At 74.0% G+C, this 114,423-nt stretch carries 98 protein-coding genes, 2 tRNA genes and 1 pseudogene (1 of these 101 only partly in view); 36 read left to right on the top strand and 65 right to left on the bottom strand.

Translation table 11 applies throughout. The features are described 5' to 3' along the window. Window positions 1–143 precede the first annotated feature (143 nt). The 3 genes from BMY40_RS19495 to rsgA all read left to right on the top strand — a co-directional run bounded on the left by BMY40_RS19495 (window position 144) and on the right by rsgA (window position 3,433). Window positions 144–863, top strand: coding sequence for a M50 family metallopeptidase (locus BMY40_RS19495; protein WP_093661359.1), 720 nt, complete (start codon window positions 144–146; stop codon window positions 861–863). Window positions 864–1,025: 162 nt separating this feature from the next. Next, window positions 1,026–2,384 carry a 3-phosphoshikimate 1-carboxyvinyltransferase gene (aroA, locus tag BMY40_RS19490; RefSeq protein WP_093661357.1) on the top strand — a complete coding sequence of 453 codons (1,359 nt, stop codon included), beginning with the start codon at window positions 1,026–1,028 and terminating at the stop codon, window positions 2,382–2,384. 14 nt (window positions 2,385–2,398) lie between these two features. Continuing rightward, the gene (gene rsgA, locus BMY40_RS19485) at window positions 2,399–3,433 is read left to right on the top strand and encodes a ribosome small subunit-dependent GTPase A (protein WP_093661355.1); all 1,035 of its coding nucleotides are present in this window, start codon (window positions 2,399–2,401) and stop codon (window positions 3,431–3,433) included. Window positions 3,434–3,478: 45 nt separating this feature from the next. On the opposite strand, the gene BMY40_RS19480 is transcribed toward rsgA, so the two are convergent. Beyond that, the gene (locus tag BMY40_RS19480) at window positions 3,479–4,084 is read right to left on the bottom strand and encodes a TetR/AcrR family transcriptional regulator (protein ID WP_245770185.1); all 606 of its coding nucleotides are present in this window, start codon (window positions 4,082–4,084) and stop codon (window positions 3,479–3,481) included. Between the two features lie 274 nt (window positions 4,085–4,358). Between BMY40_RS19480 and hisN the strand changes: the two genes are divergently transcribed. Both hisN and BMY40_RS19470 read left to right on the top strand, forming a co-directional pair. Next, entirely contained in the window at window positions 4,359–5,153 is a 795-nt protein-coding gene (hisN, locus tag BMY40_RS19475) for a histidinol-phosphatase (RefSeq protein ID WP_093661353.1), read from the top strand. Between the two features lie 178 nt (window positions 5,154–5,331). Beyond that, window positions 5,332–5,754 (top strand): CBS domain-containing protein, encoded by a 423-nt coding sequence (locus tag BMY40_RS19470; protein WP_093661351.1) that lies wholly within the window; start codon window positions 5,332–5,334, stop codon window positions 5,752–5,754. 90 nt (window positions 5,755–5,844) lie between these two features. On the opposite strand, the gene BMY40_RS19465 is transcribed toward BMY40_RS19470, so the two are convergent. After that, the gene (locus tag BMY40_RS19465) at window positions 5,845–7,311 is read right to left on the bottom strand and encodes a catalase (RefSeq protein WP_093661349.1); all 1,467 of its coding nucleotides are present in this window, start codon (window positions 7,309–7,311) and stop codon (window positions 5,845–5,847) included. A gap of 133 nt (window positions 7,312–7,444) precedes the next feature. Here BMY40_RS19465 and BMY40_RS19460 point away from each other — a divergent pair, with 133 nt between their 5' ends. Further along, the gene (locus BMY40_RS19460; RefSeq protein WP_093661347.1) at window positions 7,445–7,861 is read left to right on the top strand and encodes a Fur family transcriptional regulator; all 417 of its coding nucleotides are present in this window, start codon (window positions 7,445–7,447) and stop codon (window positions 7,859–7,861) included. Window positions 7,862–8,056: 195 nt separating this feature from the next. Here the strand turns inward: BMY40_RS19460 and BMY40_RS19455 are convergent. The 4 genes from BMY40_RS19455 to BMY40_RS19440 all read right to left on the bottom strand — a co-directional run bounded on the left by BMY40_RS19455 (window position 8,057) and on the right by BMY40_RS19440 (window position 13,155). Continuing rightward, window positions 8,057–8,130, bottom strand: a tRNA-Met gene (locus tag BMY40_RS19455). A gap of 69 nt (window positions 8,131–8,199) precedes the next feature. Continuing rightward, complete coding sequence (locus BMY40_RS19450; RefSeq protein ID WP_093661345.1) at window positions 8,200–9,909, bottom strand: tetratricopeptide repeat protein; 1,710 nt, start codon at window positions 9,907–9,909, stop codon at window positions 8,200–8,202. 185 nt (window positions 9,910–10,094) lie between these two features. After that, window positions 10,095–10,168 (bottom strand) — tRNA-Met (locus BMY40_RS19445). A 53-nt stretch (window positions 10,169–10,221) separates the two neighbouring features. Further along, window positions 10,222–13,155: a UPF0182 family membrane protein gene (locus BMY40_RS19440; protein ID WP_425443142.1), complete on the bottom strand. Its 2,934-nt coding sequence runs from the start codon at window positions 13,153–13,155 to the stop codon at window positions 10,222–10,224. A gap of 128 nt (window positions 13,156–13,283) precedes the next feature. Here BMY40_RS19440 and BMY40_RS19435 point away from each other — a divergent pair, with 128 nt between their 5' ends. Further along, window positions 13,284–13,868 carry a PPA1309 family protein gene (locus tag BMY40_RS19435; RefSeq protein ID WP_425443141.1) on the top strand — a complete coding sequence of 195 codons (585 nt, stop codon included), beginning with the start codon at window positions 13,284–13,286 and terminating at the stop codon, window positions 13,866–13,868. A gap of 69 nt (window positions 13,869–13,937) precedes the next feature. Here the strand turns inward: BMY40_RS19435 and BMY40_RS19430 are convergent, their stop codons facing one another. The 4 genes from BMY40_RS19430 to BMY40_RS19415 all read right to left on the bottom strand — a co-directional run bounded on the left by BMY40_RS19430 (window position 13,938) and on the right by BMY40_RS19415 (window position 17,172). Beyond that, window positions 13,938–15,026, bottom strand: coding sequence for a YlbL family protein (locus BMY40_RS19430; protein ID WP_093661339.1), 1,089 nt, complete (start codon window positions 15,024–15,026; stop codon window positions 13,938–13,940). A 25-nt stretch (window positions 15,027–15,051) separates the two neighbouring features. Next, window positions 15,052–15,300 carry a hypothetical protein gene (locus BMY40_RS19425; protein ID WP_093661337.1) on the bottom strand — a complete coding sequence of 83 codons (249 nt, stop codon included), beginning with the start codon at window positions 15,298–15,300 and terminating at the stop codon, window positions 15,052–15,054. Window positions 15,301–15,489: 189 nt separating this feature from the next. Continuing rightward, a complete protein-coding gene (locus BMY40_RS19420; protein WP_093661335.1) occupies window positions 15,490–15,948 on the bottom strand; it encodes a molybdenum cofactor biosynthesis protein MoaE in 459 nt (152 codons plus the stop codon). Between the two features lie 114 nt (window positions 15,949–16,062). After that, window positions 16,063–17,172 (bottom strand): SDR family oxidoreductase, encoded by a 1,110-nt coding sequence (locus tag BMY40_RS19415; RefSeq protein ID WP_093661333.1) that lies wholly within the window; start codon window positions 17,170–17,172, stop codon window positions 16,063–16,065. A 146-nt stretch (window positions 17,173–17,318) separates the two neighbouring features. Between BMY40_RS19415 and BMY40_RS19410 the strand changes: the two genes are divergently transcribed. Further along, window positions 17,319–18,812, top strand: coding sequence for a zinc-dependent metalloprotease (locus tag BMY40_RS19410; RefSeq protein ID WP_093661331.1), 1,494 nt, complete (start codon window positions 17,319–17,321; stop codon window positions 18,810–18,812). Then, window positions 18,809–19,336, top strand: coding sequence for an NUDIX hydrolase (locus BMY40_RS19405; protein ID WP_093661329.1), 528 nt, complete (start codon window positions 18,809–18,811; stop codon window positions 19,334–19,336). Before BMY40_RS19410 ends, BMY40_RS19405 begins: the two co-directional genes overlap by 4 nt. A gap of 52 nt (window positions 19,337–19,388) precedes the next feature. On the opposite strand, the gene BMY40_RS19400 is transcribed toward BMY40_RS19405, so the two are convergent. The 4 genes from BMY40_RS19400 to BMY40_RS19385 form a co-directional block, all read right to left on the bottom strand. Beyond that, window positions 19,389–20,141 (bottom strand): AIM24 family protein, encoded by a 753-nt coding sequence (locus tag BMY40_RS19400; RefSeq protein ID WP_093661327.1) that lies wholly within the window; start codon window positions 20,139–20,141, stop codon window positions 19,389–19,391. A 16-nt stretch (window positions 20,142–20,157) separates the two neighbouring features. After that, window positions 20,158–20,850, bottom strand: coding sequence for an AIM24 family protein (locus BMY40_RS19395; RefSeq protein WP_093661325.1), 693 nt, complete (start codon window positions 20,848–20,850; stop codon window positions 20,158–20,160). A gap of 11 nt (window positions 20,851–20,861) precedes the next feature. Further along, window positions 20,862–22,529 (bottom strand): TerD family protein, encoded by a 1,668-nt coding sequence (locus tag BMY40_RS19390; protein ID WP_093661323.1) that lies wholly within the window; start codon window positions 22,527–22,529, stop codon window positions 20,862–20,864. Between the two features lie 68 nt (window positions 22,530–22,597). Beyond that, window positions 22,598–23,200, bottom strand: coding sequence for a M48 metallopeptidase family protein (locus BMY40_RS19385; protein WP_093661321.1), 603 nt, complete (start codon window positions 23,198–23,200; stop codon window positions 22,598–22,600). A 265-nt stretch (window positions 23,201–23,465) separates the two neighbouring features. On the opposite strand from BMY40_RS19385, the gene BMY40_RS19380 reads away from it, so the two are divergent. Continuing rightward, the gene (locus BMY40_RS19380; protein WP_218158308.1) at window positions 23,466–24,599 is read left to right on the top strand and encodes a ThiF family adenylyltransferase; all 1,134 of its coding nucleotides are present in this window, start codon (window positions 23,466–23,468) and stop codon (window positions 24,597–24,599) included. Between the two features lie 54 nt (window positions 24,600–24,653). Further along, window positions 24,654–26,057, top strand: coding sequence for an ABC1 kinase family protein (locus tag BMY40_RS19375; RefSeq protein ID WP_093661317.1), 1,404 nt, complete (start codon window positions 24,654–24,656; stop codon window positions 26,055–26,057). Window positions 26,058–26,264: 207 nt separating this feature from the next. On the opposite strand, the gene BMY40_RS19370 is transcribed toward BMY40_RS19375, so the two are convergent. The 4 genes from BMY40_RS19370 to BMY40_RS19355 form a co-directional block, all read right to left on the bottom strand. Next, window positions 26,265–26,588: a hypothetical protein gene (locus BMY40_RS19370; RefSeq protein ID WP_093661315.1), complete on the bottom strand. Its 324-nt coding sequence runs from the start codon at window positions 26,586–26,588 to the stop codon at window positions 26,265–26,267. Then, window positions 26,585–26,947 carry a WhiB family transcriptional regulator gene (locus tag BMY40_RS19365; protein WP_093661313.1) on the bottom strand — a complete coding sequence of 121 codons (363 nt, stop codon included), beginning with the start codon at window positions 26,945–26,947 and terminating at the stop codon, window positions 26,585–26,587. Before BMY40_RS19365 ends, BMY40_RS19370 begins: the two co-directional genes overlap by 4 nt. Window positions 26,948–27,079: 132 nt before the next feature. Then, window positions 27,080–27,397, bottom strand: a complete 318-nt coding sequence (locus tag BMY40_RS19360; protein WP_093661311.1) for a hypothetical protein — start codon at window positions 27,395–27,397, stop codon at window positions 27,080–27,082. 150 nt (window positions 27,398–27,547) lie between these two features. After that, window positions 27,548–29,800: an ATP-dependent DNA helicase UvrD2 gene (locus tag BMY40_RS19355; RefSeq protein WP_245770183.1), complete on the bottom strand. Its 2,253-nt coding sequence runs from the start codon at window positions 29,798–29,800 to the stop codon at window positions 27,548–27,550. A 263-nt stretch (window positions 29,801–30,063) separates the two neighbouring features. Here BMY40_RS19355 and BMY40_RS19350 point away from each other — a divergent pair, with 263 nt between their 5' ends. After that, window positions 30,064–30,306, top strand: coding sequence for a mycoredoxin (locus BMY40_RS19350; RefSeq protein WP_093661309.1), 243 nt, complete (start codon window positions 30,064–30,066; stop codon window positions 30,304–30,306). 60 nt (window positions 30,307–30,366) lie between these two features. Here BMY40_RS19350 and nudC read toward each other — a convergent pair whose 3' ends face one another. The 5 genes from nudC to BMY40_RS19325 all read right to left on the bottom strand — a co-directional run bounded on the left by nudC (window position 30,367) and on the right by BMY40_RS19325 (window position 40,203). Then, window positions 30,367–31,308: an NAD(+) diphosphatase gene (gene nudC / locus BMY40_RS19345; RefSeq protein ID WP_093661307.1), complete on the bottom strand. Its 942-nt coding sequence runs from the start codon at window positions 31,306–31,308 to the stop codon at window positions 30,367–30,369. 260 nt (window positions 31,309–31,568) lie between these two features. Beyond that, on the bottom strand, window positions 31,569–35,078 hold the full coding sequence (locus BMY40_RS19340) for an ATP-dependent DNA helicase (RefSeq protein WP_093661443.1): 3,510 nt from the start codon (window positions 35,076–35,078) through the stop codon (window positions 31,569–31,571). 103 nt (window positions 35,079–35,181) lie between these two features. After that, window positions 35,182–36,060, bottom strand: coding sequence for a hypothetical protein (locus BMY40_RS19335; protein WP_143071793.1), 879 nt, complete (start codon window positions 36,058–36,060; stop codon window positions 35,182–35,184). A gap of 124 nt (window positions 36,061–36,184) precedes the next feature. After that, entirely contained in the window at window positions 36,185–39,511 is a 3,327-nt protein-coding gene (locus BMY40_RS19330) for an ATP-dependent helicase (protein WP_245770182.1), read from the bottom strand. Between the two features lie 236 nt (window positions 39,512–39,747). Beyond that, the gene (locus BMY40_RS19325; protein ID WP_093661303.1) at window positions 39,748–40,203 is read right to left on the bottom strand and encodes an MGMT family protein; all 456 of its coding nucleotides are present in this window, start codon (window positions 40,201–40,203) and stop codon (window positions 39,748–39,750) included. 143 nt (window positions 40,204–40,346) lie between these two features. Here BMY40_RS19325 and BMY40_RS19320 point away from each other — a divergent pair, with 143 nt between their 5' ends. From BMY40_RS19320 to BMY40_RS19305, 4 genes and pseudogenes are all read left to right on the top strand, one after another. After that, entirely contained in the window at window positions 40,347–43,088 is a 2,742-nt protein-coding gene (locus BMY40_RS19320; RefSeq protein WP_093661301.1) for a lysylphosphatidylglycerol synthase transmembrane domain-containing protein, read from the top strand. A 98-nt stretch (window positions 43,089–43,186) separates the two neighbouring features. Next, window positions 43,187–43,603, top strand: coding sequence for a TOBE domain-containing protein (locus BMY40_RS19315; RefSeq protein ID WP_093661299.1), 417 nt, complete (start codon window positions 43,187–43,189; stop codon window positions 43,601–43,603). Window positions 43,604–43,614: 11 nt separating this feature from the next. Next, window positions 43,615–44,436 carry a molybdate ABC transporter substrate-binding protein gene (modA, locus tag BMY40_RS19310; RefSeq protein WP_093661297.1) on the top strand — a complete coding sequence of 274 codons (822 nt, stop codon included), beginning with the start codon at window positions 43,615–43,617 and terminating at the stop codon, window positions 44,434–44,436. Further along, window positions 44,433–45,254: pseudogene (locus BMY40_RS19305) on the top strand (ABC transporter permease); the annotation flags it as partial. The gene modA and the pseudogene BMY40_RS19305, both read left to right, overlap by 4 nt. Before the next feature lie 89 nt (window positions 45,255–45,343). Here the strand turns inward: BMY40_RS19305 and moeZ are convergent. The 7 genes from moeZ to BMY40_RS19270 all read right to left on the bottom strand — a co-directional run bounded on the left by moeZ (window position 45,344) and on the right by BMY40_RS19270 (window position 53,981). Further along, window positions 45,344–46,522 carry an adenylyltransferase/sulfurtransferase MoeZ gene (gene moeZ / locus BMY40_RS19300; RefSeq protein ID WP_093661293.1) on the bottom strand — a complete coding sequence of 393 codons (1,179 nt, stop codon included), beginning with the start codon at window positions 46,520–46,522 and terminating at the stop codon, window positions 45,344–45,346. A gap of 63 nt (window positions 46,523–46,585) precedes the next feature. Continuing rightward, on the bottom strand, window positions 46,586–47,350 hold the full coding sequence (locus tag BMY40_RS19295) for a spherulation-specific family 4 protein (RefSeq protein ID WP_093661291.1): 765 nt from the start codon (window positions 47,348–47,350) through the stop codon (window positions 46,586–46,588). Beyond that, the gene (locus BMY40_RS19290; protein WP_093661289.1) at window positions 47,338–48,258 is read right to left on the bottom strand and encodes an NAD-dependent epimerase/dehydratase family protein; all 921 of its coding nucleotides are present in this window, start codon (window positions 48,256–48,258) and stop codon (window positions 47,338–47,340) included. The genes BMY40_RS19295 and BMY40_RS19290 overlap by 13 nt, the downstream gene beginning before the upstream one ends. Before the next feature lie 145 nt (window positions 48,259–48,403). Continuing rightward, a complete protein-coding gene (locus tag BMY40_RS19285) occupies window positions 48,404–49,636 on the bottom strand; it encodes a hypothetical protein (RefSeq protein WP_093661287.1) in 1,233 nt (410 codons plus the stop codon). Further along, complete coding sequence (locus tag BMY40_RS19280) at window positions 49,633–51,429, bottom strand: DUF3492 domain-containing protein (protein WP_093661285.1); 1,797 nt, start codon at window positions 51,427–51,429, stop codon at window positions 49,633–49,635. Before BMY40_RS19280 ends, BMY40_RS19285 begins: the two co-directional genes overlap by 4 nt. A gap of 180 nt (window positions 51,430–51,609) precedes the next feature. Continuing rightward, the gene (locus tag BMY40_RS19275; RefSeq protein ID WP_245770181.1) at window positions 51,610–52,695 is read right to left on the bottom strand and encodes a DUF3152 domain-containing protein; all 1,086 of its coding nucleotides are present in this window, start codon (window positions 52,693–52,695) and stop codon (window positions 51,610–51,612) included. 314 nt (window positions 52,696–53,009) lie between these two features. After that, on the bottom strand, window positions 53,010–53,981 hold the full coding sequence (locus BMY40_RS19270) for an alpha/beta fold hydrolase (protein ID WP_093661281.1): 972 nt from the start codon (window positions 53,979–53,981) through the stop codon (window positions 53,010–53,012). Between the two features lie 122 nt (window positions 53,982–54,103). Between BMY40_RS19270 and BMY40_RS19265 the strand changes: the two genes are divergently transcribed. The 4 genes from BMY40_RS19265 to BMY40_RS19250 all read left to right on the top strand — a co-directional run bounded on the left by BMY40_RS19265 (window position 54,104) and on the right by BMY40_RS19250 (window position 56,036). Further along, a complete protein-coding gene (locus tag BMY40_RS19265; protein WP_093661279.1) occupies window positions 54,104–54,340 on the top strand; it encodes a hypothetical protein in 237 nt (78 codons plus the stop codon). Window positions 54,341–54,544: 204 nt separating this feature from the next. After that, window positions 54,545–55,171 (top strand): TetR/AcrR family transcriptional regulator, encoded by a 627-nt coding sequence (locus BMY40_RS19260; protein ID WP_093661277.1) that lies wholly within the window; start codon window positions 54,545–54,547, stop codon window positions 55,169–55,171. A gap of 174 nt (window positions 55,172–55,345) precedes the next feature. Further along, window positions 55,346–55,573: a DUF3107 domain-containing protein gene (locus tag BMY40_RS19255; RefSeq protein WP_093661275.1), complete on the top strand. Its 228-nt coding sequence runs from the start codon at window positions 55,346–55,348 to the stop codon at window positions 55,571–55,573. Window positions 55,574–55,751: 178 nt separating this feature from the next. Further along, window positions 55,752–56,036 (top strand): hypothetical protein, encoded by a 285-nt coding sequence (locus tag BMY40_RS19250; RefSeq protein WP_093661273.1) that lies wholly within the window; start codon window positions 55,752–55,754, stop codon window positions 56,034–56,036. Window positions 56,037–56,084: 48 nt separating this feature from the next. On the opposite strand, the gene BMY40_RS19245 is transcribed toward BMY40_RS19250, so the two are convergent. Further along, entirely contained in the window at window positions 56,085–56,858 is a 774-nt protein-coding gene (locus BMY40_RS19245) for a ferritin-like fold-containing protein (protein ID WP_093661271.1), read from the bottom strand. A 581-nt stretch (window positions 56,859–57,439) separates the two neighbouring features. Here BMY40_RS19245 and BMY40_RS19240 point away from each other — a divergent pair. Together BMY40_RS19240 and BMY40_RS19235 are read left to right on the top strand one after the other, a co-directional pair. Beyond that, a complete protein-coding gene (locus BMY40_RS19240) occupies window positions 57,440–59,071 on the top strand; it encodes a DEAD/DEAH box helicase (protein ID WP_425443140.1) in 1,632 nt (543 codons plus the stop codon). 140 nt (window positions 59,072–59,211) lie between these two features. After that, entirely contained in the window at window positions 59,212–60,087 is an 876-nt protein-coding gene (locus BMY40_RS19235) for an alpha/beta fold hydrolase (RefSeq protein WP_093661267.1), read from the top strand. On the opposite strand, the gene BMY40_RS19230 is transcribed toward BMY40_RS19235, so the two are convergent. The 4 genes from BMY40_RS19230 to BMY40_RS19215 form a co-directional block, all read right to left on the bottom strand. Continuing rightward, the gene (locus BMY40_RS19230) at window positions 60,068–60,676 is read right to left on the bottom strand and encodes a MarC family protein (RefSeq protein WP_093661266.1); all 609 of its coding nucleotides are present in this window, start codon (window positions 60,674–60,676) and stop codon (window positions 60,068–60,070) included. The genes BMY40_RS19235 and BMY40_RS19230 overlap by 20 nt on opposite strands. Window positions 60,677–60,729: 53 nt before the next feature. Then, entirely contained in the window at window positions 60,730–61,575 is an 846-nt protein-coding gene (locus BMY40_RS19225) for a PHP domain-containing protein (protein WP_093661264.1), read from the bottom strand. Between the two features lie 141 nt (window positions 61,576–61,716). Then, window positions 61,717–62,367 carry a DUF6758 family protein gene (locus tag BMY40_RS19220; RefSeq protein ID WP_093661262.1) on the bottom strand — a complete coding sequence of 217 codons (651 nt, stop codon included), beginning with the start codon at window positions 62,365–62,367 and terminating at the stop codon, window positions 61,717–61,719. A 129-nt stretch (window positions 62,368–62,496) separates the two neighbouring features. Beyond that, a complete protein-coding gene (locus tag BMY40_RS19215) occupies window positions 62,497–63,108 on the bottom strand; it encodes a suppressor of fused domain protein (RefSeq protein WP_093661260.1) in 612 nt (203 codons plus the stop codon). Between the two features lie 483 nt (window positions 63,109–63,591). Between BMY40_RS19215 and BMY40_RS19210 the strand changes: the two genes are divergently transcribed. Then, on the top strand, window positions 63,592–64,746 hold the full coding sequence (locus tag BMY40_RS19210) for a magnesium and cobalt transport protein CorA (protein ID WP_093661258.1): 1,155 nt from the start codon (window positions 63,592–63,594) through the stop codon (window positions 64,744–64,746). Window positions 64,747–64,804: 58 nt separating this feature from the next. On the opposite strand, the gene BMY40_RS19205 is transcribed toward BMY40_RS19210, so the two are convergent. Beyond that, window positions 64,805–65,704, bottom strand: a complete 900-nt coding sequence (locus BMY40_RS19205; RefSeq protein WP_245770180.1) for a DMT family transporter — start codon at window positions 65,702–65,704, stop codon at window positions 64,805–64,807. 257 nt (window positions 65,705–65,961) lie between these two features. On the opposite strand from BMY40_RS19205, the gene BMY40_RS19200 reads away from it, so the two are divergent. After that, entirely contained in the window at window positions 65,962–66,552 is a 591-nt protein-coding gene (locus BMY40_RS19200; RefSeq protein ID WP_245770179.1) for a hypothetical protein, read from the top strand. Window positions 66,553–66,633: 81 nt separating this feature from the next. On the opposite strand, the gene BMY40_RS19195 is transcribed toward BMY40_RS19200, so the two are convergent. Next, window positions 66,634–67,401, bottom strand: a complete 768-nt coding sequence (locus BMY40_RS19195; protein WP_177214061.1) for a hypothetical protein — start codon at window positions 67,399–67,401, stop codon at window positions 66,634–66,636. A 263-nt stretch (window positions 67,402–67,664) separates the two neighbouring features. Between BMY40_RS19195 and BMY40_RS19190 the strand changes: the two genes are divergently transcribed. The 3 genes from BMY40_RS19190 (at window position 67,665) to BMY40_RS19180 (ending at window position 70,837) form a co-directional block, all read left to right on the top strand. Continuing rightward, a complete protein-coding gene (locus BMY40_RS19190) occupies window positions 67,665–68,978 on the top strand; it encodes a magnesium transporter MgtE N-terminal domain-containing protein (protein ID WP_093661254.1) in 1,314 nt (437 codons plus the stop codon). Further along, complete coding sequence (locus BMY40_RS19185; protein WP_410536631.1) at window positions 68,971–69,543, top strand: DUF1003 domain-containing protein; 573 nt, start codon at window positions 68,971–68,973, stop codon at window positions 69,541–69,543. Before BMY40_RS19190 ends, BMY40_RS19185 begins: the two co-directional genes overlap by 8 nt. A 127-nt stretch (window positions 69,544–69,670) precedes the next feature. Next, window positions 69,671–70,837 (top strand): Mrp/NBP35 family ATP-binding protein, encoded by a 1,167-nt coding sequence (locus BMY40_RS19180; RefSeq protein WP_093661433.1) that lies wholly within the window; start codon window positions 69,671–69,673, stop codon window positions 70,835–70,837. Between the two features lie 160 nt (window positions 70,838–70,997). On the opposite strand, the gene BMY40_RS19175 is transcribed toward BMY40_RS19180, so the two are convergent. From BMY40_RS19175 to sigE, 5 genes are all read right to left on the bottom strand, one after another. Then, window positions 70,998–71,639: a hypothetical protein gene (locus tag BMY40_RS19175; RefSeq protein WP_093661252.1), complete on the bottom strand. Its 642-nt coding sequence runs from the start codon at window positions 71,637–71,639 to the stop codon at window positions 70,998–71,000. A 161-nt stretch (window positions 71,640–71,800) separates the two neighbouring features. Then, entirely contained in the window at window positions 71,801–72,262 is a 462-nt protein-coding gene (locus BMY40_RS19170; RefSeq protein WP_093661250.1) for a sec-independent translocase, read from the bottom strand. 121 nt (window positions 72,263–72,383) lie between these two features. Continuing rightward, a complete protein-coding gene (locus tag BMY40_RS19165; RefSeq protein WP_093661248.1) occupies window positions 72,384–73,937 on the bottom strand; it encodes a S1C family serine protease in 1,554 nt (517 codons plus the stop codon). Window positions 73,938–74,168: 231 nt separating this feature from the next. Beyond that, window positions 74,169–75,122 carry an anti-sigma factor family protein gene (locus BMY40_RS19160; RefSeq protein WP_245770178.1) on the bottom strand — a complete coding sequence of 318 codons (954 nt, stop codon included), beginning with the start codon at window positions 75,120–75,122 and terminating at the stop codon, window positions 74,169–74,171. After that, window positions 75,119–75,889 carry an RNA polymerase sigma factor SigE gene (sigE, locus tag BMY40_RS19155; protein ID WP_177214060.1) on the bottom strand — a complete coding sequence of 257 codons (771 nt, stop codon included), beginning with the start codon at window positions 75,887–75,889 and terminating at the stop codon, window positions 75,119–75,121. Before sigE ends, BMY40_RS19160 begins: the two co-directional genes overlap by 4 nt. 150 nt (window positions 75,890–76,039) lie before the next feature. Between sigE and BMY40_RS19150 the strand changes: the two genes are divergently transcribed. Next, window positions 76,040–76,738, top strand: a complete 699-nt coding sequence (locus BMY40_RS19150; RefSeq protein ID WP_093661244.1) for an O-methyltransferase — start codon at window positions 76,040–76,042, stop codon at window positions 76,736–76,738. Between the two features lie 135 nt (window positions 76,739–76,873). Here the strand turns inward: BMY40_RS19150 and BMY40_RS19145 are convergent, their stop codons facing one another. After that, entirely contained in the window at window positions 76,874–77,041 is a 168-nt protein-coding gene (locus tag BMY40_RS19145) for a DUF3117 domain-containing protein (protein ID WP_014137929.1), read from the bottom strand. A 289-nt stretch (window positions 77,042–77,330) separates the two neighbouring features. On the opposite strand from BMY40_RS19145, the gene chcB reads away from it, so the two are divergent. After that, complete coding sequence (gene chcB / locus BMY40_RS19140; RefSeq protein ID WP_093661429.1) at window positions 77,331–78,119, top strand: 2-cyclohexenylcarbonyl CoA isomerase; 789 nt, start codon at window positions 77,331–77,333, stop codon at window positions 78,117–78,119. Between the two features lie 59 nt (window positions 78,120–78,178). Here the strand turns inward: chcB and BMY40_RS19135 are convergent, their stop codons facing one another. Both BMY40_RS19135 and BMY40_RS19130 read right to left on the bottom strand, forming a co-directional pair. After that, window positions 78,179–78,778 (bottom strand): DNA-3-methyladenine glycosylase I, encoded by a 600-nt coding sequence (locus BMY40_RS19135; protein ID WP_093661242.1) that lies wholly within the window; start codon window positions 78,776–78,778, stop codon window positions 78,179–78,181. Next, entirely contained in the window at window positions 78,775–79,188 is a 414-nt protein-coding gene (locus BMY40_RS19130) for a DivIVA domain-containing protein (RefSeq protein WP_093661240.1), read from the bottom strand. The genes BMY40_RS19135 and BMY40_RS19130 overlap by 4 nt, the downstream gene beginning before the upstream one ends. A 130-nt stretch (window positions 79,189–79,318) precedes the next feature. On the opposite strand from BMY40_RS19130, the gene folP reads away from it, so the two are divergent. After that, window positions 79,319–80,179, top strand: coding sequence for a dihydropteroate synthase (gene folP / locus BMY40_RS19125; protein ID WP_093661238.1), 861 nt, complete (start codon window positions 79,319–79,321; stop codon window positions 80,177–80,179). An 81-nt stretch (window positions 80,180–80,260) separates the two neighbouring features. Here folP and BMY40_RS19120 read toward each other — a convergent pair whose 3' ends face one another. Next, complete coding sequence (locus tag BMY40_RS19120) at window positions 80,261–81,061, bottom strand: LOG family protein (protein WP_093661236.1); 801 nt, start codon at window positions 81,059–81,061, stop codon at window positions 80,261–80,263. A 154-nt stretch (window positions 81,062–81,215) separates the two neighbouring features. Further along, on the bottom strand, window positions 81,216–82,322 hold the full coding sequence (gene dapE, locus BMY40_RS19115) for a succinyl-diaminopimelate desuccinylase (RefSeq protein WP_093661234.1): 1,107 nt from the start codon (window positions 82,320–82,322) through the stop codon (window positions 81,216–81,218). An 83-nt stretch (window positions 82,323–82,405) separates the two neighbouring features. Here dapE and BMY40_RS19110 point away from each other — a divergent pair, with 83 nt between their 5' ends. Both BMY40_RS19110 and BMY40_RS19105 read left to right on the top strand, forming a co-directional pair. Further along, entirely contained in the window at window positions 82,406–83,347 is a 942-nt protein-coding gene (locus tag BMY40_RS19110; protein WP_177214059.1) for a VldE C-terminal domain-containing protein, read from the top strand. Window positions 83,348–83,791: 444 nt separating this feature from the next. After that, window positions 83,792–84,313 carry a hypothetical protein gene (locus tag BMY40_RS19105; RefSeq protein ID WP_093661230.1) on the top strand — a complete coding sequence of 174 codons (522 nt, stop codon included), beginning with the start codon at window positions 83,792–83,794 and terminating at the stop codon, window positions 84,311–84,313. A gap of 92 nt (window positions 84,314–84,405) precedes the next feature. On the opposite strand, the gene dapC is transcribed toward BMY40_RS19105, so the two are convergent. After that, complete coding sequence (gene dapC / locus BMY40_RS19100) at window positions 84,406–85,524, bottom strand: succinyldiaminopimelate transaminase (protein ID WP_093661228.1); 1,119 nt, start codon at window positions 85,522–85,524, stop codon at window positions 84,406–84,408. Window positions 85,525–85,614: 90 nt separating this feature from the next. Next, complete coding sequence (fdxA, locus tag BMY40_RS19095; RefSeq protein WP_093661226.1) at window positions 85,615–85,941, bottom strand: ferredoxin; 327 nt, start codon at window positions 85,939–85,941, stop codon at window positions 85,615–85,617. A 144-nt stretch (window positions 85,942–86,085) separates the two neighbouring features. Between fdxA and BMY40_RS19090 the strand changes: the two genes are divergently transcribed. Then, a complete protein-coding gene (locus BMY40_RS19090) occupies window positions 86,086–87,093 on the top strand; it encodes a GNAT family N-acetyltransferase (protein WP_093661427.1) in 1,008 nt (335 codons plus the stop codon). A gap of 19 nt (window positions 87,094–87,112) precedes the next feature. Next, window positions 87,113–87,982, top strand: coding sequence for a transglutaminase family protein (locus BMY40_RS19085; protein ID WP_093661224.1), 870 nt, complete (start codon window positions 87,113–87,115; stop codon window positions 87,980–87,982). Between the two features lie 97 nt (window positions 87,983–88,079). On the opposite strand, the gene BMY40_RS19080 is transcribed toward BMY40_RS19085, so the two are convergent. The 4 genes from BMY40_RS19080 to BMY40_RS19065 all read right to left on the bottom strand — a co-directional run bounded on the left by BMY40_RS19080 (window position 88,080) and on the right by BMY40_RS19065 (window position 91,851). Next, window positions 88,080–90,077 carry a VanW family protein gene (locus BMY40_RS19080; RefSeq protein ID WP_093661222.1) on the bottom strand — a complete coding sequence of 666 codons (1,998 nt, stop codon included), beginning with the start codon at window positions 90,075–90,077 and terminating at the stop codon, window positions 88,080–88,082. Between the two features lie 227 nt (window positions 90,078–90,304). Further along, complete coding sequence (locus BMY40_RS19075; RefSeq protein WP_093661220.1) at window positions 90,305–90,697, bottom strand: DUF6113 family protein; 393 nt, start codon at window positions 90,695–90,697, stop codon at window positions 90,305–90,307. Then, on the bottom strand, window positions 90,694–91,632 hold the full coding sequence (gene mshB / locus BMY40_RS19070; RefSeq protein ID WP_093661218.1) for an N-acetyl-1-D-myo-inositol-2-amino-2-deoxy-alpha-D-glucopyranoside deacetylase: 939 nt from the start codon (window positions 91,630–91,632) through the stop codon (window positions 90,694–90,696). Before mshB ends, BMY40_RS19075 begins: the two co-directional genes overlap by 4 nt. A 24-nt stretch (window positions 91,633–91,656) precedes the next feature. Continuing rightward, a complete protein-coding gene (locus tag BMY40_RS19065) occupies window positions 91,657–91,851 on the bottom strand; it encodes a hypothetical protein (RefSeq protein WP_093661216.1) in 195 nt (64 codons plus the stop codon). Window positions 91,852–92,149: 298 nt separating this feature from the next. On the opposite strand from BMY40_RS19065, the gene BMY40_RS19060 reads away from it, so the two are divergent. After that, complete coding sequence (locus BMY40_RS19060; protein ID WP_245770177.1) at window positions 92,150–94,381, top strand: S9 family peptidase; 2,232 nt, start codon at window positions 92,150–92,152, stop codon at window positions 94,379–94,381. 165 nt (window positions 94,382–94,546) lie between these two features. On the opposite strand, the gene BMY40_RS19055 is transcribed toward BMY40_RS19060, so the two are convergent. From BMY40_RS19055 to BMY40_RS19005, 11 genes are all read right to left on the bottom strand, one after another. Continuing rightward, window positions 94,547–95,683, bottom strand: coding sequence for an ABC transporter ATP-binding protein (locus BMY40_RS19055; RefSeq protein ID WP_093661212.1), 1,137 nt, complete (start codon window positions 95,681–95,683; stop codon window positions 94,547–94,549). 13 nt (window positions 95,684–95,696) lie between these two features. After that, on the bottom strand, window positions 95,697–96,761 hold the full coding sequence (locus BMY40_RS19050) for an ABC transporter ATP-binding protein (protein ID WP_093661210.1): 1,065 nt from the start codon (window positions 96,759–96,761) through the stop codon (window positions 95,697–95,699). A gap of 10 nt (window positions 96,762–96,771) precedes the next feature. Next, window positions 96,772–97,749, bottom strand: coding sequence for an ABC transporter permease (locus BMY40_RS19045; RefSeq protein WP_093661208.1), 978 nt, complete (start codon window positions 97,747–97,749; stop codon window positions 96,772–96,774). A 119-nt stretch (window positions 97,750–97,868) separates the two neighbouring features. Continuing rightward, on the bottom strand, window positions 97,869–99,665 hold the full coding sequence (locus tag BMY40_RS19040; RefSeq protein ID WP_093661206.1) for an ABC transporter substrate-binding protein: 1,797 nt from the start codon (window positions 99,663–99,665) through the stop codon (window positions 97,869–97,871). Between the two features lie 99 nt (window positions 99,666–99,764). Further along, complete coding sequence (locus BMY40_RS19035) at window positions 99,765–100,802, bottom strand: ABC transporter permease (protein WP_093661204.1); 1,038 nt, start codon at window positions 100,800–100,802, stop codon at window positions 99,765–99,767. A gap of 834 nt (window positions 100,803–101,636) precedes the next feature. After that, on the bottom strand, window positions 101,637–103,544 hold the full coding sequence (gene typA, locus BMY40_RS19030; protein WP_093661202.1) for a translational GTPase TypA: 1,908 nt from the start codon (window positions 103,542–103,544) through the stop codon (window positions 101,637–101,639). Between the two features lie 358 nt (window positions 103,545–103,902). Further along, window positions 103,903–105,738 (bottom strand): ATP-binding SpoIIE family protein phosphatase, encoded by a 1,836-nt coding sequence (locus BMY40_RS19025; protein ID WP_093661200.1) that lies wholly within the window; start codon window positions 105,736–105,738, stop codon window positions 103,903–103,905. 325 nt (window positions 105,739–106,063) lie between these two features. Beyond that, window positions 106,064–108,607, bottom strand: a complete 2,544-nt coding sequence (locus BMY40_RS19020) for a SpoIIE family protein phosphatase (RefSeq protein WP_245770176.1) — start codon at window positions 108,605–108,607, stop codon at window positions 106,064–106,066. Between the two features lie 88 nt (window positions 108,608–108,695). After that, the gene (locus BMY40_RS19015; protein WP_177214058.1) at window positions 108,696–108,923 is read right to left on the bottom strand and encodes an SPOR domain-containing protein; all 228 of its coding nucleotides are present in this window, start codon (window positions 108,921–108,923) and stop codon (window positions 108,696–108,698) included. A 179-nt stretch (window positions 108,924–109,102) separates the two neighbouring features. Continuing rightward, window positions 109,103–109,855, bottom strand: a complete 753-nt coding sequence (locus tag BMY40_RS19010) for a GntR family transcriptional regulator (protein WP_093661194.1) — start codon at window positions 109,853–109,855, stop codon at window positions 109,103–109,105. 246 nt (window positions 109,856–110,101) lie between these two features. Continuing rightward, window positions 110,102–111,691 carry a S8 family peptidase gene (locus BMY40_RS19005; protein ID WP_093661192.1) on the bottom strand — a complete coding sequence of 530 codons (1,590 nt, stop codon included), beginning with the start codon at window positions 111,689–111,691 and terminating at the stop codon, window positions 110,102–110,104. A 340-nt stretch (window positions 111,692–112,031) separates the two neighbouring features. Here BMY40_RS19005 and BMY40_RS19000 point away from each other — a divergent pair, with 340 nt between their 5' ends. Then, window positions 112,032–112,610 carry a M23 family metallopeptidase gene (locus tag BMY40_RS19000; protein ID WP_177214057.1) on the top strand — a complete coding sequence of 193 codons (579 nt, stop codon included), beginning with the start codon at window positions 112,032–112,034 and terminating at the stop codon, window positions 112,608–112,610. A gap of 104 nt (window positions 112,611–112,714) precedes the next feature. Here the strand turns inward: BMY40_RS19000 and BMY40_RS18995 are convergent, their stop codons facing one another. Next, window positions 112,715–114,423, bottom strand: the 3' portion of a protein-coding gene (locus tag BMY40_RS18995; protein WP_093661190.1) for an AfsR/SARP family transcriptional regulator. Its footprint extends 1,180 nt past the window's final position; only the last 1,709 of its 2,889 coding nucleotides appear in the window; the start codon falls outside the window, past its right edge; its stop codon occupies window positions 112,715–112,717.

The raw sequence follows: 114,423 nt of genomic DNA, 5'->3' as shown, positions 1-114,423 counted from the left end.
GAAGGGCCGTGGCACACTGCGGGGCACCGCCTCGCGGCCGGGGGAGCGCGGCGCGCGGGGCGGCGGAACGGGCCGGAACGGGCTGGAACGGACGCAGCGGGCACGACGGACCGCAGGGGAAGAAGAAGAGGGGGCGGCCGAGCATGAACACGGACACGGACGGCATCGCCGAGGTCTGGGACCGCGTCGTCGGGACGCAGCCCGACCCGTCCTTCGCGGTCGTGGCGGTCACCGGGCTGGTGGCCCTGGCCGTCGTCGCCGCGCGGGGGCCGTGGCGGGTGGCGCGGAACGCGGTGACCATCGCCCACGAGGGCGGGCACGGGATCGCGGCGCTGCTGACCGGACGGCGGCTGGAGGGCATACGCCTGCACTCGGACACCTCCGGGCTGACCGTCTCCCGCGGGAGGCCGAGCGGGATCGGGATGGTGCTGACGGCCGCCGCCGGGTACACCGCGCCGTCGCTGCTCGGTCTGGCGGGGGCGTGGCTGCTGGCCGCCGGGCACGTCACCGCGCTGCTGTGGGGGGCCACGGCGCTGCTGCTGGCGATGCTGGTGATGGTGCGCAACGCCTACGGGATGCTCACCGTCGTCCTCACCGGCGGGGCGTTCTTCCTGGTGTCGTGGTTCACCGCGACCGAGGTGCAGGCGGCGTTCGCCTACGGGGTGGTGTGGTTCCTGCTGCTGGGCGGCGTGCGGCCCGTCTTCGAACTCCAGGCCAAGCGGCGCCGGGGCGAGGCCCCGGACTCCGACGCCGACCAGCTCGCGCGGCTGACGAACACGCCCGCGCCGCTGTGGCTCCTGCTCTTCCACGCCGTCGCGCTGTGCTCGCTGACCGGCGGCGGACGGTGGCTGCTGGGGCTTTGACGCCTCCGCTCCGGGCGCCCTCCCCGGCGCCTCCCGCCCGGCCCGGCCCGGCCGGAGTCCGTCCGGCCGCGACCGGCGGCGCGCCGCGCGGCCGCCGTCCGGGCGCCCCTCCCGGTGTCCGGTCAGGATTCCCGTACCGCCGGAACCACTAAAGTTGGCCCCATGACCGACCACACCACTGTCTGGCCTGCGCCGCTCGCGTCCGGCGCCGTCGACGCGACCGTCACCGTGCCCGGATCGAAGTCGGTCACCAACCGCGGTCTGGTGCTCGCCGCACTCGCCTCCGAGCCCGGCTGGCTGCGCCGCCCGCTGCGTTCGCGCGACACCCTCCTGATGGCCGAGGGGCTGCGTGCCATGGGGGTGGGCATCGAGGAGACGGTGTCCTCCAGCTCCGCGCCCGTCGCGGGCGGCCGCGCCGCACCGGAGGCCGGCGGCGAGGCCTGGCGGGTCATCCCCGCGGGACTGCACGGCCCCGCCGGTGTGGACGTCGGCAACGCGGGCACCGTGATGCGCTTCCTGCCGCCGGTGGCCGCCCTGGCCGACGGCCCGGTCCACTTCGACGGCGACAAGCGCTCCCACGAGCGCCCCCTCCACGGTGTGATCGACGCGCTGCGCGCGCTGGGCGCCCGCGTCGACGACGGCGGGCGCGGCGCGCTGCCGCTGACCGTGCACGGCGGCGGCTCCCTGACCGGCGGCGCGGTGGAGATCGACGCCTCCTCGTCCTCCCAGTTCGTCAGCGCCCTGCTGCTCTCCGGCGCCCGCTTCAACCAGGGCGTGGAGGTCCGCCACACCGGCGGCCCGCTGCCGTCCATGCCGCACATCCGGATGACGGTCGAGATGCTGCGCGCCGCGGGCGCCCAGGTGGACACCCCCGAGTCGGGGGGCGAGCCGAACGTCTGGCGGGTCACGGCCGGCGCACTGCTCGGCCGCGACCTGGTCGTCGAGCCCGACCTGTCCAACGCCCAGCCCTTCCTCGCCGCCGCGCTGGTCACCGGCGGCCGGGTGACCATCCCGGACTGGCCGGCGCACACCACCCAGCCCGGTGACGCGCTGCGCGAGATCTTCACCGAGATGGGCGGGCGCTGCGAGCTGGACGAGCACGGTCTGACCCTCACCGGCACCGGCCGGATCCACGGCATCGACGTGGACCTGAGCGAGGTGGGCGAGCTGACCCCCGGCATCGCGGCGGTCGCGGCGCTGGCCGACTCCGAGTCGCGGCTGCGCGGCGTGGCGCACCTGCGGCTGCACGAGACCGACCGGCTGGCCGCGCTCACCAAGGAGATCAACGGGCTCGGCGGCGACGTCACCGAGACCGGGGACGGGCTGGTCATCCGTCCGCGCCCGCTGCGCGGCGGGATCTTCCACACCTACGAGGACCACCGGCTGGCCACGGCGGGCGCGGTGCTCGGCCTGGTCGTCGAGGGCGTGGAGGTGGAGAACGTCGCGACCACCGCCAAGACCCTGCCCGACTTCCCCGAGCTGTGGAGCGCCATGCTCGAAGGGGACGGGGCCAGAGGATAAGAGGCGGATCCGCCATGCGCCGCTACGGCAAGCACACCGACGAGGACGACATCCGGATCCGCCCGGGCCGCCGGGGCAGCCGCCCGCGCACCAGCATCCGGCCCAAGCACGAGGACGCCGCCTCCGGCTTCGTCCTGACCGTCGACCGGGGCCGGATCACCTGCCTGGTGGACGGCCGCACGGTCACCGCCATGAAGGCCCGCGAGCTGGGCCGCAAGGGCGTCGTGGTCGGCGACCGGGTGGCGGTCGTCGGCGATCTGTCGGGCGCCAGGGACACCCTGGCGCGGATCGTGCGGGTCGAGGAGCGTTCCTCGGTGCTGAGGCGCACCGCCGACGACAACGACCCCTACGAGCGGGTCGTCGTCGCCAACGCCGACCAGCTCGCCATCGTCACCGCCCTGGCCGACCCCGAGCCCCGCCCCCGGCTGGTCGACCGCTGCCTGGTGGCCGCCTACGACGCGGGCCTCGAACCGCTGCTGGTCCTCACCAAGTCGGACCTGGCGCCGCCCGACGCGCTGCTTGAGACGTACGCCCCGCTGGGGGTCCGGCATGTGGTGACCGACCGCGACGAGCTGGCCGACGGCGCCGCCGCCGACCGGGTGCGCGAGTTCCTGTGGGGCCGGACCACCGCCTTCGTGGGCCACTCCGGGGTCGGCAAGACCACCCTGGTCAACGCGCTCGTCCCGCCCGACCGCCGGCGGGCGACGGGCCGGGTCAACGCGGTCACCGGGCGCGGCCGCCACACCACGACCTCGGCGCTGGCGCTGCCGCTGCCCGGCGAGGTCTCCTTCCCGCCGCCGGCGGAGGGCGGCTGGGTGATCGACACCCCGGGTGTGCGGTCCTTCGGCCTGAACCACGTCGATCCGTCCCGGGTGATCCTCGCCTTCCCGGACCTGGTACCGGGCACGGACGGCTGCCCGCGCGCCTGCAGCCACGACGAGCCGGACTGCGCGCTGGACTCCTGGGTCGCCGACGGCCACGCGGATCCGGCCCGGCTGTTCTCCCTGCGCCGCCTGCTGGCCACACGGGAGCGCCGGGAGGGCGACTGACCCCGGTACGCCGCGCCCGCCCGGCCCGGCCGTCCGGCCGCGGGCTCAGCCGAGCAGTGCCCGCAGCACCTGGGTGACGTGGGCGCCCGCGGCCTCCTCCGTCGCCTCGGGCGGGCCGTCGCAGGGCGCGACGACATAGGACAGCGCCAGCCGCAGGCCCACCTCGCAGGCGTGGCGCAGCGCGGCGGGGCCGGCCGCGCCGTGACCGGCGGCCGCCCCGGCGGACACCAGCGCGGCGGCGGTACGGTCGCGCAGTCTCGCCCCCGCCCGGTCCGGCTCGGGTCCGGGCGGGGGCAGCCGGGACTCCCAGCAGCCGGTGAGCGCGGCGCGCACCAGCGGGTCGCGGTGGGCGGTGCGCACCACCGAGACGGCCGCCGCGGCGCAGCCCGCGACGGGGGCGTCGGCCGGGTCGGCGGCGGTCCGCGCCGCCCGCTGCGCGGCACGGGCGGTGCGGTCGAGGAAGGCCTCCAGCTCGCGGGCCACCAGGGCCGTGCCCAGCCCCTCCTTGGAGCCGAACTCGCTGTAGAGGGTCTGGCGGGAGAAGCCCGCCGCCGCGGCGACCTCGACCATGCGGACACGGGGCCACGGTCTGTCGGAGAGGGCGGCGCGGGCGGCGCGCAGCAGTGCCTGGCGCGCCGGAGGCTGCGGCACGGCCGCCGCGGCCGGCCCGGCGGAACCCGCGGCAGGGGTTCCGGCACGGCTTCCGGCGAGGCTTCCGGCAGGACTTCCGGCGGAGTCTCCGGCAGAGGGCATCACCGAGGTCATCAACGCCTCCCCGGACGCGGCGGGTGGCGCACAGCATCGGTGCGGTCGCGGAGGGTGTCAAGACGCCTCGCACCGCCTCACCGCCGCGGGTGTACGCCCGCACACCCGGTTGGCCACTCCCGTGTGGCTGGCCGGCCGCACCGCTGGATACTGTTCGTCCATGCCCGACTACCACGATGACCTGCGTCTCGCCCACGTGCTGGCCGACACCGCCGACGCCACGACGATGGAGCGGTTCAAGGCCCTCGACCTCAAGGTCGAGACCAAACCCGACATGACGCCGGTGAGCGAGGCCGACAAGGCGGCCGAGGAGCTGATCCGCACCTCCCTGCAGCGGGCGCGGCCGCGCGACGCGGTGCTGGGCGAGGAGTTCGGCAGCGAGGGACGCGGGCCGCGCCGCTGGGTCGTCGACCCCATCGACGGCACCAAGAACTACGTGCGCGGCGTCCCGGTGTGGGCCACACTGATCGCGCTGATGGAGCGGACCGAGGAGGGCGACCGCCCGGTGGTCGGCGTGGTGTCGGCCCCGGCCCTGAACCGGCGCTGGTGGGCTGCGCTGGGCGCCGGCGCGTACACCGGCCGCAGCCTGACGTCCGCGACCCGGCTGTCGGTCTCGCGGGTGGCCCGGGTGCAGGACGCCTCGTTCGCGTTCTCCTCGCTCGGCGGCTGGGAGGAGCGCGGCAAGCTCGGCGGCTTCCTCGACCTGACCCGGGACTGCTGGCGCACCCGCGGCTACGGCGACTTCTGGCCGTACATGATGGTCGCCGAGGGGTCGGTGGACATGTGCGCGGAGCCGGAGCTGTCGCTGTGGGACATGGCGGCGAACGCGATCGTCGTCCAGGAGGCGGGCGGCACCTTCACCGGTCTGGACGGGCGCGAGGGCCCGCACAGCGGGAACGCGGCGGCCTCCAACGGGCTGCTCCACGAAGACCTGCTCGCCTACATCGGCGACTGACCGGCGGCCGGGCGTACCGCTGGACCTCGCCGGACCCAGCGCCGGCTTACTGCCAACTCACCTCCGCACGCCCCTTGTTGCGGCTCCGGCGGCATGTGAACATGAGAATCCGCCCGCTTGTGAGCTTGTGAATCCCTTCTCCAGCGCGGGTTTCGCCAAGGAGGTGGCACCAACCGCCATGACCACCCTCGTCCGTGACGCCATGAGCACAGTGGTTCTCACCATCGGCCCCGCCCACACCCTCCGCCAGGCCGCCCGGCTGATGTCGGCCCGTCGGGTCGGCGCCGCCGTCGTCCTCGACCCCGACGCCGGCGGCGTCGGCATCCTCACCGAACGCGACATCCTCAACTCCGTCGGGGCCGGGCAGGATCCCGACCGGGAACCCGCGCATCTGCACACCACCACCGACGTGGTCTTCGCCGCCCCCGGCTGGACCCTCGAGGACGCCGCACTGGCCATGACCCGCGGCGGGTTCCGCCATCTGATCGTGCTCGACGACCGGGAGCCGGTGGGGGTGGTGTCGGTGCGCGACATCGTCCGCTGCTGGTCCTCGGCCCTCGGGGACGTGCCGGCCGCACCCGCCGGCACGGTGGCCGCCTGAGGGCGGCCGCCCCCGCCCCGAGCGCACCGGAGGGACCGGAGCCCACTGGCGTCCGGTCCCTCCGGGTTCGTACGGCGAGGAGCCGATGGGTCAGCCGCGCAGGGCCTTGACCGCGGCCTCCAGCCTCCTGCCGTAGTCCTCGTCGGCCTGGCGGAAGTTCTCGATGGCCCGCTTGACGATGTCGTCGCGCGAGACCTTCGCGATGAAGCCCGCCAGGTTGTCGATCAGGCGCCCCTTCTCCTCCTCCGTCATCAGGCGGTAGAGGTTGCCCGCCTGGACGAAGTCGTTGTCCTCGGCGTGCGAGGGGGCGGGGATGTCACCGGTGGTGCCGGCGACCGGGACCGGCTGCCACAGCGCGCGGCCGGTCTCGTTCGGGCCGCCGAAGCTGTTGGGCTCGTAGTTCTTCGCCCCGCCGTGGCGGCCGTCGTACATGAAGCCGTCGCGGCCGTGGCTGCGGGCCTCGGTGGCGTGCGGGCGGTTCACCGGCAGCTGGTCGGCGTTGATGCCCACCCGGTAGCGGTGCGCGTCGCCGTAGGCGAACAGCCGGCCCTGGAGCATCTTGTCCGGGGAGGGACCGATGCCCGGCACGAAGTGGTGCGGGGAGAAGATCGACTGCTCGACCTCGGCGAAGATGTTCTGCGGGTTGCGGTTCAGCTCCAGCTTGCCGATCTCGATGACCGGGTAGTCCGCGTGCGGCCAGACCTTGGTCAGGTCGAACGGGTTGAAGCGGTAGTTCGCCGCCTCGGCAGCCGGCATGATCTGGACGCCGACGGTCCAGCTCGGGTAGTCGCCGCGCTCGATGGACTCGCGCAGGTCGCGCTGGTGGCTGTCGGGGTCCTTGCCCGCCAGGACGTCGGCCTCGTCCTGGGTGAGGCACTTGATGCCCTGGTCGGTCTTGAAGTGGTACTTGACCCAGAAGACCTCGCCGGCCTCGTTGTTCCACTGGAAGGTGTGCGAGCCGAAGCCGTCCATGTGGCGGTAGGAGGCCGGGATGCCGCGGTCGCCGAAGAGCCAGGTCACCTGGTGGGTGGACTCCGGGCTCAGGCTCCAGAAGTCCCAGACGTTGTCGGCCTCCTGGGAGCCGGTGTACGGGTCGCGCTTCTGGGTGTGGATGAAGTCGGGGAACTTGATGGCGTCCTTGATGAAGAACACCGGGGTGTTGTTGCCGACGAGGTCGTAGTTGCCCTCCTCGGTGTAGAACTTCACCGCGAAGCCGCGCGGGTCGCGCACCGCGTCGGCCGCGCCCAGGTTGCCGGCGACGGTCGAGAAGCGCAGGAAGACCTCGGTCTCCTTGCCGATCTCGGAGAGGAACTTCGCCCGGGTGTACTTCGTCACGTCGGCGGTGACGGTGAAGGTGCCGTAGGCGCCCGCACCGCGGGCGTGGACGACCCGCTCGGGGATGCGCTCGCGGTTGAAGTGGGCGAGCTTCTCCAGCAGGAGCTGGTCCTGGACCAGGACCGGGCCGCCCGAACCGGCGGTCTCGCTGTTCTGGTTGTCCGCGACGGGAGCACCGGCCTCCGTGGTCAGCGGCCCGGTGTTCTCGATCTGGGCAGTCACATGCGCCTCCTGAATATGTCCTGTCCCCTTGGCTTGAGCCGAACGCGATCCTACATTGGACAATGTCTAAGTCAAGAAGACAATGAAGACCGTACACGATCCGGCCATGGACACGCGCTGCTAAGGTGGAAACATGAGTGACCTGCTACAACGTCTCCGGGATCGCGGCTGGCGGCTGACCGCCCAGCGGCGAGTGGTCGCCGAGGTCCTCGATGGTGAACATGTCCACTACACCGCCGACGAGGTGCACGCGCGCGCGGCCGAGAAGCTGCCGGAGATCTCCCGCGCCACCGTCTACAACACCCTCGGCGAACTGGTCTCGATCGGCGAGGTGATCGAGGTCAGCACGGACGGCCGCGCCAAGCGGTACGACCCGAACGCGCACCACTCCCACCAGCACCTGGTGTGCTCGCGGTGCGGCGTGATCCGCGACGTCCGCCCCTCCGGCGACCCGCTGGCCCTGCTCCCGGAAGGGGAGCGCTACGGATTCACCCTCGACGAGGCGACGGTCACCTACCGGGGCCTGTGCCCCTCCTGCGCCTCCGCCTGACGGCCCGACCACCCGCCGGCCCGGCCGCCTCCGGGGCTCTCCCGATGCCCCGCCCCGGGCACGGCACGGCACGGACGCACGGCACCGAACGGCACTCATGACATCGCGCGCACGGCACTCGCACGGCATCCACGGCAGCCGCACGAAAACGGCCGGGGCCGGATCCCTCATTGGGATCCGGCCCCGGCCCATCAGTAGCGGGGACAGGATTTGAACCTGCGACCTCTGGGTTATGAGCCCAGCGAGCTACCGAGCTGCTCCACCCCGCGTCGTTGTGTTCACAACCTTAACCCCACCGCGGCGACCAGTGCAAATCGCGGACGTGCCCCGCTCCCGCCTCAGGCCGTCAGCTCCTCGTGGAGGGCCTCGCTCAGCCGCGCGGCGCGCTCGGCGACCTCCGGCGGCCCCAGCTCGACCGCGCGGGCGCACCAGTGGCGGCCGGCGGCCAGCTCGCCACGCCGGGCGTTCAGCAGCGCCAGACGCAGGGCGGCCCGCCCGTGGCCGGCCTCGGCCGCGCGCGTCCACCACAGGGCGGCCTCCGGCTCGCTGCCCTCGCGGGCCAGCAGCAGGCCCAGATTGAAGGCGCCGTTGCTGCTGCCCGCCTCCGCCGCGACCCGGTACCAGTGCGCGGCCCGCACCACGTCGCCGCGCGCCGCCGCGCACATGCCCAGCCGGACCTGCGCACGCCGGTGCCCCTGCTCGGCGGCCCGCTCGTACCACTCCTCGTACTCGGCCGGGGGGCCGTGCGCGTCCAGGGCGTCGGCCGTCGGGGCCTGGCGCTCCAGCAGCGCCGCCAGCCGGAAGGCGCCCTCCACGCTGCCCCCGCCGGCCGCGCGGCGCAGATGCCGCTCGGCGGTGTGGGCATCGCCCTCGCGCAGCAGCGCGATGCCCACCTGGAGCGCCGCCTCGGTGTGACCGGCCGCGGCCGCCTGCTCGTACCACTGCCGGGCGGTCTCCTCCTCGCCGCGGCCCGCGTGCAGGATGCCGAGGTTGAACGCGGCGTCCACGCTGCCGGCTTCGGCGGCCTTGGAGAACCACGGCTCCGCCCCCGCCGCGTCGCCGCGCTGGAGCAGCAGCACGGCCAGCGCGTTGGCGGCCTCGCGGTGCCCTGCGTAGGCGGCACGGCGGTACCACTGCTCGGCCTGGGCGGTACGGCCCTCGGCCGCGCACAGCAGCGCGAGGTTGAAGGCGCCGTTGATGTCGCCCGCCTCCAGCGCGACGCGGTACCAGCGCTCCGCGGTCTGCCGCTCGCCGCGCTCGGCGTGCAGCGCGCCCAGGGCGTTGGCCGCGCTGCCGTCGCCGTCCTGGGCCGCGCGGCGCCACCACTCGGCGGCACTGTCGGTGTCGCCCGCGTCGCGCAGCAGGAAGCCCAGGGCCCGCGCGGCGCGCGCCTCCCCGTCCTTGGCCGCCGTCAGGTACCAGCGGGCCGCCTCCTGCAGCTCGCCGCGCTCCTCCAGGAGCGTGCCCAGCCGCAGGGCGGCACGCCGGTGGCCGCGCGCCGCGGCCTGGCGGTACCACTGCTCGGCCTCGGCGCCCCCGTCCTGACGGCGCGCCAGGATCCGCGCGATGCGGTAGGCCGCCTCGCGGTGGCCGCGCTCGGCGGCGGCCCGGTACCACTCCTCGGCCCCGTCCTCGCCCCGGTGTTCCAGCAGGTCCGCGAGGGCGTACGCGCCGAGGGTGTGGCCGGACTCGGCGGACTGCCGCAGCCAGTACTCGGCGGCCGTCTCGTCGCCGCGCTCGCGGTGGTGGCGGCCCAGGGAGTGGGCGGCGGCCGCCGAACCGGCGACGGCGGCGACCCGCCACCAACCGGCGGCCTCCTCGGTCTGGCCGAGCTGGTGGAGCAGGACCCCCAGGTTGTTCGCGGCGGCACGGTCGCCGGCGGCGGTGGCGGCGCGCAGGTACGGCTCGGCCCCCTCCAGGTCGCCCCGGCGCAGCAGCCGGGCGCCGAGCGCGCTGATGGCGTTCGTGTCGCGGTGGTCGCGGAGGTCCGTGCGGCCCGCACCGCCCCCCGTGCCCTCATCTCTCGCCTTGTCCCCCATGAGGCCCATCGTCGCACCACCCGCAACCCGCGTACATCTGGTATACCGCCGCCAAGGAAGTCACTTCAGCGTTTTGTCGACTTCCCGATACAGCTACCATCCAAACGCAAAGCGCTACCACGCGCCTCTCTTCTCACATGCCCAGCACACGAAGAAGGACCCGGAGTCATTGACTCCGGGTCCTTCCCGATCAGTAGCGGGGACAGGATTTGAACCTGCGACCTCTGGGTTATGAGCCCAGCGAGCTACCGAGCTGCTCCACCCCGCGCCATTGTGTTCACAACCTTACCACGGCGCGAAGGGAGCCCGCTCACCACCGGTTCACTCTTCCCTGCGTCCCTCGTCGTTCCTGTTGTCGGATCCGCCGTCACCGCCGGCCGACTGCTCCGCCTCGGCGGCCCGCTCCAGCGCGTCCTCCAGATCCTGCTGGGCCTGGCCGTAGGCGTCCCAGTCCTGGTTGCCCAGCGCCTCCTGTCCGGCCTCGAACGCCTCCTGGGCGTCCTGGAGGGCCTCCTGCACCGTCGCGTCCTCCGAACCCTCCGCCGGCGGAGGCGTGGTGTCCTCCTCGCCCTCGGGCGGCTCCTCGCCCTCCGCGGGCGGTTCCTCGGAGCCCTCGACCCCGAAGACGGAGTTCAGCGCCTCGCCGAGGGTGTTCTCGAAGGCCGTCTCCTCGCCGTAGGTCACCAGCACCTTGCGCAGCAGCGGGTAGTTGGTGCCCGCGCCGCGGACGTAGACCGGTTCGACGTAGAGCAGGCCGCCCTCCAGCGGCACCGTGAGCAGGTTGCCGTACTCGACCTCCGAGTCACCGCGCCTGAGGATGTTGATCTCGTTGGCGATGTCGGTGTCGGAGTTGAACCGGCTCTGCACCTGCTGCGGTCCGGACACCGTGGTGTTGGAGGGCAGCTTCAGGATCCTGATGGTCCCGTAGTCGTCGCTGCGGGCGTCGGCGTTGACCGCCATGAAGGCGCCGAGCGTCTCGCGGCCGCTGGGGTTGAAGGTCGTCGTCAGGGAGAAGGTCTGCTCCTCCTGGTCCGGCATCTTCATGCTCAGGTAGTACGGCGGTACCGCGTTGCCCTTCTGCGTCGGGTCGTCCGGCACCTGCCAGCGCTCGCTGCCGCTGTAGAACTGGCTCGCGCTGGTGACGTGGTAGCGCGTCAGCAGCTCGCGCTGGACCTTGAACAGATCCTGCGGGTAGCGGAAGTGGTTCACCAGCGAGTCGCTGATCTCGCTCTTCGGCTCGACCGTGCCGGGGAACGCCTTCATCCAGGTCTTCAGCATCGGGTCCCGGGTGTCCCACTCGTAGAGCTTCACCTCGCCCGAGTAGGCGTCCACGGTGGCCTTGACCGAGTTGCGGATGTAGTTGACCCGGTTCTGCTGGGCGATGACCGCACGCTGGCCGTCGGTCAGCGCGTCGGCCGTGGTCTCGCCCAGGGTGGTGCGGGACGAGTAGGGGTACTGGTTGGTCGTGGTGTAGGCGTCGACGATCCACTGGATGCGGCCGTCCACCACCGCCGGGTAGGGGTCGCCGTCGATGGTCAGCCAGGGGGCCACCGCCTCGACGCGCTCCTTGGGCGTGCGGTTGTACAGGATCCGCGAGCCCTCGCCGATCGCGCCCGAGTAGAGGATCTGCGGCTCGTTGAAGGCCACCGCGTACGCCGCGCGGTTGGCGACGTTGCCCAGGCTGACCCCGCTGTCGCCCTTGTAGCTGTAGGTCTTCTCCTCGCTGCCGGCGATGTAGTCCAGCTCCTTCTGCGGACCGCCGACGATGGAGTACTGCGTGGTCTTCTCGCCGTAGTAGACCCGCGGCTCGTAACCGTCCTCGGCGAGCTCGCCCTCCGGCGGGAGGTTCTTCTCGATGAAGGCCGGCGCGCCGGTCGAGGCCACCTCGGTGCCCTTGCCCGCCACCATGCCGAAGCCGTGGGTGTACTTGAAGTGGTCGTTGATCCAGTTGCGCTCGGTGATGCCGTTGATGTTGATCTCGCGCAGGCCGACGACGGTGTCCTGCTCCTCGCCGTCCTCGGTGGCGTACCGGTCCACGTCCAGGGTGGCCGGGAACTGGTAGTAGCTGCGGACCTGCTGGAGCTGCTGGAAGCTGGGCGAGACGACGTTCGGGTCGAGCAGCCGGATGCTGGCGGTGGTGTCCGCCGCGTCGCGCAGCTCCTCGTTGCTCGCCTCGCTCTCCCCCGAGTAGTTCGAGACCTCGGCGTCGTCGATGTCGTAGGCGTCGCGGGTGGCGTCGATGTTCTTCTTGATGTACGGCGCCTCCTTGGCCTGCTCGTTCGGCTGGACCTGGAACTTCTGCACGATCGCCGGGTAGAGGCCGCCGATCAGGATCGCCGAGAGGACCATCAGGCCGAAGCCGATCACCGGCAGCTGCCAGGTGCGCCGCCACAGGGTGGCGAAGAAGAGCACCGCGCAGATGGCGGCGATGAAGAACAGGATCGTCTTCGCCGGGAGGTAGGCGTTGGCGTCGACGTACCGCAGACCCGTCCAGTTGTCGGTCGCCTTGAAGTCGCCGGACTTGACCGCCAGGCCGTAGCGGTCGAGCCAGTACGCCACCGCCTTGAGCGCCACGAAGACGCCCAGCAGCACCGACAGGTGGCCAGTGGCCTGGGAGGTCGCGCGGGCGCCCGGGGTGGTCAGGCGCAGCCCGCCGTAGAGGTAGTGCACCAGCCCGGCGGCCAGCAGGGAGAGCACCGCGGCCGCGAAGCCGAAGCTCAGCAGGAAGCGGTACCAGGGCAGGTCGAACGCGTAGAACGCCACGTCCTTGCCGAACTGCGGGTCGGCCGTGCCGAACGGAACGGCGTTCACCCACATCAGCCAGGTGCGCCACTGACCGGCCGCCGACGCGCCGGCGATCAGCCCCACCAGCGCGGTGACCCCGAGGAGCACCCATTTCTTGTACGGGGCGATACCCATCCGGTAGCGGTCCAGGCTCTGCTGCTCCAGCGACATCGCGCTCAGCGGGGGCCGCAGGCGGTGGGCCAGCCAGATGTTGAAGCCGACGGCCGCGGCCATCAGCAGACCGAAGACGGCGAACATGCCGATCTTGGTCCACAGAGTGGTGGTGAAGACGGTGGTGTATCGGACCGAGCGATACCACAGCCAGTCGGTCCAGAACCCCGCGAACATGACGAAGAGCATGGCCAGCACGGCCAGCACGCCCACCGTCATGAGCAGGGTCTTGGCGCGCCTGGAGGGCCTGCCGACACTGATCCGTGGTCCTGAGGGCCCGCCTGGGCCCCGGTCCGGCATCTGGAAAGCCAAGGTGCGCACCTCGAAGATCGCAGCGGATGGGACTGGCCCCGAATGCTAGGGCCCCACCCATGCAACTTACTGAACCTTTACCCGGTTCCCGTTCCCGGGGGGTTCGGCGGCACGATATGAGGATGAACAACCTTCCAATCGACGGCACACCCCTGGCCGCCAGCCCGCTGACCCGTGCCGTGCTCGAGATCGACGAGTACGTCGCGGGCCTGGGCTGGGACCAGCCCGCCCGACTGTTCGCCCTGGTCGACACCGACCGGCTGCGCGCCGAGGACCCCGCCCTGGCCGAGCAGCTCGGACTCGGCGGCGAGGGCCGCCAGGACGGCGAGGCCCCACTCACCCCGGTCGAGCAGGACGAACTGCCCGCCGGGATCCCCCTGGACGAGTTCCTCGGCACCATCGCCTGGCCCGACGCGGTCTCCGGGTGCGCGATGACCGTGGAGCGGCTGATGCTGCCGCCTTCGGCGGAGGCCTCCGTCCCCGAGAACCTCCAGGAGGAGGGCGCCGAGGAGCGGCTGGCCCGCTGGGTGGCCGAGCACCCCGAGCGCCAGGAGGTCCGGATGACCGTGGCGGTGCTGCGCGACGGCGCCCGGGAGTCGGCGCTGCGGCTGCGCGAGAAGGACTCGCCGACCGAGGTGCTGACCGGTCCCGATCTGGTGCCCGGGCTCACCGAGGCGCTGGCCGCCACCTTCGGCGACTGACGTCCGGCCCGCGGCGGGAACCGCGGGGCGGGTGCCCGCCGGACGGGCGCCCGCGGGCGGGGGAACGGGTCAGCCTGCCGTGCACCGCGGCAGGCCGGCCGTCTCCCCCTCCCGGATGTCCTCCAGGGCCCCCAGGGCGTCGTCGATCGTGCCGACCCTGACCAGGGTCAGGCCCTCGGGGACGTCGCGGGCGGCGGTGGCGCAGTTGTCCTCGGGGGTGAGGAAGTACTCGGCGCCCTTGTCCCGGGCGGCGATGGTCTTCATCCCTATGCCGCCGATCGGGCCGACCCGCCCCTCGCCGTCGATGGTGCCCGTGCCGGCCACGAACTCACCGCCGGTGAGGTCGCCGGGGGTGAGCTTGTCCATGATGCCGAGGGCGAACATCAGCCCGGCGCTGGGACCTCCGACATCGGCCAGCTTGATCTCTATCTCGAACGGGAAGGTGTGGTCGAGCCCCGCCCGGATCCCGACGACGGCCCGCCCGTCGTCGTCGGCCTCGTCGGTGGTGACGGTGACCTCCCGGGAGCCGGTGGGCTTCTCGCCCGCCTTCTCGGCCGCCCGGGCGGCCTTGGCCGGGACGACCGTGAAGACCACGTCCTCGCCGGGCTCGTGCTCGGTCACCAGCTCGGCGACGTCTCCCGGCTGCTTCACGGCCTCGCCGTCCACGGCCGTGATCACGTCCCCGGCGTGCAGCCTGTCCTCGGCCGGCCCGCCCTTGACCACGGAGGCGACGACCACCCGCTCACCGACCGGAACGTCCAGCTCCCGCAGGGCGGCGACCTTGGCGCTCTCCAGCGACTGGGTGAACTCCTCGGCGTTCTCCTCGCGCACCTCCTCGGCCGACTTGTCGTCGGGGTAGAGGGTGTCGTGCGGGACGACGGCGCTGTCCTCCGCCAGCCAGCCGTAGACGGCCTCCACGAGGTTCATCCGGTAGTCGGCGCCGGTGACGCGGACGGTGGTCATGTTCAGGTGCCCGGACGGCTCGTAGGTCTTCCTGCCCTCGATGCTCAGCACCGGTTCGCCGCCGTGCTCACCGAGCGTGTTGACGGTGGGGCCCGGTGACATCTCTGCGTACGGCACCCTGATCAGGACCGCCGCGCAGAGCACGGCTATGAGCAGCAGGGTGGAGGTGAGCATCGTCGCGGTCCGGCGTGGCATGGCACGACAGTACGGGAACCGCGCGTCAGTCGGCCGCGGGGGCCCGCCCGTCCGGGGCCGTGCGGGACACGGCGGCGGAGTCCTCGCGGCCGTCCCGGTCCTCCCGCCCCGTCCCGCGGCCGTGCGGGCGTTCCATGGCGGCGCGGAAGGCCTCGTATCCGGCGACCCCGTCGGCGTCCCCGAAACCGCTGGGTTTGCGCGAGGCCCACACGGACCACACGGCCGCCCCGATCGCGGCGACGAACGGAATCAGCAACCAGGCGAGTGCCGCCACAGTGACCTCCCGATCCTCGAGTGCGCCGGAGATACGGCCTATGAGCAGACTAGATCCCGGATGAGTCAACCGTTCCGGCAGGGGTGCCCTTCCGCAACTCCACGCCCCGGGGAACCGCCCGCTTCCCGCACCGGCTCTGCGGGGACTGTTCCCGGCCACCGCTCCGGCATGCCCCGCGCGACCGCGGCGCTAGGCCCCCACCCACTCCTCGGTGCCGTCGGTGAAGGTCTGGTGCTTCCAGATCGGCACCCGGTGCTTCAGATCGTCGATCAGGCGGCGGCACGCCTCGAACGCCTCGGCGCGGTGCGCGCAGGAGACGGCGACGACCACGGCCAGATCACCGACCGACAGGTCCCCCACCCGGTGGACCGCGGCGAGCGCCCGCACGGGGAAGCCGGCCGCCACCTCCTCGGCGACCCGGCGGAGCTCGGTCTCGGCCGTGGGATGGGAGGAGTAGCCGAGCCCGGTCACCCCCGCGCCCCCGTCGTGGTCGCGCACGGTGCCCGCGAACAGCGCGGTGCCGCCCGCCGAGGCGTCGCCGACGGCCGCGAGGACCTCGTCCACGGAGAGCGGGGTGTCGCGGATCGCCAGGAGGCGGATCGGGTCGGGCGCCGCCCGCTCCCCGGGGTGGTCGTACGTCTGTGCCATGGGGTCATGGTGCCGTACGGGCGCGGGAGCGCGCAGCGGCGGCCCGCCGACACACCGGCGCCGGCGGTCCGGCGGGTGCCTCGGCCGGGCACGCGGCCGTACGGCGGCCCGGTGTCACACCCGGCGGCGGGCCTTGCGGGCGCGCCGGACCAGGGCCGCGGTGCCCACCAGAGCGACGGTGGCGCCCGCGGCGCCGAGCGTGGTGGCGTCCTTGCGGCCCAGGCGGCGGCCCGCGACCGCGTGGCGCCCGGCCGCCTCCTCCAGCAGCGCGGCCAGCACCTCCTCGTTGGTCCACTTCGGCCGCCAGCCCGCCTCGTGCAGCCGGGAGCCGCTGACCACCCAGGGGTGCATGGTGTACGCCAGGTCACCGGCCGGGGAGGGCGTCAGTCCCAGGCGGTGGAGCCGTGAGGCGGCACCGAGCGCGACGGCGGAGGGCAGCTCCATGCGGCGGATGCCGGACAGCTCCTCGACCTCCTCCTGCTCCAGCCAGCCGTCGCAGCCGACCGCCAGCTCGCCCTCCACCTTCTCCAGCGCCGCGTACTCCAGGGCGCCGGCCAGGTCCTCGACGTGGCAGAACTGCCAGCAGGGCCGGGAGCCGGCCACGACCAGCAGGCGCGGGGACTCGAAGTAGCGGGTCAGGGCGGTGTCGGTGCCGCCGACCAGGACGGTGGGGCGCACGACCGTGACGTTCAGCCCCGGGTGCGCGCGGGGGGCGCGCCGGGCGAGGCGCTCGATCTCCAGCAGGTCGCCCACACCGGTGGCCTCGGCGGTCGCCCGCAGCTCGGCGTCCTCGGCCAGCGGCACGTCGTTGTCGGGCAGGGCCCCGTAGACCATCGCCGAGGTGCACAGCACCACCCGGCGCACGCCCGCGGCGGCGGCCGCGGTCAGCACGGTCTGGGTGCCGCGCACGTTGTAGGCGGTGCGGGCGGCGGGGTCGGTCTCCAGGTCCAGGTCGAGGGCGAGGTGGACCACGGTGTCCACCGGTTCGCCGTCACCGCGCAGCCGGTCGGCGATGGCCGGGTCCCGCACGTCCAGGACGTGCCACTGCGCGCCGTCCACCGCGCCGCGGCGCTCGTCGAGCGCGATGACCCGCCCCACCTCGGGGGAGGCGACCAGCCGCTCGGTGAGCAGCGCGCCGACCCCCGATGCGGCGCCGGTGACCGCGACGACGGGCCCTGCGGCTCCGTTACGCGGACCGCGAACGTTTGGCTCCTGGGAACTCACCCGGTGTCTCCCGCGGTTGTCTCTGGGTACGACGTGCGCAGGCTCCATCCTGCACGAGAGGTGTCTAGGCTGGACGTAAAGCCCGCCACATCGCACACCATCCCACCGACGTCCCAGCGTCCCATCCACCAGAGCCGAGGAACCCCGTGAGTGACATCCCATTCGGATTCGGCATGCCGCCCGAGGAGCCCGAGGAGGGCGACGACGGACGGAAGAAGGGCGGCCAGGGCGGCCAGGGCGATCAGGGTCAGGGCGGCCAGCGGCCGAACCCGTTCGGGTTCGGCGGCGCCGGCGGCGCCGACAACCCGCTCGCGGCGATGTTCGGATCGCTGGGCGGCGGTCCCGGCGGTTTCGACCCGAACGACCTGGGCGCCGCGTTCCAGCGGCTCGGCCAGATGCTCAGCTACGAGGGCGGGCCGGTCAACTGGGACATGGCCAAGGACATCGCCCGGCAGACCGTCGCCGCGGGCACCCCGGACGGCACCAAGGACGCCAGCATCGGCCCGCAGGAGCGGAAGGCGGTGGAGGAGGCCGTACGCCTGGCCGACCTGTGGCTGGACGGCGTGACCTCGCTGCCCTCGGGCTCCGGTTCGGCCCTCGCCTGGAGTCGCGCCGAGTGGGTGGAGTCCACCCTCCCGGTGTGGAAGGACCTGGTGGACCCGGTCGCCGAGCGGGTCGGGGCGGCCATGGGCGACGTGCTTCCCGAGGAGATGCAGGCCATGGCCGGCCCGCTGCTGGGGATGATGCGCTCCATGGGCGGCGCGATGTTCGGCACCCAGATCGGGCACGCGCTGGGCGTGCTGGCCGGCGAGGTGGTCGGCTCCACCGACATCGGCCTGCCGCTGGGGCCGAAGGGCCGGGCGGCGCTGCTGCCGGCCAACATCGCGGCCTTCGGCGAGGGCCTGGGCGTGCCCCTGGAGGAGGTGCGGCTCTACCTGGCGCTGCGCGAGGCGGCGCACCAGCGGCTGTTCGCCCACGTCCCGTGGCTGCGCTCGCACCTGTTCGGCGCGGTCGAGGGGTACGCGCGCGGGATCAAGGTGGACACGGCCAAGCTGGAGGACGTCGTCGGGCAGCTCGACCCCTCGCGCCCGGAGGAGCTGCAGGAGGCACTGCAGCAGGGCATGTTCCAGCCCGAGGACACCCCCGAGCAGAAGGCGGCCCTGGCCCGGCTGGAGACGGCGCTGGCGCTGGTCGAGGGCTGGGTGGACGCGGTGGTCCACGCCGCGGCCGAGCCCCATCTGCCGTCCGCGTCCGCCCTGCGCGAGACGCTGCGCCGCCGCCGCGCCGGCGGCGGTCCGGCCGAGCAGACGTTCGCCACGCTGATCGGGCTGGAACTGCGGCCCCGGCGGCTGCGCGACGCCTCCCGGCTGTGGGCCTCGCTCACCGACGCCCGCGGGATGGACGGCCGCGACGGGCTGTGGGCGCACCCGGACATGCTGCCGACCGCCGAGGACCTCGACGACCCGGACGGTTTCGTCCACCGCGAGCAGCTGGACTTCTCCGAACTGGAGGGGTTGCTGGGCAAGGAGTCCGGCGGAGAGGACGGCGGGGACGGCGAAGGCGGCGGGACCGGCGGGCGCGGCGAAGACCGCGGGGACGAGCGCGGGGACGGCGGGGACGAGCCCGGCGGCGCCCGGTGAGCCTGCACGAGGACGCGGCGCGGACGCTCAAGGAGTGGTCCGCGCCGGACGGGGCGCAGGAGGCGCTGCGCCTGGCGTACTGCGACCACCTGGCCGCCCGCCCGGACGGCGTGTGGCGGTCCTGCGCGGACGGGCACATCACGGCGAGCGCGCTGGTGGTGGACCCCGGCCGCGGACGCGTCCTGCTGACGCACCACCGCAAGCTGCGGATGTGGCTCCAGACGGGCGGACACTGCGAGCCCGGCGACACCGCCCTCGCCGCAGCCGCCCTGCGGGAGGCCACCGAGGAGTCGGGCGTCGACGGGCTCACCCTGCTGCCGGGCGGGCCCGTCCGCCTCGACCGGCACCTCACGCCCTGCGCCTGGCACCTGGACGTGCAGTACGCCGCCCTGGCGCCCGAGGGTGCGGTGGAGGCGTTGAGCGAGGAGTCCCTGGAGCTGCGCTGGTTCGGCTGGGACGAGGTGGCGGGCGTGGCCGACGACTCCGTCGTACGGCTGGCGGACCGCACGCGCGCACTGCTGTGACGGCAGGGCGCGCGGGCCGTCCTCCGGGGTGGGCCCGCGCGCCGCGCGCCGCCTAGTTGGACCAGATGTTGCCCTGGTTCTGGCCGCGTGCGCCGTGCTGGCCCATGCCGTACTGCGCGCCCAGGCCCGCCGCCGCGTTCTGCGGCGGCAGCAGTTCGCTGGGCTGGACGAGGGCGAAGCCCTGGCCCATGAAGTTCAGCTCCCAGCCCTCCCCCGTGCTGCCTCGCCGGCGGAACACGCTCTGGGAGCTGGTCTGGGCCTGCATCTGCACCCGCAGCGAACTGGACCAGGCGACCACCGCGTCGGAGTCGGCGCTGACGTACCGCTCCGGGGTGATCTGGAGCGCCAGCGGCCGGCCGGAGGTCATCAGCGCGACCTTGCCGCGTCCGGTGATGTTGAGGTTGTAGGCGCCGGAGCCGGAGATCCCGAACTGGCTGTCCACGGCGATCACCTCCCAGTGCAGGGAGGAGTCCAGCGCCAGCACGTAGGAGCTGTCGACCGTCAGCCCCTCGGACTCCACGTCCATGATGTGGATGTACTGGGCGAGGTTGGCCAGGTAGACCGTGCCCTGCCCGGAGCAGCGCATCAGGTCCAGGCCCTCACCGGTGCGCGCCTGCCTGCGGCGCTGCCCGGCGCTCCGGTACTCCCCGTCGAACTCCACCAGGCCCTGGTAGGCGACCATCGCGCCCTTGCGGGCGAGCACGTCGTCCTGGCCGCCGAGCAGGACCCGCAGCAGCTGCGGGTTCTGCAGGGCGTAGCGGTCCTGGCTCTGCACCTCGGTGTGGCCGAAGAGCGGACTCTGCATGGTTCTTCCTTCCCCCTCAGCCCCGGACGCGCAGGCGGTCGGTGCTGTCCTCGCTGGGCTGTACGACGACGAATCCCCGGCCGGAGAAGGCGATCTGGTACGCCTCGCCGCTGCCCCGGCCGATCAGCGCGCCCGCCTTCATGCTCCGCTTGCCCTTCATCTTCAGCCCCGAGGACCAGGCCACCAGTGCGTCGGGATCGACGTACGTCTCGTCCTCGCCGCGTCCGCAGTCCACGACGACGGGGGTGCCGCGGGAGGTGAGGGCGACCCAGCCGGTGCCGGATATCCCGACGTTGAACATCCCCTGTCCGGAGAACTTCGCCAGGCCCTTGACGCGCTCGACGCCCCACTGGAGGTGGGCGTCGAAGGCGAGGAGGTTGGTGCCGTTGACGGAGAGGGCCTCGTTGTCGAGGTTCAGGCAGACGACGTCGGCGCCGTAGTCGGCGAGGTAGAGCAGCCCGTCGCCGCTGCACTTCATCAGCGGGGCGCCCTCGCCGGTGAGCCACTGGGAGGCGGCCTGGCGGACGGCCGGCGGGTTGGCCTCGTACTGGACGAAGCCCTCGTAGGCGACCATCGAGCCGGAGCGGGCGAAGACGTCCTGGCCGCCGACCATGGCGATCTTCACCATGTGCGAGCCGTGGTTCTCCATACGGGCGGCGGGCGGGGTCGGGGCGTAGCCCGAGACCCCCGGGATCACTGTGCGGTCCATGGCGGGCTCCCTCAGACCTCGTAGGGCTGGACGACGATGAAGTTGCCGGGAGCACCGCGGAACTGGAGGTTCACGGTCTCCCCGCTGTGGCCCGGATAGGCGTTGCGGCGCAGCCTCACCTGGCTGGAGATGATCACCTGGGCGCCGGCGGACCAGGCGACGACGGCCTGGCTGTCGGCGAAGGTGGTCGGGGTGACGGGCAGGACGACCGGGGTGCCCTGCGTCTTGACCACCACGGTGCCGGTGCCCTGGAACTGCATGGTGAACAGCGCGCCGCCGGGGATGCCGTGGCCGTCGATCCGGCGCACCTCGTACTGGAGGGTCTCGTCGAAGGCGAGCACGTTGTCGGCGGAGACGCAGATAGCGTCGCCCTGGAGTTCGATGGGGTGGACGTGCGCGGCGCTCTCGGCGAAGAACACCTGGCCGCGGCCGGTGCAGCGCATCAGCTGCATCTCCTGGCCGGTGGCGTTGCCGACGATCCGCCCGGCGAACCCGGCGCCCTTGTAGGAGAAGTCGACCTTGCCCTGGTAGAGCACCATGCTGCCCTGGCGCGCGAGGACGCCCTGGCCGTCGTGGGAGAGGTCGGCGCGGATCAGCGCCGGGTTCTGCAGGGTCCAGCGCTGTCCGGTGGGCGCCTCGCGGTACTTCTCCAGTGCGGCGCCGATGCCGGCCGCCGGCCCCTGGGGGATCTGCGGGACACCGGGGTGACCGGGGTGACCGGGGACCTGCCCGAAGGGCTGCTGCGGCGTGTGCGCGGGCTGCCCGAAGGGCTGCTGCGGAGCCTGCGGCTGTCCGAAGGGGCTGGGCGCGGCCTGGCCCGGGGCGGTGGGGGACGCGGGTATCGGGGCGGGCGGGGGCGGCCCGGGCGGGGCCGCCTGCCCGGGGAAGCCCGGCTGGGCGGGCCCGCCTCCGTAGGGGGGCGGAACGGGCTGTGCGGGCTGCCCCGGAGGCGGCTGGACGGGCACGGGGGCCGGGGCCGGGGGGACCTGCGGAGCCGGTGCGGGGGCGGGTGCGGGCGCGGGAGCCGGTGCGGGTGCCTGCTGCTGAGCCGCGGGGGCAACCGGGGGCGCGAAGCCGGGCGCCGGTCCGGCGGGCGGCGCGAAGCCGGGCACCGCCTGCGGAGCCGGTGCGGGGGCGGAGGCGGGCTCCTCCTCCAGGACCTCACCGCCGAAGTGCTTCAGCAGCGCCTCCAGCCCTCCGTCGAATCCCTGCCCTACCGCCGCGAAGCGCCAGACGTCCTTGAGGTAGAAGTCGCCGAGCATCACGGCCCGCTCGGTGGTGAACTCCGAACCGTCGAACGAATAGCGCGCGACCTCCTCGCCGCCCGCGACGATCCGCAGATAGCCGGGGTCGATCCGGGACATCTGCCCGTCGCCGTCGATGGTGGCGGTGAAGGAGAGCTTGTGGATGTCCGCGGGGATGCGGTCCAGCGTCACCCTGAAGGATTCGGTGTCGCCCGCCTGGGCCCCCAGCAGCCGGATCGCCCTCTCCGGCGACTCGGGCTGGTTGAAGAAGACGAAGTAACGGTCGTCCGACAGCCGTTCGCCGGCGTCGAGCCCAAAGCAGCTGATGTCGAACGACAGCCCCGGCGCGGAGATCCGCACGCCCACGTACAGGTCCGTCCCGGCTGTCAGATCGCTGATCTTGGCCTTGTGGCCTCGTTGGAATTCCCTGGCCATGCGTAACGACCGTCCCCCATCCGAAGCGGTGAATTGCGTTGCGCCAGGCTAACCGGTGCCTCCCCGGCTCACTCGTCCCCGTCGCGGGGAAGGTTCGGCAGCCGGCCCGCGGCGATCACGCCCTCCAGGAACCCCCGGGCCCTCTCCGTGCGCGGGTAGGCCTCCAGCAGCCGCCAGAAGTCCGGTCCGTGGCCGGGCACCAGCAGATGGGCCAGCTCGTGCAGGAGGACGTAGTCCAGGACGTACTCCGGCATGCCCTGCAGACGGTGGGAGAGGCGGATGCTGCCCTCGGCGGGGGTGCACGAACCCCAGCGGGTGTTCTGGTTGGTGACCCAGCGCACGGTGGCCGGGCGGGCTCGCCCGGCCAGGTACTGCTCGGACAGCCGCACCGCGCGGGCGGCCAGCTCTCCGTCGTCGAGCGTCCTCCTGCTCTCCTGGGCGGCCAGCTTGTCGAGCATGACGCCCACCCAGCGCCGCTCCTCCTCCTTCGACATCCGGGCCGGGATGAGGACGACCGTGCGGCCGCCCTCCCGGTAGGCGGAGACCGTACGGCGGCGGCGTGCGCTGCGGCGGACCTCGACCGCGTCCGGCCGCGGTGCCGTGCCGCCCGCGGCCGCGCCGTCCGGGCCGGGGCCCGGCTTCTCGACGCTGTTCAGCGGGTCTGCGGGCATGCCACGACGTTACCCGGCGGCGTCGGCGGAAGTCCCGCCTCCGGGTCGCTCGCGGGAACGCACGCCTCCGTGCGAGCCGTCGGCGCGCCTCCCGGGCGCCCCCGCACATCCGGTATGACGAACGCCGCGCCCTGTGGACGGCTCTCAGCGGCGACCTCGGCGAAGGGCGCAGGCTGGAGCCGTCCGGTCCTCCCGGCGCCGGGTGCGCCGGTGGTGGTTCGGCGACGGTCAGGCAGTGGTTCAGCAGTGCTTCAGGGGGCTTGTCGTGCATCCGATGATCAAACCGGCGCTTCGGCGCGCCTGGCGGGACAGGAACACCGTGCGGTACGGGGTGGCGCCCGCGCACGCGGTGCTGCTGGGCCCGGTGGACACCGCGACCGGCGGTTTCCTGGAGCTCTTCGACGGCACCCGCAGCCTCCCCCGGCTCAGACAGGCCGCCGAGGCGATGGGGCTCGGGGCGGACGCGGCGGACCGGCTGGTGGCACGGCTGGCGGAAGCGGGGCTGCTGGACGACGCCACGGCCCACCGGCGGGCGGCGGCACGGGTGGACGACCGGCTCCGTCCGGACCTGGGGTCGCTCTCGGTGCTCCGGCCCGAGCCGGGCGGCGGGGTGCGCCGGCTGGCCGCCCGGGCGGCGGCCCGGGTGCAGGTGCGCGGCGCGGGACGGGTCGGGGCGACGGTGGCGGCTCTGCTGTCGGCGGCCGGGGTAGGGCAGGTGGATGTGGTGGACGGCGGCTGCGTGGCGCCGTGGGACACCGCGCCCGGGGGCATCGCCCCCGACCAGACCGGGGAGCGGCGGGCCTCGGCCGCGGGCCGGGCGGTACGGCGTGCGGCCGCCGGGGCCCGGCCGCCCCGCCCCGGCCGGGGGGACGGTGCCGGCCGGGGGGACAGCGCGCCGGGGCTCGCTCTGGTGGTGATCGCCCCGCGCGACGGCCTGGCCGCCTACGCCCCGGATCCCGCCGCCGCCGAGGAGCTGGTCCGGGGCGGGCGGCCGCATCTGTACGCCGGTGTGGTCGAGGCCACCGGCTTCGTGGGGCCGCTGGTACTGCCGGGCGCGGCGGCCTGTGCCGAGTGCCTGATGCTCGGGTGCGCCGAGCGGGAACCCACCTGGCCGCTGGTGGTGGCACAGTGGAGGTCGGCACGGCGGTCGGCGGTGCCCGCCTGCGACGTGGCGTTGGCGACGGTGGTCGCGGGGGCCACCGCCTCCTGTGCGCTGAGCTTCCTGGACGGGGACGAGAGCTGTGTCACGGACTCGCGGCAGCACTGGGTGCTGCCGCGGCTGCGCGCCGAGTGCGAGCCGGTGCCGCCTCATCCGGAGTGTCCGTGCGGTGCGGCTTCCGGGCACGGCGGCCGCCCGCTCTCGGCGGACGGGGCCCGGCGGTCCACAATGGCCACATGACCGCTGTCCTCGGCGCTGCCACCTGGTCGTGCTGTCGGGAAGTTGGAGGGGCACATGTCGGATCTTCCGCGTAAGGCCGTCACCCGTACCGCCAAGCTGGCCGCGCTGCCGCTGGGGATGGCGGGGCGCGCGACCTGGGGGCTGGGCAAGCGGATCGGCGGATACTCCGCGGACCTGGTCGGGCAGGAGTTGCAGCAGCGCACCGCCGAGCAGCTCTTCAAGGTCCTCGGGGAGCTGAAGGGCGGCGCCATGAAGTTCGGCCAGGCGCTGTCGGTCTTCGAGTCGGCGCTCCCGGAGGAGGTGGCCGGCCCCTACCGCGCGGCACTGACCAAACTCCAGGAGGCGGCGCCGCCGATGCCGGTGGCCACGGTGCACGCCGCGCTGGCCGAGCGCATGGGCGCGGACTGGCGGGAGCTGTTCGAGGAGTTCGAGGACAAGCCCTCGGCGGCGGCCTCGATCGGGCAGGTGCACCGCGGTGTCTGGCACGACGGCCGTCCGGTGGCCGTGAAGGTGCAGTACCCCGGTGCCGGTGAGGCGCTGCTGTCGGACCTGAACCAGCTGGGGCGCTTCGTCCGGCTGCTGGGCCCGCTCATCCCGGGCGTGGACATCAAGCCGCTGGTCTCGGAGATGCGCGACCGGCTCAGCGAGGAGCTGGACTACGAACTGGAGGCGCGGGCGCAGCGGGCGTACGCGGAGGAGTTCGCCGACGATCCGGACGTGCGGGTGCCGGACGTGGTGTACCAGTGCGATCAGGTGCTGGTCACCGAGTGGCTGGAAGGTGTGCCGCTGGCCGATGTGATCAGGGAAGGCAGCCGCGAGGAGCGGGACCGGGCCGGGCAGCTGCTGGCGCGTTTCCTCTTCTCCGGCACGGCCCGCACCGGGCTGCTGCACGCCGACCCGCATCCGGGGAACTTCCGTCTGCTGACCGGTGACGCCCCCGACGGGCCGCCCGAGCAGTGGCGGCTGGGGGTGATGGACTTCGGCACGGTCGACCGGCTGCCGGAGGGGCTGCCGCCGACGATCGGCGTCGCGCTGCGGATGGCGCTCGACGGCGACGCGGAGGGGGTCCACGAGCTGCTGTGCGACGAGGGGTTCATCAGGCCGTCCGTCGAGCTGGACCCGGACGCGGTGCTGGAGTACCTCCTGCCGATCATCGAACCGGCACAGGAGGAGGAGTTCGTCTTCTCCCGGGACTGGATGCGGGAGCAGGCCGCGCGGATCGCCGATCCGCGCTCCCCCGCCTACCAGCTGGGCAAGCAGCTCAACCTGCCGCCCTCCTATCTGCTGATCCACCGGGTGACGCTCAGCACGATCGGTGTGCTGTGCCAGCTCGGCGCGCAGGTGCGCATGCACGAGGAGATGGAGGCGTGGGTGCCCGGTTTCCTGCCGGAGGAGGACGAGGAGGAGTACTTCGACGGCACCGAGGACGAGGCGGAGGTGACTGGGACCTCCGCCTGAGGGGCCTGGGGCGGCCGGGCTCGCCGCGCCCCGCCCGGAAGAAGGCGGGAGCCGGGGCGGTGACCGCCCCGGCTCCAGGTCTGTCTCGTTGTCCTCTGCTCCCGGCCGTCCGGCCGGCCCCGGCCCGGAGCCGGGCCGGCTCCGGGCCATCAGGACCGGCGGAGTGGAGCTGTCACCGGTCCCGGCAACGGCCGGGCCGGTGAGCCGTCACTGCATGATGGCCAGGGCCAGCGCGCGGCGGGCCCGCAGGGAGGCCCGTTCGGCACGGCGCTGCATACGGCGGGCGGTGATCACCCGGTGGCCGAGTTGCTCCGCCTCGGCCTCCCGCATGCGTTCGCGCATATGGGCACGGGCCATGGCTTCTGGGATGAGTTGCATGTCGCGGGTCCTGTTCTGGAGCGAGGCGGTGGCGTCGGGCTGTGTGCTCGCGTGGTTGTCGGTGTTGAGGGTCATCGCGGATTCCGGCTTCGGGAAGGGACGCAGCGCGGGACCGTGCGTCGCGGGGTGATCGATCGTGCCGACGGTGTTCATGCCGTGACCGGGTTCTTGCGGGGACGGCCGCGCGGCCGCTTGCGGGGGACGACGACCCCCTGGACGAACAGTTCGCCGCCCCAGACACCCCAGGGCTCGCGGCGGTCCTTGGCGCCGGCGAGGCAGGCCTCGCGCAGCGGGCAGGTCTGGCACAGGGACTTGGCGTACTCCACGTCGGCCGGCGACTCGGCGAAGAAGACCTCCGGGTCGTAGCTGCGGCAGGGCACGGCAACACCGAGACGCTCGATGGCGTCGTCGAGCTCGGTGAGCGTGGTGAGCGGGGTCAAGGAGTCCTCCGTGGAATCGGACGTTCGGATCGGGTCGGGCTGTACGGACGGGGCGTGCGTCTGGATGTGCACGGCGGTGGATTCCTCGTCTGTGTGTCGTCTCTTCGACCCGGCTGGTGGCCGGGCCACTTGGGGAAAACAGAAGGGCCGCGGATCCCGGTGTGGGTTCCGCGGCCCTGGAAGGTGCCGACCTGATCGTGCCGATCAGGCTGGATCTCTCCAGGGTTCGAGCCCACGGAAGGCCCACATCGTGTGGTGCTTGGCCTGCTTCTGTCCGTTGCCGGCACCGTTGGCCGCGCCGGTGAAGGCATAGGCATCAGCCTGTGCCGCCGCCACTACCGCGGGTGCCTGGGTCGGTCGCTCGCTGACCCGCTCACGGATCGACAGAACCGCGAGGGAGGCCGGACGTGCGGCCGCGGCACCGAAGGCGCGGGTGCCGGACGGGCGGGAACCGAGCAGGCAGGAGGCGAGGACCTCGCGACCGATCGGTTCCGTGGTGATGGTGGTGATCGTGGTGGTCATCGAAGTTCGCCTCCTCTCGGCGCTTTGGGGGATCGACGGGTGTGTCGATCCGGGCGTTCAGGGTTCAGTACAGCATGGATTCGGTGGAGCCAGTAGGCCCCGCCTCGTCCATGCCCGGAAGGCTATGAGGGTTTGGACGGCCCGCGCAAACTATTTTCCCGGCGGATTCGTAACAGCCTCTGTGACAGATTCCGGAATCTCTTCGTCCGCTTGTTCGCCCGTTTGTTCGTCCGCCGGTTCGCCCGGATCCGCGCCGATCTCCTCGCCCGCGCACAGGGCCAGCACATCGGCGCCGAACCTCTGGAGTTTGCGCCCGCCCACGCCCGGGATCCGTGCCAGCTCCGCCTCGTTGTCGGGCAGTGCCTCGGCGATCGCCATGAGGGTCTTGTCGGTGAAGACGCAGTAGGCCGGCTGGCCGAGCTGCCGCGCCTGGGCCGAGCGCCACTCGCGCAGCCGCTCGTACAGCTCCTCGTCGAGATCGGAGGGGCAGCCCTCACAGCGCATCAGCTTGATCTCGCCCGCGTCGGTGAGCGTGCGCCCGCACACCCGGCACCGCACCGGACCGCGCCGCCTGCGCGAACGCCCGCCGCGCTCCACCCCTCCGGCGGCACCGGCGCGGCCGCCGCCGCCCGGCGAGGAGCCGGGCCGCAGTCCCGCCAGGAAACGGCTCGGGCGGCGTCCGCCCCGGCCGCCCGGCGAACGTGACAGCGCCCAGGACAGGGAGAGGTGGCGCCGGGCCCGGGTGACGCCGACGTAGAGCAGCCGGCGCTCCTCCTCGATCTGCTCGTCGGTCTTCGCGTAGCTGATCGGCAGCGTCCCGTCCGTCAGCCCGACCAGGAAGACCGCGTCCCACTCCAGGCCCTTGGCGGAGTGCAGCGAGGCGAGGGTGACGCCCTCGACGGTGGGGGCGTGCTGGGCGTTCGCCCGCTCGTCCAGCTCGGCCACGAGGTCGGCCAGCGCCGCCTGCGGCCGGGCCCGTGCGAAGTCCTCGGCCAGCCGCACCAGGGCGGCCAGGGACTCCCAGCGGTCGCGTACCGCACCCGATCCGGCCGGGGGCTGCGGCGTCCAGCCGGTGCCGCCGAGCACCGCCCGCACCTGGGAGGGGAGGTCCACGGCGTCGGCCAGCAGCGGGTCGTTGCCCCCGGCGCGCGCCGCGCCGCGCAGGGCGACACCGGCCTCGCGCACCTCGGGCCGCTCGAAGAAGCGCTCGGCGCCCCGCAGTTGGTAGGGCACCCCCGCGTCCGCCAGGGCCTGTTCGTAGACCTCGGACTGGGCGTTGACGCGGTAGAGCACCGCGATCCCGCTCGCGGGCACCCCCGCGTCCATCAGCTCCCGGATGCGGCGGGCGACGCCCTCGGCCTCGGCGGGCTCGTCCGGGTACTCGGTGTAGACGGGCTCGGGCCCGGTCTCCCGCTGGGAGACCAGCTCCAGCCGGTGCTCGGCGGCCCGGCCCCGGGCCTGGGCCAGCAGCCCGTTGGCCAGGTGCACCACCTGCGGCGTGGAGCGGTAGTCGCGCACCAGCTTCACCACCGTGGCGCCGGGGTGCCGGGTACGGAAGTCGAGCAGGTGGTCCGGGGTGGCCCCGGTGAAGGAGTAGATCGTCTGGCTGGCGTCGCCGACGACGCAGATGCTCTCCCGGTCCCCCAGCCACAGCTCCAGCAGCCGCTGCTGCAGGGGGCTGACGTCCTGGTACTCGTCCACCACGAAGTGCTGGTACTGCCGCCGCACGGTGTCGGCGATGTCCGGCCGCTCCTGGAGGATGCCGACCATGAGCAGCAGCACGTCCTCGAAGTCGATGACCGAGCGCTCGCGCTTGAGCTGCTCGTAGAGCCCGTAGATCCGGCTGATCTCGGCCGGGTCGCGCGGGGCCTCGCGCGAGGACTTCGCCACCGCGGCCGGATAGTCCTCCGGGACGCTCTGGGTGACCTTGGCCCACTCGATCTCGCCCGTCACGTCGCGCAGTTCGTTGCGGTCGAGACGGATGCGGCAGCGCGCCGCGGCCTCGGCGACGAGCTGGACCTTGCGCTCCAGCAGGCGCGGCAGATCGCCGCCGATCGCCTTCGGCCAGAAGAACTGCAGCTGGCGCAGGGCGGCGGAGTGGAAGGTGCGGGCCTGCACACCGCCGGCGCCGAGCTGGCGCAGCCGCCCGCGCATCTCGCCCGCCGCGCGGTTGGTGAAGGTGACGGCCAGCACGCTCGCGGGCGGGAGCACCCCCGCCAGCACCCCGTACGCGATCCGGTGCGTGATCGCGCGCGTCTTGCCCGTACCGGCCCCCGCCAGCACGCACACCGGGCCGTGCAGTGCCGTCGCCACCTCGCGCTGCTCCGGATCGAGTCCTTCGAGCACCTCGTCGGGCGAGTCGGGGACGTGTGGGAAGAGGGGGGAGGGCGTTGCTGCTGTCACCCCGCCATGCTGCCAGGTCGGCCCGGGGGCCGGTAACCGTCGTCCACAGGTGGCCGGGACTCGTAGCAGGAACGCCCCGCGGAGCCCCGGTCCGGGCGCCGTGCCGGTGCCCGCCACGGGTGCCGGCACGGGTGCGGGTACAGGTGCGGGCACGGACGCGGGCACGGACGGCGCCGTCCGGACCGCCGGGAATGAGCCCGGCCGCTTGAACGTTCCACCGGTGCCAGTACGCCGACAAGCCGAGACGAGGAGCACGAGAACCCATGGCGGGAACGGTCACGATGTACAGCACCACCTGGTGCGGCTACTGCCGTCGGCTCAAGGGCCAGATGGACCGCGAGGGAATCGCGTACACCGAGGTCAACATCGAGCACGACCCGGAGGCCGCGGCCTTCGTCGAGAAGGTCAACAACGGCAACCAGCTGGTCCCGACCGTGCTCTTCCCCGACGGCTCGGCCCTGCCCAACCCGTCGATCGCGACGGTGAAGGCCGTTCTGGGCGCCTGACGCGCCACCGCCGGCCGCCCGCCGCGCGCCCGGCTCACCGGGCCCGCGGCGGGCGGTCCGTCACAGCGGACCGGGCAGCGGCTGCCCGTACCACATCTCGATCAGCCGGGCCGCGATCGAGATGCCCGACGGCGGCAGCACCTCGCCGGAGGCGAACGCGGCGCGCAGTTCCTCGCGGGAGAACCAGCGGGCCTCCTCGATCTCCTCGCCGTCCACCCGGATCTCGGTGGACGTGGCGTGCGCGACGAAGCCCAGCATCAGGCTGGAGGGGAAGGGCCACGGCTGACTGGCGACGTACTCGACCCTGCCGATCGTGACGCCCGCCTCCTCGCCCGCCTCGCGGACGACCGCCTGCTCGATGGACTCACCCGGCTCCACGAAGCCCGCGAGCGTGGAGAAGCGGCCCTTGGGCCAGTGCACCTGGCGGCCCAGCAGCGCCCGGTCCTCAGGGTCCGTCACCAGCATGATCACGGCCGGGTCGGTGCGCGGGTAGTGCTCGCCGCCGCAGGCCGGGCAGCGGCGGATGTGGCCGGCGGCGGCGATGACCGTGCGCTCGCCGCAGCGCGAGCAGAAACGGTGCATGCGCTGCCAGTTCTCCAGGGCCACGGCGTGCACCATCAGCTGGGCGTCGCGCTCGGAGAGCAGCATGCCCGCCTCCCGCAGACCGGCCGGGCGGGCCGCGTCGTCCATCCGGCCCGGCAGCGCGTCCTTCTGGAGCGCGAAGTAGCGCACGCCGTCCCCGTCGATGCCGAGGAAGTAGCGGTGCGCCTCGGTCAGCGGGGCGTCGAAGGACGGCATAGTCACCAGTTCGGCGCGGCCGTCCCCGGTGTCCTCGATCAGCACCTGCCCGCCGGACACCACGAAGCAGCGGGTCGTCGGGTGACTCCAGGCCGCCCCGAGCCAGGCCTCGTCCAGCCGGTGGTGGGCGGCCCGGTCTATGCCGCCGGTGGCGGTGAGCGTGACCGGAGGGCGGGCGGTGGTGTGGTCGGGCCAGGTGATCACGGCTGCTACCAACTTCCCCTGCTGCGTGAGCGGTGGTTCGGGTGCGTACGACGGCCGCCGGACCATCCCGTGCAGTCCGGGTGCGGTGGAAGACCCGTCCCCCTCCGTCCGCGGCGGCGCCCGCGCACAGCCGTCCCGTCCGCTCCCCCGTGCCGGGGGGAGGGGGGCGCCGACCGTCCGCGGGGACGGCGGGCCGGCCTGCGGTGCGCACGCGGACGGCGGTGTCCACGAGCGGCCGGGGTGGTGCTCATGCACCGAGCCTATCCGGCCGTCCCGCCCGTCCCGGAATCGGCCGCCGCGTCCCGCCGGACGCCCGGCGCCTCCCGGCCGCCCGGGATGTCCGGAACATCCGGGGCGTCCGGGGCGTCCACGTCCCCTGTGCCGTCCGTGTCGTCCGCGCCGTGCAGCAGCAGCCGTTCCAGGCCGGCTCGGCCCGGCAGCCGGGCGGGGCGGACCAGCTCCCCGCTGCGGACGTGGAGGAAGGCGGCGCGTACGGCCTCGGGCGGCAGCCCGTGCCGCTCGGCCCAGGCGAGGCGGTAGACGGCGAGCTGGAGCGGGTCGGCCCTGCCGGAGTGCCCGGTCTTCCAGTCGATGATCTCGAAGCGGCCCTCCTCGTCGCGGTACACCGCGTCGATCCGGCCCCGGACCACCCGGCCCGCGAGCACCAGCCGGAAGGGCGCCTCGACTCGGTAGGGGGTGCGGTGTGCGTAGGGAGTGCGGCCGAACGCCTCCTTGAGTGCGGCGAGGTCCTTCTCGTCGGCGATCCCGGTGTCGCCGCCGCCCGGGTACGTCCCGCCCTCGTCCTCTCCGCCCGGCAGCTCCTCGGGGTCGTGCAGGGGCAGCTCCAGCTCCTCGAAGCGGGACTCCACCCAGGCGTGGAAGCGGGCGCCCCGGCGGGCGGCCGCGGGCCGCGGCGGGCGCGGCATGGGCCGGGCCAGGTCCCGCGCGAAGCCCTCGGGGTCGGCGGCCAGGCGTACGAGCTGGGTCGCGGAGAGCGCCGGGGGCAGCGGCACCTCCCGCACGCCCGACCGGGCCCGCCGCAGTTCGGCGGTGAGCGCCTCCATGTCGCGGTCCCAGGAGGCGACGGTCCGCGCGTCCTCCCCCGCCGGTTCCGGCTCGGGCTCCGGGGCGGGCGCGGGTCCCGGCCCCGGGGCGGACTCCACCGCCGGGGCCGCCGGAACCGCCGGGGCCGCCGGGGCGGGCTCCGGGGCCGTACGGGGGCGGGGCAGCGTACGCCCGCCCGCGCGCCCGTCCGTCCCCGTCCGCCCGTCCAGGTGGGCCATGACGCGCGCGGCGGCGGCGCGGCGGCGCGCCAGGGCCTCCTCGTCCAGCGGCAGGGGCCAGGCACGCTCCTCGGCCGGCTCCTCCAGGGCCGGGTTCTCCTCGCCCTCCCCCGGCTCCTCGGCCCAGTGCTCGACCTCGCCGTGCCGCGGGTCGGCCTCGCAGTGCGCGCGCAGCGCCTCCAGGAAGGAGGAGGGGCCGCGCGGCCTCTTCTGGCTGGGCCCCCACCAGTGGCCCGAGCCCAGCAGCAGGGAGCGGGGCCGGGTGAAGGCGACGTAGCCCAGCCGCAGCTCCTCGGTGTGCTGGTGGTCCTTGACCGCCTCGTCGTAGGCCTTGCGGTCCTTCGCCGTCCAGCCGGCCAGTTCGGGGAGTGTCCCCGCGTCGCCGCGCAGCGCGGGCGGCAGCACCTTCGGCTGGGAGAGCCAGGACTCGCGGGCCTGCCCGCTGGGGAAGTTCCCGGCCACCAGCCCGGGGACGGCGACCACGTCCCACTCCAGGCCCTTGGACTTGTGCGCGGTGAGGACCTTGACGGTGTTCTCCTCGCCGGGCAGCGAGCTGTCCAGGCCCTTCTCGTACTCGGCCGCGGCGCGCAGGAAGCCCAGGAAGGCCAGCAGGGTGGACTGCCCGTCCAGCGAGGCGAATCCGGCGGCGATGTCCAGGAACGTGCCCAGGGTCTCCCGGCGGCGGGCGGCCAGCGCGTGCGGGGACGCGGAGAGTTCGACCTCCAGGCCGGTGACGGACAGCACCCGGTGCAGCACGTCCATCAGCGGGTCGGCGAGCGAGGCCCGCAGATCGCGTATCTCCTTGGCCAGCCGGGCGAAGCGAACCCGGGCGTCGGCCGAGAACGGCAGCGGGTCGTCGTGGCCGCCGGTGCCCAGGAAGGTGTCGAGGGCGTCGGCGAGCGAGACCACCTCGGCCGGGTCGGTGCCCTCCACTGCCGCCGCCAGCCGCACCTCGACGCCGGCGTCCCCGTCGCCCGTACGCGGGCCGCCGGGCACCAGCAGCCGGGCGCGGCGGCCCAGCAGGGCGAGGTCGCGCGGGCCGATGCGCCAGCGCGGGCCGGTGAGCAGGCGCACCAGGGCGGCGTTGGCGGTCGGGTCCTGGAGGACCTCGCACATGGCGACCAGATCGGCGATCTCCGGCAGATGCAGCAGTCCCGACAGACCGACGACCTCGACCGGCACCTCGCGCTCCACCAGCGCGCCCTGGATCTGCGCGAAGTCGCCGGCGGTGCGGCACAGCACGGCGATCCGGCCGGGCTGGGTGCCGGTGTTCACCAGGTGGGCGACGGAGTCGGCCAGCCAAGCGATCTCCTCGGCGTGGGTGCGCAGCAGCGCGCAGCGCACCAGGCCGTCGTGCTCGGCGCCCGGTGCGGGGCGCAGCGCCTCCACGCCCGCGTGGCGGGCGCGCAGCGGCGCGGCCAGGGTGTTGGCCAGCTCCAGCAGCCGTCCGCCGCTGCGGCGGTTCTCGCTCAGGGCGTGGCGGCGGGCGGGGGTGCCGTCGGCGAGCGGGAAGTGCTCGGGGAAGTCGTCGAGGTTGGCCACGGAGGCGCCGCGCCAGCCGTAGATGGCCTGGCAGGGGTCGCCGACGGCGGTGACGGCATGGCCGGTGCCTCCCCCGAACAGGCCGGCCAGCATGACGCGCTGGGCCACGGAGGTGTCCTGGTACTCGTCCAGCAGCACCACGGCGTACTCCTCGCGCAGGATCCGCCCGACCTCGGGCACGTCGCGCGCCAGCCTCGCCGACAGTGCCATCTGGTCGCCGAAGTCGAGCAGTTCGCGCTCCCGCTTGCGCCTGCGGTACTCCTCGACCAGTCCCAGCAGTTCCAGGCGGCCCCGCGCGGTCTCGGGCACCTTCCGCAGGGCGGCGTTGGTGAGCCTCACCGCGCCGCTCTCCAGCAGGTCGAGCAACTCGCGGTCGTGGGCGCGCAGTCGAGCCGGTTCCACCAGGTGCTCGGAGAGTTCGCCGTCGAGGGCGAGGAGGTCGCGCACCAGCTCGCTGACGGACTTGGTCAGCGCCGTGAAGGGGCCGGGCGCGGTGCGCAGCACCGAGGCGGCGAGCTGGTAGCGGGTGGCGTCGGCCAGCAGCCGGGCGGACGGCTCGACGCCCAGCCGCAGTCCGTGCTCGCCCAGCAGCTGCCCGGCGAAGGCGTGGTAGGTGGAGATCCGCGGCTCGCCGGGCGGCTGCTCGGGGTCGGCGGGGTCGGGGTCGAGCACGCCCGCCCTGTGCAGCGCCCCGCGCACGCGTTCGGCCAGCTCGCCCGCCGCCTTGTTGGTGAAGGTCAGGCCCAGCACGCGCTCGGGCGCGACCTGTCCGGTGCCCACCAGCCAGACCACCCGGGCGGCCATCACCGTCGTCTTGCCCGACCCGGCTCCGGCCACGATGACCTGCGGCGCGGGCGGAGCGGTGATGCACTCCATCTGCTCGGCGGTGAAGGGGATGCCGAGGATCCGCCGGAGGTCGTCGGGGTCGGTGAGCTGTGCGGGCACCCACAAGACGCTAGCGCGCCGCGCCGACAGCCGCGGCGCGGCGGTGGCGGGCGGGGGCCGTCCGGGACGCGGCGACCCGGCCCCGACGGGGCGTCAACACCGTTCAGACGGACTCGTGTCGGCCGGAGTCCTCGCGCATCTCGCTCAGGTCGAGGACCTCGTCCGGATCCGGCGCCTCGACCACGACCTCCTCCCCGTGGCCGGTGAAGTCCATCACACCCGGCTCGTCGCTCCCCTCGTTCTCCATCCTCAGCAGATAGGGCCGGTCGTCGTCGTTGGCGACATAGGCGGTGGTGGTCCCCTCGCCGTCCTCCTCCTGGACCAGCGGGATGGCCTCCCGGCCGCCGAGGTCGACGGGCTCGCGCTTCCCGGTCTCCCCGGACCCGCCGGACTCCATGTCCTCCAGCAGCCCGTCGAGGTCGCAGAAGGCGCCCGGGCCCGCGCCGGACTCCCCGGAGCCCGTCTTCACCCAGCGCTCCGAGAGCATCTCGACGGCCATGTCCTCCCCCGGCCCGCCGTCGCTCCGGCTCTCCCAGAACCGCTCGTCGCCCTTCATGTACGTCTGCCCCTCGGCGGCGAGGATCTCGGCGGTGCCTCCGCCCACCGTCATGGTGCCGATGCATTCCCCGTCCCCGGCGAGCGCCAGGTCGATCGTCATCCTCCCGTCGTCGGCGGCGGCCACCCAGCCGGTGACGCGCAGCGAGTCGGCCTCCCTCATCGCCTCGGCGGCCCGTTCCATGATCTTCCCGGCGGAGCTCTGCTCCAGCCTCGTCCTGCCGAACCCTCCGGTGAGGGGGGCGTCCCCCTTCTCCCCCGCCTCTCCCGGGGCCGCCGGATCCGTCCCGCCGATCCCCAGCGGGAAGCCGCCTCCCGCTCCGGACTCCGGTCCGCCCGTACCGCCCGGCCCCCCGGAGCAGCCCGTCAGTCCCACGGCCATGGCGCAGACCACCCCCGCCGCCAGAACCCCCCGCTTCTCCCCCACCGGTTCGCCGCCTCCCGTTCGTACGATGCCGTTCCGGAACATGGGACCACACCGCGCCGACAACCGGTTCCCGGGACCGGGGCCGGATTCCCGGCCGGGGCGGCGCTCACCCCCACGCCCACGCTCACTCCACGATGTGGCGTCCCTCGGGGCGGGCGCTGCACGCCCCCTTGAACGAGCAGGTGTCGCAGTGCCGTCCGGGAGAGGGCGTGAACCGCTCGTCCAGAACGCGCCCGGCGGCGTCGGCCAGCAGCTCCCCGACCCACTCCCCGTCCCCGTCGTAGGAGGACAGGGCGCGCTGCCGCTGCACGGCGGGGAGTTCGTCGCCGCCCTCCCGCTTCGGCGCGCCGATCCTGAGCTGGACGAGTTCCGCGCCGCCCGGCTCCGGCCGCCCCTCGAAGCCCTCGACCCCGTCGAGGGCGCCCTCGCGCACCGCGAGCTGGTAGACGGCCAGTTGGGGGTGGCGCTCGACCTCGGCCGCGGTCGGCTTGTTCCTGCCCGTCTTGAAGTCGACGACGTACGCCCGGCCGTCGGGCCCGCGCTCGACCCGGTCCATGGAGCCGCGGACGCGGACCCGGTGGCCGCCCGCCTCCAGCGTCACGTCGAAGTCGTGCTCGGTGGCGGCCGTCTCGCGCCCGAGGTCGCGCTCCATCACGTGCCAGCGCAGGAAGCGCTCCAGGGCCGCGCGGGCGTTCTCCCTCTCCTGCCGCGACTTCCAGGGCGCGTCGAAGGCGAGCGAGTCCCACACCGAGTCCAGCCGCTCCAGCAGGACGGACAGGTCGGCGGGGGTGCCGCCGGAGGCGACCTCGTCGGCCAGGACGTGCACCACGTTGCCGAAGCCCTGGGCCGCGGTCGCGGGCGGCTCCGCCTTCACCTCGCGGCCCAGGAACCACTGGAGCGAGCAGGCGGTGGCCAGTTGGTGCAGCGCGCTGCCGGAGAGGGCGACCGGCCGGTCCCTGTCCCGCAGCGGCACCTCGCAGCGGGTCGGCTCGTACAGCCCCCACCAGCGGTGCGGGTGGGCGGCGGGGACCAGGGGGACGCCGTCGTCGTCGCGCAGCGCGGCCAGGGCGGCCAGCCGTTCGGCCGCGGCCTCGCGCAGCGCGGGGGTGGCCCGGGGATCGACTGTGGTGGCGCGCAACTCGGCGACCAGGGCGGACACCGACAGCGGGCGGCGCGGGCGGGCGGTGACGTCCTTCGGTTCGACGCCGAGTTCGGTCAGGAAGCGGGAGGGCTGGTCTCCGTCCTCGGCCGCGGCCCGCACCGCGGTGACGACCAGACGGTCGGCCGCGCGGGTGGCCGCCACGTAGAACAGCCGGCGCTCCTCGGCCAGCATCGCACCGGGGGTGAGCGGTTCGGCCAGCCCGTCGCGGCCTATCCGGTCGGGTTCCAGCAGGGAGCCGCGCCGCCGCAGGTCGGGCCAGAGCCCCTCCTGCACCCCGGCGACGACCACCAGCCGCCACTGCAGGCCCTTGGCCCGGTGCGCGGTCATCAGCCGCACCGCGTCGGGGCGCAGCGCGCGGGGGGCGATGGTGTCGCCGGCGATGTCCTGGGCGTCCAGCTCCTCCAGGAAGTTGAGCGCGCCGCGCCCGCCGACGCGCTCCTCGGCGCGGGCGGCGGCGGCGAACAGCGCGCAGACCGCGTCCAGATCGCGGTCCGCGTTGCGGCCGGCGGTGCCGCCGCGCTCGGCGGCGCGCCGCAGCCGGGCGGGCCACCGGCCGTCCCGGTCGCCGTCCAGGCCGTCGTTCCACAGCAGCCACAGCGCCTCCTCGGCCGTGGCACCGCCGGCCAGCGCCTCGCGCGCCTTGCTCAGCAGCAGCCCCAGCTCGCGGGCGCCGCGCGCGTACGACGGGTCGTGCGCCACCAGCCGTTCGGGCTCGGACAGCGCCTCGGCCAGCAGTTCGTCCGAGGGGCGGGGTACGGCGCGGCCGGCGGCGCGCTCCTCCTCGCGCAGGGCCCTGCCCAGGCGGCGCAGATCGGCGCCGTCCATGCCGCCCAGCGGGGAGGTCAGCAGGGTGAGCGCGGTCTCCACATCGATCCAGGGCCCGTCCGCACCGCCGTCCGTACCGCCGTCCGCGCCACTGTCCGTACCGCCGTCCGCGCCGCCGGACTCCCCCGCGGACTGCCCGGCTCCGCCGGCCCGGTCCGCCCCGGCGGTGTCCGCCACGGCGGCCCGCGCCGCCACCCGGAGGGCGGTCAGCAGGGGCACCACCGCCGGCTCCCGGCTCAGCGGCACGTCGTCGCCGTCGGTCTCCACCGGGACGCCGGCGGCCGTCAGCGCCCGCCGCACGGCGGGGATGGTGCGGTGGCCGGCGCGCACCAGCACCGCCATCTCCCGCCACGGCACGCCCTCCTCCAGACGGGCGCGGCGCAGCAGGTCGGCGATGTTGTCCAGTTCGGCGCCGGGGGTGGGATAGGTGTACACCTCCACCCGGCCGCCCTCCCGGGCCGCCGACAGCTCCCGGTGGGCTCGTACGGTCTCGGCCGGGAGCCGGGTGAGCGGCATGCGGAGGGCGATCCGCCGGGTGGCCTCCAGCACCGTCGAGGCGGAGCGGCGGCCGGTGCGCAGCACCGCCACCGGGGCCGGGGCGCCGTCGCGCCGCCGGAAGACGTGGGGGAAGTCGAGGATGCCGTTGACGTCCGAGCCGCGGAAGGCGTAGATCGCCTGGTCGGGGTCGCCGAAGGCGACCAGGGTGCGGCCCTGTCCGGCCAGCGCGCGCAGCAGCCGCACCTGCGCCGGGTCGGTGTCCTGGTACTCGTCGACGTACACCGCGTCGTAGCGCGCGGCGAGCTTCGCCCCCACCTCGTCCCGTTCGGCGAGCAGCACCGCGCGGTGGACCAGCTCGGCGTAGTCCAGCACGCCCTGGAGGTCCAGCACGTCGAGGTACTCGGCCAGGAAGGACGCGGCGGCCCGCCAGTCGGGGCGGCCGGCGCGGCGGGCGAAGGCGTCCAGCGCGTCCGGCCCCAGTCCCAGCTCCCGGCTGCGTGCGAGGACGGCCCGCAGTTCGTCGGCGAAGCCGCGCGTGGTCAGGCAGGCGCGCAGTTCCTCGGGCCAGCGGGCCCGCTCCCGTCCGGTGTCCTCCAGCCCCGCCTGGCCGGCCAGCAGTTCGCGGATGCGCAGGTCCTGTTCGGGGCCGGACAGCAGCCGCAGCGGTTCGGCGAACAGGTCGGCGTCCTGGTGGGCGCGGACCAGGGCGTAGCAGTAGGAGTGGAACGTCGTGATCTGCGGTGTCCGCGGCGCGGGCCCGGGCAGGCGGGCCGCCATCCGGTCCCGCAGTTCGACCGCCGCCTTGCGGCCGAAGGTCAGTACGAGGATGCGCTCCGGATCGCCCCCGCGCCGCACGCGCTCGGCGACGGACTCCACCAGGGTGGTGGTCTTGCCGGTGCCGGGCCCGGCCAGGACGAGCAGCGGTCCGCCGCGGTGGTCAACCACCGAGCGCTGGGCTGCGTCCAAGGCAGGGAGGCTCGCCGGACCGGGCGGGGTACGCACCAACCGGTACGTATCGGACTTGTGGGAGGAACTCACGTGGATCGCCGGTCCTGGTCGCTGTGCTGGATGGTGCAGACGGTACGCCAGAGGACAGCCGTGACGCACGGCGTCGCACCCGCGTCCCGTCCGGGCGGCTCACCGCGGGTACGGCGGTGCCATGACGGAAGCTGGTACGTGTGAGGAGTCCAACCCCCGGGGGGTCAGCGATGCCGGGCGGGCCGCCCGCGGATCCCGGCCCCGTCCGCGCTCCCGTCCGCGCTCCCGTCCGCGTTCGCGTCGGCGCTCCCGTCCGCGTTCGCGTCGGCGTCCCCGTCCCACCGGGCCCGGCGCATGTCGACGCGCACCGCCGGGGCGGTGCGGCCGGCCGTACCGCCGGGGCCCCCGCGCAGCGGGGTGTCCTCCTCGCGGTAGTGGGCCAGCGCCCGGCCCTCGTGGCAGGGCGGCGGCGTCCCGTCGGCCCGCACCACGCGCCACCACGGCACCGCGCCGCCGTAGAGGGACATCACCCGGCCCACCTGCCGCGGGCCTCCCTCCTCCAGCCACTCGGCCACGTCGCCGTACGTCATCACCCGGCCGGGCGGGATGCTCTCCACCACGGCCAGCACCCTCTCCGCGTAGTCCGGCAGCTCGCCGGCGGGCCCGGTCATGGCGGCCATGGTGCCCCATGCCGCCGCCGGTCCGCACGGGCGGCGGCGCGCGGCCCGGCACGACACGCGCAAACTCGGCTTTCCGCGGAGAAAAGCGACCTCCCTCACCGGTCCGCCGTCTCCTCGTGCCACCATCGTCCCGGCGGTGACAGGTGATACGAGAGCGAAAAGGGGCCGACGAGCGGTCCGGAGACCAGGGCGGGCCCCCTCCGCGGGAGGAGCCCCGTTCCGCTCACCCCTCGCCGCACACCGGCGGTCCCGGCCGGGAGCCCGCGGAGCCGGACACCGACAGGACCGGCGCGGGGACGGGCCAGGAGCACGTCGAGGGCGACGAGCCGATCCTCCCCGCCCGGGTGCACCGCCCCTCCGATCTGGTGCGGCTGCTGCTCGGGATCCTCGGCATCGCCGTCGTCCTGGTCGTCGCCGCCTTCGCGCACGGCACCACCGCGGGCCTGGAGCAGGACATCGGCAAGGGCGCGGGCCAGGCCCCTCCCCTGCTGATCAGCTTCGCCGGCTTCGCCTCCAGCGTCGCCGTGCTCATCGTGCCGGTGGCCTTCGCGCTGGAGCGGCTGATCAAACGCGACGGGCTGCGGATCGCCGACGGCGTACTCGCCGCCGTCCTGGCGCACGGCGCGTCGCTCGCCACCGACCTGTGGGTCGCCGAGCAGGCCCCCGGCTCCATCCGGAACGCACTGACCAGCCCGGCCCCGGAAGGCGGCCTCACCGATCCGGTGCACGGCTACCTGGCCCCCGTCATCGCCTACATGACGGCCGTCGGCATGGCCCGCCGGCCCCGCTGGCGGGTGCTGCTGTGGGCGGTGCTCCTGCTGGACGCCTTCGCGGTGCTGGTCGGCGGCTACACCACGCCGTTCTCGATCCTGGTCACCGTGCTGATCGGCTGGACCGTCGCCTACGGCACGCTCTACGCCGTCGGCTCCCCCAACGTCCGCCCCACCGGCCAGAACCTGCTGGCGGGGCTGCGGCGGGTGGGCTTCAGGCCGGTCCGGGCGCTGCGTCTGGACCCCGCCGACTCCACCGACCCCGCGGAGTCCGAACGGGCCGAGCAGAGCGACCGGGCCCGGCGCTATCTGGTCACCCTGGAGGACGGCCCGCCGCTCGACGTCACCGTGGTGGACCGCGAGCAGCAGGCGCACGGCTACTTCTACCGCGCCTGGCGCCGCTTCGCGCTGCGCGGCATCACCCAGCGCCGCAGCCTCCAGTCGCTGCGCCAGGCACTGGAGCAGGAGGCCCTGCTGGCGTACGCGGCCATCGCCGCCGGGGCCAACGCCCCGAAGCTGATCGCCACCTCCGAGCTGGGCCCCGACGCCGTCATGCTCGTCTACGAGCACGTCGACGGGCACAGCCTGGGCTCCCTGCCCGACCAGGAGGTCACCGACGAGCTGATGCGCGCGGTCTGGCGGCAGGTGCGGGCGCTCCAGTCGCGGCGGATCGCCCACCGCCGGCTGGAGGACGACGCCCTGCTGGTGAGCCCGTCCGGCGAGGTGTTCCTCACCGACCTCAGCGCCGGTGAGATCGCGGCCGGCGATCTGGTGCTGCGGATGGACGTGGCACAACTGCTGACCACCTTCGGCCTGCGCGTCGGCGCCGAGCGCTCGGTCGCGGCGGCGGTGGAGGTGCTCGGCCCGGACGCGGTGGCCGACAGCCTCCCGCTGCTCCAGCCGATCGCGCTCAGCCGCGGCACCCGCGCCACCCTGCGCAGACTGGCCAAGGAGCGGGCGCAGCGCGAGCGGGAGGCGGCGATCGAGGCGTCCCGCCACAGCCGCGAGCTGCGCCACGCCCAGGGGCACGCGCCCGCCGGCGACCGGAAGTCGCTCCGGGCGGAGAAGCACGCCGAGAAGCAGGCCGTCATGGAGGCTCTGGAGGAGGCGCGCGAGGAGGACCTGCTGGCGCAGATCCGCCGGCAGGTGCTGCTGGTCCGCCCGCAGGCCCCCGTGCAGCCCGCCCGGCTGGAGCGCGTCAGGCCGCGCACGCTGGTCAGCTTCATCGCCGGGGCCTTCGCCGCGTACTTCCTGCTCTCCCAGCTCACCCATGTGAACTTCCGCCAGGTCATCGCCGGGGCGGACTGGGGCTGGGTGGCCGCCTCGCTGCTGTTCTCCGCCCTGACGTACTTCGCGGCGGCGATGAGCCTGCTCGGTTTCGTGCCCGAGAAGGTCCCCTTCCTGCGCACGGTGGTCGCCCAGGTGGCGGGCTCCTTCGTCAAGCTGGTGGCGCCCGCGGCGGTCGGCGGCGTCGCGCTCAACACCCGCTTCCTGCAGCGTGCCGGGGTCCGGCCCGGCCACGCGGTCGCCAGCGTCGGCGCCTCCCAGCTGTTCGGCCTGGGCAGCCATGTCGTCCTGCTGCTGACCTTCGGCTACCTGACGGGCACGGAGCACACCCCGACCCTCTCCCCGTCCCGCACGGTCATCGCGGGGCTGCTGACGGTGGCGGTGCTGTCCCTGACCGTGACGGCCATCCCGGCGCTGCGGAAGTTCGTGGTGGAGCGGGTGCGGGCGCTGTTCGCCGGTGTCGTCCCACGGATGCTGGACGTCGTCCAGCGCCCGCAGAAGCTGCTCAGCGGCATCGGCGGCATGCTGCTGCTGACGGTGTCGTTCGTGCTGTGCCTGGACGCGTCGGTGCGCGCCTTCGGCGGCGAGCTGAGCTACGCGAGCATCGCGGTCGTCTTCCTGGCGGGCAACGCGCTGGGTTCCGCGGCGCCCACCCCGGGCGGTCTGGGCGCGGTGGAGGCGGCGCTGATCGCGGGTCTGATCGCGTTCGGGCTGCCCAAGGAGATCGCCACCCCCGCGGTCCTGCTCTTCCGCCTGATGACCTTCTGGCTGCCGGTCCTGCCCGGCTGGCTCTCCTTCACCCACCTCACGCGCCGGGAGGCGCTGTGACCGTACGGTGCCGCACGCGCGTCTGAAACCCGCGGATGCGAGCCCCGCGACCCGATCCGCCTTGCTCGCGCCAGCCCGTACGCCGTAATGTCACGCGTATGCGCTCCTACTCCATGGGCCGGGCGGCCCGGCTGCTCGGCGTCAGCCCCGACACGGTGCGCCGCTGGGCGGACGCCGGACGGCTGCCCACCAGCCGGGACGAGGGCGGCAGGCGGCTGGTGGCGGGCGAGGACCTGGCCGCCTTCGCCGTGGCCCTCGCGTCGGAGGGCCACGGCGGCCCCGGCGGCTCCGACAGGGACGACGACGGACCGCACACCAGCGTCCGCAACTCCTTCCCCGGAATCGTCACCGCCGTCCGCCTCGGCGACGTCGCGGCCCAGGTGGAGATCCAGGCCGGGCCCCACCGGCTGGTCTCCCTGCTGACCCGGGAGGCCGTGGAGGAGCTCGGGCTGGCGGTCGGCATGGAGGCCGTGGCCCGGGTGAAGTCCACCAGCGTGCACATCGACCGGGCGTGAGGCGGCCCGACATGCCCGGTACGCCCGCGCCCCGTGCGCCCCGTGCGCCCCGGCGTCCGCGCGCGGGCATCGGGGCGGCCGCCCTGCTCCTGGCCGTCCTCGTCCCGCTGACCGCCCTGACGGCGGCCTGCGGGGGCGGGGCCCTCGGCCGCACCGGCGACGGCGGCGCGAGGGCCACCGTGACGGTCCTGGCGGCCTCCTCCCTCACCGACGTCCTCGCCGAGGCGGGCGCCGCGTACGAGGAGGAGCACCCGGGCGTACGGCTGCGCCTGTCCTTCGCCGGCTCCCAGGAGCTGGCCGCGCAGATCCGCCAGGGCGCGCCCGCCGACCTGGTCGTCACCGCCGACACCGCGACGATGGAGGCCCTGCGGGACTTCACCGGCCCGTCCACCGTGATCGCCCGCAACCGGCTCGTCATCGCCACGGCCCCCGGCGACCCCCTGGGCGTCGGCTCCCTCCGCGACCTCGCCCGCGATGACGTGAAGGTGGTGCTCGCCGCCCCCGAGGTCCCCGCCGGGCGGTACGGGCAGCGGCTGCTGGAGCGGCACGGCGTCACCGTGCGCCCGGTCTCCCGGGAGCCGAGCGTGCGGGCCGTGCTGAGCAAGGTGGAGCTGGGCGAGGCGGACGCCGGGCTGGTGTACGCCTCCGACGCGGCCGCCTCCGAGGGCCGCGTCGAGGCGGTGCCCGTCCCCGGCGGCGGGGCCGGCGTGCGCTACCCCGCCGCGCCGCTGGAGGACGCCGCCCACCCCGGGCGGGCCGCGGACTTCATCGCCTGGCTGGGCTCCGAACCGGCCCGCCGTCTGCTGCGGGAGGCCGGTTTCCTGCTGCCGTGAACCACCGCACCGCACCCCGCACCCGGCCGCGCGCCCGTACACCCGCTGCACGCAGCCGCACGCCCGCCGCGCTCGGCGGTCCTGCCGCGCTGGCGGCCGCCTTCCTGGCCGTGCCCCTGGCCGGGGTGGTGGCCCACACACCCTGGCGGGGCCTGGCCGGGCAGCTCTCCTCACCCGATGTGGTCCGGGCGCTGGGGCTGTCCCTGCTGGTCTCCGGCCTGGCCCTGCTGCTCTCCCTCGTCCTGGGCGTGCCGCTGGCGTGGCTGCTGGCCCGCACCGACTTCCCCGGCAAGGCGCTGGTGCGCTCCCTGGTGCTGCTGCCGATGGTGCTGCCGCCGACCGTGGCGGGCGTCGCCCTGCTGCGCGGCTTCGGGCGCGGCGGACTTCTCGGCGGGCCTCTGGAGGCTGTGGGGGTGACGCTGCCGTTCTCCACCGCGGGCGCGGTGGTCGCCGCGGCCTTCGTGGCGATGCCGTTCCTGGTCATCGGCCTGGAGGGGGCGCTGGCCGGGATCGACCCGCGCTACGAGGAGGCCGCCGCCACCATGGGCGCGACCCTCCCCCAGACGCTGCGGTACGTCACCCTGCCCATGGTGGCGCCCTCCCTGGCCGCGGGCGCCGCGCTGTGCTGGGCGCGGGCGCTGGGCGAGTTCGGTGCGACGATCACCTTCGCGGGCAATCTGCCGGGGGTCACCCAGACCCTGCCGCTCCAGGTCTATCTGCTCCTCCAGCAGGACCCGGCCGCCGCGACCTCGGTCTCGCTGCTGCTGCTCGCGGTGGCGGCGGCCGTCCTGATCGCGCTGCGCGGACGGTGGCTGGGCCACTCGCGCTGACGCACGCGGCGGCCCCGGGGACATGCCGTCCCCGGGGCCGCTCCCACGCTCGTCCCGCGCCCGTCCGCGGGCGCCGGTCAGTAGACCGGCTTCTCCGGCTCGATCTGGGTGACCCAGCCGACCACACCGCCGCCGACGTGGACGGCGTCGGAGAAGCCCGCGTTCTTCAGGACCGCGAGGACTTCCGCACTGCGGACACCCGTCTTGCAGTGCAAGACGATCCGCTTGTCCTGCGGCAGCTCGCCCAGCGCGTTGCCCATCAGGAACTCGTTCTTCGGGATCAGGCGCGCGCCCGGGATGGAGACGATCTCGTACTCGTTGGGCTCGCGGACATCGATGATGTCGATGTTCTCGCCCTCGTCGATCCACTCCTTGAGCTGCTGCGGGGTGATGGTCGAGCCCATCGCGGCCTGCTGGGCCTCGTCGGAGACGACGCCGCAGAACGCCTCGTAGTCGATCAGCTCGGTGACCGTCGGGTTCTTGCCGCAGACCGCGCACTCGGGGTCCTTGCGGACCTTGACCTGGCGGTAGTTCATCTCCAGGGCGTCGTAGATCATCAGGCGGCCGAGCAGCGGCTCGCCGATGCCCGCCAGGAGCTTGATCGCCTCGGTGGTCTGGATCGAGCCGATGGACGCGCACAGCACGCCCAGCACGCCGCCCTCGGCGCAGCTCGGGACCATGCCCGGCGGCGGGGGCTCGGGGTACAGGCAGCGGTAGCACGGCCCGTGCTCGCTCCAGAAGACCGACGCCTGGCCGTCGAAGCGGTAGATCGAGCCCCACACGTACGGCTTCTTCAGCAGCACGCAGGCGTCGTTGACCAGGTAGCGGGTGGCGAAGTTGTCGGTGCCGTCCACGATCAGGTCGTACTCGGCGAAGATCCCCATCACGTTGGAGGAGTCCAGCCGCTCGGTGTGGAGGTTGACCTTCACGTACGGGTTGATCCCGAGCACCGTGTCCCGCGCGGACTCGGCCTTGGGGCGGCCGATGTCCGCCTGGCTGTGGATGACCTGGCGCTGGAGGTTGGACTCGTCGACCTCGTCGAACTCGATGATGCCGAGCGTGCCCACGCCCGCGGCGGCCAGGTACATCAGGGTGGGCGAGCCGAGGCCGCCCGCGCCCACGCAGAGCACCTTGGCGTTCTTCAGACGCTTCTGCCCGTCCATCCCGACGTCCGGGATGATCAGGTGGCGGGAGTATCTGCGGACCTCGTCGACGGTGAGCTCGGAGGCCGGTTCGACCAGGGGTGGCAGCGACACGGGGACCTCAACAGGGTTGGTCGGTGGACGGTTGTTCCTTCCGTAACACTGCCACGCCCTATCTCATTCCGAGACACCAGGTCCGAGGCGCGAGACGATCTCGTCCCAGTAGCCGGGCATGGCCTCCCAGGGGTCCACGGCCTCCCCCCGGCGCCCGCGGCGGGTGCGGTCGGTGAACCAGACGGTGCCCGCCCCCTGCCAGCGCGCGATGCGCACGGCCTCCTCCAGATGGGTGCGCGGCACCCCGTGCACCAGGTGGCAGAAGCGTTCCGGCGAGTGCTCCGCCGTCCACTCGGCCACCTGCGACCAGCGGTAGTCCGCCCACGACCCGGAGAACGTCACGAGCTGGTCGCCGGCCTCCGCGTAGCCGGGGAAGGGGTGGGTGCCGTGCCCGAGGACGATGTGGGCGTCCTCGCCCAGGGCGCGCAGCGCGGCCGCCACCCGGCACACCTCCGGCAGGGCGGCCCGGTCGCCCGGGCAGCGGTCCAGGTAGAAGCCGTCCACCCCGTACCAGTCGAGGAAGCGGTGCGCGTCGTGGACCAGCGGGCCGAAGTCGCGGGTGCCGTGCCGCAGGTCCAGGTGGCCCAGCACGCGCACCCCGGCCTCGCGCAGCCCGGCGGCCGCCGCCGCGCAGTACGGGTCGGAGCGCTCCCCCGGTCCGCGCGCCACGTTGAGCACCGCCCAGTGCACCGGCGCGCCCGGCCGGGTCAGTTCGGTCCACTCCACGGGCGCCACCATCGGGTGCGCGTAGCCGGGCACCCCGACGCCGAGGCGGCCGGGCACTCCGGCGGCCGGTCTGCGCCGGCCGGAACTGGTCAGATACGGCATGCCGCCTCCATCCAGATGTCCGCGAGCGACTCCTCCAGGCCGATCCGGGGCCGCCACCCGAGCCGGTCGCGCGCGCTGCGCACGTCCGCCTGCTGCCAGGGGCCGCAGCCGTCGGGGTACGGGGGCACCTGCGGGCCGCCGCCCGCCTGGTGCTGGTCGTCCATCTCGTGCACCGCGCCGGTGTGGCCGGCCACCCGGCCCAGCACGGAGACCACCTCGCGCAGCCGCACCGCGCGGCCGGAGCCGATGTTGACCACGCCCTGGGCGGCCGACAGGGCGGCGGCGTGCACCGCCCTGGCCACGTCCCGCACGTCCACGAAGTCGCGCTGGACGGCCAGCCCGGCCAGCCTCAGCTCGCCGTCGCCCTGCTGCATCGCCCGGCGCATCGCCTCCGCCAGCCGTCCCAGCGGCGAGCCGGTGGGCGTGCCGGGGCCGACCGGGGAGAAGACTCGCAGCACGATGGCGTCCAGCCCGGAGCCCAGCACCAGTTCGCTGGCGGCGAGCTTGCTGACGCCGTACGGGCTGCCGGGGCGCGGCACCGCGTCCTCTCCGGTGGAGGAGCCGGCCGGGGAGGGCCCGTACTCGGCGGCGCAGCCCAGGTGGACCAGCCGGGCCCCGCACCCGCTGCGGCGCAGCGACTCGCAGACGGTGGCGGTGGCCACGGTGTTGTGCCGGATCAGGTCCCGTGCGCCGCCGCGGGTGGCGCCGGCGCAGTTGACGACGACGCCCGGGTGGACGGCGTCCAGGAAGCGGGTGAGCGCCCCGGGACTGCCGGTGGACAGGTCGAAGCGGACGTCGGCGTCGTCGCCCCGGCCCAGCGCGGTGAGCTGGACGGCGGGGTCGGCCAGCAGGCGGTCGGCCACATGGCGGCCGAGGTATCCGTTCGCGCCGATCAGCAGCACTCTCATCGGGCGTCCTCCCGCACTGCTGTGGTGACGCCGGTGGCGCGCGAAACGGTCATCGGGTGTGCTCCTTGGTCGATGGTGCGCGGCGCGCGAGGGTCGTGTGCGCCGGCGGAGACGGTCGAGGGGGTGGGAGGGGCCGGGCGCCGGATCACGGCTCCTCCCGGTGGTGGGCGGACGCGCCGGTCAGGCGGGAGGCGGCGACGGCCGACAGGGCCAGGGCCGCGCAGGCGCAGGCCGCGGCGGGTACGGCCGCCGGCCCCCAGGCGGTGGCCAGCGCCTCCACGGGGCGGCCCGGGAACGCCAGGCGGGTGTGCCCGGAGGCCGCGGCGGCGGCGAGCGCCGCGGCCTCCAGCGCGCAGGCCGCGACGACGCCGCCCGCGGCGGCGGCCGGGAAGCCGTGGGCGGACAGCAGCAGGGCGGTGAACAGCAGGGTGCCCAGCGCGGCCGCCTCGGCGATCCGCGCGCCCTCCGGGCCGGCCGCACCGCCGATCACGCCGTCGATCACGCCGTCGATCACACCGCCGGACGGGCCGCCGGTGAGGCCGCCGTCCACGAGCGCGTGCGCGACGGCCAGCACGGCGAGCAGGGTGACCGCGAACAGCGCGACGGCGGCGGCGAGCAGCGGACGCGTCCGGGCCGCGAACTCCTCCAGGCTGCGGCTGTCGCCGAGCCGCGGCCTCGCCCGCGCGGCGAACCAGCGCGCGCACCACACGGCGGGCGCGACGGCCAGCGCCAGGCCCAGCGGCACGCACCACTCGCCGGGGAGAACGTCCACCACGGGCACCCGGCCGTCCAGCGCCCAGGCCAGGGGACGGCCGCCGGCCAGAGCGTGTCCGGCCAGCAGGCAGCCGCCCAGCACGGCGGTCCCGCTCAGCGCCGTACCGCGCAGGCACAGCCGTACCGACAGCAGGACGAGCAGGGCTCCGGCCGCGCCGGCGGCGGTACGGGCGGGCGCCGGGAGGCCCTCGGTGAGCGCGTACGCGGCCGGTGCCGCAGCGCACAGTCCGCCGGGCAGCAGGGGGAGGAGCGCGGCGCCCGCCGAGCGCGCCCGTCCGGCTCCCCGGCCGTGCCGGAGGGCCCGTGCGCCGGGCGCCTCGTCCCTGGGTCCTTCGGCGCGGGCTCCGTCCGCTCCGCCGGTTCCGTCCGCTCCGTGGACCTCGCCTGCTCCGTCCGCGCGGGGGGTGCGGGCGTACAGCTCCTCGGAGAGGGAGAACACGTCCCGGTGCCGGTAGCGGGCCGCGGTGCGGTCGGTGATCCCGTGCGCCTCCAGGGCCGCGGCGATCTCCAGCGGGTCCACGGCCCGTGCGCACAGCTCCCGGTGGCGGTGCAGCAGCGAGCGCACGGGGTCGGCGGGCCGGTGCGGATACGGCGGGACGTTCACCGGCGCCCCCTCCCCTGTCCGGCGGGCACGCCCGCCGCGGCCGTACGGGCCCAGCTCGGGGCGCGGGCCGGACGCCCGCCGGAGCTGGCGGCCGCCGGGGCGGCGGGCGCGGTCCAGCGGCCGGGGAGATGGGCCTCGGGCGGGCGGGCGAACGGCAGCGCGGCGACGGCCGGTTCGGCGGGCCGCGGACGCCGCGAGAGCAGTTCCAGGTAGATGCCGCGGAACGACGCGACGTTCTGCTCCGCGGTGAACAGCTCCTGGGCCCGGGCCCGCGCGGCGGCGCCCAGCCGGGCGCGGCGGGCCGGGTCGCGCAGCAGGGCCGTGCAGGCGTCCGCCAGGGCGCGGGGGTTGCGCGGCGGCACCACCAGCCCCGTGCCGCCGATGGCCTCGCACACCGCGCCGACGTCCGTGGAGACCGTGGCCCGGCCGGCGAACATCGCCTCGACCAGGGAGACCGGGAAGCCCTCCACCACGCTGGAGAGCACGGCGACGTCGGCGGCGGCGTAGGCGTCGGCGAGCCGGGGAAGCGCGGGGTCGCCGATCCGCGCGAAGCAGACCGGGTTCTCCCCGACGCTGAGGGGGCCGGCGGCCTCGTCGGGGAAGAGCTGCGCGGCCAGCGCCCGGCAGTGCGCCAGGTACCGCGCCGACTCCGGGTCCCGTTCCGGGGCCGGGCCGCCGGGCCGTTCGGCGATCAGCAGCCGGGTGCCGGGCACGGCCCTGCGCACCTCGGCGAAGGCGTGCAGCAGGCCGACCAGGTCCCTGGCGGGACCGGTCCGCCCGACCCACACCAGCACCGGGTCCGGCCGCTTCCGTCCCGTGTCCTCCCCGATCTCCGTCAGCTCCGACGCGTCCATGCCCGGGTAGACCGTGCGCAGTCTCCCGCGGTCCGCCCCGCACCTCTCCTGCCAGCACCGGGCGTGGGTGTTGCCGGAGGTGACCAGCTCGGCTCGGCGGTACGCCTCGCGCGCCAGGTTCCCGTGGAGGGAGGCGAGCAGGGCCCGCACCGGCGCGCTCACGGCGTCCGGCGCGACGGCGTGAGCGGCGCTGGCGAGGTAGTGCTCGCGCAGCCGCACGCCGTACTCGGTCACCAGCAGGGGCGTGCCGAAGAGGCGCCGGGCCAGCAGGCCGGGGAGCGCGGCGGGGCCGCTGCCCACCGCGTGGCAGAGGTCCGCGGCCGCGAGACCGGAGGTCTTCCCCCCGGTCCCGTCCCCGTACCAGTCCAGCGACAGCGGCCGCAGCGCCCTCTCCAACTGCTCGGCGACCGTGAGCAGGTCGGCCGGTGTCGCGGGGCGCACGGCCCGGAGCGCACCGGGGGCGCGGCACGCGCTCTCCAGCAGCCGGACCGCCTGTTCGGAGCGGAGGGCCGCGGGGAGCCCGCCGTGCTCCCGGGCCAGGTCCGCCAGCCCGTGGAGGCCGTCGGCGAAACGGTCCGCCTGGGCGGCGGCCCCTCCGTCCCCGCCCGCCGTGCCCTCCGCCACCGCGCCGCCCGCGCCCGCGCAGACCGCGCGGGCCAGGTCCGCGAAGTGCTCGCCGAACCGGCGCCTCGGACGCCGCCCGTATCCGCTGCGGCGCCCGTCGCTCCCGGGGGCGGGGCCCCACAGCGGGGCGGTGCGCACCCTCCGGACGTTGCCCGGCAGCGCGGGCCATGCGCCGTCCCTGTGCCGCTCGTCGCGGCCGAGCGCGTGGACCTCGAAGTCGTGGCCGTCCAGACCGCGCACCAGCCGGTCGCACCACACGGACGAGTCACCGTGCGGATAGGGATAGCCACCCTCCGTGAGCAGTGCGATGCGCACCTGTCCACCCCCGTTCCTCCTCCGGGCCACCGGCCGTCGCCGTGGCGTCGCGGGAAGACGTTATGCGCGAGGCGGGGCGGCGCGGCGGACGGTTGTCCGCCACACCACTGGAAGGGGTGAACTACCGTGACTTTCCGCGCGGTTGAACGTTCGGTCGTCTACGGCGGGCCGGAGGGGCCGTCAGGCGTCCGGGAACGGCCAGGCGTTGGGCCGGCAGGTCGCCCCGCCCACCGTCAGGTACTTCGTCTGCTGCATCATCACCGGCGCCAGGGCGCCTTCCTTCGGGCAGTTCACATGGCCCTTGCCGAGCCGGTGGCCCACCTCGTGGTTGATGAGCATCTCCCGGTACTCCCGGATCCGGTCCGGGCCGAAGGTGTCCGCACCGCGCGCCCACCGGTAGGCGTTGATCATGACGCGTTCGGTCGAGGCCGAGTCGCACGAGACGTTGTCGACCGTGGTGTCCAGGCCCGATCTGGCGCACCACTTCGCGGTGGTGGAGGGCGAGGCGAGCGTGATCACGAAGGCCGGGGCGACGCCTCCGGACTCCCCGGGCTTCCCGGAGACCCGCTCGAAGGTGCGGGCGCCCCCGTGGCTCCAGCTCCGCTCGTCGTTGAGGGTGCGGTGGACGGCCTCGGCGAACAGTTCCCCGTCCAGCGGCAGCCCGTCCTCGACGTCGACCCGGTAGCGGACGACCTCCCCCTTGCCGGGCGCCTCGTCCCGCCCGGCGACGGCGGTGAGCCGGCCCGAGCCCTCGAAGTCCGGGGCCAGGTCGAACAGCCGCCCCATCCGCTCGCCGTAGGAGGCCCGTGTCCCGGACCGCGCCTTCCCCTCGTCCGCTCCGTCCGAGGGGGTGGGACGCGCCTCGGAGCGGGAGGCGTCCGAGGCGCCCGCCCGCGGGGCGTCCCCGCCGGCCCGCAGCTGCCGGTCCATGCCGCTCCGGCCGTCGGCGACCTGCCCGGCCACCACGACGGCCAGCACGGTGGTCACGGCCGCGGCCGCGACCCCGGTGAAGGCCCGGCCGCGTCCGCCCCGCGCGCCCTGTGCGCCGCGTCCGTCCCGGCCGCCACCGCCACCGCCTTCACCGTTCCGGCCGGCCTGGCCGTCCCGGCCTTCCTCGCCGTCCGGCTCGTCCGCGCGCAGGCCGCCGGTCCGTCTCCGGGCTCCGGCTCCGGGCTCCGGCTCGGCCTCGTCCGCGTGCGGTACCGGTACGCCCGGCGAGCCGTAGACGTCGTCGTCGAACGCCTCGACGTACTCCCGCCGCGGCATCCGCCCCGTCCCGTACACCGTCTCCCGCGGTGGCCCGGCGGGCCCGTGCCCGCGCCCGGCGCCCGGGGCGGAGGGCCGCCGGGGCGGCAGGCCCCAGCCGCCGCCCGGTTCGCGCTGCTCGGGATGGCCACCGCGGACCCGTGGCGCGCCGTGCGGGCCTGCGACGCGCCCTTCGGGCTGGAGGTGCGGCGGGGCCGGACGGGGGTGCGGGGCCTCCTCCGGGGCCGGCCGGGCCGCGGGCCGCTGCCCGTCGGCCGTGGCCGTCGGCTTGCCGCTGCCCGGCCGGCCCCGGCGACTGTGACGTCCCACGACTGTCAACCCCTGCCCGTATCGGTTTCTCCCAGCAGATCCCGGAAGGCGCTCGCTACCGCCTCCGGGTATTCCATCATCGCGACGTGCCCCGCGTCGGGAAGCGCCAGCAGCCGCGATTCACGGAACGCGGCGGCGGCCCTGCGCGCCATGCGGAACGAGACCAGCAGGTCCCGCCCGCCGTACACCAGCAGCGTCGGCGCCAGCACCCGCTCGGCCTGGCGCCACAGCGCGTGCTGGCCGCCGAGGGTGTAGGCGTTCACCAGGCCGCGCGCCGACCGGGAGAGCGAGTCCCAGAAGTACGGCAGGGCCAGGCGGCGCTCGTACTCCGCCACGGCCGCCTCGAACTCCTCCTGCGAGACCGCCGCCGGATCGCCGTAGCACAGCGCCAGGAGCTCCCGGGTGCGCCGCTCGGCCGTCCAGTGGCGGGTCATCCGCCCGAAGAGCCTGGTGGCTCCGGGCACCGCCAGCAGGGCGGTGGGGATCGCGGTGCGCTGCGGGCGCAGTTCGGGCAGGGCGGGCGAGACGAGGGTGAGGGTGCGCACCAGATCGGGCCGGACCGCCGCGACCCGGGTGGCGACCGCGCCGCCCAGGGAGTTGCCGAACAGGTGCACCGGGCCGCGCCCGTGGACGTCGAGGTAGCGGATGACGGCGCGCGCGTGCGCGGAGACCGAGTAGTCGCCGTCGTCGGGCGGCGGCGAGTGGCCGAAGCCCGGCAGGTCGAGCGCCTCGCCCTCGACCTCGTCGGCCAGCTCCCGCATCAGCGGTGACCAGTTCAGGGAGGATCCGCCCAGGCCGTGTACGTACAGCGCGGCGGGCAGCCCCGCACGCCGGCCCGGCCGCCCGCGCACCGACAGCGTCAGGCCGGGCAGCGACACGGACCTGTGCGTCTCGCCCTCCCCGGCGCGCGACCGACCCGAAGGGGGGACCTCGATCGGGGCCACCGCCTGCGGCTGCGACTGCTCGGTCGATGACATGGGGCAATGTTACGAGACGATCACTGTCGCTCTCACGTGTTCGGGGTCACACCTTCCTCGCCTCCGCAATTCTCCTCTCCTAGGCTCGTGTGGAACCCCTTCAGCCTGGAAAGAGGATCGTCATGTCTGTTGACCCCACCGACCCCGACACCTTCGACCGGTTCGAGGACGAGGACGAGAGGCCCGCGGCCGAGCGGTTCGGAGTCGAGGCTCCCGAGGCGGACGCGGCCGAACAGCACGCGGAGGTCCTGCCCCGCGGGGACGCGCCGCCGCTGGCCACCGGCTCACCGGAGGTGAACCCCGCGGACGCCGCCGAGCAGGCGCGCGTCGTCGAACTGGACGAGGACGATTACCGCTAAACCGATACACCGCACGTTCGAGGCGCGGATTTCCGCGCCCGCCGGACGCACAGGCGGTTTACCCAAAAGTACGATGGCGGACGCAGCGCACCCCGCGCGCGGAAGTATCGACGACCTCTCTCCGGATTCCCCGGGCCCCGGACCCCCGGGGCTCGGTCCGGGCCCTGCCCGGGAGGCGTTCCAGGGAGACCCCAGGAGGCGAGCGTGACAGCCATCGAGCAGACCGAGGCACGCCCGCGTGGCACACGGCTGCCACGCCGGGCCCGACGCAACCAGTTGCTCGGTGCGGCACAGGAGGTGTTCGTCGCCCAGGGCTACCACGCCGCGGCCATGGACGACATCGCCGAGCGCGCGGGTGTCAGCAAGCCGGTGCTGTACCAGCACTTCCCCGGCAAGCTCGACCTGTACCTGGCCCTGCTCGACCAGCACTGCGAGGCGCTGGTCCAGTCGGTGCGCGCGGCACTGGCCTCGACCTCGGACAACAAGCACCGGGTCGCGGCGACGATGGAGGCCTACTTCGCGTACGTGGAGGACGAGGGCGGGGCGTTCCGGCTCGTCTTCGAGTCCGACCTGACCAACGAGCCCGCGGTGCGCGACCGCGTGGACAAGGTGAGCCTGGACTGCGCCGAGGCGGTCAGCGAGGTGATCTCCGAGGACACGGACCTGCCCCCGGACCAGGCGATGCTGCTGGCCGTCGGGCTGTGCGGCATGGCGCAGATCACCGCCCGGTACTGGCTGAGCGCCGGGCAGAAGGTCCCGCGCGACACCGCCACCAGGCTCATCTCCTCGCTGTCCTGGCGGGGCATCGCGGGCTTCCCGATGCACGGCTGACCCGTGGCCGCCCTCCGCCGCGCGACCGTCCGGTGTTCGCTGTCGGCGTGCGGTCGCGAGCGGCCCACCGCCCCCGTGAGGGCTAATGTTGCTGGCATGACGGCGCGGCCTGCCCGCGCACCCCGCCCCGGCTCAGCCAGGGAGAATCACCAACCGTTCGGAAGGGACATAGCCGTGGAGGTCAAGATCGGCGTGCAGCACGCGCCCCGCGAGATCGTTCTGGAGAGCGGGCAGACGGCCGAGGAGATCGAGCGCACCGTCGCCGAGGCGCTGACCGGCAAGTCGCAGCTGCTCAGCCTGGTGGACGAGCACGGTCGCCGGGTGGTCGTCCCGGCCGACCGGCTGGCCTACGTGGACATCGGCGAGCCCAGCGGCCGCAAGGTGGGCTTCGGGGCCCTGTAAGGACCCGCAGAGGTCCGCGGCACTCCGGAACCCGGCGACGGGACCGGCCGCGAGGTCTGCGGAGCGGTGTACGGAGGGCCGGGCGGGATTCCCGCCCGGCCCTCCGTTTCGTCCTCGGCGCGCCCTGGGTAGGACCGAGTAGCCCGATGCGCACCCCACCGGCCCGCAGGAGGACCCAATGCTCTGGGAAGTGCTCGGCTCGGCGCTCGTCGGTCTCGCCGTCGCCCTCGTCGCCGGCCACCGTTTCGCGGACCGGTTCCGCGACCGGTCCCTGGTTCTGGTCACCGGACCCGCGGCCGCCTTCGGCGGCGGCGTGATCACGCGCGTGGTGCTGGGCCCCGGGTACGCGCTTCCCACCCTCGTGGTCGCCGCCCTGGTCGCGGCGGCCCTGCTGTCCCTGCTGGTCCGCCCCCGCCACCGCGGCGGTCCGGCGGCCGGCCGGCCGCGCGTGGGCGCGGCCTGAGGCGGCGCGGCCCGAAGGCCCCGCCGCCCGAGCGGCACGGCGCGCCCCTCAGGCCGCCAGTCCCAGCGCGGCCATGCGCTTGGTGTGGGCCTCGGTGATCCGCGAGAACATCCGGCCGACCTCGGCCAGGTCGAACCCCGCGGTGACCCCGCCGACCAGCATCGTCGACAGCGCGTCGCGCTCGGCGACCACCCGCTGGGCCTGCGACAGCGCCTCGCCCATCAGACGGCGGGCCCACAGGGCGAGCCGGCCGCCGACACGGGGGTCGGCCTCGATGGCCCCGCGCACCTTCTCCACCGCGAAGCCGGAGTGCCCGGTGTCGTCCAGCACGCCCAGCACCAGGGCGCGGGTGTCGGAGTCGAGGCGGGCGGCGACCTCCCGGTAGAAGTCGGAGGCGATCGAGTCGCCGACGTACGCCTTGATCAGGCCCTCCAGCCAGTCCGACGGCGCGGTCTGGCGGTGGAACTCGTCCAGCGCGGCGGCGAACGGCTCCATCGCCGCGGCGGGGTCCTCGCCGATCTCCGCGAGCCGGCCGCGCAGCCGCTCGAAGTGCTGGAACTCCGCCGACGCCATGGAGGCCAGCTCCGCCTTGTCCACCAGGGTCGGGGCCAGCTTGGCGTCCTCCGCGAGTCTCTCGAAGGCGGCCAGCTCCCCGTAGGCCAGCGCGCCCAGCAGGTCCACGACCGCCGCCCGGTACCGGGGGTCGGCCGAGGCCGCGGCCCAGTCCTGGACGGCGGTCTCCTCGGTCTCCTCGACTCCTCCGGTCCTCTCGGCCTTCCCGGGTCCCTCGGGGCCTGCGGGGGATGTGTCAGACGTCTCCATGCCGGGCACAATAGCCCGCCGTCAGGCCGTCCGACCTGCCCGGGAGGCATCCGGCACGGTCCGGGGCGGCCTCCGCGGCGGCCCGGACCCGAAGATCGGCCGGGCGCGGATGCGGGATCAGGGGGTACAGTGATATTAGGCCCGCTTCCTGACAGCGGGTTCTGCGCATACTGTGTTATCCGGGCTCCGGGGACGTTCCCCGGGCCCGCAACGGATGCCCGGTCGGTGGCCCGATCGGCTCCGACACGACCGCCCTCCACGCGGACCGTATGCGGAGTGGCGGCTGCGGAGACACGCAGCCGGGCGTTCCGTACGGACCGCGGTGAGGGGCCCGCTCGCGCGGTACGAGCGCTTGAGCGAGAGCCCGTGGTCCTGCGCCGCGAGGCCGCCCGACAGGCAGCCGGCGTCCGGCGCGGTACGACCCACCCCGATCCCCCGGGGTGCGCCCTCGCTCCCCCGTCCCGCGTCTCACGGAAGAGGCAAGCATCCTGACCACCACATTCCGAGAGCTCGGGATCCTTCCCGAGACCGCCGAGGCACTGGAAGCCGTCGGCATCACGTCCCCGTTCCCCATCCAGGAGATGACCCTCCCGGTCGCCCTGTCCGGATCGGACGTCATCGGCCAGGCCAAGACCGGCACCGGCAAGACCCTCGGCTTCGGCCTGCCGCTCCTGGACTCCGTCGTCGTCCCCGCCGACGTGGACGCCGGCCGGGCCACGCAGGACCAGCTGACCGACGCCCCGCAGGCGCTCGTGGTCGTCCCCACCCGCGAGCTGTGCCAGCAGGTCACCAACGACCTCCTGACCGCGGGCAAGGTCCGCAACGTCCGGGTGCTGGCGATCTACGGCGGCCGCGCCTACGAGCCCCAGGTCGAGGCGCTGAAGAAGGGCGTCGACGTGGTCGTCGGCACCCCGGGCCGGCTGCTCGACCTGGCCGGCCAGCGCAAGCTGAGCCTGGCGCACATCCGCACGCTGGTGCTGGACGAGGCCGACGAGATGCTCGACCTCGGCTTCCTGCCGGACGTCGAGAAGATCATCCAGCAGCTGCCCGTCAAGCGGCAGACGATGCTGTTCTCCGCGACCATGCCGGGACAGGTCATCTCCCTGGCCCGCCGCTACATGTCGCAGCCCACCCACATCCGCGCCACCGCGCCGGACGACGAGGGCGCGACGGTGGCCAACACCGCGCAGCACGTCTTCCGGGCGCACTCGCTGGACAAGGTGGAGATGGTCTCCCGGATCCTGCAGGCCACCGGCCGCGGACTGGCGATGATCTTCTGCCGCACCAAGCGGACGGCGGCCGATGTGGCCGACCAGCTCTCGCGCCGCGGTTTCGCCGCGGGCGCGGTGCACGGCGACCTGGGCCAGGGGGCGCGCGAGCAGGCGCTGCGCGCTTTCCGCAACGGCAAGATCGACGTGCTCGTCTGCACCGACGTCGCCGCCCGCGGCATCGACGTCGAGGGCGTCACGCACGTGATCAACTACCAGACGCCGGAGGACGAGAAGACCTATCTGCACCGCATCGGCCGCACCGGCCGCGCGGGCAACACGGGTACGGCCGTCACCCTCGTCGACTGGGACGACATCCCGCGCTGGCAGCTGATCAACAAGGCGCTGGACCTGGACTTCAACGACCCGCCGGAGACGTACTCCACCTCCGCGCACCTGTACGAGGCGCTGGACATCCCCGAGGGCACCAAGGGGATACTGCCGCGCGCCGAGCGCACCCGCGCCGGGCTCGCGGCCGAGGAGGTCGAGGACCTGGGCGAGACCGGGGGCAGGGGCCGCGGCCGCGGGGCCGCGACCACCGCCACCGCGACCGCCACCGAGGAGCGCGCGCCGCGCACCCGCACCCCGCGCCGGCGCCGCCGTACCCGCGGCGGCCTGTCCACGGAGCTCCCCGGCACCGACACCGCCCCGGAGCCGGCGGGCCCGGCCGGCGAGGCCGAGGACGCCGGATCGCCGGCGGACGCCTCCGGTGAGGCCCGCAGGCCGCGCCGCCGCCGTCGCACCCGCGCCGGAGCCGCTCCCCAGACAGGCCGGGCCGAGCAGTCCGCGCACGCCGGGGTCCCGGCCGCGCAGGGCGGCGAGGGCGCACCCGCGGACGGGCCGGCGGACACCTCCGATGAGGCCCGCAGGCCGCGCCGTCGCCGTCGCACCCGCGCCGGAGCCGGTGCCCGCTCGGCGGCCCCGGAGACCACTGCGGAGAGCTGACGGCACGGCGCGCCCCCGGGCGCGCCGTCGCGCACACCGAACGCCCGCCCCCGCCGCACCCGCGGCGGGGGCGGGCGCCGTCATGCGCGCCGCCGTGGGCGCGGGTATGGGCTCGGGCGGGGGCCGTTAGCCTCGCCTCCATGAGCAAGCCGCCGACCCTGACCCTGCCGCCCGGCGCCCGGGCGTACCGCCTGAAGACCGCGCGCGGCGAGTTCGCCGTGCACGACGCGGGCGAGCCGCGCGCCGGTACGGCCCTGCTGGTGCCCGGGTTCACCGGCAGCAAGGAGGACTTCATCGCCCTGCTCGCCCCGCTGGCCCGCGCGGGCTTCCGTGTGGTGGCCGTGGACGGCCGCGGGCAGTACGAGACCGAGGGGCCGCGCGAGCTCGGCGCGTACGCCCAGGACGAGCTGGCCCAGGACGTGCTGGCCCAGGCGGAGGCGCTCGGCGGGCACGTCCATCTGCTGGGGCACTCCCTGGGCGGGCTGATCGCCCGTGCCGCCGTGCTGCGGGACGCGGCGCCCTTCCGCTCTCTGACGATCATGAGTTCCGGCCCCGCCGCCATCGCGCACCTCCAGCAGGAGCGCACCAGGATGCTGATCGAGGCGCTGGCGGTGCTGGACATGGAGTCCGTGTGGCGGGCGATGCGCGACCTGGACCCGCCCGAGGCCGCGGACGAGGCCACCGACCCCGCGGTCGGCGAGTTCCTGCACCGCCGCTGGCTGGCCACCGTCCCCGAGCAGCTCGTCGCCACCGGCCGCCAGTTGCTGACCGAGCCGGACCGGGTCGGCCCGCTGGCGGCCGTGCCCCTGCCCAAGCACGTGCTGTCGGGCGAGGTGGACTACGCCTGGCCGGTCGCGCTGATGGACGAGATGGCGCGGCGGCTGGACGCCCGGCGCACGGTGGTGGCGGGGGCCGAGCACTCGCCGGGGGCCGAGCGTCCCGCGGAGACGGCCGGGGCGCTGGCCGTCTTCTGGCACGACTGCGGGGACGGGCCGTCTAGCCGCCGCCCTGGATGAACCGGGTGACGCCATTGGCGATCTGCTGCACCGCGATCGCCGACAGCAGCATGCCCGAGAGCCGGGTCACCAGGACCACGCCGCCGTCCTTGATGACGCGGATGATCAGCAGCGAGTACCGCATCACCAGCCAGAGCACGATGTGCAGCACGGCGATGGCCGACCACACCGCGGCGTGGTCGGCCGGCCCGTCCGCCCGCTGCACGGCCAGGATGACGGAGACGATCGCGCCGGGCCCGGCCAGCAGGGGCATGCCCAGCGGCACCAGCGCGGCGTTGACGTCCTTGGTCTGCGTGGGCTCCTCGGCCCTGCCGGTGAGCAGGTCCAGGGCGACCAGCAGCAGCAGGAGACCGCCCGCGACCATCAGCGCGGGGATCGACACGTGCAGGTAGTCCAGGATCTGCTGCCCCAGCAGACCGAAGACGGCGATCACGCCGAAGGCGACGGCGGTGGCCTGGAGCGCCATCCTGCGCTGGACCTTGACCGGGCGTCCGGAGGAGAGGGCGAGGAAGATCGGGATGATGCCGGGCGGGTCCATGATCACGAAAAGCGTGACAAAGACGGATCCGAAGAGGGCGACGTCGAACACGGTGCTGCCTTGCTTGATGTGCGCGGTGCGCGCGGTGTGGATCTGAGGGCGGTTCAGGCGGAGACGGGCGCCGTGCCCGACCCGCGGGCGGCGATCTCGGCGTAGACGTCGGGGTCGGTGGTGTACTCCCCGAGCCGGCAGGTCTTGCGGCTGCCGTGGTAGTCGCTGGAGCCGGTGGCCAGCAGACCGAGGTCACGGGCCATGCCCCGCAGCCGCTCGCGGGTCGCGGCGTCGTGGTCCATGTGGTCGGCCTCGATGCCGTCGAGCCCGGCGGCGGCCAGCTCCGCGATGGCGCTCTCGGATACGCACCGCCCGCGTTTGACGGCCAGGGGGTGCGCGAAGACCGCTACTCCGCCGGCGCCCTTGATCAGCCGGACCGCCTCGAAGGGGTCCAGTTCGTGCTTGCCGACGTAGGCGCGGCCGTCGTCGGCGATCCACTCGGCGGTGAAGGCGTCGGAGACGGTCTCGACGACGCCCAGCTCCACCATCGCGCTCGCGATGTGGGGGCGGCCGACCGAGCCGTCCCCGGCGATCCCGGCGACCCGCTCCCAGGTGATCGGCACGCCCAGCTCGCGGAGCCTGGCGACCATGCCCTGGGCCCGCGGCACCCGGTCGTCGCGGACGAGTTCGCGCTCGCGCGCCAGCTCGGGCTCGGCCGGGTCGAACAGGTAGGCCAGCATGTGCAGGCTCACACCGTCCAGGCGGCAGGAGAGCTCCGCACCGGGGACGAGGGTGAGGCCCGCGGGGAGGGCGGCGATCGCCTCGGCGTGCCCGGCGACCGTGTCGTGGTCGGTCAGCGCCACCACGTCCAGTCCGGCGGCGGCGGCTCTGCGCACCAGCTCGGCGGGGGTGTCGGTGCCGTCCGAGGCGGTGGAGTGGGTGTGCAGGTCGATGCGCACGGTATGTGACTCCCACGGCGGACGACTGAGGCGGACACCCCAGAGTAGAACAGACGCGCGCCCGGTCCCTCCCCCGCCCGTTCCCTGCCGCGCCCTGCCCGTCCCGCGCCGGACCGTCCCGCACCCGGCCCCGGCCGCCGGTCAGGCCCCGGGGCGGGTGAGCAACTGGGGGGAGAGCGCCCCGCACGGCACCAGCTCCACCTCGGCCCCCGCCTCCCGCAGGTCCGTGAGCACCAGCTCGTCGTACATCAGCATCCCGGACTGCTCGGGCCAGACGATCGCCCACAGCCACAGGCCGCGGGCCTCCCCCGCGAACACCGCCCGGTCCTCGGGCGCCTCGTCCACCAGCCACAGCGGGGTGGGCCGTCCGGCCGCCAGGACCTTCGCGTGCGGGGGCCGGTCCACGTCGATCAGCGGGCCGGGGTCGGGGCCGGGCACTCCGGCGTAGCGCGCCCCCAGTCCGACGCCCAGCTCCTCGGCGACCAGCAGCAGTTCGCCGGGTCCGCCGAGCGGGCCGGGGCCGGAGCAGGCCACGGCGGTGGCGCGGCCGCCGCTGCGGTCGTCGCCCGCGTAGGCGATCCCGGTGAACAGCCAGCCGATCGGCAGCGGCCAGGGCATCCACACCGGGACCTGGGCTCTGTGGAGGACCACGCCGAGCGCCTCGACGCTCGGCGGGAGCACCGGCTGCAGCGGATGGACCGTGCCGTGCACATCGCACTGCCAGGAGTCGGCGAAGAGACCGGGCGCCCTGACACGGCCGCCGCACTTCGGGCAAGTGGGTTCGCCCCTCATGGGGCCCACGGTCCTCCCCGGGAAGCCCGGCGTCAAGGACGATCACTCGTACGGATCGTCCGGGGCGCGCCCGGCGGCGGCCGGCCGGAGGGCGCGGACGGTGCTCCGGACGGGGGGCCGGGCGGGATCTCAGTCCGTCAGGGGAACGGACGCCCGCCGGGGATCGCGCAGGTCCGTACCGCGGGCCAGCCAGCGCTCCTGGAGCTCCGCCGCGCCGTGCACCCGCTTCCAGGCCGCCTCGTTGGGCGTCATCGGCAGCAGGGGGAGGAAGCGCACCGGGTCCATCGGCGGATCCAGCTCCAGGTCCTCCACCAGACCTCCGGGCTCGGCGACCAGCACGGAGGTGAAGGGGGCGCCCGGCCACAGCGGCTCGCCCACGTCCAGCGAGGCGCCGGGGGCCACGACCACGCCCTCGACCTGGGGGGAGGCGGCGAGCACGGCGAGCGGGCGCAGCACCTTGTCGGTGTCGGCCAGACCGGCGCGCACCGTCAGCACCAGCTCGGCGCGGGGCCCTCGTTCGGGGTCGGCGAGTACGGCGGCGGGGTCGGCCATGGGGGCGGCGGACATCCCCAGGGTGGCGTAGCGCACCAGGCCGTTCCCGCCTGCGGAACCCTCCCGGGTGTCCGGGAAGCGCAGCACCTCGATCCGGTCGGCGCCCAGGAAGGTCACCGCCGCCCGCGCGTCGGGCTCTCCCAGGGCGCTGCGCAGCCGGGCCTCGACCAGTTCCAGAACGTGTGCCATACGGCGAGCATAGATCGTGTATTGATCAGGCAAAGAGGGTACGAGTCGGCCCCGGAGCGGGACGTGAGGAGCGTCCGCGAGTGCTACCGTTGACTGCTGGTCAAGGCGTGTACACAGATTTCCCCCAGCGGGGACCGGCCGGAGGAGGTGGGGCTGCGATGGATCCGAGTCGACCGTGCAGTACCAGCCGCTCTTCCGTACGGCAGCCACGTCCCCTTGCCTGAGGGCCTTCCTCCCCCCACCGCCGAGCGGTGAAACCCTGGAAGTCCCCCTTTTTCTCCTGCGGACCGGCTTCGCGGAAGAGCGCATGAGTCCCCTGCTCGACCGACGTTCTCAGCGAATGCCGCCTGTGCGTACGGTCCCGCGTGGTGCCCGCTTTGCAGACCTCCGGCCCGTCGACTTCCCGTCGACGGCCCCGTAGGCCCCCATTCCGGGCAGCGCTGCGCCCGTTCACCGGCGGCTCGGCACGCGAAGGAGCCCAGCATGTCGATGATCCGTGACCTGCGCGCCGCGGTCCGCCCCACCCTGCGCCGGGGCGGCCGTTCCCCCTACGCCCACAACACCTCCGGCGTCGACACCACCGCGACCAGCGCGGTGGTGGACTGCGCCGTCTACCGCGACGGCCGCCGCGAGTCGCGGCACATGACCCCGGCCGAGGCCCTGCGCTCCCTGCGTTCCGGGGAGCGGCAGGGGCCCCAGGGACCGCAGGGGGGCACGGGCGGCGGGGCGTTCGTGTGGATCGGTCTGCACGAGCCCACCGAGCGGGAGTTCTCCGGCATCGCCCGCGAGTTCGGCCTGCACCCGCTCGCCGTGGAGGATGCGGTGCACGCGCACCAGCGGCCGAAGCTGGAGCGGTACGACGACTCCCTCTTCACCGTCTTCAAGACGATCCACTACGTCGAGCACGCCGAACTCACCGACTCCAGCGAGGTGGTGGAGACCGGCGAGGTGATGTGCTTCACCGGCCGGGACTACATCATCACCGTCCGGCACGGCGGCCAGGGCTCGCTGCGCACCCTGCGCCACCGGCTGGAGGACGACCCCGAGCTGCTGGCCAAGGGCCCCTCGGCCGTGCTGCACGCCATCGCCGACCAGGTGGTGGACGGTTATCTGGCGGTCGCCGACGCGGTGCAGGACGACATCGACGAGGTGGAGATCCAGGTCTTCTCCGAGAGCGCGGGCAAGGGCCGCCGGGGCCGCGACGCCGGGCGGATCTACCAGCTCAAGCGCGAGGTGCTGGAGTTCAAGCGGGCGGTCTCGCCGCTGCTGCGGCCGATGCAGCTGCTGAGCGAGCGGCCGATGCGGCTGGTCGACCCCGACATCCAGAAGTACTTCCGCGACGTGGCGGACCATCTGACCCGGGTCAACGAGCAGGTGCTCTCCTTCGACGACCTGCTCAACTCCATCCTCCAGGCGAACCTGGCCCAGGCGACGGTCGCGCAGAACGAGGACATGCGGAAGATCACCTCATGGGCGGCGATCTTCGCCGTCCCGACGATGATCGCCGGGATCTACGGCATGAACTTCGAGTACATGCCGGAACTCCAGTGGCGTTACGGCTACCCGGCCGTCATGGCCGTGATCGTCGGGATCTGCTACGCCATCCACCGCGGCTTCAAGCGCAACGGCTGGCTGTAGGAACGGCCCGCCGCGGGGCGCGGGGGCCGGGGGCGGAGACCGGAGGCCGGACGGGGCGTCAGGCCCGCGCGCGGCGCGCGGGCCCGGCGTTGCCCCGGACCACCAGGGCCAGGCCGAGCAGGATCACCGCCAGCGCCCCGTAGACGGCCGCCGGCGGGTTCTGGCCCAGCCAGAGCGCCGCGATCAGCGCCGCGCCCGGTGTCTCCAGCAGGATCGCCGTGGAGGTGACCGACGGTCCGAGCCCGCGCACCACCCGGTTGATCAGCGAGTGGCCCAGCAGTTGCGCGGTGACGGTGAGGACGGCGAGCTTGATCCAGGTCTCGCCGCTGTAGCCGCCGAGGTCGGCGCCGAAGACCAGGCAGGCGGCCAGCAGCAGCACGGACGTGGTGCCGTAGCAGACGTAGGTGTAGGCGGTGGTGGAGACCGTGCGGCGCACCTCCGCCCCCAGCAGGACGTACCCGGCCGCCGCCATGCCGCCGCCCAGCGCCAGGGCGTCGCCCGCCAGCGCCCGCGGCGAGAGCGACAGGTCGACCCCCGTGAGGATCACCACTCCGGCGAAGGCGACCGCCGTGCCCGCCCAGACCAGGGCGGGCGAGCTCTGGCCGCGCAGCCGCAGCAGCAGGGTGGTCCAGATCGGGGTGGTGGTGACCAGCGCGGTCGAGGAGGCGACCGAGGTCATGTGGAGGCTGGGCAGCCACAGCGCGAAGTGCAGCGCGAGCAGCGCGCCGGCGGCGGCGGCCAGCAGCACGTTGCGGCGTCCCATGGCCCGCAGTCCGGCCCGGTGGCGGAGGAGGGCCAGCGGGGTGAGGGCGCCGACCGCCATGGCGTTGCGCCAGAAGGCGATGGCCAGGGCCGGGGCGGCGGTGGCCGCGATCAGGGGCGCGGACAGGGAGATGCCGGACACGGCGACCGCCAGCAGGAACAGGTCCAGGCCGGTGCCCGGGTGTCGTCCCGCCACGGCTCCGGCTGCCTGTCGGGGCGCGGCGGTACGGGTCCTGACGGCGCGCACGGGGCTCCTCTCCGGGGCTGCTGAGGTCCGGACCGGGGTCTTCGGGACCCGGTTCGGGACCGGAACGGGTCGGGGCGCCGGTGGGCGCGCCGCCGGCCACCAGCGTAAGGCGCGTGACCGTGCCGCGGTACTGACCGTCCGGCTGCCGGACCCGCCCCGGGCCTCCGGCACGGCCGGGGCGGCCGGGGCGGCGGTAGGGTCGCCCCATGGCCGATCCGTCCGTTCCCGCCGGCTCCCGGATGTCCCCGGCGCCCCTTCCCGTGTCCGACCGGGCGCTGATCGAGGAGTCGGCGAAGAAGTCCGCGCTGGTGTGGGTGCGCGGCCCCCGGGGGCCGGAGCGCGCGCTGTGGCACGTCTGGCACGACGGCGCCGTGCACCTGGTGGGCGACGGCCCCGCGGAGCAGCCGCTGGAGCCTCTGGGGCTCACCGGCGGCGCCGCCGCCACGGTCTCGGTGCGCAGCAAGGACAAGGGCGGGCTGCTGGCCGTCTGGCCGGCCCGGGTGGTGGAGCTGCCGCCGGGCGGCGAGGAGTGGCGGGAAGCGGTGGCCGAGCTGGCGGGCAGGCGGCTCAACGCGCCGGACACCACGACGATCGCCGAGCGCTGGGCCCGCGAGTGCCGTGTGCTGCGCCTGGAACCCGCCGGAGCGCTTCTGGAGGGGCCCGGTTCGATGCCGGAGGAGCTGCGGGCCGCCGTCCCGCCGCCGACGCCGGCGACCACGCGCCGCCCGGTCCCGGCCGGGCTGCCGAAGCTGCTGCGCCGCGGCCGGCCGGGAAGGCCGGGGAGGAAGGGCCGGTAGGACGCCGGGGAGCGGCGCCGGGGGGACGGAACCGGCCGGAGGGAGCCGGGTGGCGGGGCGCCCGGCTCCGTCACTCTGCCGTCACTCCGCCGCCGAGATCTTCTTGCCGTAGTCGACGATCTGGTCCTTCTCCGGGGCGCGCAGCGTGAACTCCTTGTCCCACTCCAGCATCTGGACCACGCCCGCGTCGCCGCCGCGCTCCAGCCGCAGCGGGTAGGGCGTGCCGATCAGCGAGACGCTGAGTATCCCGCCGTCGCCCTCGGCGGCCCGCACCTCGACCGTCCGCACTCCGTCGACCTCGCCGTGGTCACCGGTCCCGCGCTCGCCGTTCAGGGTGAGCAGCCCGTCGAGCAGCACGTCCTTGTCCGTGAATCCGCTGAGCTGCTTGTAGGCGGGGTCCCCGGAGGGCACCTTGACGTACTTGCCCTCCAGCTTGCGGGCCGCCGCGAGGTCGGCCTCGTCCGGCTTCTCGTCGCCCTTGCCCTGGTCGGCCCAGAAGTCGGCGTTCGCCTTGAGGTAGAGGTCCTCGCCGACCCGCAGCAGCTCGAAGCGGGGGCCGCCCCTGGCCGAGACCTCGCCCAGGCCGCCGTTGTCCTTCAGCCGCATGTCCAGCCGGTAGGTGCGGCCCTTGCTGACCACGCTGCCCGACAGCCGTACGGACTGCGCCGCCCGGGCGGCCTTGGCCGCCCTCTCCTCGATCTCGGCGGCCGGGAGTCTGCCGACCCCGTTGGTCCCCTCGTTCGGGTCCTTCGACCCGCACCCCGTGAGCAGGGTCAGCAGGACCGCGCAGACCGCCCCCACCGACACGGCCGTACTCCGGGCGCGAACACCGTGGACCCACGCAGTCACGTCAGCTCTTCCTCCTGATGCCGGGGCAGGACGACGGCACCCTACCGGGGGCACCCGGACCGGGTCGCGGGCGACCGTACGGCCGGTGCCGCCGCACGGGGCCGGAACGGGGCGCGTTAGCCTGAAAACCGCATTCGGGTTACGCCTCGCATGCGGGCACTCGGCCACACGCGGGTACACGGCACACACGGCAGGTACGGCGCGTACGGCGGATGCGGAACCTGCCGCACGCGGCGGACCGAGTGGGAAGCGGAGGATGGACCATGGTGCTGGGCGCCCAGCGGGTCTTCGTCTCGCACCTCTCCGGCGTGGCCGTCTTCGACCCCGTCGGGGACCAGGTCGGCCGGGTGCGGGACGTGGTGGCGATGCTGCGCGTCGGCGGACGTCCGCCGCGCGTGCTCGGACTGGTCGTCGAGGTGGTCAGCCGGCGGCGCATCTTCCTTCCCATGACCCGGGTGACCGGCGTCGCGTCGGGCCAGGTGATCACCACCGGTGTGGTCAACATGCGGCGCTTCGAGCAGCGGCCCACCGAGACGCTGGTCCTGGGCGAACTGCTGGACCGCCAGGTGACGCTGGTCGAGACGGGCGAGAAGGTCACCGTGCTCGACGTCGGCCTCACCCAGGTCCCCGGGCGCCGCGACTGGCTGATCGACAAGGTCTTCGTGCGCCGCGGCGGCGGCGGGCTGCGCCGGCGGCGGGCGGGCGAGACGCTGACCGTGGAGTGGTCGGCGGTGACCGGCCTGTCGCTGGAGGAGGAGGGCCAGGGCGCGGCCAACCTGCTGGCCACCTTCGAGCAGCTGCGCCCGGCCGACCTGGCCAACGTCCTGCACCACCTGTCGCCCAAGCGGCGGGCGGAGGTCGCCGCCGCGCTGGACGACGACCGGCTGGCGGACGTGCTGGAGGAGCTGCCCGAGGACGACCAGGTGGAGATCCTCGGCAAGCTCAAGGAGGAGCGCGCCGCCGACGTCCTGGAGGCGATGGACCCCGACGACGCCGCCGACCTGCTGTCCGAGCTGCCGGAAGGCGACATGAACCGGCTGCTGGAGCTGATGGAGCCGCAGGACGCCGCCCCGGTGCGGCGGTTGCTGACGTACGAGGAGCGCACCGCGGGCGGCATGATGACCACCGACCCGATCGTGCTGCGCCCCGACGCCACGGTCGCCGACGCGCTGGCCCGGGTGCGTGTGCAGGACCTCTCGGCGCCGCTGGCCGCCCAGGTGTACGTGTGCCGCCCGCCGGAGGAGACCCCGACCGGCAAGTACCTGGGGCTGGTGCACTTCCAGCGGCTGCTGCGCGAGCCGCCCGGCACCCTGGTCGGCTCGGTCGTGGACACCGATCTGCGGCCGCTGCCGCCGGACACCCCGCTGCCCACGCTGACCAGCTACCTGGCCGCTTACAACATCGTGTCGGTGCCGGTGGTGGACGAGAGCGGATCGCTGCTGGGCGCCGTCACCGTCGACGACGTACTGGACCACCTGCTGCCCGACGACTGGCGGGAGGCCGCCGCCCGGGAGACGTTCGCAGTGCACGAGCAGACGGAGAACCGCCGGTACGGCCGGGGGACCGCCGATGGCTGACAGGGAACGGGACGAGCGCATGGCGCGCAGGGAACGCGAGCGGAGCCTTCCGCCGGCCACCGGGCGCGCCGCCCGCGCCCGGCTGGACCAGCCGATGGTGCCGCGCCGCAGTCCGCTGCCGGAGTACGACCCGGAGGCGTTCGGGCGGCTGTCGGAGCGGATCGCCCGCTTCCTGGGAACCGGCCGGTTCATCGTCTGGATGACGTTCACCATCGTGGTGTGGGTCATCTGGAACATCGTGGCCCCGCCGGACCTGCGTTTCGACGAGTACCCGTTCATCTTCCTGACCCTGGCCCTGTCCCTCCAGGCGTCCTACGCCGCCCCGCTGATCCTGCTGGCCCAGAACCGGCAGGACGACCGGGACCGGGTGAACCTGGAACAGGACCGCAAGCGCAGCGAGCGCTCCATGGCCGACACCGAGTACCTCACCCGGGAGATCGCCGCGCTGCGGATGGGCATGGGCGAGGTCGCCACCCGGGACTGGATCCGCTCCGAGCTCCAGGACCTGCTCAAGGAGCTGGAGCAGCGCGGCGCCCTGGAGCCGCCGCCAGACCGCGAGCGGTGATCCTGCCCCGTCCCCCGGCTGTCCCCGGCCCGCCCCCCCCCCGGCCCGTCCCGGTGTCCCTCGGGCGGTGACCCGCGTCTCATCCGCCGCCTTCGGCGCCGCCGCCGGTGCGCCGTACCATCGGGGCATGGCTACTGACACGTCCGCGGCATCCAGCCCCGCCCCCACCGAGGACGCGGTCCGCGCCGCGCTCGCGACCGTCGACGACCCCGAGATCCACCGTCCCATCACCGATCTGGGCATGGTGAAGTCGGTGGAGATCGGCGACGGCGGCTCGGTCGCGGTCACCGTCTACCTGACGGTCTCCGGCTGCCCGATGCGCGAGACGATCACCGAGAACGTGACCCGGGCGGTCCGCGGTGTGGCGGGCGTCACGGATGTGACGGTCTCCCTGGACGTGATGAGCGACGAGCAGCGCCGCGAGCTGGCGGCCACGCTCCGCGGCGGGCAGGCCGAGCGGGAGATCCCGTTCGCCAGGCCCGGCTCCCTGACCCGGGTCTACGCGATCGCCTCCGGCAAGGGCGGCGTCGGCAAGTCCTCGGTGACGGTCAACCTGGCGGCGGCGATGGCGGCCGACGGTCTGAAGGTGGGCGTCGTGGACGCCGACATCTACGGCCACTCGGTGCCGCGCATGCTGGGCGCCGACGGCCGCCCCACCCAGGTCGAGAACATGATCATGCCGCCGTCCGCCAACGGTGTGAAGGTCATCTCGATCGGCATGTTCACCCCGGGCAACGCCCCGGTGGTGTGGCGCGGGCCGATGCTGCACCGCGCCCTCCAACAGTTCCTGGCCGACGTCTACTGGGGCGACCTGGACGTGCTGCTGCTGGACCTGCCGCCGGGCACGGGCGACATCGCCATCTCCGTGGCGCAGCTCGTCCCCAACGCCGAGATCCTGGTGGTGACCACCCCGCAGCAGGCGGCCGCCGAGGTGGCCGAGCGCGCCGGGTCCATCGCGGTGCAGACCCACCAGAAGATCGTGGGCGTGGTCGAGAACATGTCCGGGCTGCCCTGTCCGCACTGCGGCGAGATGGTGGACGTCTTCGGCACCGGCGGCGGCCAGCGCGTCGCCGACGGACTGAGCCGGACCACCGGCACCACCGTGCCCGTGCTCGGCTCCATCCCGATCGACGTGCGGCTGCGCGAGGGCGGCGACGAGGGCCGGCCGGTGGTGCTGACCGACCCGGACTCCCCCGCGGGCTCCGCGATCCGCTCGGTCGCGGGCAAGCTGGGCGGGCGCCAGCGCGGGCTGGCGGGCATGTCGCTGGGGATCACCCCGCGCAACAAGTTCTGAGGGTTCCCAGGGCTCCGTCGGGGGCGTGCGGGAGGGCGATGGGCCCAGGGCCCGGGGTGGCATCGCCGCCCTCCCGTACGCCTCCGCACGGCGTGCACGCACCCGCGCCGCGCGTACGGCTCCGGGCGGCAGTACGGCTCCGGGCGGCCGGCGGCCCGCCTCAGTGCCCGTACTCGCCGAGGTCCTTGATCACCGAGAAGCCCAGCCCGTACGCGCTCATCCCCCGCCCGTACGCGCCGATGTGCACTCCCTCGTGCGCCGGTCCGGCCAGCACCCATCCGTACTCCGACTCCCGGTAGCGGAAGTCGGTGGGGGCGCCGTCGACCGGCAGCGAGAGGGTGGACCAGGCGGAGCCCTCCAGGTCGTCCGCCAGTTCCCAGGCGATCGCCGTCTGCTGGTCGAGCCAGCTCTGTCTGAGCCCGCGCTCCATCCGGGCGGGCCAGGTGCACGACAGCAGGCCCGCCCCGGCCAGCCAGGCGGCCGACGACACCGAGGTGGCCTCCAGGACCCCCGTGCCGTCCGGGCTGCTGCGCACCGGACGGTCGGCGACCGTCACGACGACGGCGAAGCGCTGGCCTTCCGGGCCGGGCTCGGCCCGGAAGGAGGGCTCGTCCCCGTGGCCGGTCGAGCCGTGCTCGACCGTGCCGTCCGCGGCGGCTCCCACCCGCATCAGCCAGCGCGGGCCGGTGAAGGCCTCGTCCAGGCCGTACCAGGGGAAACCGGCCATCAGGTAGCCGTCGATCACCCCGTCCGCCCCGGACGCGGGTACCTCTCTCGGCTCTGCCCGGCCCGTCGTCTCCATCTGTGCGACGCCTCCTCGTGTGCCCCGTGTCGTGGGAGGCCCGCCCCCCTCGGGCGGCCCGACCCCGGACACAGGGAGGATAGCCACCCCTGTGCACCGAACCGGGCAGGACCGGCTGCGGAGTACGGGAGGTGGCCCTCCCGGTTCACCGGCGGGAGGCCTCAGGTCGCGTCGGCGTCGTACGGCGGGGGGTCGGTCCTGGGCGCCTGGCCGGGCTTGTGCAGATCGACCCCGGACCCGCCCGGGGAGGGCGCGGCCGTGCCCGTCCCGGAGGCGGCCGAGCCGCCCGGGGCGATCTCCCGGCCGTTGACCGCGTCCGTGACCTCGGCGAGCTCCTGGCGCAGGTCGAAGCCGTTGCGGATCTCCTTCAGGCCCAGGTCCTCGTTCTCCAGCAGGTGCTTGCGCGCGAAGTTCTTCGGGTTGAGGTCCTCGAAGTCGAAGTCCTTGAACTCCGGTCCCAGTTCCCTGCGGATGTCGTCCCGGGCGCTGTCGGAGAACTCCCGGACCTTGCGGATGAACCGCGCGGTGTCCTGGATCACCTTCGGCAGCTTCTCCGGGCCGAAGACGAGGATCGCGAGGATGACGAGAGCGATCAGCTCGAGGGGTCCTATGTCGAAGAACACCGTTCAGCTCCCTCATGTGCGTCCACGACCCGTGCGGCCACAGTCACGGTACCCGGCGCGGCGGCGGGGTGGGAGTCGGCGGGGCGAACAACGGCCGTCGTGGCGGTCCGGGTGACGAGGGTCACGGGCCGGCCGCCGAGCCGAGGACGACCTGCACCGAGCGCCGGCCGCCACCGCGCTCGACGGTGAGTTCCAGCCGGTCGCCGGGGCGCCGGGCGCGGATCCTGACGATCAGTTCCTCACCACTGCGCACCCGGACGCCGTCCACCTCGGTGATCACGTCGCCCTCCTCGATGCCGGCCGTGTCGGCGGGCCCTCCCGGCACGACCGCCGTGCCCTCTTCCCCGGCGGGCAGACCGACCCGGGCGCCCTCTCCGGGATGTCCCATGTCGACGGTGACACCGATCACGGGGTGGGTGGCGCGTCCGGTGTTGATCAGTTCCTCGGCCACCCGCCTGGCCTGGTTGACGGGGATGGCGAAGCCCAGGCCGATGCTGCCGCCGGCGCCCGTCCGGGGCAGGTCGCCGCCCGCGGAGCGGATCGCGCTGTTGACGCCGATCACCCGGCCGCCGGCGTCCATCAGCGGGCCGCCGGAGTTGCCGGGGTTGATCGGGGCGTCGGTCTGCAGCGCCTCCACGTAGCTGATGTCGCTGCCCCCGCCGCCCTCGCGCTCGCCGCCCGCGGTGACGGGGCGCTGCGTGGCGCTGACGATCCCGGTGGTGACCGTGCCCGCCAGGCCGTACGGCGAGCCGATCGCCACGACCGGATCGCCCACCCGCACGGAGTCGGAGTTGCCCAGCGGCAGCGGGCTGAGACCGCGGACCCTCTCCACCCTCAGCACGGCGAGGTCGTAGCCGCTGTCGGTGCCGACGACCTCGGCGGCGGCGGTCTCGCCGCCGTGGAAGATCACCCTGATGCCGCCGCCGTCCCCGGCGGACTCCACCACATGGTGGTTGGTGAGGAGGTGGCCGCGGCCGTCCAGGACGAAGCCGGTGCCGGTGCCCTGCTCTCCTGTGCCGTGCACCTGGACGGTCACCACGCCCGGCAGGGCCCGCTCGGCGATCCCGGCCACGCTGTCCGGGGCGCGGCCGGTGTCCCGCGCCGGGGCCTGGGAGAGCCGGACGGTGCCGATGTCGCCGTGGCGCTGCGCGTACGCCCCGATGCCGCCGCCCACCGTCCCGGCGACCAGCGCCAGTACGACGGCCGCGGCGACCGTCCAGCCCCGGCGCGGCGAGGGGGATCCCGGGGACGGCGGGTGCGCGGTGTGCGGCGGGTGCGGGGTGTGCGCGGTCCGCGGCCCGGCCGGGCTCGGCGCCGCGGCGGACGGCGGGGCCCACGGGTCGTAGCGCGCGAAGACCCCGGGCGGCGCGCCGTGCCCGGCGGTGTGCTCGGAGGTGTGCTCGGAGGTGTGCTCGGGGGCGTGCCCGGTGGCCTGCGGCCGGGGCGGCAGCGGGGTGCCCCGGGCCGGTGTCGCCGTGGGCCGCTGGACGGGCGGGGCCGGGGCCCAGGGGCCGGGGCCGCCGTAGGGCGGCGTGCCGTACGGGTCCTCCCCGTGCGGCGGCGTCTGCGCTCCCCGGGCCGTAGGGGCGCCTCCCGCCACCGGACGCGGGGCCGAGACCCCGCGCGGACGGCTCCACCACGTCGGCCGCTGTCCGGCGGCCCTGCCCTCGTCCATGTTCTCCCCAGCATCGGCCCGCGTCGCGCTTCGCGCGGACTCGCACCACATCCCCACGATTGAACCAGTTCCGCCCCTGTCGGCGAAGCCGGACCGGCCGGGACCCCGCGGGGTGTCCACGGGGAGCCGCCCGGTGTGCCGCCGGGGTGCGTCGCGGCACCCCGGCGGCACACCGGGCGGCGGAGGTTCACGGGAGGCGCGGACGGACGGGCCGCGCGGGGCCGGGACCGGTCAGCGGCCCGGCGGGAGCGTGGGCGCGGGGGTGGTGGTGCCCACCGGAGCGGTGGCCGTGGCCGAGGGGGCCGAGGGAGCCGCTGCCATGGGGCTCGCCGCGATGAGCGGCTGCCTGACGGACTCGTACTGCTCCGGCCGCCCCTCGCCGGGCGGCACCTGGTGCTGGGTGGGGTGTATCCGCGGCGGGTGCAGGGTGGGCAGCACATCGATCACCGGCACCACCGTCAGCCCGTGGTGCCGGGGGGCGTAGGCGGCCTCCAGGGGCGAGACCGACAGTACGGGCGGCTGTGTCGGCGTCACGGCCGGTCCGCTGGGCGCGCCTGTCCGCCCCTTGCCCGTTCTCTCCCCCTGTCTGCCGCCGCCGCGTTCCCCGCCGCGCTCCGTCCCGACGGCCGCCGTGCGCGGCGAGCGGGCGCTCGTACCGCCGTCCCCGCCCGCGGCGACCGTGGAGCCGCCGGTGGCCGCGGAGGTGAGTGCGCCGCCGATGGCGAAGGCGGCCAGTGAGACCGCGCCCGCCGCCGCGAAGGCGAAGCGGCGGCCGCGCGATGACGGCCGGTCCGTCTCGTGGGCCCGGTGGATGCGGAATCCGCGGTCGGAGGTGAGCACGCTGCCGGCCGGCAGGTACTCGAAGTCCCAGGGCGACGCGGAGGAGTCCGGCGGCCCGCCCCTGCCCCGTCCGGGGTCGTCGGCCAGGCCCCCGGGCAGCCCCTGGAGCCTGGCGAGCAGCCCCTCCGAGGGCGGCGGGGGCGCGGCGTCCGCGAAGACGCTCTTCAGCCTGCGCTGTGCGTCGGCCTCCGCCTTGCAGGTGTGGCAGGTCGCCAGGTGCGCCAGGACGCGCTCGCGCGTCTCGTGCCCCAGCTCGCCGTCCACCAGGGCCGCCAGCCGGTCGCCCAGGTGCTGCTCGGCCGGGGTCGGCTCCAGATCGGGTACGCCGTCGTATGTGCCGCTCACGCGGTGCCGCCCTCCCCTCCCACGGCACCGGGGAGCGCCCCGGCCAGAGCGCGCTGCCCGGTGCGCGCCCGGGGGGACCGGTGCTTGAGGGCCTTGCGCAGGTGGGAGCGGCCGCGGTGGATACGGCTGCGGACCGTGCCGAGCTTCACGCCGAGCGTCGCGGCGATCTCCTCGTACGACAGCCCCTCGATGTCGCAGAGCACCACCGCCGCCCGGAACTCCGGGGCGAGGGTGTCCAGCGCCTGCTGGACGTCGGCGTCGAAGTGGGTGTCGTTGAAGTGCTGCTGCGGCGAGGGCTCGCGGCTGGGCAGCCGCTCGGCCGCGTCGTCGCCGAGGGCGTCGAAGCGGATGCGCTGCTTGCGCCGCACCATGTCCAGGAAGAGGTTCGTGGTGATGCGGTGCAGCCAGCCCTCGAAAGTGCCGGGGGTGTAGGTGGACAGCGAGCGGAAGACCCGGACGAAGACCTCCTGGGTCAGGTCCTCGGCGTCGTGCTGGTTCCCGGTGAGGCGGTAGGCGAGGCGGTAGACCCGTGCGCTGTGGGTGCTGACGATCTCCTCCCAGGTGGGAGGCGTCCACGCCGGAGCGTCCGCGTCGGTTGCGAAGGTCGCGGTGGTCACGGAGTCGGCGGCGTGGCGGTGGTCAGCGGTGTCGTTCACGGATTTCGGCTCGCCGGACGACCTGAGGAGGCGCCTGAGCACCCCCCGGTCCCCGGCCGCAGCCGCACCTCCCCTGTCGGCTCTGGTGGTGTCCAGTGGAGTCCCTACCATAGCCACCTCGCCCGTTAGCTCCGGATAAGCTTCTTTGACCCTCTTGCGGCCATGTGCCATGTACGTTCCCCGCCACTCGCCGCACGGTCTCTGCAGAACCAACGCGCGGTCCCATCTGCGGGTTCCCGACGCCAACGGATACAGTCACGGTTGCGGGCACCACGGGGACAGGAGAGGGCGATTACCGGCAACCGGCAGACGAGCTGGGCGTTCGCCGACGCGTACGGCGCGGAGAACGTCCAGCACGCCGAGCGCTCCGAGCACTCGGCGGCGCTGCGCTGGGCTCGCGACCGGGCCCGGGAGGCGGGCCTGCGCGCGGTGTCGGACGGCACGGGCGCCGCGCTGCGGCTGCTGGCCGCGGCCGTGGACGCCAAGGCGGTGGCCGAGATCGGCACCGGCACCGGGGTGTCGGGCATCCACCTGCTGCACGGCATGCGGCCCGACGGCGTGCTGACGACCGTGGACACCGAGCCGGAGTGCCAGCAGATCGCCCGCCAGGCGTTCCGCGCCGCGGGCTTCGCGGCCAACCGCGCCCGCTTCATCCCCGGCCGCGCCCTGGACGTCCTGCCCAGGCTCGCCGACGGCGGCTACGACCTGGTCTTCTGCGACGGCGACCGGATGGAGTGCCTGGAGTACCTGGGCGAATCGTTGCGCCTGCTGCGCCCGGGCGGGCTGGTCTGCTTCGAGGGCGTCTTCGCCGACGGCCGCACCGTCGACTCCTCGTCCCAGCCCGCGGAGGTCCTCAGACTGCGCGAGCTGCTGCGCACCGTCCGGGACAGCACCTCGCTGCTGCCCTCGCTGCTGCCGGTGGGCGACGGCCTGCTGTGCGCGGTCAAGCGCGACCACTGACCGCAGTCCCCGAGGCCTCCCGGAGAGCACGGTCCCGGGTGCCGGCAGCACACCGCCGCCCCCGGGGCCGTGCTCTCCGGGGGCGGCGGTGGTGGTGCGAAGGCGGTGGTGGCGCCAGAGGTCTTGTATGGCTCCTCAGCCGCAGGCCTTCTTCAGAGCTTCGCCGAGTGCATCCGCCTCGTCAGGGGTCAGCTCGACGACGAGTCGTCCACCGCCTTCGAGCGGAACGCGCATGATGATGCCCCGCCCCTCCTTGGTCACCTCGAGCGGGCCATCGCCCGTCCGCGGCTTCATGGCCGCCATGCTCGTTCCCCTTCCTGAAACCAGCTGATCTCAGCCGGGCAACCCAGGTGTCGCCGGCGTCGAACACATTGCTTCCCGGCCATTATCCCGCATCGCACGACCTCATGACCAACATCGGTCCGTATCCCTTGCGCAACGCCCTCGCGCAAAACCACCCAATTCGGGGATCGGGCTGCGATACTGCCCCCTTTCTCCCCCCGGAGGGTGCCGCGGCCGTTTGACGCAGGTCACACGCGGCCCGTGTGCGGACCCGTACCGGCCCCCGCCGTTCCTTGCCATGCTGGCCCCCATGTCAGACAACGTGGTCTACGAAGTGTCCGGGGGGCTGGCGACCGTCACCCTCAACCGCCCCGACGCCATGAACGCGCTCGACACCGCGCTCAAGGAGGCGCTGCGGGACACCCTGCGGGAGGCGGCCGGCGACCCGGCCGTGCGCGCGGTGCTGCTGACCGGCAGCGGGCGGGCGTTCTGCGTCGGGCAGGACCTCAAGGAGCACGTCGAGGCGCTGCGGCGCAGCGGCGGCGGCGCGCTGGACACCGTGCGGGAGCACTACAACCCGATCACCCTGGCGATCGCGTCCATGCCCAAGCCGGTGGTGGCGGGCGTCAACGGCGTCGCGGCCGGCGCCGGGGCGGGGTTCGCCTTCGCCGCCGACTACCGGGTGGTCGCCGACACCGCCGCCTTCAACACCTCCTTCGCCGGGGTGGCGCTCACCGCCGACTCCGGGGTTTCCTGGACCCTGCCGCGCCTGGTCGGCCCGAGCCGCGCCGCCGAACTGCTGCTCTTCCCGCGCAGTGTGAAGGCGCAGGAGGCCCTGGAACTGGGCATCGCCAACCGGGTCGTCCCGGCCGACCGGCTGGCGGCCGAGGCCGAGGAGGTGGCGCGGCGGCTCGCCGAGGGTCCGACGGTCGCGTACGCCGCGCTCAAGGAGTCCCTGGCCCACGGCTCCTCGCACTCGCTGGCCGAGACGCTGGAGAAGGAGGCCGAACTCCAGGCCCGGGCCGGCGCCTCGGAGGACCACAGGACCGCGGTGGAGGCCTTCGTCGCCAAGGAGAAGCCCGTCTACCGCGGCCGCTGACGCCCCGTCGGGGAGCGCGCCGCCGCGCCGGACCCGGCGCGGCGCGCGGGGCGCCGGGTTCAGCCGGCGGCGCGCGGGGCGCGGGCGCAGCAGTCCGCCAGGTGGTCGTCGACCAGGCCGCACGCCTGCATCAGGGCGTAGGCCGTGGTGGGGCCGGTGAAGCGGAAGCCGCGCTTCTTGAGCGCCTTGGACAGCGCCGTGGACTCCGGTGTGACCGCGGGCACCTCGGCGAGCGTGCGCGGCGCGGGACGGCCGGCCGGGTCGGGGGCGTGGGACCACACCAGGGCGTCCAGTTCGCCCGGCTCCCACTCGGCCAGGACCTTCGCGTTGGCGATGGTCGCGTCGATCTTGGCGCGGTTGCGGATGATGCCCGGATCGGCGAGCAGCCGTTCCCGGTCGGCGTCGGTGAACCGCGCCACCCGAGCGATCCGGAAGCCCGCGAACGCCGCCCGGAAGCCCTCCCGCCGGCGCAGGATGGTCAGCCAGGACAGCCCGGACTGGAACGCCTCCAGGGACAGCCGCTCGAACAGCGCGTCGTCGCCGTGCACCGGGCGGCCCCACTCGGTGTCGTGGTAGTCGGTGTAGTCCTGCGCGGACAGGCCCCACGGGCAGCGCAGCCGCCCGTCCGGGCCGGGGAGCGCCGCGCCCCCGGCGGTCACCGCCGCTCCCCGGCGCCGTCGCCGGGAGCCGTGCCGGGGCGGTCCCCGGGGTCCTCGCCGGGCTTGCCGAACATGTCGGGCCCGCCCAGCGCGGTCGCCTGCGTGCCCGCCAGCGACGCCTCCAGCTCGGCGATCCGGGCGTCGCGCTCGGCCAGTTCGGCGCCGAGCCGGTCCAGCACGTCGTCCACCTCCTCCATCCGGTAGCCCCGTACGGCCTGCGGCAGCCGCAGCGCGTCCAGGTCGGCGCGGTTCAGGGGGCGGTCGGGCGGCAGCCAGGCGTCGGTCCGGTCCGGGAGGGCGTCGGCGAGTCCGCCCGTCGCGGTGCGGCCCGGCCCGTCGCCGCTGCCCACCACCGCCAGCGCGACCGCGGCGACCACCACGACCAACGCGATCAGCAGAAACCAGAACACGCCATCTCCCCGGGTCCGACACGCCAAACGGCAGGTACAGGTCTCCTGTGATCGTGCCACGGCGGGAGGGCTAGGGTCGGCTGCGGGGCACTGTGCGGTGCCGGGGGACCGCGGGAGGAGAGGACAGCGGATGCTGCGGCTGGGACGGCGCGAGTTCGGCGAGCACGAGACGGTGGTCATGGCCATCGTGAACCGGACTCCGGACTCCTTCTACGACCGGGGCGCCACCTTCCGCGACGGACCGGCGCTGGACCGGGTCGGGCAGGCGGTCTCGGAGGGCGCCGCCATCATCGACATAGGGGGTGTGAAGGCCGGTCCCGGCGAGGAGGTCTCCGCCGAGGAGGAGGTGCGGCGCACGGCGGGTTTCGTCGCCGAGGTGCGGCGGCGCTGGCCGGACGTGGTGATCAGCGTGGACACCTGGCGGCACGAGGTCGGCGAGGCGGTCTGCGAGGCGGGCGCGGACCTGCTCAACGACGCCTGGGGCGGCGTGGATCCGAAGCTGGCCGAGGTGGCGGCGCGGTACGGCGCCGGGCTGGTGTGCACCCACACCGGTGGCGCCGCGCCGCGCACCCGCCCGCACCGGGTGGCGTACGACGACGTCATGGCCGATGTGCTGCGCCGTACGGTCGCGCTCGCCGAGCGCGCGGTCGCGGCGGGGGTGCGGCGCGACGCGGTGCTGATCGACCCCGGACACGACTTCGGCAAGAACACCCGCCACTCGCTGGAGGTCACCCGGCGGCTGGAGGAGATGGTGGCCACCGGATGGCCGGTGCTGGTGTCGCTGTCCAACAAGGACTTCGTCGGGGAGACCCTGGACCGGCCCGTCAAGGAGCGGCTGACCGGGACCCTGGCCACGACCGCGGTCTCCGCCTGGCTGGGCGCGCGGGTCTACCGCGTCCACGAGGTGGCCGAGACCCGGCAGGTGCTCGACATGGTGGCCTCCATCGCGGGTCTGCGCCCGCCGGCCGTGACCCGCCGCGGTCTGGCCTGAGCCGCGCTCCGGCCTGAGCCGCGGCCCGGCCCCGGCCGGGCCGCGCCGGCCGGGAGTGCCGGCCGGGGTGCGCCGGACCGGTCAGTCCGGGTCCTCCGCCCGGAAGCCGTCCCCCGGCGCGCCCTTGCCGGAGGTCTCCTTGGTGACCAGCGCGATCGCCTCGTCCACGTCGTCGGTGAGGTGGAAGAGCTCCATGTCGTGGGGGCTGATCTTCCCGCTGGGCACGACGGTGGCGCGCAGCCAGTCCACCAGCCCCCGCCAGTAGTCCGTGCCGAACAGCACGATCGGGAAGCGGGTGACCTTCCGCGTCTGGACCAGGGTGATCGCCTCGAACAGCTCGTCCATCGTGCCCATGCCGCCCGGCAGGACGACGAAGCCGCTGGCGTACTTCACGAACATCGTCTTGCGCACGAAGAAGTAGCGGAAGTTGACGCCGATGTCGACGTACTGGTTCATCCCCTGCTCGAAGGGCAGCTCGATGCCCAGGCCGACCGAGGTGCCGCCCGCCTCCCTGGCGCCCTTGTTGGCCGCCTCCATCGCGCCCGGGCCGCCGCCGGTGATCACCGCGAAGCCGGCCTCCACCAGCGCCCGCCCGATCCGCACCCCGGCCTCGTACTCGGGCGATCCCTGGGGAGTGCGCGCCGAGCCGAAGACGCTGATGGCGGGGCCGACCTCGGTCAGGGTGCCGAAGCCCTCGACGAACTCCGACTGGATGCGCATGACCCGCCACGGGTCCTGGTGCAGCCAGTCCGAGGGGCCGGCGGTGTCCAGCAGACGCTGGTCGGTGGTGCTGTGCTGCACCTGGCCGTGGCGGCGCACCACCGGTCCGAGGCGCTGCTCCCGCGGCGCGTCCCCCTGCTCGAACTCCTCCGCACTGGCCATGCCGTACTCCCTTGTCGACGCCGACGTACAGGCCGCCAGGGTACGCAGGTCCGGATCACGCGGAGCGGAACTTCCCCGGACGCACCGGCGGCCACCGGATGTCGCGGGGCCGCACCGGCGGTGCGGCCCCGCGGATCAGCCGATACCCAGCGGATCAGGCGGTAAGCCAGGCGCGCAGCCGCTCCTCGCAGTGCCCGATCAGCGCGGTCTCGACCCTCTCGTCGCGCTTGTGCGCCAGATTCGGGTCCCCGGGGCCGTAGTTGACGGCGGGCACGCCCAGTGCGCTGAACCGGGAGACGTCGGTCCAGCCGTACTTCGGCCGCACCTCGCCGCCGACCGCCTCCACGAAGGCCGCCGCGGCGGGGTGCGTCAGGCCGGGCCGCGCCGGACCGGAGCTGTCGTCCACCTCGAACTCCGCCACACCGCAGTCGGCGAACACCTCCCGCACGTGGGCGAGCGCCTCCTCCTCGGTGAGGTCGGGCGCGTAGCGGTAGTTGACGGTCACGGTGCACTCGTCGGGGATGACGTTGCCCGCGACGCCGCCGGTGATCCCCACGGCGTTGAGGCCCTCGCGGAACTCCAGCCCGTCGACCACCGGCCGCCTCGGCTCGTACGCGGCCAGCCGGGCCAGGATCGGCGCGGCGGCGTGGATGGCGTTGGCGCCCATCCAGCCACGCGCCGAGTGGGCGCGCTGCCCGGCCGTGCGCAGCCCGACCCGCAGCGTGCCCTGGCAGCCGCCCTCGACCTGCCCCTCGGAGGGCTCCAGCAGCACCGCGAAGTCCCCGGCCAGCCAGTCGGGGTGGGCCCGCGCCAGGTGGCCGAGGCCGTTGAGGTGGGCGGCGACCTCCTCGTTGTCGTAGAAGACGAAGGTCAGGTCGCGGTTCGGCTCGGGCACGGTGGCGGCGATCCTGAGCTGGACGGCGACCCCCGCCTTCATGTCGGAGGTGCCGCAGCCCCACAGCACGCCGTCCTCCAGCCGCGAGGGCACGTTGCCGGCGATCGGCACGGTGTCGATGTGCCCGGCGAGGACGACCCGTTCGGCCCGGCCGAGTGCGGTACGGGCGACGACGTTGTTGCCGTACCGGTCCACGCGCAGGTGCGGCAGGGCGCGCAGCGCGGTCTCGATCGCGTCCGCGAGCGGTTTCTCGTCGCCGCTGACCGAGGGGATGTCGACGAGGCGCGCGGTCAGCGACGCCGCGTCCAGGGTCAGGTCCAGGCCCTCCTCTGGGACGGGTCCTGGGATTTCGGGGGCACGCTCCATGCGGCCGACCCTACCTGGCGTCCGTCCGTGGGATCCGCATCACGTCCGGGTCCCGGACGCGGTGGGCCCGGTACCTTTGTCGCGTGTCCGAGCGAGCTTCAACTCCGCGCCGCGGCAGGCTGCTGCGCCTGGCCGCCGCGTGCGTCGTACTGCTCGGACTCGCCGGGTACCTCCTCGTGCGCCACGACCCCGGCGGGTCCGGACCGGCGCGTTGCACCGTGACCGCGGCCGGCGGTGAGCCGTACGTCATCGAACCGCAGCAGGCCGCCAACGCCTCGACCATCCAGGCCGTCGCATCCGCCCGCGGACTGCCCGAGCGGGCCGTCACCATCGCCCTGGCCACGGCCATGCAGGAGTCGGCGCTGCGCAACATCGACTACGGCGACCGCGATTCCGTCGGCCTCTTCCAGCAGCGGCCCTCCCAGGGCTGGGGGACGGCGGAGCAGATCATGGACCCGGTGTACTCGGCCGGGAAGTTCTACGAGCACCTGGTGGAGATCCCGGGTTACTCGCGGCTGCCCCTGACCGTCGCCGCGCAGCGGGTGCAGCGCAGCGGCTTCCCCGACGCCTACGCCAAGCACGAGTCCAGGGCGGCGCTGCTGGCCGCCGCGCTCACCGGCCGCCGGGCCGCCGCCCTGAACTGCGTGCCCGCGAAGGCCACTTCCGAGGAGACGGCCGCCGGAGACCCGGTGCGGGTGCGCGAGCGGCTGGTCCGCGAGTTCGGCGCGGACGTCCTGCCCGAGTCCTCCGGTCTCGACGGCGGCGGCGCCGGGCGCAGCGCGCCCGGCCCGGTGGTCTCCGTCCCCGTCCACACCCCGGCGCGCGCCGGTGAGGCGGACGCCGACCGCCGCGGCTGGGAACTGGCCCACTGGGCCGTGGCCCACTCCCACGAACTGGGGATCGAGCGCGTCTCCTACGGGAAGCGGGTCTGGGAGGCCGGCCGGGCCGCCGAGGGCTGGCGTACGGCCGGTGACGGCACCGGCACCGGCACCGGCACCGAGGTCGTCATCGCCGCCTCGCGCTGACCTCCGCCCCGGCGCCGCGCGGCCGTGCGGCGAAACGGTGACGCGGCGCTACGGCTCTACGACGAAGGCTCCTCGCCGCGTCACCGCACGGCGTCTCCCCCCGTCACCCGAACGGGGGTCTTACGCCCCGGCGGCCGAGTCCCCGGAAAGCCCTCGGCACGGCCCCTCGCCGGGCCCGGTGAAGTCACGGAAAATCCTTGGCCGCACCGGGGTCCGGCGCTTTCCGGGGCCCCCTCGGGGCGGCCCCGTCCTCCGCTCCCCCCACCACCGGGGCGATCGGCGCATTGCAAATCCTTTACCCGGACGGCCGCAACCTCCGGGCCTCCCGGCCCGATAGGCACAGCGTCCGGGGGGCGCCGCCCCGGCCGGATGAGCAACGACGCCCTCCGGGCCCGACGGCCCGCGGGAAACCTCAGCAAGCCTCTTCTCCGTCGAAGGAGCAACATGTCCCTCCCCCTCTCGCGCCGGATCGCACGGACCGCGCTGCTGGTCGCAGCGGGTGCCGCCTCCGCAGTCGGTGCGGCCGGTTCCGCGAACGCCGCCGAACTCCTGCCGCCCGCCAAGAACCTGGGCGGAGTGAGCAACCTGGACGGCGCGAACCTGGGCGACACCATCGACGACACCTCGCGCAGGGCGAGCACCCAGGTGGCCGACACCGGCGGCAAGGCCGTCGAGAAGACCGTGCCGACCGCGGGCAGGACCGTCGGGGCCGCGGGCAAGGCCGCTGTCCCGGCCGTGCAGAAGACCGCCGACGACACGGTGGGGACCGCCGGTTCCCTCCTCGGTGAGGCCTCCAAGCCCGCCACCGGCGGCAAGGGCAAGGCCGCCAAGGCGGGCAAGGCCGTCAAGTCCGCCAAGGGCAAGATGCCCGCCGTCGGCAAGCAGGTGAAGGCCGACTCCCTGACCGACGGCCTGCCCGGGGCCGGCAAGCTGCCGCCGGTCGGGAAGAACCTGCCGCTGCTCTGACGCCGGTCCGGCGCCGGCAGGCGCACGCACCACGGCCGGGCGGGGCCCGGGGATCGCACGATCCCCGGGCCCCGCCCGCTTCCCCGCGCGCCTCACGCGGTCAGGCGCCGCACCGCCTCCCCCACACGCTCGTCGGTGGCCGTGAAGGCGACCCGTACGAACCGCTCGCCCGCGGGGCCGTAGAAGTCGCCGGGCGCCACCAGCACCCCGCGCCGGGCCAGCTCCCCGACCGTGTCCCAGCAGGGCTCGTCGCGCGTCGCCCACAGGTACAGCGACGCCTCGCTGTGCTCGATCCGGAAACCGCTCGCCCGAAGCGCCGTGCGCAGCGCCGCGCGCCGTGCCGCGTAGCGCTCGCGCTGCACGGCCACATGCGCGTCGTCGCCGAGCGCCGCCACCGTGGCGGCCTGCACCGGGGCGGGCACCATCATCCCGCCGTGCTTGCGCACCCGCAGCAGCTCCGCCAGGATCGCCTCGTCCCCGACCAGGAACGCGGCCCGGTAGCCCGCCAGGTTGGACCGCTTGGACAGCGAGTGGACGGCGACGATGCCCTCGTGGCTGCCGCCGCAGACGTCCGGGTGGAGGACGGAGACCGGCTCGGCCTCCCAGCCCAGCTCCAGGTAGCACTCGTCGCTGAAGACCAGCACCCCGTGCTCGCGCGCCCAGGCGACGGTGGCCTTCAGCTCCTCCTTGGGCAGCACCCGGCCGGTGGGGTTGGAGGGGGAGTTGAGCCACAGCAGCCGCAGGCCCTCGGGGTCGAGCTCACGCGGCGAGTCGTCGTAGACGACCGGCTCGGCGCCCGCCAGCCGCGCCCCCACCTCGTACGTCGGGTAGGCCAGCCGCGGGTACGCCACCTTGTCGGCGCCGGCGCCCGCGCCCCCGGCCCCGATGCCGAGCTGGATCGGCAGCCAGGCCACCAGCTCCTTGGAGCCGACGACCGGCAGGACGTGGGTGTGCGCCAGCCCCCGCGCGCCCAGCCGCCGCTCGCTCCAGCCGACGATCGCGTCCCGCAGCTCCGCCGTGCCCCAGACCGTCGGGTAGCCGGGGCTGTCGGCGGCCTCGGCCAGCGCCCGGCGGACCACCTCGGGCACCGGGTCGACGGGGGTGCCCACGGACAGGTCCACGATGCCGTCGGGGTGTTCGGCCGCGGTCTTCTTGTACGGCTCCAGCCGGTCCCACGGGAAGACCGGCAGGCGGGAGGACAGGGGTGGCACTTGGCTTCGCTCTCTTTCCTGGAAAAGCCCCGGTCCCGCACGGCTGCGGGGCCGTACGGGACCGGGGTCAGTGCTGCGGGTGGCGCGGGGTCACTCGTCGTGGCTCTGCGGAGGGAGCGCGGCGACGAAGGGGTGGTCGCGCTCGATCAGGCCGAGCTTGCTGGCGCCGCCGGGCGAGCCCAGCTCGTCGAAGAACTCGACGTTGGCCTTGTAGTAGTCCTTCCACTCCTCCGGGACGTCGTCCTCGTAGAAGATCGCCTCGACCGGGCAGACCGGCTCACAGGCCCCGCAGTCGACGCATTCGTCCGGGTGGATGTACAAGGACCGCTGGCCCTCGTAGATGCAGTCGACGGGGCACTCCTCGATGCATGCCTTGTCCTTCAGGTCCACACAAGGCTGCGCGATGACGTAGGTCACGCTGTCGTTCCTCCTCGGTAGGGCGCGGGCAGCCGGTCCGGTTGTGGCTGAGCCGCGTGGCGCGCGGGAGCGCGGCGTCGTCGATGCCCGCCTCTAGTATCTCCGTTCCCGGGCAGGAGACGAACAGGAGGGGTGGTCACGAACGTGGAGTTCACCGTGGGCGGACGACTTGAGCTTCGCATCAGCGCCGACGACGTGGGGAAACGTGTCTCGGTGCGCAGTCTGACCGGATCCGCGGACGCCGGTGCCGCCTTCACCGACACGGTCGGCGTTCTCACATCCTGGGAGGACGGTGTGCTCTCCATCACACGGCGTGGCGGGCAGAGCGTGGTGATCGAGGAGTCGGCCCTGGTGGCGGGGAAGACCGTGCCCGCCGAGCCCGCCCGCCGCCGCGGCCCGGCGGCGGGGGTGCGGGAGCTGGTGGAGGTCGCGGCGCGCGGCTGGCCCGCCGTGGATACCGCCCGCCTGGGCGGATGGCTGCTGCGCGCCTCCGGCGGCTTCACCGGCCGCGCCAACTCCGTCCTCCCCCTGGGCGACCCCGGCACCGGCCTGGACGCGGCCCTGGCCGAGACCGTGCGCTGGTACGGCGAGCGCGGGCTGCCCCCGCTGGTGCAGATCTCCACGGGCGCGGCCGGGGGCGACGAACTGCTGGCCGCCGAGCTGGAGCGGCGCGGCTGGACGGCCGAGCGGTTCGCGGTCTTCTGCACCGGGGCGCTCGCACCGCTGGCCGACCGCGAGCCGGACGGCCGGGTGCGGCTGTCGCGGCGGCCGGACGCGGCCTGGCTGTCCGCGTACGGCCGCGGCGCCTCGGGGCCGGCCGGCGACGCGCTGAAGGTGCTGGCGGGCGGCCCGTCGGTGTGGTTCGCCACCGTGCCGGGCGACAACCCGCAAGGCGCCCCGGCGGCCGTCGGGCGGTGCGTGGTGGACGGCCGGTGGGCGGGGTTCGCCGCCGTCGAGACCGCCCCGGAGCGGCGGCGCGAGGGACTGGCCACGGCGGTGATGGCCGAGCTGGCCCGCACGGCGCTGGCGGAGGGGGCCTCGGCCGCGTACCTCCAGGTCCAGCCGGAGAACACCGCCGCACGGGCGATGTACGCCCGGATGGGCTTCGCCGATCACCACTCCTACCACTACCGCCGGGCACCGCGCGGCTGAACCGGGCAGGGAGGGCCTGATGGACAGTCCGGAGAACGCGGGCGCCGACTCGGTGCGGGAGCGCTTCGCACGGGCCGCGCGGGCCGAGCGGCCCGATCTGGCACTGCTGTGCCTGCTGGTCGGCGCCGAGGCCGACCCCGCCGTACGCGCGGAGGGCGGCAAGGGCGCGGACGCTCTCGTCGACGCCGCCCAGATCGAGCTGGACCGGCTGACGGGCCTGCTGCCGTACGCGCCCTCGCGCACCCCCGCGCAGTGGGCGCACGCCCTGGCCGAGCTCCTCGGCGGGCGCCACGGCTTCCACGGCACGCCCGCCGACTACCGCCGACTGGAGTCCTCGCTGCTGAGCGAGGTGCTGAGGCGGCGGCGGGGACTGCCGATCCTGCTGTCGGTGGTGTGGATGGAGGTCGCGCGCCGGGCGGGCGCGCCGGTGTACGGGGTCGCCCTGCCCGGGCACTTCGTGGTCGGCTTCGGCGATCCCCGCGGCGAGCACGTCCTCGCCGACCCCTTCGCGGGCGGTCTGCCGCTGACCGGGCAGGACGTCGAGCTGCTGGTGGCGGGCACGGCGGGAGCGCCGCTGTCGGAGGCGATGTTCCAGCCGGCCGGCCCCGTGGAGATCGTGCTGCGGGTGCTGAACAACATCCGCGCGTGGGCGGCGGCCCGCCCCGAGCACACCGACGTCCAGCTCTGGGCGGTGGAGCTGTCCCTGCTGCTGCCGCACCACCCGGCCCGGCTGCGCTACGAGCGGGCGCGGCTGCTGGTGGAGCGGGGCGACTTCGTCGGCGGCGCGCGGGAGATGGAGGCGTACGCCGACATGGTCGCCGCGATGGAGCCCAACGCCGCGGTCGCCGTGCGCCGCGAGGCGCGGGCGGCCCGCTCCCGGCTCAACTAACGCCGTGCCGGCCGGGGTTCGCCCCGGCCGGCACGGCGCCGGTGCCAGTGCCGAAACGACACCGGCACCGGCCGGAGGCGGGCCCGCCCGCAGCCGTCTACCGCGGGTCGAGCTCGATGACGCCGACCCGCTTGGCCGGGTCCGTCTGGCGGAGCGCCTCGCGCAGCGCGCCCGCGACGTCCTGGGGGGTGACCGGCGTCTTGGACCCGTTGCCGCGGGCGATCAGGACGCCGTCGAAGGTGCTGCCGTACAGCTCCTTGAGCACCTCGAGGTCGTAGGTGTCCACGAGCTTGCCGTTCACCGGCTTCATGGACAGGAACTTCGGCAGCGACCCGGTGGGGCTGAACGGGATCGACCTGTCGCCCGCCTTCACCGTGACCAGTCCGGACATCGCCGGCTCGCCGAACTCCCGGATCGCCCGGTCGATCTCCTTCTGGTCGACCGAGGGCCGCCGGAGGGCGACCGGCAGCTCGACCGCCTCGCTCTTCCCGGTGGCCACCTGCGCCCGGTAGGCGTCCTCCAGCAGATCGGCGCCCTTGCCGACGTCGACCTGCTTGTGCGGCTTGCCCGGGACGCCGACGGCCTTGCCGCCGACGAACTTCACCATCCCGTCCTGCGGCGCGCCGCCGCCGGACGATCCGGTGAGGTCCCTCAGGGCCGCCGTGAGCTTCTCCTCGTCGACCTTGAAGACCGGCTCGGCCTGCCGGGCGCCGCCGAGGAGCGATCCGATGACGGAGACGGGGTTGTAGTCCCGCCCCGAGGCGTCCCGCACGGTGTTCTCGGTGTCCAGCGACAGTCCCGCGACACTCGGCTTGAGCGTCTTCTGCTCGCCCTCCACCTCGAGGACCAGCGGTGTGCGGGCCCGCTCGCCGAGAACGGCGTCGAGCTTGTTCATCGCCTCGTCCTTGCCGGTGCCGCCGATGTCCACGCCGAGCACGGTGGTGCCGTTGGGCACGTCGGCGTGGTCCAGCAGCAGGCCGGCGCCGTACGCGACGCCGAGCACACCGAAGGTGGCGACGCCGAGCAGGACCAGCTTGGAGCGGCCCCGCTTGGCGGGAGCCGGTGCGGGCGGCCGGGCGTCGTGGTCCTCCTCGGAGGGGGCGGACCGGCCGTCGTCGTCGGCCGCGGGCACCCGCGGGATGCCGCTGACCAGGGTGTCGCCGGAGACCCTGCCGCTGGAGGGGCCGGGGCCCGCCGGGAGGCCCGGTCCGGCGGCGGGGCCGCCGAGGTCGAGGGCCGGTCCGCCGGTGCGCGGCGGCTCGGGCGCGGTGACGGGGCCGGGCGTGGGGCCGGTGGCCTCGGACACGGTGGGCTGCGGCCCGGTGTCGCCCGGACCGCCCGGACCGGGCGGCGGGCCATCGTGCTGCTGCCGGAACCCCGGCGGCAGCAGCGGCATTCCGCCGGTGGCCGGTCCGGTGGTCGGCCCGCTGGGGCCGTCGCCCCGGGCCGGCGGCGGGGCGGCGGGGAAGCCGTGCGGCGGGGTGCCCTCCGGCCCGTGCGGCGGGGTTCCGCCGGGGCGGACGGCTCCGATCGGGCCGGTGGCGTCCGTCCCGTCGGCCGGGAAGCCGTGCGGCGGGGTGTCGGTGCGCTGCCGCGGCGGTCCCGCGGGGGCCGCGGCCCCCGGGGCGGGCGCGCCGCCGTTCGCGCCGCCGGGCGCACCCTGTGCGCCGCCGCCGGACGGAGGCTTGCGCGGGGCGAACCACGAACTGGTCTGCTTTCCGCCGCCGTTGGCCGAGGAGCCCCCCGGCCCGGCCGAACCAGGCTTCACCGGCGCGCCGTTCGGCCCCGGCGCGCCCGCCGCCGCGCCGCCCGACGGGCCGTCCGGCCCCGCCGTGGTCCCGTAGGCGCCGGACGTCTCCTCGCCGGTCCCACCGCCGGCCTCGCCGACGGGCTTGCGCACGACGACCGGCGGGATGGGGCGGGAACCCGGGATGTTGATCCGGATGCGGGTGGTCAGCGTGGTCTCGGTCTTCGGCTCGCCCGGCCGCGCGGTGGGCTCGCCCGCCGGTGCGGCGTACGGCTCGTTCCCCGGCGGACGGGCGGCGCCGCCCCGCGCCCGGGGCCCGGAGGACGGACTGTCAGTTTCACGGCTCAATGCAGGATCTCCCGGTTGGATTCGCCGCCCGTCATGGTTCCGATCGGCTCGCACGAGCGGCTCGCCGGCGCGCACCACCTTACTGGGGGCCGCCGCCCCGGGTCCCGGGAGTGCCGAATCACCGCCCCGGCGGACCGTGTGCGGGTGCCGCGCCGGCATATCGCCGCGCGGATTCTCGGTCACTTCGGGGCCGGTTGTCGACCGGAGGCCGACCGCCTCCGGCCGTTTCACCTTCCCTTCACGAGATCCGCGGGGCCCGTGGTTCCCGCGGGCGGAAGGTGCCCGGAGGGCGCGACCGTGGCGCACATCACAGCGGCGAACATCCCGCCCAGCAGGAAGACGTAGGAGCCCAGCCCGGTGCCGAAGACGAAGTCGCCCTCGGGGCGCGACGCGGTCAGCAGCAGCACCACCAGCATCCAGCCGCCCGCCGGGGCCGCCGCTCCGACCTTCGTGCCCGTCAGCCGCGCGCCGCCGTAGAACAGCGCCACGGCCGCGCCGAGCGCCAGCAGCAGTCCCAGCGGGAACCAGCCGGCCTGGACGAGGGCGCCCGCGACGGCCACCACCGCGCCCAGCACGGTCAGTACGGCGTATGCGGCGCCCCGTGCCCAGCGCGCCCTCACCGGGGGCCCTCCGCGCTTCCGGCCGCTCCCACCAGCCCCTCGAAGAGGTCGCGCAGCGGCGGCGTGCCGGGGGCCTCCGCGCCGTCGGCCAGCCGGAAGTGCTCGGTGTGCAGCAGCGGCTGGCTGAGCCGGTTGGACAGGGCGAAGGACCCGGGAGGCCCGGACGGGGAGTCGGCGACCACGATCTGGGTGGCGTGGGCGCGCATCGCCGCGGCCTTGGCGGCGGCCTCGGCCTCACCGCCCTCGATGACGGCGTCCACCTCGGCGTCGTCCACCACGCCGGGGACGTCCTCGATCGAGGCGGGTTCCGGGAAGGGGCCGCCGCCGGCGGCGCGCAGGCGGGCGAAGCCCTCCTCGACCGCCGAGCGCGCCGCGCAGTTCCAGTAGACGCGCCCGACCCGGTGCGGCGCCCCGTCCCGCTCCGTGCGGTATGCGGGGTCGGCCGCCAGCTCCACCGCGCGCATCGCGACCCGGTGGGCCTGGATGTGGTCGGGGTGGCCGTACCCGCCGTTCGGGTCGTAGGTGACGAGCACCTGGGGGCGCACCTGGCGGATCTCCGCGACGAGGTGGGAGGCCGCCTCGTCGACGTCCGCCCGCCAGAAGCAGCCGGCGCGCTCGTTGGCCGGGGTGCCGAACATCCCCGAGTCCCGGTAGCGGCCCGGGCCGCCCAGGAAGCGGTGGTCGGCCACGCCCAGCTCCCGCATGGCGTGCCGCAGTTCGCCGATCCGGTGCGGCCCCAGCCCGTCCTCGCGGTCGGCCGCGAGATGCGCCAGGGCGGGCGGGATGACCTCGCCCTCCTCCCCCAGCGTGCAGGTCACCAGGGTGACCAGCGCACCCTCGGCGGCGTATCGGGCCATGGTGACGCCGTTGGTGATCGACTCGTCGTCGGGGTGCGCGTGGACCAGCATCAGGCGGCGCGCGGGAAGCTCGGTCATGAGGGCGAGCCTACGCCGCCGGTGTCAGAACTTGATGCTGCCGATCATGCCCGCGACATTCGAGGTCAGTTCGCTGATGGTGGGAGCGATCGACGAACTGGCCATGTAGAAGCCCAGGAGCATGCAGACCAGTGCGTGGCCGGTCTTCAGTCCGGATTTCTTGATCAGCAGGAAGACGATGATCGCCAGCAGCACCACCGCCGAAATCGAGAGTGCCACGGCGGTTCACCTCCAAGAGCGCGCGGTCGACACGGAATCAGGATGCTTGTACGACAGGGCAGTTGTGAAGCTACATACCCCATCGCGAACCATGCGCAACGGATCATAACTTTCCGTGAGTCGGCACGGATCGGTGCACGGGTGCAGAAGAGGGGCGCACACCCGTGTGACCTTGGACACGTTCCCTTCTCCGGACTGCCTTCCGGGCCCTTGGAAGGCCTCCGGGGGACGGGCGGGAACCGGTGGCGGGCGCACACGGGGAAACGGCCCCGGAACGCCGTACGCTCGCCCCATGGTCATGTCGTTTCCACGCCAGTACGCCAGAACGCAGCGCTTCACCCTGGGGGCGCCGCGCGCCTTCACCGTGGCCCCTGACGGCTCCCGGATCGTCTTCCTCCGCTCCCGCGGCGGCACCGACCGGGCGAACCTGCTGTGGGTGCGGGACCTCGGCGGCGCCGGCGGGCCCGGCCCGGACGGGGACGGGGAGCGCGCGGTGGCCGACCCGGCGGAGCTGCTCGGCGGGGCGGACGAGGAGCTGTCGCCCGAGGAGCGCGCCCGGCGCGAGCGGAGCCGCGAGGGGTCGGCCGGGGTGGTCGGCTACGCGACCGACTCCGCGGTGGAGACGGCGGCCTTCGCCCTGTCCGGACGGCTGTTCACCGCCGATCTGCGCACGGCCGCCGTGCGCGAGGTGCCCACCCCCACCCCGGTGGTGGACCCCCGCCCCTCCCCGGACGGCCGGCGCGTCGCCTACGTGGCCGGCGGCGCCCTGCGCGTGGTGGACCGCGACGGCGGGAACGACCGGGCGCTGGCCGAGCCGGAGGAGACCCGCGGCGGCCGTACCACCTGGGGTCTGGCGGAGTTCGTGGCGGCCGAGGAGATGGACCGCTCCCGGGGCTTCTGGTGGTCCCCGGACGGCACCCGGATGCTGGCCGCCCGGGTGGACGACTCGCCCGTGCGCCGCTGGTGGATCGCCGACCCGGCCGATCCCGGGAGCGAGCCGGCCGAGGTGGCCTACCCCGCCGCCGGCACGGACAACGCCGAGGTGACGCTCCATCTGCTCGACGTCCGCGACGGGGAGGACGTCCGCGACGGGGAGGAGGCCCGCGACGGGGGCGGGGGCCGCACCGAGGTGGTCTGGGACCGCGTCCGCTACCCCTACCTCGCGCGCGTCCACTGGTCGGCCGGCGGGCCGCCCCTGCTGCTCGTCCAGTCGCGCGACCAGCGCAGCCACCTCTACCTGACCGTCGACACCGCCACCGGCCGCACCGCGCCCCTGCACGCGGACGAGGACCCGGCATGGCTGGAACTCTTCGCCGGCGTACCCGTCTGGACGCCCGACGGGCGCCTGGTGCGGATCGCCGACGAGGGCGGGGCCCGCGTCCTGGTGGTCGGGGACCGGCCGCTGACCTCGGCCGCCCTGCACGTACGGGCGGTGCTGGACGTCGGCGACGAGGACGTGCTGTTCTCCGCCTCGGCCGGGCCGGACGCGCCCGGGGACTCACCGGTGGGCGAGATCGCCGTCTACCGGGCCTGGTTCCGCGGCAGCGGCGACCAGGGCGGCTGGGAACGGGTCTCCCCCGAGGGCGCGCACATCGCCTCCGCCGTCCGCGGCGGGGACACCGTGGTGCTGTCCACCGCGGCCCCGGACCGCCCCGGCGCCCGCGCCGAGGCGCTGCGCCTGCCCGAGACCGGCAAGGGCGCTTCGACACCGCTGGCCGTCATCGCCTCCCACGCCGAGACGCCCGTGCTGACCGCCCGCCCGCGGCTGCTGCGCGCGGGCGCGCGGCGGATCCCGGCCGCCGTGCTGCTGCCCACCGGGTACCGCGACGGCGACGGGGCGCTGCCGGTCCTGATGGACCCCTACGGCGGCCCGCACGGCCAGCGCGTGGTGGCCGCGCACAACGCGCACCTGACCTCGCAGTGGTTCGCCGACCAGGGATTCGCCGTGGTGGTCGCGGACGGCCGCGGCACCCCCGGCAACTCCCCCGCCTGGGAGAAGGCGGTGGCGGGCGACCTGGCGGGCACCACCCTGGAGGACCAGGTCGAGGCCCTGCACGCGCTGGCCGGGGACCACCCCCTGGACCTGGGCCGGGTCGGCATCCGCGGCTGGTCCTACGGCGGCTACCTGGCCGCGCTGGCCGTGCTGCGCCGCCCGGACGTCTTCCACGCGGCGGTGGCGGGCGCGCCCGTCACCGACTGGCGGCTGTACGACACCCACTACACCGAGCGCTACCTCGGCCTGCCCCAGGAGCGGCCGGAGGCGTACGCGGCCAACTCGCTGGTCACCGACGAGGGGCTGTCGGCGCCGGCCGAGCCGCACCGGCCGCTGATGATCGTCCACGGTCTGGCCGACGACAACGTGGTGGCCGCCCACACCCTGCGGCTGTCCTCGGCGCTGCTGGCGGCGGGCCGCGTGCACGAGGTGCTGCCGCTGTCCGGGGTGACGCACATGACCCCGCAGGAGCAGGTGGCCGAGAACCTGCTGCTGCTCCAGGTCGCCTTCCTCAAGCGGTCGCTGGGCGTGGCGTAGCCGCCCGGGAGCCGGGCCGCCGCACCGGGCGTCCCGGCTCCCCGCCCGCATCCCACGCCCGCGCCCGCATCCCCGTCCGCGGTCCGCGGTCCGCGGTCCGCACAACGCGGACGCCGCCGCGCCCCTCGCGGGGGCACGGCGGCGTCCGGGGCGGCGGCGCGGTGCTCAGGACTCCTTGCCCGAGCCGGCGGCGTCCCTGTGCTCCATGGCGGCCAGGCCCGGGTCGAGGACGATCTCCTTGCCGCCCTCGATGGTCCCCTCCTCCGGGAAGTGGCACGCCGTCAGGTGGCCCGGGACGTTGCCCTCGATCTGCACCAGCGGCGGCACCTCCGTCGCGCACTTGTCCTGCGCCTTCCAGCAGCGGGTGCGGAAGCGGCAGCCGGACGGCGGCGAGATGGGCGACGGCACGTCGCCGGCGAGGCGGATGCGCTCGCGCCCCTCGGTCTCGTCCTCGTCGCGCAGCACCGCCTCGGGGACGGCGGACAGCAGCGCGTGGGTGTAGGGGTGCCGCGGCCGGGTGTAGATCGACTCCCGGTCCCCGACCTCCACGATCTTGCCGAGGTACATCACCGCGACACGCTGCGAGAAGTGCCTGACGACCGCCAGGTCGTGCGCGATGAAGACGAAGGCGATGCCCATCTCCCGCTGCACCTGCTGGAGCAGGTTGACGACCTGCGCCTGGATGGAGACGTCCAGCGCCGAGACCGGCTCGTCGGCCACGATCAGCTTCGGCTCCAGCGCGAGCGCGCGGGCCACTCCGATGCGCTGCCGCTGGCCGCCGGAGAACTCGTGCGGGAAGCGGTTGTAGTGCTCGGGGTTGAGCCCGACGATCTCCAGCAGCTCGCGGACCCGCTTCTCACGGCCCCCGGGCGGGTTGATGCCGTTGATCTCCATCGGCCCGCCGATGATCTTGCCGACCGTCTGGCGCGGGTTCAGCGAGGAGTACGGGTCCTGGAAGATCATCTGGATCTCGGACCGGATCGGCGCCAGCTGCCTGCGCTTGGCGTGGGTGATGTCCTGGCCCCGGTAGTTGATCGTGCCGCCCGTCGGCTCCAGCAGACGGGTCAGCAGCCGGCCGGTGGTGGACTTGCCGCAGCCGGACTCGCCGACGAGGCCGAAGCTCTCGCCCGCGAACACGGTCATGTCGACCCCGTCCACGGCCTGGACCGCGCCGACGGTCCGCTTGATCGGGAAGCCGCCCTTGATCGGGAAGTGCTTGGTCAGCCCCTTGACCTCCATCAGGGGCTCGCCTGTGCCCGCGGCCGGGTCCGCCGGCCTGGTCAGGGTGAGTTCGTCGCTCATGTCTCGTTGCTCCCTAGCCCAGCCGGGGCTTGATCTGCTCGATGAAGTACGTCCGCTTCTGCTCCGGCGTCAGGTGGCAGGCGGCTCCGCGGCCCTCGGGCAGCAGGGGCCTGTCGCCGGTGCAGGACACACCGCCGGGGACCTTGTCCTTGAACTCGCAGCGCGGGTGGAAGGGGCAGCCCGACGGCGGGTTGAGCAGGCTGGGCGGAGTGCCCTCGATCGGCCGGAGCTTCTGGCTCACGTCCCCGCCGAGCCGGGGCATCGAGCTGAGCAGGCCCCAGGTGTAGGGGTGCTGGGGGGCCCGCAGCACCTCGCCGGTGGTGCCCCGCTCCACGGCCCGGCCGCCGTACATCACCATGATGTCGTCGGCCATGTTCGCGATCACGCCGAGGTCGTGGGTGATGAAGATGATCGCCGACCCGAACTCCTGCTGGAGGTCCTTGAGCAGGTCGAGGATCTGGGCCTGGACGGTGACGTCCAGGGCGGTGGTCGGCTCGTCCGCGATCAGCAGGTCGGGGTCGCACACCAGCGCCATGGCGATCATCGCGCGCTGCCGCATACCGCCCGAGAACTGGTGCGGGTAGTCGTCGACCCGGGTCTTGGGGTGGGGGATGCCCACCTTCTCCAGCATCTCGATGGCGCGCTCGCGCGCCTCGCGCTTGGAGGCGCCCGTGTGCTTGCGGAAGGGCTCTCCGATCTGGCGGCCGATGGTGTAGTACGGCGACAGCGCGGTCAGCGGATCCTGGAAGATCATCGCCATCTTGTTGCCGCGCAGGCTCTCCATCGTCTTCTCGGAGGCGCCGGTCAGCTCCTGGCCGTCCAGGGTGATCTCGCCGGTGATCTCCGTGGACCGCGGGTTGTGCAGGCCCAGGATGGCGAGGTTGGTCACCGACTTCCCGGAACCGGACTCACCCACGATGCCGAGCGTCTTGCCGCGCTCCACGTCGAAGGAGAGGTTGTTCACGGCCTTGACGATGCCGTCCTCGGTGGAGAACCGGACGTGGAGGTCGCGAACCGAGAGGAAGGAACCCGCCCCGGTCGGGGACGGCGCGCCCTCGGTCTTGGTGAGTGTGGTCACGGTCGTTCTCCTAGGACAGGCGCACACGCGGGTCGATGAACCCGTACACGGCGTCCACGACGAGGTTGCAGAGCAGGATGAAGGCGGCGCTGACCAGCATGACGCCCATGGTCAGGGGCAGGTCCTTGTACAGCACCGAGTCGACGGCCAGGCGCCCGACGCCGGCGAGGCTGAAGGTCAGCTCCGTCACGATCGCGCCGCCGAGCAGTGCGCCCAGGTCGATGCCCAGGATCGTGACGATCGGGGTCAGCGAACCGCGCCAGGCGTAGCGGAAGAAGACGTACCGCTCGGACATGCCCTTGGCCTTCGCCGTGCGGACGTGGTCCTCCTGCATCTGCTCGATCAGGGTGGACCGCGACATACGGGTGTAGTTCGCGGTGAAGATCAGCGACATCACGAACCACGGGATCAGCAGGCCGACGAACCAGGCCGCCGGGTTCTCCGTGATCGGCACGTACTTCGGGGCCGACAGCCAGCCGGTGCTGTAGACCAGCGCTCCCAGCACGATCGGACCCAGGAAGTAGATCTGCATCGAGCTGAGGACCAGCGAGGCGGAGCTGAAGGTCTTGTCGATCATCGTGCCCTTGTTGCGGGCGGCGATCATACCGGCACCGAGGCCGAGGGTGAGGAAGAGGACGAGGCCGCCGACCGTGAGGGAGACGGTCAGGGGCAGCCGGTCGATGATCGTGTCCCACACCATCTGGTCGTTGTTGAACGACACACCGAAGCAGGGGGCGTCGCAGTGGCCGACGGCGAAGTCCCGCCCCGCCACGACGCCCTTCATGAACTCCCAGTACTGCGCCGTGATCGGCTTGTCCAGTCCGAGGTTCTCGTGAATGATCGCCAGGTTCTGCGGGGTGCAGTTCTTGCCGCACGCCAGCAGGGCCGGGTCCTGCGGGATGGCGAAGAACATGGCGAAGGTGAAGGCACTGATCAGGATCAGGATGACGAAGGCGCCGACCGACCGGCGAAGGAGAAATTTAAACATGGTGGTGGTTCGCAGCTCTCAGCACGGCGACAACGACGACGGGGGTGGGACGTGCGAAGCGAAAGCCCGTGGGCGGGCCCCCGGGGGGTTCTCCCCCGGGGACCCACCTCATGAGCCGGTTACTTCTTCAGGTACAGCTGGGTGAGGTCGATGTAGCTCTTGACCGTGCTGTACCGGGCGCCACCGACGTTGGAGCCGTAGATCTGCAGCTGCTTGGTGAAGTACAGCGGAGCGGCCGGGTTGACCTTCTCCACGATGTACTTGTGCAGCTCGACCCACTCCTTGGTGGCCTCTTCCGGGTCCTGGATCTTGGAGATCCGGTCGATCTCGTCGTTGACGTGCTTGTCGTTGATGTGCGAGTAGTTCGACGCGCCGTCGGCGATCTGGTCACCGTCGTACACCGGCGGGATGACGGTGGAGGCGGACGGCCAGTCCTGGCCCCAGCCGGTCATGTAGATGTCCAGGCCGTTCTTGACCTTGCCGACCTGCTCGTACCAGGTGGCCTGGTCGATGTCCTTCTTCTGGACGTCGAAGCCGGCCTTCTCCAGGGCGTTCTCGATGATGACGGCCTGCTCGGCGCGGTGCGGCACGTTGGCGTAGGCGTAGGTGAGCTTCATGCCCTCCTTGCCGGCTTCCTTCAGAAGCTGCTTCGCCTTCTCGATGTCGCCGTTGGGCTTGTCGAGCTTGCCGTACGGGTCGTAGCCCTCCTCGTAGCCCGGCAGGGTCGGGGCGAGCAGGCCACCGGCCGGCTCACCGGCGTAGGAGCCGCCGTCGGGGCGCAGGATCTGGGCGTTGGGCAGCGCGTAGGTGATCGCGTCGCGGATCTTCTTGTCCTTGAGGCGGTCCATGTTCATGTTGAGCTGCCACACGTAGGGCTGGTAGCCCTTGATGGTGCGGTCGTCGGCCTCTTCGATGACCTGCTTGATCTTCGAGGAGTCGACCGAGCCGCTCATCTGGATGGCGTTGGCGGACTCACCGCGGTCGGCGAGGATGCGCTCGCTCTGGTCCGCGCGGCTGTGGTTGAACGTGATGTTCCAGCCGTCCACGTACTGGTGGCGAGCGGGGTCCGTCTCCGCGTTCCACTCGGTGTTCTTGACCAGCTTCATGGACTTGCCGGGCTTGAACTCGGCGATCTTGTACGGGCCGAGCGCCACGGGCTTCTGGTCGTACTTCGCCTTGGTGTCGTCCTCCTCGGGGACGACGGAGTAGCCCGGCATCGCGAGCGCCTGCGGCAGGTCGGGCTGCGCGGTCTCGAAGTGGAAGACGATCGTCTTCTCGTCCGGGGTCTCCAGGACGGAGTCGGGCAGGTGCTTGCCCTCGTACGGACCGTCGGGCAGGGCCTCGCGGTAGCCGGGGCCACCGGACAGCCACTGCTGGATGTAGGTCGGGCCGTCGGTGATGTGCTTGGCGTACAGACGCTCGATGGTGTGGCGGACGTCCTTGGAGGTGATCGGGTCACCCTCCTCGTCCGTGATGCCGTCCTTGAGCGTGTACGTCCAGGTCTTGCCGCCGTCGGACTGCTTGCCGGAGTCGGTGGCGAGGTCGCCCACGACGGTCAGGCTGCCGTCCTCGGCCTGGGTGTAGGTGGTCAGACCGCGGTGGATGAGGCCGGCGAGCTGGCCGGCGTCACTGACGTAGATCTGGCCCGGGTCCAGGTGGGAGAAGTCGTCCTCCTGGTAGACCCGGATGGTGCCCCCCTCCTTGGCACCCTCGACGGCCTTGGCCGGGCCCTTGGAGGCGGCGGCGTCGCCGTACTCGACCGCCGCGGACTGGGCCTTGGCGGCCTCCTTGTCCTTGGCGCTCTCCTCGCTCTTGTTGCCGCCGCTGCTGCCGCTGCTGCAGCCGGTCAGCACCAGCGAGCCTGCCGCGAGGGCGACGAGGGCGCCCCTCAGTGTGCGCGATCGGGTGGGATTCATGATGCTTGTGCACCTGCCTGTCAGTTGGGATCCGTCTGCTGCCCTGTCGCCTCCGGTCGCCCGGGTGCGGGGGTGGCAGCCCCCCTCAGATGGACGTGATCAGCGTCCGGACTTGGGGTCGAAGGCGTCCCGCACGGAGTCGCCGAGAAGGTTGAAGGCCACCACGAAGATCACCATGGTCACGCCGGGGAAGAACATGTACGTGGGGTCGTTCTGGTAGACGTCGGCGGCGGTCCTGAACATGCGCCCCCAGTCCGGCGTCGGCTCCACGTAGCCCACGCCCACGTAGGACAGGAAGGCCACGGAGAGGATCGTCGAGGGGAGCATGTAGGTGGCCTGCACCAGGATCGGGGTGACCAGGTTCGGCAGCAGCTCCTTGCGGATGATCCGCCAGGGCGACGCCCCCGAGACCTTGGCGGCCTCCACGAACTCGCGTTCGCGCAGGGTGAGGGCCTGGCTGCGCACCAGGCGCGCCATGCCCATCCAGCCGAGGACCCACAGGACGACGATGATCGCGGAGGCCCGGACGTAGACCGGGGTCTCGTCGGTGGGCGACACGAAGACGGCCACCACCACGGGCATCGCCGCGATCAGGGTGAGCTGACTGGGGAGGGCCATCATGAAGTCGGTGACCCGGCCGATCCAGTAATCGACCTTCCCGCCGAAGTAACCGCCGACCAGACCGATCAGCACACCGGTGGCCACCATCAGGATGGTCACCGGAAGAGCGGTGTACAGCGATGTCCGCATTCCGTACAGCAGCTGCATGAAGACATCGCGACCGAGGTCGGGCTCGATGCCGAACCAGTGCTCGGAGGAGATGCCTCCGTTGGGGCCGGCCGGGAAGCCGAACTCGTCCAGCAGCTCGTAGGTCTCCTGTCCGTACAGCGTGTACGGGTCCTTGCCGTAGAGCCAGGAGATCACCGGTGCGAGGGCGGCGATCAGGAAGAAGAAGATCACCACAAATGCACTGATCACACCGACGCGGTCGCGCTTGAAGCGCAGCCACATCAGCTGGCCGGGTGAACGGCCGGCGAGCTGGCCGCCACTGCCGGCGGTCTGCTCTTTGCTCAGGCTCTCGGCGTCCGGGCCAGGGTTGTCGGCCTGGGCTGTCGCAGCCTGGGTTGGACTCGTCATCGCGTTGCGCCCCCGCGCTGTGGGTGTTGGCGGAACCCGCTCTTTCTTCGGCACTGGGAAATGCCTTGGGCTGAGCGGACTTTTGCAATCGGTTCCCAGCTCAGTCAAGAGGTCTTGGCCCTCGGTTGGCCACCCTCCGCACATCTTGAGCGAAGGTTTTGCAGATTGAGGTCCCAGCGTGCTTGACAGACTCCAGAAGAGTCGGACATATAGCCACTTTGGGCCCATAAGGAGTTAATGAATCCGCAACCTAGCCGTCGCTGCGCCGATATACGAACGCGCCGTTCTGAACTGCGTACGGACCTCTCGTAACACGCTCGCAACCCTGGAGATGCCCCCCGAAAGCGTGGACGCGCGTAGATCCGCCTCGCGGCGGCGGTCGCCAAAGTCGTTGCGGGAGCAAACGTTGGCATGTTCACGGAGACCGTTCCCCACCACCGCTCCGACGGGCGCGGAGTCCTGTGGAATCGCCCGTTCCACCCGCCCGCCGCACACCCCCCGCAGGCGTCCGCAGGGCCCGCTCCCGGGTCCGTGGGCGAACGGGAGGGCCGCCGGCCGCGCGGCGGCCCTCCCGGGACACGGCGGACCGCCGCCGCCGCGGCGGGGGGAACGGCTCCTCGCACGAGCACCTCCTCGGGGCCTGGGCATCCTCTCTCCGGAGCCATATCACCTCATAAGGGACTTTTATCGCCGCTACGCCGACCGGGCCCGCGGAGCGCTCAGGCGGCCGCCCGGATGCCGGACGGCCGCCGGGGCCGTACGGCCCCGGGCGAAGCGAAGGGGCGCCCGGACCGGTTCGGTCCGGGCGCCCCTTCGGACGGATCGCCGGGCGTGTCAGGCGTGCTTGGCCCGGGAGGCGGCGCGGGCGCGCTCCTTCTGGTCGAGGACGACCTTGCGGATGCGCACGGCTTCCGGGGTCACCTCCACGCACTCGTCGTCGCGGCAGAACTCCAGGGACTGCTCCAGCGACAGCTTGCGCGGCGGGACGATCGACTCGGCCACGTCGGCGGTCGAGGACCGCATGTTGGTGAGCTTCTTCTCCTTGGTGATGTTGACGTCCATGTCGTCGGAGCGGGAGTTCTCACCGACGATCATGCCCTCGTACACCTCGGTGCCCGGCTCGACGAAGAGCACGCCGCGCTCCTGGAGGTTGGTCATCGCGAAGGCGGTGACGGCACCCGCGCGGTCCGCGACGAGCGAGCCGTTGTTGCGGGTCTTCAGCTCGCCGAACCAGGGCTCGTGGCCCTCGTGGATGGAGTGCGCGATACCGGTGCCGCGGGTCTGGGTCAGGAACTCCGTGCGGAAGCCGATCAGACCGCGGGAGGGCACGACGAACTCCAGGCGCACCCAGCCCGAGCCGTGGTTGGACATGTTGTCCATCCGGCCCTTGCGGGTGCCCATGAGCTGCGTGACGGCGCCCATGTGCTCCTCGGGCACGTCGATGGTCAGGCGCTCGACCGGCTCGTGGACCTTGCCGTCGACCTCCTTGGTCACCACCTGCGGCTTGCCGACGGTCAGCTCGTAGCCCTCCCGGCGCATGGTCTCCACCAGGATGGCCAGCGCCAGCTCACCGCGGCCCTGCACCTCCCAGGCGTCGGGGCGCTCGGTGTCCAGCACGCGCAGCGAGACGTTGCCGACCAGCTCGCGGTCGAGGCGGTCCCTGACCTGGCGGGCGGTGACCTTGCGGTCCTTGACGGCCGCCTTGGCGTCCGCGCCCTTGCCGGTGCCGCCCCGGCCGACCAGCGGCGAGGTGTTGGTGCCGATGGTCATGGAGATCGCCGGCTCGTCGACGGTGATCAGCGGCAGCGCCACCGGGTTCTCCGGGTCGGCCAGCGTCTCGCCGATGGTGATGTCCGGGATGCCGGCGACGGCGCAGATGTCACCCGGGCCCGCCACCTCGGCCGGCTTGCGGGTGAGCGCCTCCGTCATCAGCAGCTCGGTGATGCGCACGTTCTGGACCGAGCCGTCGCGCTTCATCCAGGCGACCGTCTGGCCCTTGCGCAGCTCGCCCTGGGCCACGCGCAGCAGCGCGATGCGGCCGAGGAAGTTGTCGGCGTCGAGGTTGGTCACATGGGCCTGGAGCGGGGCGTCCTCCTCGTAGGAGGGCGCCGGGACGTGCTCCAGCAGCGTGGAGAAGAACGGCTCCAGGCTGTCGCTGTCGGCCGGGACGGTGCCGTCGGCCGGCTTGGTCAGCGAGGCCACCCCGTCGCGGGCGCAGGCGTAGACGATGGGGAACTCGATCTGCTCCTCGTCCGCGTCCAGGTCCAGGAAGAGGTCGTAGGCCTCGTCGACGACCTCGTCGATGCGGGAGTCGGGCCGGTCGGTCTTGTTGATGCACAGGATGACCGGCAGCCGGGCCTGGAGCGCCTTGCGCAGCACGAAGCGGGTCTGCGGCAGCGGGCCCTCGGAGGCGTCCACCAGCAGCACCACCGCGTCCACCATGGACAGCCCGCGCTCGACCTCGCCGCCGAAGTCGGCGTGGCCGGGGGTGTCGATGATGTTGATGGTGACGGGGGCGCCGCCGTCCTTGGGGTGGTACTTGACCGCGGTGTTCTTGGCGAGAATGGTGATGCCCTTCTCGCGTTCCAGGTCGTTGGAGTCCATCACGCGGTCGTCCACCTGGTCGAGCTGGTGGGCGGCGAAGGCACCGGCCTGCTTGAGCATGGCGTCGACCAGGGTCGTCTTGCCGTGGTCGACGTGGGCGACGATGGCGACGTTACGGATGTCGTGGCGCGTGGGCATACTGGGGGCGCTTCTCCCGGAATCGTGGATGGCGGCGCGACCGGTGCGTCGCGCGCCCGCCGGGCTGATCATCGCCACGGCCTGTCGTCCCTCCATGTTACGGGCCCGGCGCCGGTGTACGGGGCCCGGCGGCTCCCAGCGGCCCCCGGCCCGCTCCGCGTGCGAGCGTGGACCGCGCGCGCGTCCGCCCGGTGACGCCGGGGCGACCGCCCGCCGACCGGGGGCTTCGCCCCGTACCGGGGTGCGGGCCGCGGCTCTCCCGCGAGGGCGGTGTGACGTGCGGCACTCCCGCCCGCGCCGCGTGAGCGCACGGCGGCCGCGGAGGACCGCGCCGAACGCGGCGTCCCGGCCGGTTCCCTCAGAACATGCTCAGCAGTGCCTCGGCCGAGTCCGGTGGTTTGGGCTCACCCTCCTGGGGGAGGGCGAGCTCGAACCAGACCGTCTTCCCCCGCGGGGTGCGGCGGCTGCCCCAGCCCGAGGAGAGCAGGTCGACCAGTTGCAGGCCGCGACCGCCCTCGTCGGTGTCGCGGGCACGGCGGCGGCGGGGCTGGACGAGTCCGGAGTCCCACACCTCGCAGACCAGGGTGCGGTCCAGCAGCAGGCGCACCCGTATCTCTCCCCCCGGACCGCGTCCGGCCGGGGATGCACCCGGCTCCGCGGAGGAGACCCCCACCCCGTGGCGCAGGGCGTTGGTGACCAGCTCGCTGACGAGCAGCTCGGTGGTGTCGGTGAGATCGTCCAGATCCCACGAGGCGAGCTGGCGGCGGGCCAGGTCACGGGCGCGGGCGACCGAACGGGGCTCGGCCGGCAGCCGCCAGTCGCCCACCGACCCGGCGGGCAGCCCCTGGATCCGGGCCAGCAGCAGGGCGATGTCGTCCTCGCCGTGGTGGGTCTCCAGCGTGCCCAGCACCTCGTCGCAGACGTCCTCCAGCGGGCGGTCGGGGCCCGACAGGGTGGTGCGCAGCGCCTGGAGCCCCTCGTCCAGGGACTGGTGGCGGGACTCGACCAGGCCGTCGGTGTAGAGCGCGAGCAGGGCGCCGTCCGGCAGCTCGACCTCGGTCTCCTCGAACGGCTCGCCGCCCACGCCCAGCGGCACGCCCTTGGGGACCTCCAGCAGCAGCGCGGACTGCTCGCCGCCGTCGTCGCGCGGCTCGACCAGTACGGGCGGCAGATGCCCGGCGTTGGCGAAGGTGCAGCGGCGGGTGACGGGGTCGTAGACGGCGTAGACGCAGGTCGCCAGATACACCTCGGAGAGGTCCGCGGCCCGTCCGGACTGGTCGCCGCGGCCGTCGCGGGAGGCGCCCAGTCCCTGGGCGATCTCGTCCAACGCGCCCAGCACCTCGGCGGGTTCCAGGTCCAGCAGGGCCAGGGTGCGCACGGCGGTGCGCAGTTCGCCCATGGCCACGGCCGCGCGCAGACCGCGGCCCATCACGTCGCCGACCACCAGGGCGGTGCGGTGTCCGGGCAGTTCGATGACGTCGAACCAGTCGCCGCCCACCTCGCTGGCCGTACTGCCCGGCAGATAGCGGCAGGCGATGTCGAGTCCGGCGGCCTCGGGATCGTCCGGGGGCAGCAGGCTGCGCTGGAGTATGAGCGCGCGCTCGTGCTCCCTGCGGTACAGCCGCGCGTTGTCGACGCACACGGCCGCGCGGGCGGCCAGCTCCGCGCCGAGGGCGGCGTCCCGCTCGCCGAAGGGCTCGCTGCCCTTGGTGCGGGAGAACTGCACCAGCCCGAGCACCCGGCCGCGCGCGACCATCGGCACGGCGAGGGTGGACTGCACCAGGGTGCCCGTGGCGCGCTGGACGCGGGCGGTGCGCAGCGCGTCGGCGTACGGGGAGCCGGCGGGGTAGCGGTGGATGCTGCCGGGTTCGACGTGGTCCGGGTCGGGGGCGCCGCCCGTGTGGTGGCCGAGGGTGATGGGGCCGTCGGAGACGGCGCTGGCGAAGGCCACGCGCCGCAGCGGACGGGTGCCGTCCAGTCCGTCCACCGCCCGGGGGTCCTCTCCGGAGAACACCTCGGGGTACAGGTCCACGGAGGCCAGGTCGCAGAACTGGGGCACGGCCACGTCGAGGAGTTCGCGGGCGGTGGTGTCCAGATCGAGGGAGTTGCCTATCCGGGCCCCGGCGGCGTTCAGCAGCGCCAGGGCCCGGCGTACGTCGTCGGGCTTTCCCGCCTCGGCCGGAATGTCGCTCAACGCCGCCCCTTCCTGTTCCGGTCCAGCATCCCCCGGGCGAAGTCCGCCCGGAACCCGCTGGTCCCGCCCACCGCACGGTTTCCGCCACTTCCGGCGGGACCCGGGCCAGTCCCGTTCCCTCTCTCTCCTAACCAGGCGGAGTCCGCTCGAACCACGCGCCGTGGCGGCGTGGCCGTCCCCGACCGGGCCCGGCGGCGGCACCGCGGCTGGGAGCGGAGGCGCGCGATGTGGCGTGGCGTAATTTTTCCGGTGCGTTGGACACAGCGTCAAGGCGCAGGTGAGGCCGCTGTTCCGGTGTCCGGAAATGGGATCGAGCCCATCGCCGTCACGGCAGGCTCAGTTCGAACCACACGGTCTTGCCGATCGGTCCGTGGCGGGTTCCCCAGCGGCGCGCGCCGCGGGCGACGAGCTGGATGCCGCGCCCGCCCTCGTCGTCCACGGCGGCGTTGCGCTCGCGGGGCGGGGCGGGCAGCGGGTCGGAGACCTCCACCAGCAGGGAGGTGCCGCGCACCATCCGCACGCCGATGGGCCCGTGGGCGTGGCGCAGGGCGTTGGTGACCAGCTCGCTGACGAGCAGCACGGTGTCGTCGGTCAGCGTCTCCAGCCCCCAGCCGCGCAGGACGCCGCGGACGGCGTCGCGGGCCCGGCGTGCGGCGTACGTCTCGGCGGGGAAGGTCCAGGAGGCGGAGCTGCCCTCGGGGAGGCCGCCGAGCCGGGCCAGCAGCAGCGCGACGTCATCCACCGAGCCCACCGGGCCCGTGGAACGCGCCGGGCCGGCGGGACCGGAGGAGGCGGCGCCCCGGCCGTCCGGCTCGGCGCCCTGGTCCAGGTCGCCGAGCACCCGGTCGCAGACGTCCTCGAGGAACGGCTGGGCGGGCAGGCCGGCGAGCAGGGACATCAGGCGGTCCAGCCCCTCGGTGATGTCCTCGCCGCGGTGTTCGATCAGCCCGTCGGTGTAGAGCACGAGGACCGATCCGTCCTCCACCCCCAGGCTCACGGGCTCGAACTCCACCCCGCCGACGCCCAGCGGAGCGCCCGAGGGCGCCTCGACCGGGGTGACGTCCCAGCCTCCGCCCCGGCCGGTCAGCAGCAGCGGCGGCACGTGCCCGGCGATGGCGAGGGTGCACTGGCGGGTGGAGGGGTCGTAGACGGCGTAGACGCAGGTGGCCATCAGGGGCTCGTCGGGGCCCTGGGCGAGGTCGTCGGCCAGGTCGTTGACGCGGCGCAGCAGTTCGTCGGGCGGCAGGTCGAGTGCCGCCAGGGTGCGCACGGCCGTGCGCAGCTGCCCCATGGTGGCCGCGGCGCGCAGCCCGTGACCCATCACGTCGCCGACGACGAAGGCGACCCGGCCGCCCGCCAGGGGGATCACGTCGAACCAGTCGCCGCCCGCCTCGGCCTCGGCCTCGGCGTGGCTGCCCCCGGGAACGTAGCGGTAGGCGATCTGCACACCGGGGGGCGAGGGCACCTGCTGGGGCATCAGGCTGCGCTGGAGCATCAGGGCGCTCTCGCGCTCGCGGGCGTAGAGGCGGGCGTTGTCCAGGCTGATGCCGGCGCGCCCGGCCAGTTCCATCGCGAGCGCGAGGTCGTCGCGGTCGAAGGCGGCGCGGCCCTCGGCGCGGTTGAGCAGCAGCAGCCCCAGGACGGTGCCCCGGGCGCGCAGCGGGACGACCATCAGGGAGTGGATGTCCAGATCGAGGGCGGCCTGGACCTTGGGGTCGCCCGGATAGGAGGCGGAGACCAGTTCCTCGCGGGACATCACCAGGTGGGGGACGGCCGAGTCGAGCACGCTCTCGAAGATCGACCCCCTCTCCAGCGCGATGTCCTGACCGACCCTCAGCATCCGCTCCACCACCGGGCCGCGGTCCTTGGCCGCGGCGCCGAGCTGGAGCAGCGGGGCGCCGGGCGGGCGGCCGGCGCGGGGCAGTTCGCCGCCGTGGGCGACGGCGCCGTAGAGCATCACGCTCGAGTAGTCGGCGAAGCGCGGGACGAGGGCGCCGGCCAGCGTCCTGGCGATCCTGGGGACGTCGAGCAGATCGCCGAGGGCCACGCCGACGTCGTCCAGGAGCTTCAGCCGCTGCCGGGCGCGCTCGATCTTCTCCATCGCGTCGCGCCGCTCGGTGACGTCCATCACCGTGGAGCTGACGCCGAGGACGCGTCCGTCGGGGCTGGTGAGCCTGCCGTACGACACCGAGCGCCAGCCGTGCCCGTCGGGCGCGGCCAGGACGGTGTCCACCACGGGGCGGCCGGTCCTCAGCACGAGGGACTGGATCTGGGCGAGGGTGTCGGCCATGTTCTGCGGCAGGACCTCGTGGACGGTCCTGCCGAGGGTCTCGTGGACCGGCCTCCCGTTGAGCCGGGCCAGTGCCTCGTTGGCGCGGACGTAGCGGTGCTCGGTGTCGAAGACGGCGATGCCGAGCGGGGAGGTGGCGAAGAGGGCGTCGAGTGCGGCGAGGTCCTGTTCGACGGCGCGCAGCCGGGAGGTCTCGACGATGTTGGCCAGAACGAACGGTTTGCAGTCGGGCGGCGTGAGCAGGGAGGCGCGGGCCTCGACCTCGACGGTGTAGCCGTCGCGGTGGCGGACGCGGAGTTTTCCGCGCCAGTACCCGTTCTCCCCGATGGCCCGGTAGATCCCGCCGCGCGGAACGGAGGCGCCCGAGGAGGCCTCGACGGGGTCCTCGGTGAGGTAGCCGCCGTAGTAGCGGCCGACCATGGCCTCGGCGGGCCACCCGAGGATCTCCTCGACCGTGGGGCTCCACAGCATGATGTAGCCGTCGGTGTCGAACATGACGACACCGACGCGCAGGGTGTCGAGCAGCGAGGTGGTCACGCCCTCGACCGCGCCGTGGAATGCCTTGGGTGGGTCGTTCACGCCGTCCTCGTCCACGCTCGGGCCCTCGCCCGGGCGCACACCCGGGCACTTTGGGACTGTTTGTCCGTATACCCGATTGTGCATTGGGTCAGGCGTGATCACCGCCTCCGCGGCGCATGCGCTCGACCAGGTAGCGCCGCTCTCCCGCCCTCCCGTCCGCCCCTTCCGCCCCGGCGCCGCCCGCCCGGTGCCCGCTCAGCCGCTCGGCCATGCTCTGGGCCTCGGCCCGGGTGGCATAGCGGCCGACGCGGTAGCGGTTGCCGTTCGGATCCTGCCGTATGACCATCCAGGGGAGCACGGTCCTGCTCTCACTCATCACGCGCCCCTCCCGCCCGGCGCCCCGCGCCGTGCGACTTCCCCCAGCGATCCACCGGTCTGCATATGCCCGAGCCTACGCCCGGGCCTCACTCAGCGCATTCATGTTGGCACAATGAGGCATGGTTTCGGCCATGTGTGCGAGTGACCGCGGCATCCGGAGGGGCGCACGGGAGCGCCTCAGCGCACGGGGAGGTGGTACACCGCGTGGTGGCGGTCCGCGGGCACGATCACGTCCGCGGTCTCCACCGGGCGCCCGCCGGCGCGGTACGTCCGCTCGATCACCAGCACGGTGTGTCCCGGCACCCCGCCCAGCACGAGCATCTCCTCCGCCATGCCGGGACGGGCTCCGACCTCCTCCACCACGTTGTCCACGACGATGTCGATGGCCGCCATCCGCTCGACCACCCCCCGTCCGCCGAGCGGCCCCTCCTCCGGCAGCATCACGGGGGTGCGCCCGGTGATGGCCAGCGGCTCCCAGGAGGTGGAGAGCATCGAGGGCTCCCCGTCGATACGGAACAGGTAGCGGGTGCGCATCACCCGCTCCCCCTCCTTGATCCGCAGCCGCTCCGCGATCGCCGGGCCCGCCTCCTCCTGGTCGCTGTGGGACTCCCAGGTGCCCGACACCCGTTCGTCGGCCTGCTCCTGGCGGAAGGGGCCGACCTCGCCGGCCGGCCGGTAGCCGGTGCGGATCACCCTGCGCGGCACGGGCCGTTCGCGCACGTACGTCCCCGACCCGGAGCGGCCCTCGACCAGCCCCTCGGCCATCAGCACCTTGCGGGCCTCCAGCGCGACGGTGTCCGAGACGCCGTACTCCGCGCGGATGCGGGCCTGCGACGGCAGCCGGGTGCGCGGCGGAAGCGTGCCGTCGGCGATCTTCCGGCGGAGATCTCCGGCCACACGCAGATATGCGGGCTGCTCACCGAAAGGCACATGTCCTCCCAACGGCTTGACGGTGTGCAACAGCTTGGCAACGGAAGGTTGTACGCCGCAACAATCGGCCAGGGTTTCACCCGATGTGATGAAGTGCTGCTCAGAGCAGGTTTCGAGCACGAACCTGCCCCCACGGCGAGGCCGTGGGGGCAGGGGCTGTGCACAGGTCGCGCACGAGGCTGTGCGGTCGGCGCACGGTCCGGCGCACGGCCGGTCAGGGGCGCCGGAGAGCCGCCTCGCCCGGGCTCAGAACTGCAGTGCCCAGGAGTTGATCGTGCCGGTGTCCCACCAGGCGTTGTCGCTGACCCGCAGCTTCCAGGTCCCGTTCGCCGTCTCCGAGGAGGCGTCGACGGTGTAGGTGCCGATCACGTTGTCGGCGCTGCCGCCCGTCCCGTAGTCCTTGAGGCGGTAGGCGCTGCCGTCGGGGGCGACCAGGTCGACCCGGAGGTCGCCGCTGTAGGTGTGGCGGATGTCCACCTCGACCTTCAGGTCGGAGGGGGCGTTGCCGCTGACGCCCGAGACGGTGATCGGGGACTCCACGGTGGAGTTGTCGCCGATCGGGTAGTCGGCGGTGTTCTCGAAGCGGCCGCCCGGCTCGCCCGGGTCACCGGGGTCGCCCGGGTCGCCCGCGCCCACGTTCAGCAGCTTGTTCGGGGAACCGCTGCCGGGGTTGGAGACCACGCCGGTGACGGCCGCGGAGTCCAGGCCGGCCGCGACCTGGGACGGGGTGGCGCCGGGGTTCTCCCCCAGGTACAGCGCGGCGGCGCCGGCGACGTGCGGCGCGGCCATCGACGTACCGGAGATGGTGTTGGTGGCGCTGTCCGAGGTGTGCCAGGTGGAGGTGATGGACGAGCCCGGCGCGAAGATGTCCAGGATGCTGCCGTAGTTGGAGAAGGACGAGCGCGCGTCGGAGCTGGTGGTGGAGCCGACGGTGAGGGCCTCGGCGACCCGGGCGGGCGAGGACGTGGAAGCGTTGGTGTTGGAGTTGCCCGCGGCCACGGCGTAGGTGACGCCGGAGGCGATGGAGTTGCGCACGGCGGTGTCGAGGGTGGAGTTGGCGCCGCCGCCCAGGCTCATGTTGGCCACCGCGGGCTTGACGGCGTTCCGCGTCACCCAGTCGACGCCCGCGACCACGCCGGAGATGGTGCCGGAACCGTTGTTGTCCAGTACGCGCACGGCGACGATCCTCGCCTTCTTGGCGACGCCGTGGGACGTGCCCGCGACGGTGCCGGCGACGTGGGTGCCGTGGCCGTTGCCGTCCTGCGCGACGTTGTCGCCGTCCACGGCGTCGTAGCCGTTCACGGCCCGGCCGCCGAAGTCGCTGTGGCTGATCCGCACGCCGGTGTCGATGATGTAGGCGTTCACGCCCTGACCGGCGGAGTCCGGGTAGGTGTAGCGGCTGTCCAGCGGCAGAGCCCGCTGGTCGATCCGGTCCAGGCCCCAGGACGGCGGGTTGGTCTGGGTGCCGGCGATGGAGACCTTCTGGTCCTGCGCCACCGCGTCCACCGACGGGTCGGCGGCGAGCCTCTTCGCCTCGGCCTCGGTCAGCCGGACCGCGTAGCCGTTGAGCGCCTCGCGGTAGGTGCGCTTGATGGTGGCGCCGTACTTCTCCACCAGTGACTTGCCCTTGGAGGAACCGGCGTCGGCCGCGTCCTCGTCGAGGGTCACGATGTAGCTGCCCTTGATCGCTCCGGGGGCGCCGGCGTTCTGGATCACGCCCTCGGCGGGCGGAGCGGCCACGGCGGCCGCCGCGGGCACGAAACCGATGGCCAGGGCCGCGGCGGTGACCGCGGCCACTCGGGCACGTCTGCGTCGGGTGGGACGCATCGCTGCCATGGGGGGTCCTCCTCCTGTGGGGTGCGCTGCTGAGGGGATGCGCATGAGCATGACAAATCAAGCACCGGGAGGTGCGGGGTTCCGGAACGATTCGCCGCTCGAAAGATTCGCCGATCCATAGGAAAGACACAAGGGTGCGTGCACAAAGACACGTACATGTCACGCGCCGTCAACACGTTTCCGGCCACGGCGCCCGGACGCCCGGACCGATCCGGCCCGGCCCGGCCCGGTCCGCGCCGTCCCGCACCGCCGGGCAGGACAGGGCAGGGCCCGGCGGTTGTATCCGCTTTGTATGGGCGCCCCCTTCAATCGCCCCGTCACCGACCACAAGGGGAAGCCCATGCAGAGACGTTCCCGCCGGATACTCGCGGCCGCGAGCGCGGTCGCCGCCCTCGCGGCCACGGCTCCCGCAGCCGTCGCGACACCGCAGGAGACCTCGCCGGACGCCGTACAGACCCTGTCCCGGCCCAACTTCAAGATGCCCTTCGCCTGCGGCCAGGTCTGGCGCGGCAGCAACTGGAACGGACACAGCCCGGCCCACTCGGTCGACTGGAACCACTACGACGCGAACGGCAATCCGGACGACTTCAAGCGCCGGGTGTTCGCCAGCGCCGGCGGCACCGTCCTCTCCTCCCACTACTCCACCACCACCGGCTACGGCAACACCATCGTGATCGGGCACGGGGACGGCTGGCGGACGCGCTACGCGCACCTGTACAACCGCGAGGTCAGCAAGGGCGACAAGGTCAGCGCCGGCCAGCTGATCGGCCGGGTCGGCAAGTCCTCCGCCACGTACAGCCTCTCCCCGCACCTGCACTACGAGCAGATCCACAACGGGGCGGTCGTCACCGCGGTGGTGCAGGGGGTCGGCTACCCCGACTACACGACGCGCTACCAGACGAGCAACAACAGGTGCTGATGTGACGCCCGCGCCGTGACGGGGGCCGGGCCGCCGCACCTCCCGGCCCCGCCCCGCGGGGCGTACCGTCCTCGGCGCCGGGGGCGGTACGCCCGCGGAACGCGTCAGCGCGGCGAACGCAGCTTCGCGTCCACGAGTTCGGCCTGTTCGCACGCTTCGAGCCGGCGCCACGTGGACAGGGAGCGGTGGAAGTAGCGCCTGGCGGTCTGCTCCCGGCCGGTCGCCCGGTGCAGTTCGCCCAGCAGGCACGCGACACGCGCCTCCGCCCGGCGGTCACCGAGCTGCCGCTGCACGGCGAGCGCGTCCACCAGCAGCACCGACGCCTGGCCCGCGTCGCCCTGACGCAGGCACAGCTCCCCGATGCTCTGCTGTACGTAGGCCGCGCAGTGCGTGTCGGCCAGCTCGTCGAAGATGCCGAGCGCGTGCTCCAGTTCGGCTCGTGCGGCGTGCGGTTCGCCGCGCAGCTCGTGCAGCACCGCGATCCGGCGGCGCACCTGCGCCTCCCGGTGCCGGTCGCCGATGCCGCGGGACAGCTCCAGGGCGCCGTCCAGCCACGGCGCCGCGGCGTCCGGGTCCCGGCGCTCCAGCCACACCGAGGCGATCGCGTTGTGCGCGACCGCCTCCCCGTGCCGGTCGCCCACCCCGCCGAACCCGCGCAGCGCGTCGGTGAAAGCCTTCAGCGCGGCGCCGAGATCGCCCACGACCCGGTGCACGGAACCGGCCCCCACCGCGGCGACCGCCTCGCCCGACGGATGCCCCAGCCCGGCGAAGAGGGCGCGCGAGGTGTCGAACGACGCGAGGGCGTCGGCGTACCGGTCCTGGTAGAGATGGAGCTGGCCCAGGTTGCGCAGCAGCGCCGCGGCCCGGGCGCCGGCCGGTTCCGGCATCGCGTCGAGTACGAGCCGGTGCGTCCGCAGCCAGTCGCCGTAGTAGCCGCGCATGTCGAAGAAGCCCGCCAGCTCGATGGCGAGATCGGCGGCCCGGGAGACGTGGCCGAGCCGCAGCGCCGACTCCACCGCCCGGACGAGGAGCCGGCGCTCGGTCTCGAACCACTCGACGGCCCGGGCGCGCACCGTGTGCACGACCGCGGCGGCCGGCCCGGTCGGCCAGACCGGTTCCCCGAGCACCCCGAGGAAGCGGGTGGGCATGGCCGAGTTCGCACAGCGGGCGAGCGCGATCAGGGCGTCGACGACCTGCAGCCGGCGCCGCAGGAGCACGTCCGTGCCGTCCTCCTCGGCCAGCTCCCGGGCGTAGCAGCGCAGCAGGTCGTGCATCCGGTAACGCTGCAGCCCCAGCCGGTCGGTGCCCACCACCTCGACCAGGTGCTCGTCGGCCAGCGTCTCCAGCTCCCCGGCGGCCCCGTCGGAGCGGCCCATCGCCACCGCGACGAGCCAGCCGGGCACCGCGTCGCCGGTCAGGTGCCCGAAGGCCCGGAAGGCCGTCGCCGCCTGCTCGGGCAGATGGCGGTAGCTCAGCTCCGCGCTCGCCCGCACCTCCATCTCGCCCGTCTGGAGCTGGTCCAGCCGTCCGCGCTCGTCGTGCAGGAAGTCGGCCAGCGTGCCGACGCTCCAGCCCGGCCGGTTGGCCAGCCGGGAGCCGGCGATCCGTACGGCCAGCGGCAGCGAGCCGCAGCCGGCGAGCACCCGGTCGGCGTCGGTCCCCTCCCGGCGCAGCCGCTCCTCCCCCACGATCGCGCCGAGGAGCGCGCGGGCCTCGTCGTGTCTCATCACACCGATGGGGAAGTGGTGCGCGGGCAGCCCCGGCATCCGGCGGCGCGAGCTGACGAGCACCGCCGATCCCCCGGTCCCGGGGA

The sequence above is a fragment of the Streptomyces radiopugnans genome (genome assembly GCF_900110735.1).
Classification (GTDB): Bacteria; Actinomycetota; Actinomycetes; order Streptomycetales; family Streptomycetaceae; genus Streptomyces; species Streptomyces radiopugnans.
Note: the sequence above shows the minus strand (reverse complement) of the source record. Positions and strands in the feature narration are given on the sequence as shown.

Coding starts and splice junctions, on each gene's coding strand:
- BMY40_RS19035 (WP_093661204.1), bottom strand. CDS start 100,802: ATGACGAGTCCAACCCAGGCTGCGACAGCCCAGGCCGACAACCCTGGC.
- BMY40_RS19215 (WP_093661260.1), bottom strand. CDS start 63,108: ATGGCACACGTTCTGGAACTGGTCGAGGCCCGGCTGCGCAGCGCCCTG.
- BMY40_RS19015 (WP_177214058.1), bottom strand. CDS start 108,923: ATGAGTGAGAGCAGGACCGTGCTCCCCTGGATGGTCATACGGCAGGAT.
- typA (WP_093661202.1), bottom strand. CDS start 103,544: ATGCCCACGCGCCACGACATCCGTAACGTCGCCATCGTCGCCCACGTC.
- BMY40_RS19180 (WP_093661433.1), top strand. CDS start 69,671: ATGGCTACTGACACGTCCGCGGCATCCAGCCCCGCCCCCACCGAGGAC.
- BMY40_RS19105 (WP_093661230.1), top strand. CDS start 83,792: ATGTCCCTCCCCCTCTCGCGCCGGATCGCACGGACCGCGCTGCTGGTC.
- aroA (WP_093661357.1), top strand. CDS start 1,026: ATGACCGACCACACCACTGTCTGGCCTGCGCCGCTCGCGTCCGGCGCC.
- mshB (WP_093661218.1), bottom strand. CDS start 91,632: ATGACCGAGCTTCCCGCGCGCCGCCTGATGCTGGTCCACGCGCACCCC.
- BMY40_RS19005 (WP_093661192.1), bottom strand. CDS start 111,691: ATGGCAGCGATGCGTCCCACCCGACGCAGACGTGCCCGAGTGGCCGCG.
- chcB (WP_093661429.1), top strand. CDS start 77,331: ATGTCAGACAACGTGGTCTACGAAGTGTCCGGGGGGCTGGCGACCGTC.
- BMY40_RS19450 (WP_093661345.1), bottom strand. CDS start 9,909: ATGGGCCTCATGGGGGACAAGGCGAGAGATGAGGGCACGGGGGGCGGT.
- BMY40_RS19190 (WP_093661254.1), top strand. CDS start 67,665: ATGGTGCTGGGCGCCCAGCGGGTCTTCGTCTCGCACCTCTCCGGCGTG.
- BMY40_RS19055 (WP_093661212.1), bottom strand. CDS start 95,683: ATGAGCGACGAACTCACCCTGACCAGGCCGGCGGACCCGGCCGCGGGC.
- BMY40_RS19060 (WP_245770177.1), top strand. CDS start 92,150: ATGTCGTTTCCACGCCAGTACGCCAGAACGCAGCGCTTCACCCTGGGG.
- BMY40_RS19375 (WP_093661317.1), top strand. CDS start 24,654: ATGTCGGATCTTCCGCGTAAGGCCGTCACCCGTACCGCCAAGCTGGCC.
- BMY40_RS19250 (WP_093661273.1), top strand. CDS start 55,752: ATGCTCTGGGAAGTGCTCGGCTCGGCGCTCGTCGGTCTCGCCGTCGCC.
- rsgA (WP_093661355.1), top strand. CDS start 2,399: ATGCGCCGCTACGGCAAGCACACCGACGAGGACGACATCCGGATCCGC.
- BMY40_RS19295 (WP_093661291.1), bottom strand. CDS start 47,350: ATGCCGTATCTGACCAGTTCCGGCCGGCGCAGACCGGCCGCCGGAGTG.
- modA (WP_093661297.1), top strand. CDS start 43,615: ATGCCCGGTACGCCCGCGCCCCGTGCGCCCCGTGCGCCCCGGCGTCCG.
- BMY40_RS19325 (WP_093661303.1), bottom strand. CDS start 40,203: ATGGCCGCCATGACCGGGCCCGCCGGCGAGCTGCCGGACTACGCGGAG.
- BMY40_RS19360 (WP_093661311.1), bottom strand. CDS start 27,397: ATGACCACCACGATCACCACCATCACCACGGAACCGATCGGTCGCGAG.
- BMY40_RS19220 (WP_093661262.1), bottom strand. CDS start 62,367: ATGAGGGGCGAACCCACTTGCCCGAAGTGCGGCGGCCGTGTCAGGGCG.
- BMY40_RS19370 (WP_093661315.1), bottom strand. CDS start 26,588: ATGAACACCGTCGGCACGATCGATCACCCCGCGACGCACGGTCCCGCG.
- BMY40_RS19290 (WP_093661289.1), bottom strand. CDS start 48,258: ATGAGAGTGCTGCTGATCGGCGCGAACGGATACCTCGGCCGCCATGTG.
- BMY40_RS19165 (WP_093661248.1), bottom strand. CDS start 73,937: ATGGACGAGGGCAGGGCCGCCGGACAGCGGCCGACGTGGTGGAGCCGT.
- BMY40_RS19145 (WP_014137929.1), bottom strand. CDS start 77,041: ATGGCGGCCATGAAGCCGCGGACGGGCGATGGCCCGCTCGAGGTGACC.
- BMY40_RS19440 (WP_425443142.1), bottom strand. CDS start 13,155: ATGCCGGACCGGGGCCCAGGCGGGCCCTCAGGACCACGGATCAGTGTC.
- BMY40_RS19470 (WP_093661351.1), top strand. CDS start 5,332: ATGACCACCCTCGTCCGTGACGCCATGAGCACAGTGGTTCTCACCATC.
- BMY40_RS19200 (WP_245770179.1), top strand. CDS start 65,962: ATGGCCGATCCGTCCGTTCCCGCCGGCTCCCGGATGTCCCCGGCGCCC.
- BMY40_RS19245 (WP_093661271.1), bottom strand. CDS start 56,858: ATGGAGACGTCTGACACATCCCCCGCAGGCCCCGAGGGACCCGGGAAG.
- BMY40_RS19460 (WP_093661347.1), top strand. CDS start 7,445: ATGAGTGACCTGCTACAACGTCTCCGGGATCGCGGCTGGCGGCTGACC.
- BMY40_RS19000 (WP_177214057.1), top strand. CDS start 112,032: ATGCAGAGACGTTCCCGCCGGATACTCGCGGCCGCGAGCGCGGTCGCC.
- BMY40_RS19235 (WP_093661267.1), top strand. CDS start 59,212: ATGAGCAAGCCGCCGACCCTGACCCTGCCGCCCGGCGCCCGGGCGTAC.
- BMY40_RS19435 (WP_425443141.1), top strand. CDS start 13,284: ATGAGGATGAACAACCTTCCAATCGACGGCACACCCCTGGCCGCCAGC.
- BMY40_RS19210 (WP_093661258.1), top strand. CDS start 63,592: ATGTCGATGATCCGTGACCTGCGCGCCGCGGTCCGCCCCACCCTGCGC.
- BMY40_RS19385 (WP_093661321.1), bottom strand. CDS start 23,200: ATGCCCGCAGACCCGCTGAACAGCGTCGAGAAGCCGGGCCCCGGCCCG.
- BMY40_RS19175 (WP_093661252.1), bottom strand. CDS start 71,639: ATGGAGACGACGGGCCGGGCAGAGCCGAGAGAGGTACCCGCGTCCGGG.
- BMY40_RS19350 (WP_093661309.1), top strand. CDS start 30,064: ATGGCGGGAACGGTCACGATGTACAGCACCACCTGGTGCGGCTACTGC.
- BMY40_RS19275 (WP_245770181.1), bottom strand. CDS start 52,695: ATGCCGCGGCGGGAGTACGTCGAGGCGTTCGACGACGACGTCTACGGC.
- BMY40_RS19045 (WP_093661208.1), bottom strand. CDS start 97,749: ATGTTTAAATTTCTCCTTCGCCGGTCGGTCGGCGCCTTCGTCATCCTG.
- BMY40_RS19270 (WP_093661281.1), bottom strand. CDS start 53,981: ATGTCATCGACCGAGCAGTCGCAGCCGCAGGCGGTGGCCCCGATCGAG.
- hisN (WP_093661353.1), top strand. CDS start 4,359: ATGCCCGACTACCACGATGACCTGCGTCTCGCCCACGTGCTGGCCGAC.
- BMY40_RS19240 (WP_425443140.1), top strand. CDS start 57,440: ATGACCCTCCCGGTCGCCCTGTCCGGATCGGACGTCATCGGCCAGGCC.
- sigE (WP_177214060.1), bottom strand. CDS start 75,889: ATGGTAGGGACTCCACTGGACACCACCAGAGCCGACAGGGGAGGTGCG.
- BMY40_RS19040 (WP_093661206.1), bottom strand. CDS start 99,665: ATGAATCCCACCCGATCGCGCACACTGAGGGGCGCCCTCGTCGCCCTC.
- BMY40_RS19495 (WP_093661359.1), top strand. CDS start 144: ATGAACACGGACACGGACGGCATCGCCGAGGTCTGGGACCGCGTCGTC.
- BMY40_RS19400 (WP_093661327.1), bottom strand. CDS start 20,141: ATGCAGAGTCCGCTCTTCGGCCACACCGAGGTGCAGAGCCAGGACCGC.
- BMY40_RS19315 (WP_093661299.1), top strand. CDS start 43,187: ATGCGCTCCTACTCCATGGGCCGGGCGGCCCGGCTGCTCGGCGTCAGC.
- dapE (WP_093661234.1), bottom strand. CDS start 82,322: ATGGAGCGTGCCCCCGAAATCCCAGGACCCGTCCCAGAGGAGGGCCTG.
- BMY40_RS19085 (WP_093661224.1), top strand. CDS start 87,113: ATGGACAGTCCGGAGAACGCGGGCGCCGACTCGGTGCGGGAGCGCTTC.
- BMY40_RS19185 (WP_410536631.1), top strand. CDS start 68,971: ATGGCTGACAGGGAACGGGACGAGCGCATGGCGCGCAGGGAACGCGAG.
- BMY40_RS19120 (WP_093661236.1), bottom strand. CDS start 81,061: ATGGCCAGTGCGGAGGAGTTCGAGCAGGGGGACGCGCCGCGGGAGCAG.
- BMY40_RS19395 (WP_093661325.1), bottom strand. CDS start 20,850: ATGGACCGCACAGTGATCCCGGGGGTCTCGGGCTACGCCCCGACCCCG.
- folP (WP_093661238.1), top strand. CDS start 79,319: ATGCTGCGGCTGGGACGGCGCGAGTTCGGCGAGCACGAGACGGTGGTC.
- BMY40_RS19265 (WP_093661279.1), top strand. CDS start 54,104: ATGTCTGTTGACCCCACCGACCCCGACACCTTCGACCGGTTCGAGGAC.
- BMY40_RS19420 (WP_093661335.1), bottom strand. CDS start 15,948: ATGGCACAGACGTACGACCACCCCGGGGAGCGGGCGGCGCCCGACCCG.
- BMY40_RS19430 (WP_093661339.1), bottom strand. CDS start 15,026: ATGCCACGCCGGACCGCGACGATGCTCACCTCCACCCTGCTGCTCATA.
- BMY40_RS19390 (WP_093661323.1), bottom strand. CDS start 22,529: ATGGCCAGGGAATTCCAACGAGGCCACAAGGCCAAGATCAGCGATCTG.